We start from the raw sequence: 114455 nt of genomic DNA, 5'->3' as shown, positions 1-114455 counted from the left end.
GGCCGGCGTCGCCGTCCGCCACGGCGGCTTCGCGGGCGTATCCGGACTCGACCACCTCGTCGTCCTCGGCCACTACGGCGCCGAACGCTGGGACGCCCGCACCGGCACCGTCAACGCCCCCGCCCCGCACCCGGGCGTCGCCGCCGTCCGCGCCGAACTCCCCGGCTTCCTGGACGAGATCGGTGCCTGGCGCGGCACCTGGATCGAGGAGAAGGGGCGCGCAGTCGCCGTGCACACCCGCCGGGCCGACGACCCGCAGGCCGCCTTCGAGGCCCTGCGCGAACCCCTCACCGACCTCGCCACCCGCCACGGCCTGATCGTCGAGCCCGGCCGTCTGGTCCTGGAGCTGCGCCCCCCGGGCATGGACAAGGGAGTGGCCCTGTCGGAGTACGTCCGCGAGGTCGGCGCCGGAGCGGTCATGTACGTGGGGGACGACCTCGGTGACCTCCCGGCCTTCGCCGCCGTCGACAAACTCCGCTCCGACGGCGTACCCGGCCTGCTCGTGTGCAGCGGCAGCGAGGAGGTCACCGAACTGGCCGAGCGGGCGGACCTCGTGGTCGACGGCCCGGAAGGCGTCGTACGACTGATGTCCGCTCTCGGGGCCCATATGACGGACCGCCCCTGAGGGCCCTCGTCACACCGGTTGCCGGACCGCCCCCGCCGAGGGGCGGTCCTCAGCCGTCCGGTGCGGGCGGTCCTCAGCCCTCCAGCGCGGCGAGCTGATCCAGGAACCAGCGGGCCGGAGGCAGTGCCGTGGCCTGGGCGGACAGTCGCTTGGTGCGCTCGCCGCGTTCCGCCGGACCCATCGACAGCGCCTCGTGCAGCGCCTGTGCCGTGCCCACGATGTCGTACGGGTTCACGGTCACCGCGTCCTCGCCCAGCTCCTCGTACGCCCCCGCCTCCCGTGAGAGCACCAGCGCGCAGCCCTCGTCGGAGACCACCGGGACCTCCTTGGCGACCAGGTTCATGCCGTCCCGGATGGGGTTCACCAGGGCCACGTCCGCCAGCCGGTAGGCGGCGAGCGACCGGGCGAAGTCGTCCTTGACGTGCAGTTCCACCGGGGTCCACCCGGGGGTCCCGAAACGCGAGTTGATCTCCGTCGCCACCCGCTGGACCTCTGCGGTGTAGTCGCGGTAGACGGCCAGGTCCTGCCGGGACGGGTAGGCGAAGGCCACATGGACGACCCGTTCACGCCACTCCGGACGAGACCGCAGCAGTTCCTCGTACGCCAGCAGCCCGCGCACGATGTTCTTCGACAGCTCCGTGCGGTCCACGCGCACGATCGACTTGCGGGGCCGGCCGTCGGGGGCCGTGCCGATCTGCGCCCGCAGGGTCCGCATCCGCTCGTCCACATCCGGCCGGTGCGCCCGCTCGCGCAGGAACTCGGCGTCGGCGCCCAGCCCGTGGACGCCGATGCGTGTGCCCGAGAGGGTGTCCGGGCCGAGGACCGCGCGGCAGCAGTCCGTGAACGCGTCCGCCCATCGCTGGGTGAGGAACGCCGCCCGGTCCGCGCCCAGGATCCCGCCGAGCACCTGAGCGGCGATGTCGTCGGGCAGCAGGCGGAAGTACTCCGGGGGCGCCCACGGCGTGTGAGAGAAGTGGCCGATCCGCAGATCGGGCCGCAGCCCGCGGAGCATCCGGGGGGTCAGGGTGAGGTGGTAGTCCTGGACCAGGACCGCCGCGCCCTCGGCCGCCTCCTCGGCCAGCGCCTCGGCGAAGGCCCGGTTGTATCGCTCGTACGCCGCCCACTGCCGCCGGAACTCCGCGTCGAAGACCGGCTCCAGCGGTGTCTGGTACAGCATGTGGTGCACAAACCACAGGACCGAGTTCGCGATGCCGTTGTACGCGTCGGCGTGCACCCGCGCGTCGATGTCGAGCATCCGTACGCGCTGGCCGCCGGTGTCGGCCGGGTCGAGCCTGCCGCCCGTGCGCCGTACCGCCTCCCGGTCGCTGTCGTTCAGCGCCGAGCAGACCCACACCGCGTCGGTGTCGGGGCCGATCGCCGACAGGCCGGAGACCAGTCCGCCCCCGCCGCGCTTGGCGGTGAGCTGACCTGTCTCGTCCAGCGCGTATGAGACCGGACCGCGGTTGGACGCCACCAGAACGGAAGCCGCATTCGAAGCCATGCCACGAAACCTAGCCCGAGGGGAAAACGCTCAAACGTTCCCTTCGGCCGTCTGCGGAGCCGTATACAACGGGGGCGTCGGGGGCCCGGTCCTCCGGGCCCGGCCTCAGGCCGCCCACCGGTTCGCGTACTCCGCGATCTCCGCCATCGGCGGCCGTTCCGCCGTGTCCACCGAGTACGTCCGTGGCTCGAACCCGCCCTCGACACGTTCGAACTGGGTGAGGGCGGGGCGGACCAGATGGCCGCGGGCCAGCCGCAGCTGCGCGGTGCGGTAGATCGCCGCGGCCATGCGGCCCAGCGCCTGGCCGTCCTGGTGGCGGTGCAGCCGCACCCCGACGTCGACCTGGGCCAGGGCGTCCAGGCCCACCAGATGCAGGGCGTCGACCAGCATCCCCAGCTCCACTCCGTACCCGACCGGGAACGGGAGGCGTTCCAGCAGGGAGCGGCGGGCGGCGTACTCGCCGCCGAGCGGCTGGACGAAACCGGCCAGCTGCGGCCAGTGCATATTGAGCAGCGGCCGCGCCATCAGCTCGGTGACACGGCCGCCCTGGCCCGCCGCCGTGCCGGTCTCACCGGGCAGGGCCAGCGGCCGGTCGTACATCGCCTTCACGAGGTCCACGTCCGGGTCCGTGAGCAGCGGGCCCACGATCCCGGAGACGAAGTCCGAGGAGAACTCCCTCAGGTCGGCGTCGACGAAGCAGATGATGTCCCCGTGGGTGACCAGCAGGGAGCGCCACAGCACCTCCCCCTTGCCGGGCACGGCCGGGACGCGCGGCAGGATGGCGTCGCGGTGCACCACCGTCGCCCCGGCCGCCGCGGCGACCTCGGAGGTGCGGTCGGTGGAGCCCGAGTCGACGACGACGATCTCGTCGACGAGCGGTACCTGCCGCATCAGGTCGTGGCGGATGACGGCGACGATCTCGCCGACCGTCTCCTCCTCGTCGAGCGCGGGCAGCACGACACTGACCGACGAACCCGAGGCGCGTTTGGCGGCCAGGATCTGGTGGAGTGGGCGATCGGTCACGGACCAGGAGCGGGTGCTCAGCCAGCGCTCGACTTCTTCCAGCACAGCCTGCGACTCCTTCCATGGAGTGATCCATCTCGCGGTTCGGACGACTATCTCAAGTGTCCTGGCCTTCGGTTACAGTCTTGAACAACGCCGGTGACCATCGCATGTCGTGGGTCGCCGCCGCTCGTAGCAGTGAAACAACCGCATACAGCTCATCCAGAGGGGCAGAGGGACACGGCCCGATGAAGCCCCGGCAACCCTCCAGCCGGTTCTCGTAGATCAGTGCGATCGTCTTCGCGAGGCTCCCGGCTAGGGAAGGTGCCAAATCCGTCTCACGGCGAGATGCGTCGTGAGGAAGATGAGGAGAAAGGGCCTCGCCTGACATGGCTGTGCAGACAGTTGTAAGCAGCACCGACTCCGTGAACCTCGGACCCGCCGCGGCCCTGTCCTGCCGGGAGTGCGGCCATCGGGTGCCCCTCGGCCCGGTCTTCGCATGCGAGGAGTGTTTCGGCCCGCTGGAGATCGCGTACGACTTCTCGGGCTACGACACCGAGGAACTGCGGAAGCGGATCGAGGCGGGCCCCGCGAACATCTGGCGCTATGCGCCGCTGCTGCCGGTCCCGGCGGACGTCGCCGACAAGCCGAACCTGAACCCCGGCTGGACCAAGCTGGTCAAGGCCGACAACCTGGCGCGCGAGCTGGGCGTGACCGGCGGGTTGTATGTGAAGGACGACTCCGGCAACCCGACCCACTCCTTCAAGGACCGCGTGGTCGCCCAGGCGCTGGAGGCGGCGCGCGTCTTCGGCTTCACCACCCTTTCCTGCTCCTCCACCGGCAACCTGGCGGGGGCTGTGGGCGCCGCGGCGGCCAGGGCCGGCTTCCGCTCCTGCGTCTTCATCCCGCACGACCTGGAGCAGGGCAAGGTCGTCATGGCCGCGATCTACGGCGGCGAGCTGGTCGGCATCGAGGGCAACTACGACGATGTGAACCGCTTCTGCTCGGAGCTGATCGGCGACCCGGCCGGCGAGGGCTGGGGCTTCGTCAACGTCAACCTGCGTCCCTACTACGCGGAGGGGTCCAAGACCCTGGCGTACGAGATCGCCGAGCAGCTGGGCTGGCGGCTGCCGGACCAGATCGTGGTCCCGATCGCCTCCGGATCCCAGCTCACGAAGATCGACAAAGGGCTTCAGGAGCTGATCAAGCTGGAGCTGGTCGAGGACCGGCCGTACCGGATCTTCGGGGCGCAGGCCGAGGGCTGCTCGCCGGTGTCGACCGCGTTCAAGGCGGGCCACGACGTCGTACGGCCGCAGAAGCCGGACACCATCGCCAAGTCGCTGGCGATCGGCAACCCGGCGGACGGCCCCTATGTCCTCGACATCGCGCGCCGCACCGGCGGGGCCGTGGAGGATGTGACGGACGCGCAGATCGTGGACGCCATCAGGCTGCTCGCCCGCACCGAGGGCATCTTCGCGGAGACGGCGGGCGGTGTGACGGTGGGCGTGACCCGCAAGCTGGTCGAGAGCGGTGCGCTCGACCCGACGAAGACGACCGTCGTCCTCAACACCGGCGACGGCCTCAAGACCCTGGACGCGGTGGCGGGCACCGGCCTCACCGCGACGATCCGTCCGACCCTGGACTCCTTCCGAGAGGCTGGCCTCGCATGAGCGTGACCGTTCGCATCCCCACCATCCTGCGCACCTACACCGGAGGCCGGGCCGAGGTCGCGGCCGAGGGCGGGACCCTCGCCGAGGTCATCGCCGACCTGGAGAAGAACCACACCGGCATCGCCGCCCGTGTCCTGGACGACCAGGGCAAGCTGCGCCGCTTCGTCAACGTGTACGTCAACGACGACGACGTCCGCTTCGAGCAGGGCCTCGAGACGGCGACCCCGGACGGCGCGGGCGTCTCCATCATCCCGGCGGTGGCGGGAGGCTGACGGCAGGTCATCCCCACGCGATCGTTACCCTCGGTAGGGCCGAACACCGAGAGTTCATCGAATTGCCCCCTCCGCGAGAGAAGCGGAGGGGGCAATTCTGCATGGTTGAGCGCGGTACAGTTGGGGAACCCGCTCCCGGTTTCCCGGTCGCACAACCGGAGTCCCTGCCGCCCGCCCGACAAGAAGCAGCCAAAGTGGGCAGGGGTTTTGCGCCATCCATTCCTTTTGTCGGGCCCGACTTGCCCTGAATTCGGGTGAATTCTTCGTACATTCCCGACCGGTCATGCCCGGAATTCTCGTCCGATTGACCTGTTGCACAGGGCAGTTGGACAGATACATTCAGCCGCGGTCGACGCGTTCCGGCGCACGCCCCCAACCGTTGGGGGGTGAGGTCTGACCCGGATCCGCGAAGTGTGGATCTGTGCAAGGGCCAGTAATAGGGGAGTTAGGCATGGCTCAGGGCACCGTCAAGTGGTTCAACGCGGAGAAGGGGTACGGCTTCATCGCGGTCGACGGTGGTGCGGATGTATTCGTCCACTACAGCGCGATTCAGATGGACGGCTACCGCACCCTGGAAGAGGGTCAGCGGGTCGAGTTCGAGATCTCGCAGGGTCAGAAGGGGCCGCAGGCGGACATGGTCCGTCTGGCCGGCTGAGATTGCGCGCCGACGACTGAACTGTTCGACGTGTCGAGGGGCTCGTATCCCGTAGGGGTGCGAGCCCCTCGGTCTGTCCGGGGCCGGTGGGACGGGTGCGGCGGGGCGTGTGGGGAGCGCGGGGCGCTGGGGGCGCTGGGGGTGCGCGGGGCGCTGGGGGCGCGCGGGCGAGGGTGTGTGTGCGCCGCCCGGCGGGCTCGCTTCGGGGGTGCGCGCCGTGTCCATCCGTCACCCGGCGCCACCCCCGACGGGCGCGCTTCGGGGGTGCGCCCGGTGTCCATCCCCCACCCGCCGCCACCCCCGACGGGCCCGCTTTGCGGGCAGCGCCTTGCACTCGACCGGGGCGAGTGCTAATCATTGGCGTTAGCACTCTGAAGGTGAGAGTGACAAAGAAGGACCGGGTCGGTGAGGCCGCGGGCCGGGTGGGGCAAGGAACCTCCGGCCGGGGCCGTCCGTCGCGGGCGCGGGCGCGGTCCGAAGTAATCACCCCCAGTCCTGGGAGGACCACTTCACATGGCCAAGATCATCGCGTTCGACGAGGAGGCACGGCGCGGCCTCGAGCGCGGCATGAACCAGCTCGCGGACGCCGTCAAGGTGACCCTCGGCCCCAAGGGCCGCAACGTCGTCCTCGAGAAGAAGTGGGGCGCCCCCACGATCACCAACGACGGCGTCTCCATCGCCAAGGAGATCGAGCTCGAGGACCCGTACGAGAAGATCGGCGCCGAGCTGGTCAAGGAAGTCGCCAAGAAGACGGACGACGTCGCCGGTGACGGTACGACCACGGCGACCGTGCTCGCCCAGGCGCTGGTCCGCGAGGGCCTGCGCAACGTGGCCGCGGGTGCCAACCCCATGGCTCTGAAGCGCGGTATCGAGAAGGCCGTCGAGGCCGTCTCCGCCGCCCTGCTGGAGCAGGCGAAGGACGTCGAGACCAAGGAGCAGATCGCCTCCACGGCCTCCATCTCCGCCGCCGACACCCAGATCGGCGAGCTGATCGCCGAGGCCATGGACAAGGTCGGCAAGGAAGGCGTCATCACCGTCGAGGAGTCGCAGACCTTCGGTCTGGAGCTCGAGCTCACCGAGGGCATGCGCTTCGACAAGGGCTACATCTCGGCGTACTTCGCCACCGACATGGAGCGTATGGAGGCCGTCCTCGACGACCCGTACATCCTGATCGCCAACTCCAAGATCTCCTCGGTCAAGGACCTGCTCCCGCTGCTGGAGAAGGTCATGCAGTCGGGCAAGCCGCTGCTGATCATCGCCGAGGACGTCGAGGGCGAAGCGCTCTCGACCCTGGTCGTCAACAAGATCCGCGGCACCTTCAAGTCCGTCGCCGTCAAGGCCCCGGGCTTCGGCGACCGCCGCAAGGCCATGCTCGGCGACATCGCCATCCTCACGGGCGGCGAGGTCATCTCCGAGGAGGTCGGCCTCAAGCTGGAGAACGCGACCCTGGACCTCCTGGGCCGCGCCCGCAAGGTCGTCATCACCAAGGACGAGACCACGATCGTCGACGGCGCCGGCTCCCCGGAGCAGGTGCAGGGCCGCGTGAACCAGATCCGCGCGGAGATCGAGAACAGCGACTCCGACTACGACCGCGAGAAGCTCCAGGAGCGTCTGGCGAAGCTGGCCGGCGGCGTGGCCGTCATCAAGGCCGGTGCCGCCACCGAGGTCGAGCTCAAGGAGCGCAAGCACCGCATCGAGGACGCCGTCCGCAACGCGAAGGCGGCCGTCGAGGAGGGCATCGTCGCCGGTGGTGGCGTGGCCCTGCTCCAGGCCTCCCAGGTCTTCGAGAAGCTGGAGCTGGACGGTGACGAGGCCACCGGTGCCGCCGCCGTCAAGCTGGCGCTCGAGGCCCCGCTGAAGCAGATCGCCGTCAACGCCGGCCTCGAGGGCGGCGTCGTGGTGGAGAAGGTGCGCAACCTGACCCCGGGTCACGGCCTGAACGCCGCGACCGGCGAGTACGTCGACCTGGTCAAGGAAGGCATCATCGACCCGGCGAAGGTGACCCGTTCCGCCCTGCAGAACGCCGCCTCCATCGCCGCGCTGTTCCTCACCACCGAGGCCGTCATCGCCGACAAGCCGGAGAAGGCCGCCGCGCCCGCCGGCGGCGGCATGCCGGGCGGTGACATGGACTTCTGATCGGCCCCGGTCGATCACCGTCCTGACCGAGGGCGGCACCCCCTGTTCCCCAGGGGGTGCCGCCCTCGGGCGTGCCCGGGGTCACGTGGTGTTGCGCCCGGGGTGCGGAATACGGGGTGGGCATGGGTGGTTGTTTTATGGGCTGCAACAATGCGCATGCACATACCATCCGGTCAGCAGAGTCCACCCACGAGGAGTCCCCACGTGACCGTCACCCCGCCCCCCGCCTCCCGCGCGGCCCGGCTTCTGTCCCGGCCGATCGACCTCAACGGCCTCACGGTTCCGAACCGGATCGCGATGGCCCCGATGACCCGCATGTTCTCCCCGGGCGGCATCCCCGGTGAGGACGTGGTGGCGTACTACTCCCGCCGGGCGGCCGCCGGTGTCGGTCTGATCGTCACCGAGGGCACCTATGTGGGCCACGAGTCGGCGGGTCAGAGCGACCGTGTGCCCCGCTTCCACGGCGAGGAGCAGCTGGCGGGCTGGGCGAGGGTCGCCGAGGGGGTGCACGCGGCGGGCGGCACGATCGTCCCGCAGCTGTGGCACATCGGCATGGTCCGTGAGCAGGGCCAGCCCCCGGTCGCCGACGCCCCCGCCATCGGTCCCTCGGGTCTGCGCATCGGCGCCACCGAGGCCACCGGCAAGGCCATGGACCGGGCCGACCTGGACGCCGTGATCGGTGCGTTCGCCCAGGCCGCGGCCGACGCCGAGCGCATCGGCTTCGACGGTGTGGAGATCCACGGCGCCCATGGCTACCTCGTCGACCAGTTCCTGTGGGAGGGCACCAACCGCCGCGCCGACGCCTACGGCGGCGACCCGGTGGCCCGGACGCAGTTCGCGGCGGAGATCGTGGCCGCCGTACGGGAGGCGGTCTCGCCGGAGTTCCCGATCCTGTTCCGGTACTCGCAGTGGAAGCAGGAGGCCTACGACGCCCGTCTCGCCGAGACGCCCGAGGAGCTGGAGGCGATCCTCAGCCCGCTGGCCACAGCCGGCGTCGACGCCTTCCACGCCTCCACCCGCCGCTACTGGCTGCCGGAGTTCGACGGCTCGGACCTCAACCTGGCGGGCTGGACCAAGAAGCTCACGGGCAAGCCGGTCATCACCGTCGGCTCGGTGGGCCTGGACGGCGACTTCATCAAGGGCTTCCAGGGCGAGGGCGCCCCGGTCAAGGGCATCGACACCCTCCTGGACCGCCTGGAGGCGGACGAGTTCGACATGGTCGCGGTGGGCCGCGCCCTGCTCCAGGACCCCGAGTGGGCGGCGAAGGTCCTGGCGGGCCGCTTCGACGAGCTGAAGTCGTACGACGCGGCGGCGCTGAAGACCCTGCACTGATCCGCGCCCGTTCGGTCCCCGCGCCCCGAACGGGCGCGGGGGCCGCTCCGCTCGCCTTCGCCGTGGTGTCCTTCATCCCCTGCCGGGGCGCGGCCGACGAGCAGGGCATGGCCGCCTCGGCAGCGGGCGAACAGGAGCCGACGGGGCAGGTGCCCGGGAACCACGGTGTAAGGCTCCGGCGCTCATCCAGTGCCCGGCGGGCGGTTCCGTTCCGGTGGGATCGTCCGCCGCACGCCGTTCGTTGGGAGGACAGCGGGCACACCGCGCGCCGCTTCACCCGATCGAGCCGTGGAGGTCATCGATGACGTCACCCGGGTCCCCCGCGGGCGCCGATACGTCCCATCCCGTGGTGCGCACCGCCGCCGGTGCGGTGCGCGGGCGCCGGGAGGACGGACTGGCGGTCTTCCGCGGCATTCCGTTCGCCGAGCCGCCGGTGGGCGAGGGACGCTTCGCGGCGCCGCGACCGGTGCGCGCCTGGGACGGCACCCGTGAGGCGTATGCGTTCGGCCCGCCGCCCCCGCAGGAGGCCGGGATCCAGGGCCGTGCCCGCCCGGTGGACGCCACACCGGGCGACGACTGGCTGACCGTCAACGTCTGGACCCCGGACCCCGATCCGGCCGCCCACCGGCCTGTCATGGTGTGGATCTACGGCGGCGCCTACAAGGTCGGCCACGCGGGCAGCCCCGGCTACGACGCCCGGCACCTCGCCCGGGACGGCGACCTCGTCGTCGTCACCTTCAACTACCGCGTCGGCATGGAGGGATTCGCCCGCATCGACGGGGCTCCCGCCAACCGCGGCCTGCTGGACCAGGTCGCGGCCCTGGAATGGGTGCGGGACAACATCGTGGCGTTCGGCGGCGACCCCGGCCGGGTCACCGTCTTCGGCGAGTCAGCGGGCGCCGGCTCGGTCGCCGCCCTGATGGCCATGCCCCGCGCGGCCGGCCTGTTCCGGCGGGCGATCGCCCAGAGCGTGCCGGGCACCTACTTCTCGGACGAGCTGGCGCGGGACATCGCGACCGCCCTCGCCGCGGAGGCGGGGCTGCGCCCGACGGCCGCCGACCTGGCGGCCGTGGACCCCCGCCGACTGACGGGCGCGGGAGAGGCGCTGGGCGCCAAGATGGCCCAGCACCAGGACCGTTGGGGACAGGCCGCCCCCACAGCGTCCCCCTTCTCCCCGGTCGTCGACGGCGAGGTGCTGCCCACCACGCCCTGGCGGGCCCTGGCGTCCGGCGCGGGCCGGGACATCGATCTGGTCACCGGGCACAACCGGGAGGAGTTCCAACTGTTCCTGGTCCTCGGCGGAATGCTCGGGAGGATCACTGACGCACAGGTGACGGCGGCCCTGCGGCTGCTCGCACCGGGGCCGGACGGCGAGCGCGCCTACCGGGAGGCGTTCCCGGACGCCACGGCCGACGAGATGTACGAGCGGATCCAGTCCGACTGGCTCTTCCGCATGCCGTCGCTGCATCTGGCCGAGGCGCAGACAGCGGGCGGTGGGCGGGCGTACGCGTATGAGCTGACCTGGCCGGCACCGGGCAGTGGGGGAGTGCTGCGCGCCTGCCACGGCCTCGACATCCCGCTGGTGTTCGGCACGTTCACCGCCGACCTCGGCACCCTGCTGTTCGCGGGCGCGGACCCCGCACCGGAGGCCGAGGCGCTCTCGTCCCGTTTCCGCGCGTCCTGGACGGCGTTCGCACGGACGGGCGACCCGGGCTGGCCGGCCTACGACACCGAGCGACGGCAGGTGCAGGTCCTCGACGCACAGCCGGTGGTCACGGCGTATCCGGAGGAGCGGTCGCGGCGCATCTGGCAGGGATACGAGTTCCGCGAGCTGCCGCTGCTCGGGTGAGACGAGGGGCCTTCGCCGGGGCCGGTGACGTCGTACCGGAATGAAGCCGGTGCGGCGGCCGGGGCGAGGCAGCGTGCCGGTGGGGTGGCGCGTGCCGGACCATGGAAGGCGGTGCCGCCGCAGAAGCCCAGCCTCCCGGGAGACCGCCGATGACCCAGCCCCCGCTCCCCGGAGTTCTCGCCGATGTCGCGCCGATCCTCGACCACTGGGGTTATCCGGCCGTCGCCGGCCTGGTGTTTCTCGAGGACTTCGGCGTGCCCGTCCCCGGTGAGACGGTCCTGATCGTCGCCGCCGTGTACGGGGGCGCGGGGCGGCTGAACCTGGTCCTGGTGGCCGTCGTCGCCTTTCTCGCCGCGGTCGTCGGCGACAACGTCGGCTATGCGATCGGCCGCTTCGGCGGCCACCGGGTGGTGGAGCGTTACGGCCGCTATGTGCTGCTGACCCCGGCCCGGGTCGCCAAGGCGGAGGCCTTCTTCACCCGGCACGGCGGCAAGATCGTCACCGTGGCGCGGTTCATCGAGGGGCTGCGCCAGGCGAACGGCATCATCGCCGGGCTGGCCGAGATGCCCTGGCGGCGTTTTCTGTTCTTCAACGCCCTCGGTGCCGCTCTGTGGGTCGGTGTCTGGGTGACGTTCGGCGCCCTCGCCGGAGCCCACCTGAACACGCTGTACCCGGAGATCCGCCGCTACGAGCTGTATGTGCTCATGGCCCTGGCCGTCCTCGCCGTACTGCTCGTCGCCCGCCATCTGTACCGCCGCCGCAGGGACACGGCCGAGCGGCGGCGCGGGGGAGACGGGTGACGCGGAGTCACCGACAGGGGCGGACCGGGGATCACGAGCGGGCTCGGCCACGCCCGGGTCGGTGGCCCGCCGCCTTCTCCAGCGCCGTGCGCAGACGGCCGTCGCTCTCGGCGAGGAGCCGGGCCGCCGCAGGACCGTCCACGCCCCCGAGGACGGTCAGGATCGCGTTCTTGACCTCGCCGTCCGCGGCCGCGAGGGCGCGTTCGATCTCCTCGTCGCCCGCCCCCGTCGCCAGCGCCACGATGCGGTGGGAGCGGGCGCGCAGCTTGTCGTTGGAGGCCCGCACATCGACCATCAGGTTCCCGAACGTCTTGCCCAGCCGGATCATCGTGATCGTCGAGAGCATGTTGAGGACCAGCTTCTGCGCCGTGCCCGCCTTCAGCCGGGTCGAGCCGGTCAGCAGTTCGGGGCCGACCACGATCTCGATGCCGTGGTCGGCGGCCGCCGCGAGCGGACTGTCCGCGTTGCAGGACAGGGCGACCGTGAGCGCCCCGGCCCCCCGGGCGTGCTCCACCGCGCCGACCGCGTACGGCGTGCGGCCCGAGGCGGAGACGCCGACCACCGTGTCACGGTCCGTCAGCCCCAGTGCGTCGAGGTCCCCCGCTGCCAGCTCGCGGGAGTCCTCCGCACCCTCCACCGATGTCACCATCGCCCCGGGTCCGCCCGCGATCAGGCCCACGACCCGCGAGGGGTCCGTGTTGAAGGTGGGCGGGCACTCCGAGGCGTCGAGGACGCCGAGCCGCCCGGCCGTGCCCGCGCCCGCGTACACCAACCGGCCGCCCCGGGCCATCCGCTCGGCGATGGCGTCGATGGCGGCGGCGATCTCAGGGAGCCGCGCGGCGACCGCGGCCGGCACGGTCGCGTCCTCGCCGTTCATGAGCTTCGCGATCTCGAGGGTGGGGAGCCGGTCGATCTCGGCCAGTTCGGGGCGGAACGCCTCGGTGGTCAGGGTCTCCAGCTCTGCTCGCAGATCACGCGGGTGGGACGAGAAGGTCATCGGGCGCGGCTCTTTCCGGTGCGGCACTGCTCGGGAGGGAGGACGGGCAGGGCTAGCGCTTCGTTCCGCCGCGCGGGTGGTGACGGTGCGCCAGCGCCTCGTACGACGCGGACAGCGCCGGTGCGGCGGTCTCGTACGTCCGCTGGGCCACGCCGACGAACAGGCAGTCCACGACGAGGAGCTGGCTTGTGCGGGACGACATCGCGGCCGGCCGCAGCTCGCTCTCGCGCGCCGTGGAGGTGGTCAGGACATGGTCCGCGTACTGCGTGACGGGGCTGTCCGGACGGCCGGTGACGGCGATGGTGGTCGCCCCGTGCTCGAAGGCCACCCGCAGCGGTTCGATGACGTCGCCGGTGGAGCCGGAGTGCGTGATCGCGATCGCCACGTCCTTGGCGCGCAACTGCACGGCGTTGGTGACCGCGAGATGCGGGTCGCTGTGCGCATGGGCTATGAGCCCTATCCGCAGCAGCTTCTGGACGAGGTCCTGAGCGACGAGCCCGGACGCCCCTATGCCGTACACATCGATACGGCGGGCGGCGGCGAGCGCGGCGACGGCGGCGCCGAGCTGCACGGTGTCGATACCGGCCGCAGTGTCGGCGAGGGTCTGCTGCTCGTCGTAGGCGAGCTTCGCGACGACGTCCGCGATCGGGTCGTCGACCGCGATGTCGGCGGTGACGGACGGGGCACGGCCCGACTGCTGCTGGGCGGCGAGGCCCGCGAGGGCCAGTCGCAGATCGCGGTAGCCGGGATAGCCGAGGATGCGGGCCGTGCGCACGACGGTGGCCTCGCTGGTGCCGGTCAGCTCGGCGAGCCCGGTGACCGTGAGTGCCGCGCACCCGGCCGGGTCACCGGCGACGGCCTCGGCGACACGCTGCATGGACCGGGTCATGGACGGGGCGAGGGTGCGCACCTTCGCGGCGAGTGCGGCCGGGGCGGGAGGCGCGTCGCGGCCCGCCGGCCCGGGGCCCGGCGAGCCGGGGAAAGTTTCCTTCACACGCTGGGTCACGATGTGAAAGATATTTTCCGTTCGGAGGTCCGGTCAAGAGGTGCGCACAATAGGGGCATGGATCCCATCAGTCCCCTGGAGCAGGCCCTGCACGCGGCCCGGGCCCTGGTGCTCGCCGACCTGGTCGCGGGCGAGGTCGCCGAGGCGGATGTCGTCTCGCTCGTCGAGGACTCCGTCGCCCAGCGGCGATGGTGGGTCGAACAGTGGCCGGACGGCGTGGACTATGTGGCCGGGCTCATCGCCCAGGACGTCCAGGACGCGCTGCTGGAGCGGTACGGACGCTGGCCGCTGTGCCCCGTCTGCGGCTCCGGCGATCCGCACGCCCTCGACGTCGAGCCCGAACTCGGCGCCGATCCGCACTGGGTGTGCCCGAAGGCGGGCGTGAAGGTCGCGGCGGTGGGATTCCTGGGCAGGGCGACGGGCGGGATGTCGTCCTCGTGACGGTCCATGTCCGCGAGGTGGTGCGTCTGCTGCTCGCCTCCGGTGTGCGGCGGCGCAAGGGCCGGCCGGCCACCGCGGCGCGCCGGTCAGCGCCGTAGCTCGTACGCCACCTGTGCGTCGTTCCCGTCGGCCGCGCCCATCCGCCGGAACCCGGCGCGTGAGACCACCGCCTGCGAGGGGAGGTTGTCCCCGTCCACGACCGCGCACAGGGCGCGGACGTCCTCCCGCTCCAGCGTCCGCGCCGCCAGGGCCCGCAGGGCCTCGGTGGCGTAGCCGTGACCGCGGGCCGCCTCCGCCAGGTCGTAGCCGACCTCCGCGCGTCCCTTCTCGTCGGGGGCGCCGTGGAAGCCCATGCCGCCGACCGCGCGGCCGTCCTCCTTCCGGATGAGGACGTACAGCCCCCACTCCGGCCGGTACAGCCCGTCCTCATACGCGGCCACCACCATCCCGGCGGCCTCCCGCGTGCCCTGGAAGGGGCCGCCCTCGATCCACTCGAACCCCCCGTCGCCGCCCAGGAACAGATCGCGGGCCGCCGCGGGTGTGACGCCCTCCAGGGTCAGGCGTTCCGCCGGGACCACCGGGGTGTTGTGCCAGCGCCACTCCGTGACCGGGGCGCGGCCGGGCAGATCACCGCGCCCGGTGGCCCACAACAGGGTGGGCCAGGGCGCCGGTCCGGGCGGGACCTGCGGGAAGATCCGGCTCAGGACGTCCTCGCACAGCTCGGCGGGCGGCTCGTACGCGAGTCCCAGGCCCTCGGCGATGTCGTGGGTGTGCAGCAGGACCTCGGCGACGCCCATCGCGGCGAAGCCCCCGCGGTTCGCGCTGTGGAAGGGGTACGGGTGGAAGGCGCGTACCTGGCGTGGGGTGGTGCGGACGGCCGCCGAGAGCAGGGCGCCGGTCGTCTCGATCACCTCCAGCACGCCCGTCTCGTCCGTGCCCTCGTCGAGGGTGAGGCCGAAGGGCACGTACGCGTCCTGTGGCCGGCCCGCCAACTGCCCGGCGTAGGCGAGGAGAGCGCCCGCGAGGTGCTCCGCGGTCCGGCGGCAGCTCCACTCCAGCCGCCCGGCCTTCACCCCTTCCCAGTCCCGGTCCGTCGCCCTTCGCAGCAGTTCCGCGCCGCTCGCCAGGGCCTCTGCCACCTGTTCCCCGCCCATGTTCCGCATGCGGGCAGGCTAGGAGACGGCCGGTCCGGGGGTCGACAGCATTTCCAGCTCCGAGGCGATGTTGTAGCGGGCCGTGGCCTCCCACCTGGCCTGACCGTACGGGGTGCGGAACAGCCTCGGCAGGGCGAGGAGTTCACGCAGGATCGCGGAGCGGCCCGCACGGAAGGCGTCGCCCGGGACAAAGCCGTACTCCTCGCGGACGGCGGCGGTGTAGGTGGCGTACGCGGACGGGGGCGCGGCGAGGATCGCGAGATCGGCGTCGCACAGAACCTGGCCGTCGCGGTCGTCGTCCGCCGGGTCGTGTGTGACGGTGAGCCGGACGAGCCGGGCGACCTCGGCCGTCCGGTCCGGGTCCACCCCCGCCTCGGCCAGGGCGCGTTCGGCGAGCCGGGCGGAGCGCTCCTCGTTCTCCGAGCGGTCGGGCAGATAGACGGCGTCGTGGAACCAGGCGGCCAGCCGCACCAGGTCGGGATCGTCCGCGTACTCCGTCAGTACGTCGATGTGGTCGAGGACCGCGGCGAGATGCGCGAGCGTGTGATACCGGCGCTGCGGTTCCTGCCAGCGGGCGAGGAGGTTCTCGGCGTATGGCGCGGGATCGGGGCCGCCGGCCGGTCCGCGGGCTCCTTCCAGGGCCCGGGTCCAGCGGTCGCGCAGGGCTTCGAGATCGGCCATGCCGCCATTGTCCCCGTCGTCGCCCGGTCGTTCGACCGGGGACTCGGGCGGCGAGCCGACCCAGGCTATGCGGGGGCCTCCGGCTTCCAGAGGGTGCCGGCGAAGGCGCGCGGCCGGATGGAGGCGAAGAGCTCGCCGAGGGAGTCGAGCTGGGCCTGGTAGGTGGCCCTCACCCGGTCGGTCTGCTCGAGGCGCCGCTCGAAGGCCCGCTGTTGTGCCAGCGGCGGCAGGAGCACGGGGATCCTGGCCAGATTCTCCTGGCTGATGCCGGTGATGGTCGCCCCGGTGACCCGCGGGAGGACGTAGGCGGCGCGCACCCGTTGATGGGACAGATAGGCGTGGAGATACCGCGTGGTGAGCAGGGCGGGAGCGGGTGTGACGCGGATGAGCGACGACTCGAAGATGAGCGGCTCGCCCGGGGCGATGACCCGGCAGGGCTTGGCGGACCCTTCGTAGGTGAACGAGCGACGGGCCACCAGAAGGTCGTGCCCGGTCAGCCCGTAGGTGGCGATGTCCTTCTCCTGGCAGGCCACCCGCCTCAGCCCCTGGCCGCCGACGGTGCCGTGGAAGGCGTCGGCCATGTGCACCATGGCCACGCCGTCCTCGCCGTACGCCTCGCCCGGGAAGTGGGCGCCGTTCTGAAGGCGCCGGGACACGGCGTCCTTCAGGGGAACCCTCGGGTAACGCGGGGCGGGGGAGGCCGGGTCCCCGAACATGTCGAGAAAGACGGACTCCGCGAGGTCGTCGAGGAGCGCCATCGTCCGGCGGCGCTTCTCGCGCAGTTCCTCCACCTGCTCCAGAACGGTGACGACGCGGCGCTGTTCGGGCAGCGACGGGACCGTCAGCTCGATGTCCCGGAGCGTCTTGACGGAGAGATGCCTGACCGTCGCGAAGGGGGTGGCGTCCTCGATGCGTTTGAGCACCGGGGGCAGGAAGTGGGCCACATAGGCGAGGTCGATCCCAGGGGACAGCGGGCGTGGACTGCACACCCGCTGATTGAGGACGGCCCGGCCGCCGCGCCATCGGGAGAGGGCGAACTCGCCGTCCATCCCGATGACGTAGTCTCCGTCGGAGATCAGGTACTTCGGATCGTAAGGCCCGCTGTAGTACGTCCGTGAGCGCCCGGGCTTCACATCACGGACCCGGATCACCGGGATGCCGTCCCCGTCCGTGTTGAACCGGCGGGATCCGAAGGCGAATCCGGACAGGAAGTCCACGCAGTCGCCGAGCCGGACGGTCCGCGGGCCGCTCATGCCAGCAGCTCCTTCAGCCTGGCCGTGCCCGCGTCGATCTCCTTGTTCAGCCGTTCCAGGTCGGCGAGTATCTCCGGCGGCGGCCGGGGCACGACCTCCTCGTGCACGATCTCCTTGTAGCGGTTGGGGGAGAGGTCGTAGCCCTCGGCGGCGATGTCGGACCTGGGGACGCAGAAGCTCTGGTCGGTGCGGGCGCGGGTGCGCTCGTCGGTGGTGCGGCGCGACCAGCGGGCCAGGAGATCCGGGAGGTTGTTCCTGGTGTGCTCCCCGGCCGTGAGACCGGTGGCGCGGGCGCCGAGACGGTCCTCGGGCAGAAGCGGTGTGCGCTTGTCGTCGAGGCTGAAGCCGTCCGCGCGCACGTCGTAGAACCAGACGTCTTCCGTGCCGCCGGAGTCGGTCCTGGTGAAGAAGAGGATGGCGGTGGAGACGCCGGCGTAGGGCTTGAAGACGCCGGACGGGAGCTTGACCACCGCGTCGAGTCTCTGCTCCTCGACCAGCGTGCGGCGCAGTTCCCTGTGCGCCTTCGTGGAGCCGAAGAGGACACCGTCGGGGACGATCACCGCGGCCCGGCCGCCGGGACTGAGCAGGGTGAGGAAGAGGGCGAGGAAGAGGAGTTCGGTCTTCCTGGTCCTGACGGCCTTCAGCAGGTCCGGGGAGGTCGTGTCGGGGTCGAGGCTGCCGGCGAAGGGCGGGTTCGCCAGGATCAGGGAGTAGCGGTCGCTCTCCTCGCCCGCCCTCTGCGAGAGGGAGTCGCGGTAGCGGATGTCCGGGCCCGCCATGCCGTGCATCAGCATGTTCATCGAGCCGATGCGCAGCATGGTCGAGTCGAAGTCGAACCCGTGGAACATGCCGTGGTGGAAGTGGTGCCGGTGGTCGGCCTCGAGGAGGTCGTCCCGGTGCACCCGCCGCACATACTCGGAGGCGCTCACCAGGAATCCGGCCGTGCCGCAGGCCGGGTCGCAGATCTCGTCGCGGGGGCTGGGCCCGGTCATCTCGACCATCAGATCGATGATGTGCCGAGGTGTGCGGAACTGCCCGTTCTGACCCGCGGTGGCGAGCTTGCCGAGCATGTACTCGTACAGATCGCCGTTGGTGTCCCTGTCCTGCATCGGGATGTCCTCCAGGAGGAGGACCACCTTGGACAGCAGGCCGGGCGTCGGGATGGTGAAGCGGGCGTCCCTCATGTGGTGCGCGTACGTGGAGTCCTCGCCGCCGAGGGCGCGCAGGTGGGGGAAGACCTTCTCGGCGACCGTCCGGTACATCCGCGCCGGTTCGTCGCCCTTGAAGTTCCGCCAGCGCAGGCCCTGCTGATCAGGGCCGAAGAAGGGGGCGGTGTCCTGGACGCCCCGCCGGGCCATCCGGTCCCTGACCGTCTGGAGCTCGTCGAGACGGCGGACGAAGAGCAGATAGGTGATCTGTTCCATCACTTCCAGCGGGTTGGAGATGCCACCGGACCAGAAGGCGTCCCAGACGCGGTCCACCCTGCTCTTCAGCGCGCCCGTCATCACGGGGGGATCCTACGGCGACGCGGGAGGACGGGGCTCGCGACGTGAGGGGCCGGCCTCGGCCGGTGCCGTCTCCCCGTCGGTGTCCCGTCGTCGTACGCTTGGATTGGACTAGACCTGTAGTCGCTTCAGGGGAACACCACGAAAGGGGTCCTATGAGCTCGCGTGCAGTCCTGGAGGTGATCGCCCTCGGACCCGAGGACGCGGTCGCCGCCCAGGCCGGAGGTGCGGACCGCCTCGAGCTGGTCACCGACATGGCCGCCGACGGGCTCACCCCGCCGGTGGCGGCCTTCGCCGGGATCCGCGCCGCCGTCGACATCCCGCTGCGCGTGATGCTCCGGAAGCGGGACGGGTTCGCGGCCGGTGACGCCGGGGCGCTCGTCGGTGCCGCGCGCGAGCTGCGCGCGGCCGGTGCCGATGAGTTCGTGCTCGGGTTCCTCGGCGAGGACGGCGGCCCCGACCTGGAGACCGTGGAGCGACTGCTCGGGGAGCTGGACGGCTGCCGCTGGACCTTCCACCGCGCGATCGACCACGCCGCCGACCGGGACGCCCTGCGCAAGCAGCTCGCCGATCTGCCGGGCCTGGACACCTATCTCACCGCGGGCTCGGCCGGCGGCGTGGACGACGGGCTGCCCACCCTCGTCGCGGAGGCCGCCCGGCGCGGTGAGCCCGGCTACGGCCAGCGGCTCATGGTCGGCGGCGGTCTCCGCCTCGACCATGTCCCGCCGCTGCGCGCCGCCGGCGTGGACGCCTTCCACATCGGCGGCGCCGCCCGCCCGGGCGGCTGGACCGCACCGGTCGCCGCCCAGGCGGTACGGGAGTGGCGCACAGCCCTCGACGGCTGACTTCAGCCGAGTTCGGGTGGCAGTGGGGCGGCGTGGGTGACGGTCAGGCCCGAGACGGCTCGGGTGAGGGCCACATACAGGCGGCGCAGCCCCGTCCGCTCGTCCGGCTCGCCGTCGACGACCGCCTGCGGCTCGTCGAGGACCACGTAGTCGTACTCCAGGCCCTTCGCGAGCGAGGCCGGGACCAGGGTCAGCCGGGTCTCCTGGGTCGTCTCCTCGCCGGGGCCGAGGTAGCCGATGCCCGCGGCGGTGAGCGCCTCGGCGAGCACGGGGATCCGGGCGTCGGCCGCGATCAGGCCGATCGAGCCCTCGTGGCGCAGCGACTGCGTGCACGCGGCCACCACGTCGGCGGTGTCCGTCACCGGGCGTACCTCGAAGGACCCCGGGTTCTCCCGCACCGACGCCACCGGCGTGAGTCCCGGCGCGATGTGCGGCAGCAGCCGCGAGGCGTAGGTGATCACGTCCGTCGGCACACGGAAACCGGCCGTCAGCTCCTCGATCACCGCCTCCGGCTTGCCCAGGTGGGCGAGCGCCTCCTCCCAACTGCGCGTCGCCCAGGGCGTGGTGCCCTGGGCGAGATCACCGAGCACGGTCGCCGAACCGGTGGTGCAGCGCCGGCCGACCGCCCGGTACTGCATCGGGGAGAGGTCCTGCGCCTCGTCGAGCACGACATGACCGAGCGAGTGCGTGCGCTGGACCAGATCGGTGGCCTCGTCGATCAGCACGGCGTCCGCGGGTGACCAGCGGGCGGACTTCACCGAGCGCACCGGCTTCGTCCAGAGGATCTCCTTCTGCTCGTCCTCGTCGAGCAGCCCCGCCGCGTGACCGGCGAGGAAGTCGGCGTCCGTGAGCAGCCGCAGCACCAGCTTGGCCGGATCGACCGGCGGCCAGATCGCCTTGACCGCCGCCTTCACGGCGGCGTTGCGGGCCACGGCGTCCTGCACGCGGTCGTCCGGCGCCTCCCCGGCCCGCTCCATCTGGACCAGCACGGCGTGCGCGATCCGCTGCGGCAGGGCCTCGCGGGCGGCACCATAGCGGATGTCACGGTCGAGCAACTCCCTGACGATCTCCTCGAGTTCGTACGCGGGCACGCGCCAGCGCCGGGAACCGCGCACCACCACGACGGGCTCGGTGGGCAGCGTCACATGCGCGCGGACCGCCCGTCGCAGCACCTCCGCCATACGGGCGTCGCCCTTGACGACGGCGGCCGCCGCGGTGTCCGTCCCGCGTACCTCGACATGCGCGACGAGGTCGTCCACCGTCGCCTGCCTGACCTCCAGTTCGCCGAGCGCGGGCAGCACCTGCTCGATGTAGTGCAGGAAGGACGCGTTCGGCCCGATGACGAGGGTGCCGGTGCGGGCGAGCCGCTCGCGGTGCGCGTAGAGAAGATAGGCGACCCGGTGCAGGCCCACGGCCGTCTTCCCGGTGCCGGGGCCGCCCTGCACACAGACCGTGCCCGACAGCCCGGACCGCACGATCTCGTCCTGCTCGGGCTGGATCGTGGCCACGATGTCGCGCATCGGGCCGACCCGGGGGCGCTCGATCTCCTGCTGGAGCAGCTTGCCGGCGGAGGCGGCCTCGGTGGGGTCGGACAGATGCTCGTCCTCGTAGGCGGTGAGGTCGCCGCCGGTGTAGCCGAAGCGGCGGCGCAGCCCGATGTCCATCGGGTCCTTCTTCGAGGCCCGGTAGAACGGCTGGGAGACGGGCGCGCGCCAGTCGATCACCATCGGGTCGCCGTCGGCGTCGTGCACATGCCGGCGCCCGATGTAGAAGCGCTCGCCGTCGGCCCCCTCCCCCTGATCGGCGCCACGGTGGTCCCCCCGCTCGAGCGAAGCCGGGAGTGAGGGAGCGTGGAGATAGTCGAGGCGGCCGAAGAACAGCGGGGTGTGGCTGAGGTCGGCGAGGGCCTTGATGCGCTCGTCGATCTGGCGGGCGAGCACCGCGGCGTTGACCCAGTTCGCGGTGACATCGCTGATGTCGAGGTTCTCCACGTCCTCGCGCATCGCACGCAGCGCGGCCCGGGAGGCGGCGAGATGGGAGCGTTCGCGGGAGAGGGGGTCGGTGTCGGAGAGACCGGACGGGGAGTCAGGGGCGGACACGGAAAGCTGCCTCCGGGGCGGTGGCTCGACTCGCGGACGGGTGGCGGTGGTGCCGTCCGGTTTCCGTCCGGACGACGGCTCTCCGTGAAGGGAGGCGGGCAGGAGGGGAGATTTTAGGTGACGGCGCCCCGGGCGGCCAACGGATTTTCCGGCGCCCCCGGGACCGCGCGTGCCCGGCGCCGGGGCCGCCCGGGCCCGGCACCCCTAGGGGGAGGAGTCCCTCCGGGGTACGACACCGGGCCGCCGCAAGAGGTACGGGAAAGCCGCGCAGGTTACGTCCTTGGTCCGACGCCATTCGGGGCGGGCGGTTCCACCATGGAGACATGAGCGCAGCAACCTTCACCCCCGCCCGGCACGGCCCGCCGACCGGGGCGACCGCCCTCGACGGGAAGCATCACCGCCATCGCCTCGGGGACGCCCTTCGCGCCGCCAAGGTGTTCCTGGGCGCCGCCGTCGACGTGGTCATCCTCGGCGAGTACGGGGAAGAGGCGGGCGTCCGCGGTCGCCGGTGACGACGGCTCGCCGGGCGCTCCCTCACCCGCCCCGGCCGGGCTCCCCCGCCCGGTCGCGTGAGCCCCGGCCCGCTCCCTGACGGACCGTGACCCCTCGTACACCCGCTGTGGCTTCGCTCCGCAGTCCCCGGCTCAGCTTTCGGCCAGCAGTTCGTCCGCGTCCATGATCCGGTACGCATAGCCCTGCTCCGCGAGGAAGCGCTGACGGTGGGCGGCGAAGTCCTGGTCGATGGTGTCGCGGGCGACCACCGAGTAGAAGTGCGCCTGGTGGCCGTCGGCCTTCGGACGCAGCACCCGTCCCAGCCGCTGGGCCTCCTCCTGACGCGACCCGAACGTCCCCGACACCTGGATGGCGACGGTCGCCTCCGGCAGGTCGATGGAGAAGTTCGCGACCTTGGAGACGACGAGCACATGGATCTCGCCTTCGCGGAAGGCGTCGAAGAGCTTCTCGCGCTGCGCGTTGGAGGTCTCGCCCTTGATGACGGGCGCGCCCAGGTGCTCGCCCAGCTCGTCCAGTTGGTCGATGTACTGGCCGATGACCAGGATCTGCTGCCCGGCGAAGCGCCGCACCAGCGCCTCGGTCACCTTCCGCTTGGTGTCGGTGGTGGCGCAGTAGCGGTACTTCTCCTCGGTCTCGGCGGTGGCGTACGCGAGCCGCTCGGACTCGGTGAGGTTCACCCGCACCTCGACACAGTCGGCCGGCGCGATATAGCCCTGGGCCTCGATCTCCTTCCAGGGCGCGTCGAACCGCTTGGGCCCGATGAGGGAGAACACATCCGACTCCCGGCCGTCCTCGCGCACCAGGGTCGCGGTCAGCCCGAGCCGCCGGCGCGCCTGGAGGTCCGCCGTGAACTTGAAGACCGGCGCGGGCAGCAGATGCACCTCGTCGTAGACGATGAGCCCCCAGTCGCGGGAGTCGAACAGCTCCAGGTGCGGGTAGACACCCTTCCGCTTGGTGGTGAGCACCTGGTACGTGGCGATGGTGACCGGCCGGATCTCCTTGCGCGTACCGGAGTACTCGCCGATCTCGTCCTCGGTCAGCGAGGTTCGCTTCACCAGCTCGTGCTTCCACTGCCGGGCGGAGACCGTGTTGGTGACCAGGATCAGGGTGGTGGCCTTGGCCTGGGCCATGGACCCGGCGCCGACCAGGGTCTTGCCCGCGCCGCAGGGCAGCACGACGACCCCGCTGCCGCCGTGCCAGAAGTTCTCCACGGCCTGCTTCTGGTAGGGCCGCAGCGCCCATCCGTCCTCGGCCAGCTCGATGGGGTGCGCCTCGCCGTCGACGTACCCCGCGAGGTCCTCGGCCGGCCAGCCCAGCTTGAGCAGCACCTGCTTGATCTGCCCGCGCTCGGACGGATGCACGGCGACGGTGTCCTGGTCGATCCGGGCCCCGACCAGCGGGATGATGCGCTTGGACCGCAGCACCTCCTCCAGGACGGGCCGGTCGGTGCTCGTCAGGACCAGACCGTGGGCCGGGTGCTTGGTGAGGGTCAGCCGCCCGTACCGGTCCATGGTCTCGGCGATGTCGACGAGCAGCGCGTGCGGCACGGGATAGCGGCTGTACTGCACCAGCGCGTCCACGACCTGCTCGGCGTCGTGCCCGGCGGCGCGGGCGTTCCACAGCCCGAGCGGGGTCACCCGGTAGGTGTGGATGTGCTCGGGGGCCCGCTCCAGTTCGGCGAACGGGGCGATGGCGCGACGGCAGTCGTCGGCCTGCTCGTGGTCGACCTCGAGGAGCAGGGTCTTGTCGGACTGAACGATGAGCGGACCATTCACGCGCGGCTGCCTTTCTGCACGGCTCTGCACGGCCAAACGTCCAGTGTGCCTCATCCGGGGGTGATCACATCTGGTCGTCCGCCAGCTCGGCCACTCCCGTGACCCGGTGCAGCGGATAGGTGCGGACCTCGTCGGCCGTGTGGTCGTACGCCGTGACGAAGCCGCCCTCCACCCGGAGCGGGGCGATGACGCGCTGGGAGGCGGTGCCCTCGGCGTTGACATAGCCGATCCACAGGGCGGTGCCGGTGAGGACGGCGGCCTGCATGGTGGCAAGCGTCTCGGCGGAGGTGGTGCGCGGAAGGTCACCGTCGGCGGCGGGCTCCGGGCCCGGTTTGCGGGGCGCCGTCGAGGCCAGGTCGCCGGCCCGGATGGCGCGCAGGGCCGCGGTCAGGAGCGTCGCGTCGGGCGTCGGCGGTCCGTCCGGGACCGGCTCCGGCGCGGTGCGGGGCGGGGTGCGGTGGGCATGGGCCCGGGTGATCAGGACATCGCCCTGCGCGGACTCCGCGGCCGGGGCGAAGCCCATGGCGCGCAGTCCCTCGAGGAGCGTCGCCGGGTCGGACCCCGCGGCCAGGACCGTCGGGGCCAGGCGGCGCAGGCGCAGCGAGGCGGAGCGCTTGTCGGCGAGGATCTCGTTCAGCACGCTGTCGTCGTCGCAGCGCACATACGCCGAGGCCGCCCCGACCCGCAGATGCCCGTGCCTGCGTGCCACGTCGTCGATCAGATAGGCGAGCGGCTGCGGGACCGGGGTGCGGGAGTGCGCGGCGAGGAAGGCGTGCAGATCGCTCGCGCTGCGGCCCGCGTCCAGGGCGCGGCGCACGGAGGCGGGCGTGAAGCGGTAGACCGTCGCGCCGCCCTTCGACTCGACGTCCGCGAGCACCCCGAGCATGTCGGCCAGCGGCCGCTGGAGCGGGCCGGGTGCGACCGCCGTCAGGTCCGCCTGGAGCAGCACATGGTCCACGGGCTCCGGCAGCAGCGGGGCGAGCAGTGCCGTGGCGCGGGCGGCCGCCGCGGACCGCTCGGCCGCCGTGAGGGGCTCGCGGGGCGCGGTGCGGTGGTGCCGGTGGTGCACCGGAAGCTTGTCGCCGGGGCCTGTCGGCTCGGCGGCGGCCGGCGCGTGCTCCGCCTCCTCGCCGAGCAGGGCGCGCCCGTGGGCGGACAGGGCGCCGCGGCCCGTGACTCCCAGCAGCTCCGCCTCGGCCAGCGTCCACTCGGCCAGGCGCCCGCGCAGGTCCTCCGCCGTGGGCTGGGCGCCGCGCAACGGGCGTTCCCAGCGGAGCCGGGCGAGGACCGAGTCGGGGGTGGCCGCGGCACCTTCGGGCAGGCCGGCGAGCAGTGTCAGTACCCGGTGGCGGACCTCGGGGGCGGCCGAGCGGTCCAGCCCGGGGCCCAGCGCGGACAGCGCCCGGTCCTTGGCGTCCCGGCCGCCGACCAGGCCCGGGGTGCGCGTCGCCGCCAGCCAGGCCGTGGCCAGCCGGCTCCACCGCTCGGCGGCGGGCAGCTCCAGCCACTCGTCGTAGGCCGGGGTCGCCGCGTACCGCTCGTCGGCCTCGCCGTCGGAGGCCAGCAGTCCCGCCGCGTAGGCGAGTTCGACCCAGAAGGCGGCCACGGGCTCGGGCACGTCGAGCGCCACCGCCGTCCGCTTCAGGTCGCGCACGCTCAGGCCGCCCGCGCGCAGCACCGACGGCCCTCCCTCGTCCCAGTCCTTCAGCAACTCCTCGACGGTGGCGAGCGCGGTGTACGCCTGACCGGCCGCCGTCGCGTCCACCATCTGCGGGCCGTGCGTGGCGGCGGTGGTGAGGGCCGGCGGCAGCGGTTCGGTGTGCCGGTGCGCGCGCCCGGACCGCAGATGCAGGGCCACCTCCCGGGGCAGGACCACCGTGCCCGGGGCCGTGGGCAGCAGCAGCCCGCGGTCGAGCAGCCAGCGCAGCCGGGGCGCGGGATCGGGGGTGACCTGGCCGTACGGCGGTCCCCACACCAGGCGGCTCAGCACCTCCAGGGACTCGGCGGGGCCGGCGGCGAGGAGCGCGGCCATCCGGGCCCGGTCGGTGAACAGGGCGCTGAGGGAGGCCACCGCGGACACGGCGTCATGGGTGCTGGGCAGCCCGGCGGCGGCCAGGATCTCCTGGATCCGGCCCGGGGACATGCCGGAGGTCGCCTCGGCGACGGTGGGGCCGAGACCGGTGGGCGAGGGGTGCTGCGGGGACGGGGCGAGCAGCTCCCGGGCCGTGCGCACCAGGCGCAGGCGGTCGTCGGGGCCCCAGACGAGGGCCTGCTCGCGCAGGGTGGCGAGGGCGTGGGGGAGGGTCTCGGCGACGACCGGGTCGGCCTGCGCGCCGCCGTCTCCGGCCATCAGGCCCAGCAGTTCGTCGTACGACGCCGGGTCCGGGGCCACGGCCAGGGCCTCCGCCGTCTGGAGGGCGAACCGGTCGAGGCGCTCCAGCGCACGGACGACGCTCGCGCGGGTGGCGGCCCGGGTGGCGAGCTGGGTGAGGTCGGTGGGGACGGGGGTGATGAGGTCCGGGCGGGCGCGCAGCAGGGCGGACAGGGAGGCGTCGTCCCGCGCACGCAGGGACTCGGCCAGTGAACGGGGCGCGGCGGCGCCGGCGCCCGTGGCTTCCTTGCGTGAGCGCTCCTCGGGGGTCATCCGGTCAACCGTAGCGGGTGACGGCCGTTTCCAGCCCGTCCGGCGCCCGAGTACGAGGTCGCCGGGGCCGGCGGGGGCGCGGGGGTGACGCCGGTCCCGGGCACCGCTCACGCGACGGGTCCGCCGGGATACGGTACGTACGGACAGCGGCCCACCCCGGAGGGGCTTCGTGGGGATCGAGAGCGACCAGCTTGTCTTCGACTATCTGAGCCGGGTCGGAGACGTGGCCCAGCAGCGCCAGCTGCCGTCGGCCGCGCGCATGCGGCTCGTGTCCGGGCTGCGCGAGGAGATCGACCGGCGGCGGGCGCAGGCCCCGGTCGACAGCCCCGCCGCCGTCCGCCGCATCCTCGCCCGGCTGGGCACCCCCGACGAGGTCGTGGCCGCCGCGTCCGAGGACGCCCCGGGCGGCGCCGCTGCGAGCCGTCCCGCGGCCGTCCCCGCACAGCGGACGAAGGACTTCGGGGATCCGGGCCGCCCCAAGGGCCTGCGCCGGGTCGTGCCCCGCCCTCGCCGCGCCGGGCCCGGCCCCGCGAGCCCCTCCCGCAACGCCGCCTCGCCACCCCATCTGGCGGGTGCGGACGAGCTGGGCGACAGCGCCGTCCGGCCGGACTGGTGGCGGGTGGACGGCGCCTTCGGCGACGGATTCGCGCTCGGCGACTCCGTACCGGGGTTCACGGGCGGGGTGGAGATCCCCGAGCTGCTGAAGCCGCCGCCCGCGCCGGGCGGCCCGCCGAAGCAGGACACCGGCGGGGAGCCGGCCGCCACCGGACCGAAGGCGAAGGAGCCGGCCGCGGGAGAACCCGTCGTCGAGGCCGCCCCCGCCGCGCGCCGCCGGCTGCCCCTCCTCACCGCCAGGAGCAACCCGCTGCTGCTTCTGGCCGCCGGACTCCTCGTCGCCGGTGCGGTGCTCGGCAGCTGGCTCCCCCTCGGGCTCGGCTGGCTGATCGCCTGGGCGTCGCGCCGGCTGACCCCCGCCGAGTCCAAGTGGGCGGTCATGGGCCTGCCCGGTCTGGCCGCCGCCTCGGGGATCGTCTGGCTCTGGGGCCGCACCAGTGGCCGCTGGGGCGAACCGATCGCCCAGGGGCACATGAACGACGCCGTCGCCCAGACCTGGCCCTGGGTGGTACGGGGAGCGGCCGTCGCCTCGGCCCTGTTTCTGGTGTGGCGGTCGCAGCGGCGGAAGTGAGGTGCCGGCCGGCGGAGCCGCCTGCGATGCGCACCGGGGACGCTGGGACAATGGCCCCCATGACGTCTCGCGCCCTCACCGTCGGCTTCGACCTCGACATGACGCTGATCGACTCCCGGCCCGGGATCCACGCCTGCTACCAGGCGCTGTCGGCGCGGACGGGAACGTACATCGACGCCGACCTCGCGATCACCCGGCTCGGTCCCCCGCTGGTGGACGAACTGGTCAACTGGTTCCCGGCGGAGCGGATCGAGGCGATGGCCGATCTGTACCGCGCGATGTACCCGACCATCGCGATCGCCGCGACGCCCGCCCTGCCCGGCGCCCGTGAGGCGATCGAGGGCGTACGGGCGGCCGGCGGGCGCGCGATCGTCGTCACCGCCAAGTACGAGCCCAACGCCAAGCTGCACCTGGAGCACCTCGGGATCGAGCCCGACGAGGTGATCGGCGACCTGTGGGCCGAGCAGAAGGCGGAGGCGCTCCTGGAGCATGGCGCGGGCGTCTACGTCGGCGACCACGTCGGGGACGTGCGCGGTGCCCGTAAGGCCGACGCGTACTCCGTCGCCGTGGCCACCGGCCCGTGCCCCGCCGGGGAACTGCGGGCCGCGGGCGCGGACGTCGTCCTCGCCGACCTGACCGAGTTCCCCGCCTGGCTGACGGCGTACGCGGCCCGGTAGGGCCCGCCTTCGACCTCGCGTCCTCGCCCGGGGAGCGCCCGCCCTCGCCGGTCCGTCAGGAGCGTGCCTGGCGGGCCCGTCTGCGGCCCTCCGCGATCGACCGCAGAAGACCCGCGCCGGCCATCAGGAAGCCGACGGCCATGAGCATGCTCAGGCCGTACAGGAACGTCGGGAAAGGCTTCGTCCCGAGCAGCAACGGGGCCACGGTGACCAAAGTGGCCACCGCTCCGAGGAAGAAGACGATCGCACCGGCACGGATCAGCCGGTCGCCGGCCGCGGTGGAATTCGCTTGGGTTTCGTCACGCACTGGACCAGGGTAGTTCCCGTCGCGAGGAACGACTCGGCGACGTCTTGTCACCGGCCCCCGGACCATTAGCCTTGGTACCCGCGGGTCCGGGGGACCCGCTGAAGTGCTCTCCAGAGCGGTTTCCCCGAAATACTTTGCAGACGCAGTTTCCGACGAGTACGAGGACGAGGACAGACGTGCCTACCGGCAAGGTCAAGTGGTTCAACAGCGAGAAGGGCTTCGGCTTTCTCTCCCGCGACGACGGCGGCGACGTCTTCGTTCACTCCTCGGTTCTCCCCGCCGGAGTCGATTCCCTGAAGCCCGGACAGCGCGTGGAGTTCGGAGTGGTCGCCGGCCAGCGCGGCGACCAGGCGCTGTCCGTCACCCTTCTGGAGCCGGCCCCCTCGGTCGCGGCCGCCCAGCGCAAGAAGCCGGACGAACTGGCGTCCATCGTCCAGGACCTGACGACCCTCCTGGAGAACATCACCCCGATGCTGGAAAAGGGCCGCTATCCCGACAAGGCCTCCGGCAAGAAGATCGCGGGCCTGCTGCGCGCGGTCGCCGACCAGTTGGACGTCTGACCGTCCGACGCTCTGACCGTCCGACGCCCGGTCGTCCGACTGTCCGTCGTCCGGGCGTCCGACTGTCCGTCGTCCGGGCGTGCGTCGTCCGGTCGTGCGACTGTCCGTCGTCCGGCCGTCCGACGTCCGGGCGTGCGTCGTCCGGGCGTGCGTCGTCCGGCCGTCCGACGTCCGGCCGTCCGACGTCCTGCCGCGCGCGAGCCGTTCCGACCGCGCGCGAGCCGGTCCGGGAGGAACCTCCGTCAGGGGAAGGCCAGCGCGTTCGGGCCGAGGGGCGGCACCAGCCCCTCGGCCGCCGCGCGGGTGAGCAGGCCCCGGACCGCCGCGTAGCCGTCCTCGCCCAGGTCCGCGGTGAACTCGTTGACGTACAGCCCGATATGCGCGTTCGCCACCCCCGGGTCCATCTCCTGCGCGTGCTCCATGACATACGCACGGGAGGCCTCGGGGTCGTCCCAGGCCGCCCGTACGGAGGCCCGTGCGGACTCGGCCAGCAGTTTCAGCGTGTCCTCGCCCAGCGAGCGCCTGGCGATGATCGCGCCCAGCGGGATCGGCAGGCCGGTCGTGGCCTCCCAGTGCTCGCCCATGTCGGCGAGCTTGTGCAGCCCGTAGTTCTGGTAGGTGAACCGGGCCTCGTGGATCACGAGCCCGGCGTCCACCTTGCCGTCCCGCACGGCCGGCATGATCTCGTGGAACGGCATGACGGCGATCTTGCCGACCCCGCCCGGCACGGTGTCCGCGGCCCACAGGCGGAAGAGCAGATACGCCGTCGACGTCTCGCTCGGCACGGCGACCGTCCGGCCGGTGAGCGGGGCCTGAGGGTCCCGGGTGAGCACCAGCGGCCCGCAGCCCCGGCCCAGCGCCCCGCCGCACGGCAACAGCGCGTATTCGTCCAGGACGTACGGCAGCACGGCGTACGACACCTTCAGCACATCGAACTCCCCGCGCTCGGCCATGCCGTTGGTGATGTCGATGTCGGCGAAGGTGACGTCGAGCGCCGGCGCGCCGGGGACGCGGCCGTGGGCCCATGCCTCGAAGACGAAGGTGTCGTTCGGGCAGGGGGAGTAGGCGATCTTCAGGGGCTGGGGCTCACCGGGTGCGGTCATGCTGTGTCCAACTCTCGAGTACGGGCGTGAGCTTCCCGAAGCCCTCGATGAGGGCCTCAAGTGCGTCGCCGATGCGCCAGGCGGCGCGGTCGCGCGGGCCGACGGGGTTGGAGACGGCCCGGATCTCCACGACGGGCGTGCCGTGCGCGGCGGCCGCCTCCGCGACGCCGAACCCCTCCATCGCCTCGGCGAGCGCCCGCGGATGGCGGGCGCGCAGCTCGGCGGCGCGGCGGGCGCCGCCGGTGACGGTCGAGACGGTGAGGACGGTGCCGGTGAGCGCACCGGAGGCGGCCGCGAGTTCTCGTACGAGTGATGCGGGCGGCCGGTGGCTGACGGTCCCGAAGCCGAGGTCGGTGACGGGCAGGAAGCCGTCGGGGGTCTCGGCACCGAGGTCGGCGGCCACGATGTCGTCGGCGACGACGAGCGCGCCGAGGGGGGCGTCCGGCGCGAAGCCGCCCGCGATGCCGGCGCTGACCACGAGGCCGTAGGGGGCGCCCCCGAGGGCGGCGGCGGTCAGCGCGGAGGCGGTGGAGGCGGCGGCGAGGGCGGGGCCGACCCCGACGGCGAGCACGTCCAGGGGCCCGGTCCGGTGCAGGGTGGCCGCGGGCAGCGGCACCTCGGTGGCCGGCCCCGGAAACGCCCCGGCCACCGCGTCCCGTTCGGCCGGGACCGCGGTGGCCACGAGGATGCGTCCCCCGCGAGCGGGGGACGCCGCGACGGACGACGTGGTCAGGACTCCTTCTTGAGCTTGAAGGACCACAGACCCGTCACCTTGTTCACGCCCTCCTTGATGGAGACGAGCGTGGAGTTGCCGCTCGCGCCGTACTGCGCGTTGAAGAACACGCTGCCCGGGATCGTGCGGTACGTCTTCTTGCTGGAGTCGGTCAGCGGCTGACCGTTCATGAGGATCGTCCAGCCGTTGTCCGCGATGGCCGGGTCCACGCCGAAGCGGACCGTCTCGTCGGGGTCGACGCTGATCGTCTTGATGTCCTTCGACTTGAGGCATTTCGCCAGATCCGCGGCCGCGACTTCCTTGCCGTCGTTGTAGCAGTCGGTCTGGGAGCTCACCGAGTCCGTGCCGACCGTGACGGTCGCGAGCGGCGTCGGCTTGTTACAGGCGGACAACAGGAGAAGTCCGGCGGAAACGGCGCCGAGAGCGGCTACGGCGCGACGGGAACGCAGTGCGGTCATGGCCGAAGGCTATCGGGCACGTCCAGCCCCCTTGCCACGTGGGGTGCGCGACGTGCCGCGTACTCGTGCGATCAGGTGCCCGCGCGGGCGCCGCGGCGGGCCGAGGCGAGCAGGCCCCGTACGGTCGCCAGCCAGCCCGCGGTGACGAGCGCGGCGCCCACCGCGAGCCCCAGCACCCCGTTCAGCGGCAGCACGATGCCGATCGCGCCCCCCAGCACCCAGGCCATCTGGAGCAGCGTCTCCGAGCGGGCGAACGCCGAGGTCCGCACCAGTTCCGGCACGTCCCGCTGGATCAGCGCGTCCAGCGACAGCTTGGCGAGCGCCTGTGCGAACCCGGCGACCGCCGCCAGGCACGCCACCAGGAACGCGCCGAAGAAGACCGCCGCGGTGATCGCCGTGCCGAGCACGATCGCCACGACCGTCACGATGATCACTTCCGGTGAGCGGGACCTCAGCCAGGAACCGACGGCCGTGCCCAGCGCGTTGCCCACACCCGCCGCGACGCCGACTATGCCGAGCGACACCGCGGCGCTCTCACCGGTGAGCGGGTGTTCGCGCAGCAGGAAGGCGAGGAAGAAGATCAGGAAGCCGGACAGACAGCGCAGGGAGGCGTTGGCGGCCAGGGCGTGGGTGACGGCGGGGCCGACGGTGCGCAGCCCCGGGCGGCGCCCGGTCGCCTTGCGGCGCGGCCCGTGCAGATGTGTGGCGTCCGCGGCGAGCAGCGCGATGTCCTCGCCCTTGGCGGAGTCGACCTTCGGGGGCAGCGAGAACGACAGAAACGTCCCGCCGACGAAGATCACGAAGGCCCCGTACAGCGGCCAGGCCGCGCCGATGGTGTGCAGGCCCGCGCCCAGGGGGGCGGCGGCGCCGGTGGCGAGGAGGCCGCCGAGAGTCACCCGGGAGTTGGCCTTCACCAGGGAGAAGCCGGGCGGCAGCAGCCGTGGCACCACGGCGCTGCGGACCACGCCGTACGCCTTGGAGGCCACGAGGACGCCGAGCGCGGCCGGGTACAGCTCCAGACTGCCGCTCACGACCGCCCCCGAGATGATCAGCGCGAGCAGGGCCCGGGCGAGCATCGCGCCGGCCATCGCGGCCCTGCGGCCGTGCGGCAGGCGGTCCAGAAGCGGGCCGATCACGGGGGCGAGGACCGTGAACGGCGCCATGGTGATGGCGAGGTAGAGAGCGACGCGTCCGCGGGCCTCGTCGGTCGGCACGGAGAAGAAGACGGTGGAGGCGAGGGCGACGGTGACCATGACGTCGCCGGCGCCGTTCACGGCGTGCAGCTCGATCAGCTTGCCGAGGCCGGACTCCCCGGCGCCGTGCGCATGGGTCACCCTGCGGATGCCGCGGGCGGCGCCGGTGACGGGGAGGTGCAGGGCACGGCCGACCGTGCGGACGGAACCGCCGAACCGGCCCGAACCGCCACCCCTGCCGCGCCCCTCGACTCCACCCACCCCGGCGGTTCCGTGGGGCGACCTCGCGGCTGCCACCCCGTCATAGTGCCCCGAGAAGGCCGGGGGTAGTGCGGTTACCGCGCGGATGGGGGGCACGTGGTGTCCCGCACGGGCCCGGCGCGGGGTACGGAACCGGCCGATCGCGACGGACGGGCCGAAACCATGGCGACGGCGTACCGGCACCGACCGCGGAAGGCCCGCCTCCGCGAAAGCGCAGCCACTCGGTGTGGGCCCCAGGGCGCGGAGAGGGTAGCGTGCGTAGCGCGCCGTGGCGATGGTTCTCGGCCGCGCGCCTCTCATCCATCCCGCAGAATGGATGGGGTAGGTGCGCCCGAGCGCGATCGGGCGCGGACGTCGACGCGGTCCGCCGGTCCGCTCCGTCCGCACCCCCAGCCGGGAAAGGCGCACCCGTGAGACGGCGTAGGAGAGAAGCGATACCTGTGAGCGCAGCGACAACGCGAAGCCGCACCCCCGACCGTCTGTGCGCCGAGGCCGTCGACCTCGCCCGCTCCGCCGCCGAGGAGGCCGCCGCGCCCGGCGTCGTCGGCGAGCACGTCGGGATGGTCGCCGAGGGCGACCGCGTTGTCACCCACTTCTTCGAGTGCAAGGAGATGGGGTACCGGGGCTGGCGCTGGGCGGTGACGGTCGCCCGGGCGTCCCGCGCGAAGATCGTCACGCTGGACGAGACGGTGCTGCTGCCCGGCCCCGACGCGCTGCTCGCGCCGGAGTGGGTGCCGTGGAGCGAGCGCCTGCGCCCCGGTGACATGGGCCCCGGGGACCTGCTGCCGACGGACGCCGAGGATCTGCGCCTGGAGCCCGGATTCTCGGGCGAGGAGGAGCCCCCGCCGAGCTCCCCGGTCTCCGGCGAGATGGCGGAGCTGGTCGAGGCGGAGGACGTGGAGGTGACCGCGGGCGCCCCCGCGAACCTGCCGATGGCGCCCTCGCGTGGCTCGATCGCGGCGGTCGCGGAGGAACTGGGCATGCGCCGCGCCCGGGTCCTGTCCCGCTACGGACTGCGTGTCGCCGCCGACCGCTGGGAGGAGGCGTTCGGCCCGAAGACGCCGATGGCGCAGGCGGCCCCGGCCTCCTGTGTGAGCTGTGGCTTCCTGGTGGCGATCGGGGGCTCGCTCGGGCAGGCCTTCGGGGTGTGCGCGAACGAGTTCTCCCCGGCCGACGGCCATGTGGTCTCCCTCGCCTACGGCTGCGGCGGCCACTCGGAGGCGGCGGTCATGCCGAAGGCTCCGCAGCCGCCCCCGCCGGTGGTCGACGAGACGAAGGTGGAACCGTTCCCGCTGCGTCCCTCTCCGGACTCGGGTTCGGTACCGGTGGTGGCGGACGAGGAGACGGCGGAGCTGGGGCACTCGTAGCGACGATCCCCCTCCCCGGCCCGCCCGTCGGTCCCTCGCGATCCCCTCACGTCCTCGTCAGCAGCCCTTTCCGGCCCTCTCGCGGCGCCGCCACGGTCCCGTCGGCGGCCCGGTCGCGGTGCCGCACGGCCCCGTCTGCGGCCCGCGTCCGGCCACGACCGGCCCGTCCGGCCACCGCCGGCACGGCCGTGACGGACCGCGGCGGAGGGTCCGGGGACGCGACCCCCGGGAACGGCCGGCCCGGCAGACGGTACTTTCGTCCCGCGGCAGGCACGGGCACGCCGCGAGAGGGAGAGTGAAAGCGTGAGCGTATTCGTGCGGCCGGCAGCCGAAGGCGCGGACCCGTTCGGAACGGCCCGGCTGCGGCGCGGGGTGCTGGACGCCTGGGCCACCAGCCCGGCCCGGTTCCGCGAGGACGCCAACGCCGAGGAGGACCTGGTACTCGGCGGGTACCGCGACCGCCTGGTCGTCGAGCTCGCGCAGAACGCCGCCGACGCCGCGGCCAGGGCCGAGGCCCCCGGCCGGCTGCGGCTGACCCTGCGCGACGGCGTGCTGGTCGCCGCCAACACCGGTGCGCCCCTGGACGCGGTCGGCGTCGAGTCGCTGTCCACCCTCCGCGCCTCCGCCAAGCGCGACACCCATGAGCACGCCATCGGGCGCTTCGGCGTCGGCTTCGCGGCCGTCCTCGCGGTCAGCGACGAGCCCGCCGTCGTCGGCCGGCACGGCGGGGTCCGCTGGTCCCTGGCCGAGGCCCGGGAGCTGGCCGCCGAGACCGCCCTGCACAGTCCCGGCCTCGGGGACGAGATCCGCCGCCGCGACGGTCATGTGCCGCTGTTGCGGCTGCCGTTCCCCGCCGAGGCCAGCGCCCCCGACCCGTACGACACCGTCGTCATCCTCCCGCTGCGCGACACGGCCGCCGCCGACCTGGCCGAGCGGCTGCTGCACACCGTCGACGACGCCCTCCTGCTCGCCCTGCCCGGCCTGGAGGAAGTCGTCGTCGAGATCGGCGACCAGGTGCGGACCCTGCGCCGCCGCGCCGAGGGCACCGACACCGTGGTCGAGGACTCCCGCGACGGCACCACCCGCTGGCGCACCGAATCCCGGCACGGCCCCCTCACCCCGGACCTCCTCGCCGACCGCCCGGTCGAGGAGCGGCTGCGTCCGCACTGGTCCGTCACCTGGGCCGTCCCCGTCGCCGACGACGGCACCCCGGCCCGGCCCCGGACCGCACCGGTCGTGCACGCCCCCACGCCCAGCGACGAGCCGCTCGGCGTGCCCGCGCTGCTCATCGCCTCGTTCCCGCTGGACACGACCCGCCGCCACGCCGCGCCCGGCCCGCTCACCGACTTCCTGGTGCAGCGCGCGGCCGACGCGTACGCCGAACTCCTCGCCGACTGGCGCCCGGTGACCCCCGGCGTCATCGACCTGGTGCCCGGCCCGCTGGGCAAGGGCGAGCTGGACGGTGCCCTGCGCCGGGCCGTCCTGGACCGGCTGCCGCGCACCGCGTTCCTGCCGCCCGCCCACGACCTTGCCGAGGACTCCGAGCTGCCCGAGGCGCTGCGGCCGCGGGACGCCGAGATCGTCGAGGGGGCCGGCGCCGCGACCGTGGGGGTCCTCGCCGAGGTGCTGCCCAGCCTGCTGCCCGCGGGCCTGGAGCGCCGTGCCGAGCTGCGGACCCTGGGTGTCGCCCGGGTCCCGCTGACCGAGGCGGTCGACCGGCTGGCGGGTCTGGAGAAGGAGCCCGACTGGTGGTGGCGGCTGTACGACAGCCTGGCCGGGGTCGACCCGGACCGGCTGACCGGGCTGCCCGTGCCGCTGGCCGACGGCCGCACCACCATCGGGCCCCGGCAGGTGCTGCTGCCGACCCTCGACGGGCCGCCGGTGACACCGGAGGCCCTGGCCCGGCTGGGTCTGAAGGTCGCCCACCCGGAGGCCTCCCATCCGCTCCTGGAGAAGCTGGGCGCCCTGCCGGCCACCCCCCGTGCCGTGCTCACCACCCCGCAGGTGCGGGCCGCCGTCGCCGCCTCCCTCGACGACGAGGGGCCCGGCTGGGACCAGGAGGGCCTGGACGCCGAGGAACTGGCCGACACCGTGCTCGCCCTGGTCCGGGAGGCCGCGCTCGACCCCGGCGACGAGCCCTGGCTCGGCGCCCTCGCCCTGCCCGACGAGGACGGCGAACTCGCCCCCGCCGGGGAACTGGTGCTCCCCGGCAGTCCCTTCGCGAGCGTGATGCGCGAGGACGAACTCGCGCTGGTGGACGTCGAGCTGGCCGAGCGCTGGGGTGAACAGCCGCTGACCGCCTGCGGGGTGCTCGCCAACTTCGCCCTCGTCCGCGCCACCGACGTGGTCCTGGACCCCGACGAACTGGAGCCCCGCGACGCGGACTTCGCCGAGCCGGACGACGTCGGGCTGCTCGACGCCGTCGACGTGTGGTGCGAGGACGTCCTGGACCGGCTGCCCGACACCCCCGTGCCGCCGGTGGCGACCGAGATCGTCGCCGTGCGCGACCTCGACCTCGTCGACGACGACCACTGGCCGAGGGCCCTCTCCCTGCTGTCCGAGCCCCCGCTGCGGGACGCGCTCACCCAGCCGGTGCGGATCCTGCTCCCCGACGGCACCCATGAGGTCGTACGGTCGTACACCGCCTGGTGGCTGCGCGGGCATCCGGTCCTCGGCGGCCGCCGCCCCGCGGGCCTGCGCGCCGCGGGCGGCGACCCGCTGCTGCATGGGCTGTACGACGAGGCCGACGCCAGCGGGTTCGACGACGAGCAGGTGCTGCGGGCGCTCGGCGTACGCACGTCCGTGGCCGCCCTGCTCGACGAGCCGGGCGGCGCCGCCGAACTGCTCGACCGGCTCGCCGACCCCGAGCGGCCCGTCTCCGCCGCCCAGCTGCACGCCCTCTACACGGCCCTGGCCGACCTCGACCCGGAACAGGTGACCCTGCCGGACGAGCTGCGCGCGGTGGTCGACGGCCGGGTGACCGTCGTGGACGCCGCCGACGCGATGGTCGTCGACTCCCCCGACCTGCTGCCCTTCACCGGAGGCGTCCCGCTGCTGCCGGTGCGCCCGACGCGGGCGGCCGATCTCGCGGAGCTGTTCCAGGTGCGGCGGCTGAGCGAGTCGGTGACGGGCGAGGTGACCTCTGAGGGCGCCGAGCACGACGTCCCGGAGTCCGTGCGGGTCCTGCTCGGGCCGTCCACCCCGGCGGCGTACGTCGAGCACGAGGAACTCGTCGTCGACGGCGTGGAGATCGACTGGCGGCTGACCTCGGACGGCGTGCTCCACGCCGCCACCCTGGAGGGCGTCGCCGCTGGGCTCGCCTGGGCGACGGACCAGTGGCCGCGCCGCTTCGAGGTCGCCGCTCTCCTGGAGGACCCGTCGCGCACGGAGGAGCTGGCCCGGGACCGCTGGTTCGACTGAGCCCGCCCCGCCGCCGTACGGCGCGTCCACGCGGAGCGACGCATGGTCCCCGCGCCCCGCTCGGCGCGGGACCAGGCGTGGGGTGAGCGACGGCCGGACGGGCGCGGCCGGAGGAGAATTCCAAGCCGCGTACAACCATCTGTTTCGGCCATTGATCTGATCATGTGAGTCAACCGACTCCCCAGACACTCGGGGCCCGTGAGTCAATCCACGGTCCTCTTTTCTCCACGTGGAGAACGTCATGCGTATTCGTGCCACTGTGGCCGCTGTCTCCGGCGCCCTGGCCCTCTCCGCCTTCGTCGTGCCGGCCGCGCACGCCGCAGGTACCACCGGCCCTGCCGTCACCTTCTCGAACGTCAAGGTGAACAAGGGCAAGAACATCGTCGTCGGAACCTCGGCCAAGGTCTCCGTCCCCGTCACCTACACCGTGACGCACCCCGCGAGCCTCAACCCGAGCAGCTTCGCCTCCGGCCCGGTCATCTACCGCGGCGACACGATCACCTCGCCTACCGCCCTCCAGGGCGGCGACGAGCCCGGCACCTGCAAGGCCGCCTCCTCGACGGTGCTGAACTGCACCGCGACCCTGGACATCTACCCGGCTGAGCACGACCTGTTCAACTCCCAGGCCGGTACGTGGAAAATCGGCGGCCTCGCCGTGGACCAGAAGGACCACGCCACCTGGCAGGGCGACCTCGGCTACACCAAGGTGCAGCGCCTGTCGAAGCTGACGGCCGACGCGTCGCCGGAGCCGGTGAAGAAGGGCGCGACCCTCACGGTCAAGGGCCGGCTGTCCCGGGCCAACTGGGAGACCAACAAGTACGCCGGTTTCTCGGGCCAGTCGGTGAAGCTGCAGTTCCGCAAGAAGGGCAGCACCACCTACACCACGCTCAAGACCATCAAGTCGGACAGCACGGGCAGCCTGAAGACCACGGTCAAGGCGTCCGTCGACGGCTACTACCGCTACTCCTTCGCGGGCACCTCGACCACCCCGGCGGTCAGCGCCACGGGTGACTTCGTCGACGTGAGGTAATCCTCCGTCGCGCCATGGCCGCCCTGCCGGGATCCCGGCAGGGCGGCCATTTCTTTGCCCGGTCGAGCCGTAGGCGAGCGGGAACTCCCTGAAATCGGAAAGGGCGGCGCGGTGCCCGCGAGCGTTGTCTCGAATCCGATTTACGGCCGATGTGGTGGCGGGATGCGGTCCACCCCGGGCAATGTCCCGTTGCACCCTCTATGCAGTGATATCGGCGGCAGTCCCGTGGCGCGTTCGCATCGGGTTCGTGGCGGGTTGTCGAGCAGAGTGGGGAGGTGTTGTATTGACGAACTGTGAGGCTTTGACTAACGTATGCACCGCCTTTGTCCCCGCCTGACCAGCGGTGGATTCCGGCCAGGGGATTTCATTACTCGCGCCTTTCCGTCTGCCAAGTCGCCGGCGCCTTGAGTTTTCGACGCATACACGGGGGTTGTCTTGAGGCGTCTTCAGCAGTGTGGGCCGGCCTGTCACATCCCGGCACTCGCCTGACCTCTTCTGCTTATTCGCAGGCTTTTCGTTCCTTAACATCCCGGCGGGTCCGGCTCTTCGGCGACCCGTTTCCGAAAGGACTCTCGGCGTGCCTTTCCATGCCCGAAAAATCATTGTGTCCGCAGTCGTGGCCGGGTTCGCCACGCTGGGCGGCGTGTCCATCGCCGCCGCCGACGACCCGCCCACGCCGCCGTCCTCGGACACGCCGCCCGTCGCGGTCGAGGACTACAGCTACCCCTCGGCGGACCGGATCCTCACCGAGAAGGGGATCAAGCTCAAGAAGGGTGACGGCCATATCGTTCTGGCCGACTGCGACCAGGCCGCCCAGCAGATCCGCGTGCTCACCGTCAAGGACGACTCCGTCGGCCGCCAGGGCACCTACTGCTTCAAGGCGCTGGGCACGACAGGCCGTCTGACCCTGGAACTTCCCCGGGTCTTCGGGGTCGAGACCGCGGACCACCCGGTGAGCGCGGACCTCACGGCCAACGGCTCCACCACCACGGTCAACGTGCCGAAGGACGGATACCAGTCCGTCGGCGAGGGCACCGGCGACGGCGCCAAGTCGGTGCTCGTCGAGCTACGGGTGACCGGCTGACCCGCCGTACCGGCGCCCTACGAGGAGCCCCCGGCCCTCCCTTTCTTCCGTCCGCGCAGAACTTCTCGGCGATTCGAGGAAAAGTGAAAAACGCTCGTCCGCGCACATCGCGCATGGCATGGGTGACCGGTCTGGTGACCGCCGGCCTCACGACCGGTCTGCTGGCCGCTCCTCCCGCACAGTCGGTGGTGGGTGATCAGGTGGCCGACGGAGCCGACCAGTTCACGGTGAAGCTCCACATCGACCTCGGCAGCGACAACGAACGCAGCTGTTCCGGAACCCTGGTCGACGCCCAGTGGGTGCTCACCACCGCCAGCTGCTTCGCCGCCGATCCCCAGCACCCGTCGAAGATCCCCGCCGGGAAGCCCGCGTACACCACCGTGGTGACCGCCGACGGCAACCGCCCCGGTGCGGAAGCCCTCGTGAAGCAGAAGGTCCTGGAGCTCGTCCCGCATCCGGACCGCGACCTGGTCATGGCGCGCATCACCAACCCGGCCACCATCGACAACCCGCTGGACGGCCCGTTCCCCGACATCACCGAGGCCGACCTCGGCACCACCGCACCGGTCCAGGGCGACCAGCTCAAGGCCGTCGGGTTCGGGCGCACCAAGGACGAGTGGGTCCCCGCCCGGGCGCACGCCGGTTCCTTCGGCGTGGACTCCGTGGGCGCCTCGACTCTGGCGATCTCTCCGAGCAACGGTGGTGGAGCCCTGTGCCAGGGCGACGCAGGCGGTCCGGTCCTCAACGCGAACGGCGACCTGGTCGGCGTGGTCGACGCCTCCTGGGGCGGCGGCTGCCTCGGCTCCCAGGAGACCCGCACCGGGGCCGTCGCCACCCGGGTGGACGACATCGCGGACTGGGTGCAGCGGGTCCGGCTGACGACCCTGAAGGACTTCGTCACCGACGCCATCACGGCAGGGGACTTCAACGGTGACGGGCGCACGGACATCGCGGCCGTCCTGACCCGCGGCCCCGCCCATGTCTTCTACGGCCGTTCCGACGGCACGCTCCAGTACGGGGCCTCCCTCCGTGGCCTCGGCCGCACCAACGTGAAGCAGTTGGTCGCAGGTGACTTCGTGGAAGGGAGGGGGCTTGAAGCCATCGCCGTCATGGACGACGGAGACCTGACGCTCGCCAGTTCGCGCCTCTTCCCCCTCAACGTGTGGTCGTACCGTCCGCTGTGGACCGACGCCGCCTGGAAGGACGGACTGCCCGCCGCCGTCCTCAAGACCGGTACCGCGGGACGCGACACCCTTCTGTTCCAGTGGCCCGACGGATCCCTCTACACCTACAAGAGGGACGCGAACGGCAACCTGGTCAACCAGAAGAAGGTCATGTGGCCGGACAAGACCTGGAAGATGAAGCACATCGCCACCGGTGACTTCAACGGCGACGGCCGCGACGACATCGCCGCCGTCACCGCCGACGGCGCCCTGAACCTCTACCCGGGCAAGGCCGACGGGACCTTCGACAAGGCCCGTTCGATGTTCGCCGACAAGAGCTGGGGCAGCATGCGTGCCGTGCTCGGCGGTGACTTCAACGGCGACGGCAAGGCGGACCTGGCCGCGCTGTGGGCCAACGGCGATCTGCGCTGGTACGCGGGCGACGGCAAGGGCAAGGTGGCCGCAGGCAAGAGCATGTGGCCCAACGTCTAGCCCTCTAGGCGGGCGCGCGGCGGTCGATCCACTTCCAGACGAACTCCAGGGCGGCCGCCGCCACCGCCGCGATCCCCACCGCGATCCAGGGGATCGAGACGCCCACCAGCCTCAGCGCGAAGAAGTGCTGCAACGCGGGCACGGCCAGGACGAACAGGAACGCCACGAGCATCGCGGCCACCAGGGCGACCCGCCACCAGGTGTAGGGCCGCGCGACGATCGCCAGCACCCACGTCGAGATCAGGAAGAGCGTGAGGGTCGCCGCGCTGGTCTGCGCCTCCAGTGAGCCGGGGCCCGTGTAGTGGTGCCGGGCGATCAGATACGTCACGAAGGTCGCGACCGCCGCCATGACCCCGCCCGGGATCGAGTACCGCATGACCCGCCGTACGAAGTGGGGCCTGGCCCGCTCCTTGTTGGGGGCGAGCGCGAGGAAGAAGGCCGGCACGCCGATCGTCAGGGTCGACAGCAGGGTCAGATGCCGGGGCAGAAACGGGTACTCCACCTGCCAGCACACCACCAGCACCGCCAGCAGCACCGAGTAGACCGTCTTCACCAGGAACAGCGTGGCGACCCGGGTGATGTTCCCGATCACCCGCCGGCCCTCGCCGACCACCGACGGCAGCGTCGCGAAGCTGTTGTCGAGCAGCACGATCTGCGCCACGGCGCGTGTCGCCTCCGAGCCGGACCCCATCGAGACGCCGATGTCCGCGTCCTTGAGCGCGAGCACGTCGTTCACGCCGTCGCCCGTCATCGCCACCGTGTGCCCGCGCGACTGCAACGCGCCCACCATGTCCCGCTTCTGCTGCGGGGTGACCCGACCGAACACGGTGCCCTTGTCCAGCGACTTGGCCATCTCCGCCTGGTTCGGCGGAAGGCGGCGGGCGTCCATGACCCGGCCGGCGATGCCGAGCTTCCCGGCCACCGCGCCCACGGACACCGCGTTGTCACCGGAGATCACCTTGGCGCGGACGTTCTGGTCGGCGAAGTAGCGCAGGGTGTCGGCGGCGTCCGGGCGCAGCCGCTGCTCCAGCACGACCAGAGCGGTGGGCCGGGTGCCGTCCTTGACCCGGGGGTCGTCCAGGTCCCGGGAGGTGCGGGCCAGCAGCAGCACCCGCAGCCCCTGCTCGTTGAGGCGCTCGGTCTCGGCGAGGGCCGGGTCGTCGGGGCCGAGCAGGACGTCCGGGGCGCCGAGGAGCCAGGTGCTGGCCTCGCCGTCGCCCTCGCTGAAGGACGCGCCGCTGTATTTCCGGGCGGAGGAAAAGGGGAGGGCCTCGGTGCAGCGCCAGTCCTCGCTGTCCGGATAGGCGTCGATGATGGCCTGGAGGGAGGCGTTCGGACGGGGGTCGGACTCGCCGAGCGCGCCGAGGACCTTGCGTAGGTACGTCTCGTCGGCGCCCTGGAGCGGTCGCAGCTCGGTGACGTCCATGCCGCCCTCGGTCAGGGTGCCCGTCTTGTCCAGACAGACGGTGTCGACGCGGGCGAGGCCCTCGATGGCGGGCAGTTCCTGGACCAGGACCTGTTTGCGCCCCAGCCGGATGACGCCGATGGCGAAGGCCACCGAGGTGAGCAGGACGAGCCCCTCGGGGACCATGGGCACGATCCCGCCGACCGTGCGGGCCAGGGAGTCCTTGAATCCGGACTGCTTGACCACCAGCTGGCTGATGACGAGGCCGATCGCGGTCGGGATCATCATCCACGTCACGTACTTGAGGATCGTGGAGATACCGCTGCGCAGCTCGGAGTGGACGAGAGTGAAGCGGGTCGCCTCCTCGGCGAGCTGGGCGGCGTAGGCCTCCCGTCCCACCTTGGCCGCCCGGAAGGCGCCGCTGCCGGCGACGACGAAGCTTCCGGACATGACCGCGTCCCCGGCCCGTTTGACGACGGGGTCGGCCTCGCCGGTCAGCAGCGACTCGTCGATCTCCAGCCCGTCGGCCTCGACGCAGACGCCGTCGACGACGATCTTGTCGCCCGGTCCGGTCTCGACGATGTCGTCGAGCACGATCTCGGAGGTGGCGATCGCGGCGGTCACCCCGTCCCGGCGGACCGTGGGCCTCGCCTCGCCGATCACCGCGAGCGAGTCCAGGGTCTTCTTGGCGCGCCACTCCTGGATGATGCCGATGCCCGTGTTGGCGATGATCACATAACCGAAGAGGCTGTCCTGGAACGGTGCCACGAACAGCATGATCAGCCAGAGCACGCCGATGATCGCGTTGAAGCGGGTGAAGACATTGGCGCGGACGATCTCGCCGAGGGAGCGGCTGCTGCGGACGGGGATGTCGTTGACGTCACCCCGGGCGACCCGCTCGGCCACCTCGGCGGCGGACAGCCCCCGCGTCCGCCCCGGTACGGGGGCGGGGTGCACGGGATCGAGTTCGGCGCCCGCGTCGATGTGGGTCATGCATTCGACGGTACGTGCGGATGTACGCCTTCACCCGTTGAGCGCCCCGAAGATCCGACCAGGGGAGGACGGTTCTCGTGCGGTGGTTGTACGCCAAAGCCCAGGGGCTAGCGCTCGGCCGCCGCTTTCCTGGCCGTGTCCCCCTTGATCGCGGCGTCCCGCCTGCGCACGTACCAGACGCCGATGCAGCCGAGCCCCGCGCCGGCCAGGCAGGTCCACAGCCACCAGGTGTGCCCGTGGTCGGCGAACCAGCCGTAGAACGGCAGCTGGACCAGGAAGAGGACGAACCACAGGATCGTGCCGCCGGTGATGGTGGCGACCACGGGGCCCTCCAGGGGCTCCGGCGCCTCGTGCTTCGGGGTCCACTTCGCCATGCGCACAGCTTACGAGGGCGCGAGCCGCGGGGGAGGGGCGGACCCCGAGCCCTTGTCCGCCAAGGGTCTACGCGCGGAGATAGCGATCTAGGGCTCATATGTTCATACTGAAACAGTTCGAGTCTGGCTGCTTATGTTCGTATGAATCACCAACAACGCCATGGGGGAATCCCGTTGGTGATCAGGTGACGGCGAGACTCGATCACGTTTGTTCCCGCCCGTCCGTAGTCCCCCGCACCCCTGAGGTCCCGCATGTCCACCTCGGCCCCAGCCAAGGCCGCCCCGCAGGAGCCGGGCACCCGACCCCCGTCCGGTGCCCTCGACCGCTACTTCAAGATCTCCGAGCGGGGCAGCACGCTCTCGCGCGAGATCCGCGGTGGTTTCGCCACCTTCTTCGCGATGGCCTACATCATCGTGCTGAACCCGATCATTCTCGGCAGCGCGAAGGACATGTACGGGCACCACCTGGATCACGGCCAGCTGGTCACCGCGACCGCCCTCACCGCCGCCCTCACCACGCTGCTCATGGGCGTGATCGGCAATGTCCCGATCGCCCTCGCGGCCGGTCTCGGCGTGAACACGGTCGTCGCCCTCCAGCTCGCGCCGCGCATGTCGTGGCCGGACGCGATGGGCATGGTCGTCCTCGCCGGCTTCGTGGTGATGCTGCTGGTCGCCACCGGTCTGCGGGAGCGGGTGATGAACGCCGTGCCGCTCGGTCTGCGCAAGGGCATCGCCATCGGTATCGGCCTGTTCATCATGCTGATCGGGCTCGTCGACTCCGGCTTCGTCACCCGTATCCCGGACATCGCGCAGACCACCGTCCCGCTCCAGCTCGGCACCGGCGGCCATCTGACCGGCTGGCCGGTTCTGGTCTTCATCCTGGGCGCCCTGCTCACCTTCGCGCTGATCGTCCGCAAGGTGCCGGGCGCCATCCTGATCTCGATCGTCGCGATGACGGTGCTCGGGCTGATCCTCAACGCGACCGCCAAGATCCCCTCCTGGGGCCTGACCGTCCCGAAGTGGCCGGGCAACCCCGTCGCCACCCCGGACTTCGGCCTGATCGGCAAGGTCAGCCTGTTCGGCGGCTTCGGCAAGGTCGGCGTCCTGACCGGGATCCTCTTCGTCTTCAGCGTCCTGCTGTCGTGCTTCTTCGACGCGATGGGCACGATCATGGGCATCAGCGACGAGGCCAAGCTGACCGACGCCGAGGGCTATATGCCGGGCATCAACAAGGTGCTCTTCGTCGACGGCATCGCGGTCGCGGCGGGCGGTGCCAGCTCCTCCTCGGCCACCACCTGCTTCGTGGAGTCCACCGCGGGCGTGGGGGAGGGCGCACGCACCGGCTTCGCGAACGTCGTCACGGGCGCTCTCTTCGCCGTGGCCCTCTTCCTCACCCCGGTCGCCACGATGGTGCCGTCCCAGGCGGCCACCCCGGCCCTGGTCGCGGTCGGCTTCCTGATCCTGTCCAACTCGGTCAAGGAGATCGACTGGGCGGACTACACGATCGCCGTCCCGGCCTTCGTGACGATGCTGATGATGCCCTTCACGTACTCGATCACCAACGGCATCGGCATGGGCTTCATCACCTTCGTGGTCCTGCGTCTGGCCGCGGGGCGCGCCCGGGAGATACCCGCCGCGATGTACGTGGTGGCGGCGGTGTTCGCCTTCTACTACCTGATGCCGGCAGTGGGTCTGACCTGACCGGCTCCGCGGGGGTCAGGTGACCCGTAGAACCTCTCCGTCTCCTCGACGGCGGCTTGGAACCGCTCGTCGAAGTCATCCCGAATGAGCGTCCGGACGACATAGTCCTGGACGCTCATTCCTCTTCTGGCGGCGTGCCGGCGGAGCCGTTCGAGCAGCTCCCGCTCCAGCCGCACACTGAGCACGCTGGTCCCCATGCCTACGAGGGTCGCCGGATCCCGGCGGGTGGTGTGTCACGTTCCCCCGCCGTATCACCCATTCGGGTGATACGTGCAGCTCGGGGGATTTCCCGGCGGTCGCGGAAGCGCGGGCCGCAGTGGCCGGAGTCACCCGGGCGACGGCGCGGCGCGGTGGTCTTTAGGGAAAGTAATGACCTATCCTAAAGAGCATGGCTGACCTGACCCATGGCGACGACGCTGCCGCCGTGAACGCTCTCCGCTCCGCTGTGATGCGCCTCTCGCGCCGACTCAAGCATCAGCGGGTCGACGAGTCGCTGAGTCCGACCGAGATGTCGGTGCTCGGCACCCTGTCCCGCTGCGGCTCCGCCACCCCCGGCGAGCTCGCCCGCAAGGAGCATGTGCAGCCGCCCTCGATGACCCGCATCGTGGCGCTGCTGGAGAGCAAGGGGCTGGTCAGGCTGGAGCCGCATCCCGACGACCGGCGCCAGAAGGTGGTCACCCAGACCGAGCGGGCCGAGGCGATGCTCGAGGAGAGCCGTCGCAAGCGGAACGCCTTCCTGGCCGGCCTGGTCGAGAGCCTGGACGAGGACGAGTGGGCGAAGCTCCGCGCGGCCGCCCCGGTCCTGGAGAAACTCGCGCATCTGTGACGGGAGGCGTCCGCGCCGGACGCCCACCGTGATGGACGCGGCCCCACCCGCGTACGTATGAAGCCGTCATCGTGAAGCCGTCATCGCTAGGAGGCGAACCCTTTGAGTACGGGAACCGGAGCAGCTTCCGCCCCCGCACCAGCCACCCACGACTCCCCGCCCGCCCTCCCCGAGCCCGCCACGGTCTCCGGAATCCCCGAATCCCCCGCGGCCCCCGAACTTCCCACGGCTCCCGAGGCCCCCGAACCCCCCACGGCTCCCGGAACCCCGGACTCCGTCGCACTCCCCGCCTCCCGCGCGTCCTCGATGTTCAGCTCCCTGCGCGTGCGGAACTACCGGCTCTTCTTCCTGGGCCAGGTCGTCTCCAACACCGGCACCTGGATGCAGCGCATCGCGCAGGACTGGCTGGTGCTGAGTCTGACCGGCTCCTCCACCGCCGTCGGTGTCACCACGGCCCTCCAGTTCCTGCCCATGCTGCTCTTCGGGCTGTACGGCGGTGTCCTGGTCGACCGGCTCCCCAAGCGCCCGACCCTGCTGGTCACCCAGTCCGCGATGGGAGCCACGGGCCTGGTCCTCGCCTTTCTGACGCTCTCCGGCCATGTCCAGGTCTGGCATGTGTACGTCGCCGCCTTCGCCGTCGGGCTCGCCACGGTCGTGGACAACCCCGCCCGCCAGTCCTTCGTCTCGGAGATGGTCGGCCCCCGGCAGCTTCAGAACGCGGTCAGCCTGAACTCCGCGAACTTCCAGTCCGCGCGCCTGGTCGGCCCCGCCGTCGCGGGCGTGCTGATCACCGGCGTGGGCACGGGCTGGGCCTTCCTGTTCAACGGCCTGTCCTTCCTCGCCCCCATCGGCGGACTGCTGCTGATGCGCGCCCGCGATCTGCATGTCGTGGAGCGCGCCCCGCGCGGCAAGGGCCAGCTCCGCGAGGGACTGCGCTATGTCGCCGGACACCCGGAGCTGATCTGGCCGATCGTCCTGGTCGGCTTCATCGGCACCTTCGGCTTCAACTTCCCGGTCTGGCTCTCGGCGTACGCGGACGACGTCTTCCGCGCGGGCGCGGGCGCCTACAGCCTCTTCAACACGCTGATGGCGCTCGGCTCGCTGACCGGCGCGCTGCTCGCCGCCCGCCGCGGCACGACCCGTCTGCGGGTGCTGATCGCGGCGGCGGCGCTGTTCGGCGGGCTGGAGGTCGTGACGGCCGGGGCCCCGTCGCTGTGGCTGTTCGCGCTGCTGATGGTCCCGATAGGGATCTGCGGACTGACGGTGAACGTCACCGCGAACACGGCCGTCCAGATGGGCACCGACCCGGCGATGCGCGGCCGCGTCATGGCCCTGTTCATGATGGTCTTCATGGGCGGTACGCCCCTGGGAGCGCCGGTGGTCGGCTGGATCACGGACGCCTACGGCGCCCGGATCGGCTTCGCCTTCGGCGGTCTGGTCTCGCTGGCGGCGGCCGTGACCATCGGCCTGGTGCTGGCCCGGGCGGGCGATCTACGCCTGTCGCTCGGCTGGGACCACGGCCATCCGCGGGTCCGCTTCGTCCCGCGCGGGCGGCAGGAGGAGCCGGCGGTGGCGTAGACCCCCGCGCCGGATTCCCCGGCCCCGGCCCCGGAGAGGGCCGGGGTCAGTCCCGGGGAAACTCGTCCGTCTTCAGGACCAGGCCCACCACGGTCCCGGTCAGGTCGATCTCCTCGCCGAAGTCCAGGCTGAGCGTGCCGCGGTACTCGCCGTCCTGCGGCAGGGTGTGCAGATGCCATGCGCCGGTGTACGGGTCCACGATCAGGTACACCGGCACCCCGGCGGCGGCGTAGGCGGCCTTCTTCGGCCCGTAGTCGTTGCGCGCGGTGTCCCTGGAGATCACCTCGGCGACGAACTCGACGTCCTGGTGGCGCCAGTGGCCCTTGCCGTCCTTCCGGGCGTCCTTCGCGAGTGCCACGACGTCGGACGCGAAGCCGTTGAGATGCCCCGGGTAGTCGATCCGGACGTCGGATTTCACGCGCTGGCGCGGGTATGCGGTGCGTAGCTGGTCGTAGATGTCCGCGATGATGTCCCAGTGGGTGTCCCGCTGCGGCGTCACGAAGATGCCCCCCTCGACGATCTCGGTCTTGAAACCCTCGGGGATGTGCATCTGCTCCAGCCACTCGAACATGGTGTCGAGGCTGAGCTCCTTGCCCTGGTCGGCCATCTCGATCCTGTCTGCCAGAACAGTCACTGTGCCGCTCCTCCCCGCTGCTGCCTGGTCGCATGCAGCCGCGCGGTACAACGATACTCACGGTAACGAGGTCACGCCCGTGCGTTCCCCGGGGACACTGGTGCCATGAGACTCTTCGCCGCGGTGCTGCCGCCGCAGCGCGCGATCCATGAACTCGCCTCCGTCGTGCGCGACCTGGAGGAGATGCCGGGCGCGGACGGGCTGCGCTGGACGGAACGGCCGGGCTGGCACTTCACGCTCGCCTTCTACGGCGAGGTGGACGAGGACGTCGTACCGGACCTGTCGGAGCGGCTGGCGCGGGCGGCCCGGCACGCCGAGCCGTTTGCCCTGGCCCTCGCCGGAGGCGGCCGTTTCGGGGACCGGGCGCTGTGGGTGGGCGCGTCCGGGGAGACGGCGGCACTGCGGCTGCTCGCCGACCGTACGGAGGCCGCGGGGCGCAAGGCGGGCGTGGAGATGGGGGAGCACCGCCGCTACCGTCCGCATCTGACCCTCGCCCGCAGCCGGGGCGGACGGGCGGACCTGCGGCCCTACGCCGCCGCGCTGGACGCGTTCGCGGGGAGCACCTGGACGGTCGGGGAGCTGTGCCTCGTGCGCAGCCGGCTGCCGAGGTCGGGAGTGCCGGGGGAGCAGCCGCGGTACGAGACGGTGGGGCGGTGGGGGCTCGGCGCGGGCATCTGACAGCGTCCGGTTACGCTCGATGCGTGGACCCGAAGACCCGTAACCGGATCATGGCCGGTGTGCTTGTGCTGATGTTCGCGGTGGTGGCGCTGACGGCGGCGGTCGGCAGGTAGACCACCGCCGGCCGGCGCCGGCCTGCGCGCAGCCGCGCAGGCCGGCGGCCCCCGTCGGTCACCAGGCGAACGCCTCCGGTGACGGACCGGGCCCCGGGAAGATCTCCTCGAGCCCGGCCAGGACCTCCTCCGACAGCTCCAGCTCGACCGCCCGCAGCGCCGACTCCAGCTGTTCGCCGGTGCGCGGGCCGACGATCGGGCCGGTGACGCCGGGCCGGGTCAGCAGCCAGGCCAGGGCCGCCTCGCCGGGCTCGATCCCCTGCTTGGCGAGCAGGTCCTCGTAGGCCTGGACCTGCGCCCGCACGGAGGTGTTGGCGAGGGCGTCCGCGGAGCGTCCGGAGGCGCGGCGGCCGCCCTCGGCCTCCTTCCTGATGACACCGCCGAGCAGCCCGCCGTGCAGCGGCGACCACGGGATGACGCCGAGTCCGTAGTCCCGCGCCGCCGGAATGACCTCCATCTCGGCGCGGCGTTCGGCGAGGTTGTAGAGGCACTGCTCGCTGACGAGGCCGATCGTGCCGTGCCGGCGGGCGGCGGTCTCGTTGGCCTGGGCGATCTTGTACCCGGGGAAGTTGCTGGATCCGACGTAGAGGATCTTGCCCTGCCGCACCAGGACGTCGATCGCCTGCCAGATCTCCTCGAAGGGGGTCCGCCGGTCGATGTGGTGGAACTGGTACAGGTCGATGTAGTCGGTCCCCAGCCGCTTCAGGCTGCCGTCGACCGCCCGGCGGATGTTGAGGGCGGAGAGCCTGTCGTGGTTGGGCCAGGCGTCGCGGCCCGCGGCCATGTTGCCGTACACCTTGGTGGCGAGGACGACCTTGTCGCGCCGGCCGCCGCCCTGGGCGAACCAGCTTCCGATGATCCTCTCGGTACGGCCCTTGTTCTCGCCCCAGCCGTACACGTTGGCGGTGTCGAAGAAGTTGATGCCCGCGTCCAGCGCCGCGTCCATGATCGCGTGGCTGTCGGCCTCGTCGGTCTGCGGGCCGAAGTTCATGGTCCCGAGGACGAGCCGGCTGACCTTGAGTCCTGTGCGTCCGAGCTGCGTGTACTTCATGGCTGCCTAGCCAACGGCGTGGAGTGCGCTCTAGGCAAGGGAGTTGGACGGCGGTCGCATTCAGTCGCGGGGGAAGTCGCCGGTGTGGAGGGTGAGGCCGAGGGGGGTGGTGGTCATGTTGACGTCCTCCCCGAACGCGACGGACAGCTCGCTGACGTACTCACCGTTCTTGGGCTTGGTGAAGAGATGACATTTGCCCTGGTAGGGGTCTGCGATGAGGTAGACGGGGACCCCAGCCGTGGCATAAGCGAGTTTCTTCGGGCCGTAGTCGTTTGCCGCTGTGTCCTTGGAGATGACCTCCGCCACGAATTCGACGTCCTGATAGCGCCAGCGGCCATTGCCGTCCTTCACCGACCGCTCGGTCAGCGCGGCCACGTCGCAGGCGAAGCCGTTCAGATACCCGGGGAAGTCGATCCGCACGTCCGACGCCAGCCGCTTGATCGGGTACTTGTCCCGCAACTGCTCCAGGATGCCAAGAATGATCTCCCAGTGGGTTTGCCGCTGTGGCGACATGAAGATGTGCCCCCCGACGATCTCGACCTTCGTTCCCTCGGGGATGGGCATCTTCTCGAGCGTCTCGAACATGGCGTCCAAGGTCAGCTCGTCGCTCTCTTCGGCCATCTCGATCCTGTCGTGAAGGACGGTCATCGTGGCGCTCCTCCCCGGCCGCCCTCGCACGAGTGCAGCCGCGCGGTACAACGATACGCACGGTGACCAGGCCACGCCGCTATCCGGTCAATCCGTTCCGGCCGCGTAAGGCTCCGCGATCCCCCACCCCTGGTACATCGCCTCCGCGAACGCCTCCGCGATCTTGTGCTCGCCGTTCGCGTTCGGGTGGGTGCCGTCGTAGGTGTCCCGGTGGATGTCGTACGACGGCGGGGGAGACGCCAGCAGGATCGGCGAGCCGGGCTCGTCCAGGTCCGCCACCGTCTTCGCCAGGAGTTCGTTGAACAGGGCCACCTGGGCCCCGAACGGGGCGTCCGCCTCGGCCCGGATGTTCGGGATCACCGGCAGCAGGACCATACGGATGCGCGGCCTCGCCCGGCGTGCCTCCGCCATGAACTTCCGTACGTTCTCCGCCGTCTGCTCCGCGTCGGTGTAGAAGCCCAGGTCGATCAGGCCCAGCGAGACCAGCAGCACATCCGCGCGCGTCTCGCGCACGGCCCCGCCGATCAGGGGCACCATGTGCACCCAGCCCTCGCCCCAGCCCGCCAGATGGGCGCGGGGAAAGTCGGGTTCGGCGTACGCGTAGGACGTGGGTGTGTCCGTCGCCTTGTCGTAGAGCGTCTCGCGCGGACCGACCAGCGTGAACGGGCCGTCGTACGTCGCGCACAGGTGCCGCCACAGCCGGTAGCGCCACGTGTGCTCGCCCGCGCTGCCGATCGTCATGGAGTCGCCTACGGGCATGAACCTGAGCATCCGCTCATCATGAACGATCGCCCTGGGATGCAGGGGGGACGTTTGGGGCGGGCCGGTGTGAGGATCGACACGCCCGTCCGGCACCGGCGGGCGGATGGACCGGACCGGTGAACGAGGGCGCCCGATGGCAGGCTTGGGGCATGCGTCGATCGCTCGCCTTCCTTGCCGGGGCCCTTCTCATCGGTGCGCTCGCCGCGCCGGCGCCCGCCTTCGCCGACGACGGCGACGGCGGCTTCACCATCGAGGACCCCCGGATCACGGAGTCCAGCGGGCTCGCCGCCTCACATCTGCACCCCGGGGTCTACTGGACCCACAACGACAGCGGCGACGGGCCGTACATCTACGCCGTCGACAGCCGCACCGGGAAGACCGTCGCCACCGTCACCCTCAGCGGCATCGGCAGGCCCCGCGACGCCGAGGCCATATCCATCGGCCCGGGGAACGAGATCTACGTCGGCGACATCGGCGACAACTTCGGCGGCCGATGGCCCTATGTGTGGATCTACCGGCTGCCCGAGCCCAAGGTGCTCAAGGACCAGACGATCCGCGCCACCCAGTACGTGGTGAAGTACGCGAACGGGCCCCGGGACGCCGAGTCCCTCGTGGTCCACCCCAAGACCGGGCGCGTCTACATCATCGACAAGAAGGAGGACGGCGGGCACCTCTACGAGGGCCCGGCCCGGCTGTCGTCCACCGGGACGAACGTCTTCCGGCCCATCGCCGCCGTCGACCTGTGGGCCACCGACGCGGCCTTCTCGCCCGACGGCCGGCAACTCGCCGTACGCGGCTACTTCGGCGGGATCGCCTACGCGTGGAACGGCGGGCGGATCACCCGGCAGGGCCGGCTCGACGTGCCCCTGCAACGGCAGGGCGAGTCGGTCACCTACTCCCTGGACGGCTCGAAGCTCCTGTACGGCAGCGAGGGCACCGACAGCCCGGTGCAGGCCGAGAGCGCGCCCGGGGAGAGCGGAGCGGGCGGTGCGGCGTCGCCCTCGGGCAGGGCAACCCCGCGGGCCGGCTCTGGCGGCGGCTCGCCCCTGCACGCGAACTACAAGGTCGGTGCCGTGGTCCTGGCCCTGGGCCTGGTGCTGGTCTTCGGCCTCAAGCGGCTGCTGGGCAGGAAGCGGTAGGGACGGCCGAGGGGCGCCCGGTGCACACGACACCGGGCGCCCCTCGGCGACGTGGGACGCGAGAAGGTCAGAGCTTCTCGATCACGTAGTCGACGCACTTGGTCAGCGCCTCGACGTCCGCCGGGTCGATCGCCGGGAACATCGCGATGCGCAACTGGTTGCGGCCCAGCTTGCGGTAGGGCTCGGTGTCCACGATGCCGTTGGCGCGCAGCACCTTGGCGACGGCGGCCGCGTCGACCTCGTCGGAGAAGTCGATCGTGCCGATGACCTGGGAGCGCTTGGCCGGGTCGGCGACGAACGGGGTCGCGAACTTCACGTCCTCCGCCCAGCCGTACAGGGTCCTGGCGGAGGTGGCCGTGCGGCGGACGGCGAAGTCCAGCCCGCCCTGGCCGTTCAGCCACTCCAGCTGCTCGTTGAGCAGGAACAGGGTGGCGAGGGCCGGGGTGTTGTACGTCTGGTTCTTGCGGGAGTTGTCGATCGCCGTGGGCAGGCTGAAGAACTCCGGGACGTGGCGGCCGGAGGCGTGGACGCGCTCGGCGCGCTCGATCGCGGCCGGGGAGAACACGCCGATCCACAGGCCGCCGTCGGAGGCGAAGGACTTCTGCGGGGCGAAGTAGTAGACGTCGGTCTCGGCGATGTCGACCGGGAGGCCACCGGCGCCGGAGGTGGCGTCCACCAGGACCAGGGAGCCGGGGTCCGCGCCCTCGACCCGCTTGATCGGCATCGCGACGCCCGTGGACGTCTCGTTGTGGGTGAAGGCGTAGACATCGACGCCCTCCTCCGCCCCGGCCTCGGGGTGCGTGCCGGGCGCGGACGAGATGATCATGGGCTCGGCGAGCCAGGGGGCGAGCTTCGCGGCCTTGGCGAACTTGGAGGAGAACTCGCCGAAGCTGAGGTGCTGGGACTTGTTCTCGATCAGGCCGTGGGTCGCGATGTCCCAGAACGCGGTGGAGCCGCCGTTGCCGAGGATGACCTCGTAGCCGTCGGGGAGCTGGAAGAGCTCGCGGATGCCCTCGCGCACCTTGCCGACCAGGTTCTTGACCGGGGCCTGGCGGTGGGACGTGCCGAGCAGGGAGCTACCCGTGGCGGCGAGGGCGTCCAGCGCCTCCACCCGCACCTTGGAGGGACCCGCGCCGAAACGGCCGTCAGCGGGCTTGAGGTCAGCAGGAATCTGGATGTCAGCCACGAGCCGGAGGGTATCTCCTCGGTGAAACCGGGCGGAAACGTGTCCGTTCGATGAGACGACGCCCTCCGCCTCGCGGACTTGTGAGGACCTACGACATCCGCGGCCGCTCCACGAGGTCAGCCGCGCCGGCAGCGCGAAGAGGCCGTTCTGCGTCACCACCGGCTTGTTGCGCAGCTCGCCCGCCTGGACCGCCGGGTCCGGGCCGGGGAAGCGGGCGTACAGCGCGGGCAGCGCCACCGCGGCCTCCGGACGGGCCGGGCCGCCCCGGGGGGGAGATGCGGGCCGTGTCCGAAGGAGATGTACCGGTTCTTTGTCTCCCGGGTGATGCCGAAGGCGCCCGCGGTCGGGCCGTGCGCCCTCTCGTCCCGGCCGGTCGCGCCGTACGACACGATCAGGGCGTCCCCGTCTCGCCGCGCTGCCAGGCACCCCGGACGTTGATGTCCTTGACCAGCCGGGGGTCCGTCAGAAGCCGCCTGGCCTCGGCGTGGACGCGCGGTCGTACGGGAGGCGTCCGCCGCGCGCGGTCCCACGGACGTCTCCGCCGGGTGGCGGCGGTCACCGTCCGCCGCCGGAGGCATCCTGGGGAGCATGACGGATCCCGAGGAACGGCGGCCGCAGTCCATGGGCGCGGACGTCGGCGCGCTCCGGGCGGAACTGAGCGCCGCGGTGCGCGGTGTCGTCGACTTCCGTACGACGGCGCGGGCGCTGCACACCATGGACGCGTCCAACTACCGGCGGGTGCCGCTCGGTGTGGTCGCCCCCCGGGACGCGGACGACGTGGCGGCCGTGCTCGGTGTGTGCCGGGCGCACGCCGTGCCGGTGGTCGCCCGCGGCGGTGGCACCTCGATCGCCGGGCAGGCGACGGGCACTGGCGTGGTGCTCGACTTCACCCGGTTCATGAAGGGGATCGTGTCCCTGGACCCCGAGGCACGCACCGCGGTGGTCCGGCCCGGCCTCGTCCTCGACCGGCTCCAGGAGGCCGCCGCCCCCCACGGGCTGCGCTTCGGCCCGGACCCCTCCACCCACTCCCGCTGCACCCTCGGCGGCATGATCGGCAACAACGCGTGCGGCTCCCACTCCGTGGCCTGGGGCACCACGGCGGACAACGTGCGCGAGCTGTCGGTGCTCACCGCGCGGGGCCAGGCCCTCACCCTGGGCCGTGGCGGAAAGGGCGCCCCCGAGGGGCTGCTCGCCCTGGCCCGGGGCGCGCCGGCGCTGCTGCGCACGGGCTACCCGGTCCTGCCGCGCCGCATCTCCGGGTATGCGCTGGACGCGCTGCTCCCCGAGAACGGCGTGGACGTGGCCCGGTCGTTCTGCGGCTCCGAGGGCACCCTCGGCGTGGTGACCGAGGCGGTCGTGGACCTCGTCGAGGCGCCGCGCGCGCAGGCCCTGGCCGTACTGGCGTACCCGGACGAGAGCGCGGCGGCCCAGGCGGCGGCCGGACTGCTGCCGTGGGACCCGCTGACCGTGGAGGGCATCGCCGCCGACCTTCTGCCGGCGTCGGCGGGGCTGCCGCGCGGCGGCGCCTGGCTGTTCGTGGAGACGGGCGGCGCGAGCGCGGCGGAGGCACACGCGCGTGCGGAGGCGATCGTGCGGGCGGCGGACGTCATGGACGCCCTGGTGGTCACGGACCCGGCCGGACAGCGCGCGCTGTGGCGGCTGCGCGAGGACGCGAGCGGCACGGCGACTCGCACGCCGGACGGCCGGGAGGCATGGCCGGGCTGGGAGGACTGCGCGGTGCCCCCGGCCCGTCTCGGGGAGTACCTCCGGGACTTCCGGCGCCTGCTGGCCGAGCACGGTCTGCACGGGGTGCCGTACGGGCACTTCGGGGACGGCTGCATCCACGTCCGCATCGACTTCGACCTGCTGTCCCGGGCGGGCGTCGCCCGCTTCCGCCGCTTCTCCGAGGAGGCCGCCGCCCTGGTCGTCTCCCACGGCGGCTCGCTCTCCGGGGAGCACGGCGACGGACAGGCCCGGGCGGAGCTCCTGCCGACGATGTACGGGCCGGACCTGGTCGCGCTGTTCGAGCGGGCGAAGGGCGTCTGGGACCCGGACGACCTGCTCAACCCCGGGATGCTGGTCCGCCCGGCCCCGCTGGACGCCGGTCTGCGGTTCGCGGTGCTGCCCCGGGAACCGGTGGACGTCTCCTTCGGCTACCCGGCGGACGGCGGCGACTTCTCGGCGGCGGTCCGGCGCTGTGTGGGCGTCGCCAAGTGCCGTACGACGACGGGGTCCGGCGCGGAGGTGATGTGCCCCTCGTTCCGGGCGACCGGCGAGGAGGAGCACTCCACCCGCGGTCGGGCCCGGCTGCTGCACGAGATGCTGGCGGGGCAGGTGATCACCGACGGCTGGCGGTCGACGGAGGTACGGGACGCCCTGGATCTGTGCCTGTCCTGCAAGGGCTGCCGCACGGACTGCCCCGTCGGCGTCGACATGGCCACCTACAAGGCGGAGTTCCTGCACCACCACTACGCGGGGCGGCGCAGACCGGCCGCGCACTACGCGATGGGGTGGCTGCCGGTGTGGCTGCGGGCCGTCGCCCGCACCCGTACGGCGCCGGTGGTCAACGCGCTCGCGTCACTGGCCCCGGCCGCCGCGCTCGCCAAGCGGCTCGCCGGGATCGCGCCCGAGCGGGGGATACCGCATCTGGCGCGCGAGACGTTCAGCCGGTGGTGGCGTCGGGAGGCGGCGCGACGGCACCGGGTGGGCACCGGGACGCTCTGCGGCGACCGGGTCGTCCTCTGGCCGGACACCTTCACCGAGCATCTGTCGCCGTCCGTCGGCAGGGCGGCCGTACGGGTGCTGGAGGCGGCGGGACTGCGGGTGCTCCTGCCGCCGACGGTGCGGGGCAGGCGCGCCCCGCTGCCCGCGTTTCACGGCCGGGTCTGCTGCGGCCTGACCTACGTCTCCACGGGCCAGCTCGACCGCGCCCGCGCCGTCCTGCGCCGCACCCTCGACCTGATGGAACCGGTCCTGGCGGCCGGCCTCCCCGTGGTCGTCCTCGAACCGAGCTGCGCGGCCGCACTGCGCACGGACCTGCCGGAACTGCTGCACGGCGATCCGCGTGCGGCCCGGCTCGCGGCGGCGGTGGTGACGTTCGCGGAAGCCCTGGAACGGCACGCCCCGGACTGGACGCCCCCGTCGCTGGACGGCCCGGTGGCCGGCCAGACCCACTGTCACCAGCACGCCGTCCTGGGCGACGCGGCCGATCGCCGGCTGCGCGCCGCGGCCGGACTGACCGGAGAGCTGAGCGGCGGCTGCTGCGGACTGGCGGGCGACTTCGGCTTCACGAGGGGCCACCACGAGGTCTCGACGGCCTGCGCGGAGGAGCAGCTGCTCCCGGCCGTGCGGTCGGCGCCCGGGGACGCGGTCGTCCTGGCGGACGGCTTCTCCTGCCGCACCCAGCTCGCCCAGTTGGCGGGCCGCGGAGCGCGGCATCTGGCGGAGGTCCTGGCGGAAGGCCTGGACGCGACCGAGGGATGACGCCAGCGCAGTGAAATCCCCGCGGCCGGGATGAAGGCCCGGCGGGTGTCCGGGAGGATCGAGGGGCGGGGCTGAGCGGGGCCCGATCCGGCCGGGGGGCGGGCACCGGCCCCGGTGCCGCTGCCGGAGCCGTCCCGGTCCGTCCGGCGTCCCTGTCCATGCCGGGGCCGGGGTCCGTGCCTGTGCCCAGGCCGATGTCCATGTCTGTGCCGGACCGGTGTCGATGTCCATGTCTGTGCCGGACCGGTGTCAGTGAGCCCACCGTGTCCCCCACCGAGGAGCCCCGCATGACCCTCCGCGTCCGTCCGATCTCCCGCGAAGAACACCTGGCCTTCGTCACCGCACGCCCGTCGGCCAGCCATATGCAGGTGCCGTCCTGGGGCGATGTGAAGCCGGACTGGCGGGCGGAGAGCCTCGGCTGGTTCGGGGAGGACGACGGGCGGCCGGTCGGGGCGGCCCTGGTCCTCCTGCGCCCGCTGCCCAGGCTTCGGCGGTACCTGGCGTATCTGCCGGAGGGCCCCGTCATCGACTGGCACGCGCCGGACCTCGACCGGTGGCTGGAGCCGCTGCTCGGGTATCTGAAGGACCGCGGCGCCTTCTCGGTGAAGATGGGCCCGCCCGTGGTCGTACGCCGCTGGAGCGCGGACGCGGTCAAGACGGCGATCGCAGACCCGGCGGCGCGGCGGCTGCGGGACGTGCCGGCGACCGAGGAGGAGCCGGGCGCCGCGGAGGTGGCGGAGCGGCTGCGCCGTATGGGCTGGCGGCAGGCGGAACCGGGCGCCGAGGACGGCTTCGCGGCCGGACAGCCCCGGTATGTCTTCCAGGTGCCGCTCGCCGGACGGACGCTGGACGACGTCCGCCGCGGTCTCAACCAGCAGTGGCGGCGCAATGTGAAGAAGGCCGAGAAGGCGGGCGTGAAGGTGGTCCGGGGCGGCTACGACGACCTGCCGGCCTTCTACGCCCTCTACACGGAGACCGCCGAGCGCGACCGCTTCCTCCCGCGCCCGCTGCCGTACTTCCAGCGGATGTGGACCGCGCTGACGGCCGAGCACCCGGACCGAATGCGGCTCTACCTCGCCCATCACGACGGGGAGGTGCTGGCCGCCGCGACGATGCTGACGGTCGGCACCCACGTCTGGTACTCCTACGGCGCCTCCACCGCCCGCAGGCGCGAGGTGCAGCCGAACAACGCCATCCAGTGGCGGATGCTGAGCGACGCCCACGCGCTCGGCGCCGCCGTCTACGACCTGCGCGGCATCACCGACACCCTGGAGGACACCGACCACCTCCTCGGCCTCCTCCGCTTCAAGGTCGGCACGGGCGGGCAGGCGGTGGAATACCTGGGCGAGTGGGACTTCCCCCTCAACCGCCTGCTGCACAAGGCACTGACCCTGTACATGTCCCACCGGTGAGGCCGGGCCGGGGAGTTCAGGCCGCGGGCTCGGCCGGAGGTGCGGCCCGGCGGGTCTGGGTGCGGACCGCGCCCATGCTCGCCGCGATGACCAGGGCGATCGCCGCCACCTGGGTCGCGGTCAGGGACTGGCCGAGGACCAGGAAGCCGGCGGTCGCCGCGATCGCCGGCTCCAGGCTCATGAGGATCGCGAAGGTGGAGGCGGGCAGCCGGCGCAGGGCGAGCAGTTCCAGGGTGTAGGGCAGCACCGAGGAGAGCATCGCCACGCCCGCGCCCAGCCCGAGCGTCGTCGGAACGAGCAGCTTGGTGCCCGACTCGGCGACCCCCAGCGGCACGAACAGCACCGCGGCGACCCCCATCGCCAGCGCCAGCCCGTCGGCCTGGGGGAATCGCCGTCCGGTACGGGCGCTGAAGACGATGTACGCCGCCCACATGGCGCCCGCCGCGAGGGCGAAGCCGACCCCTGCCGTGTTGAGGTCGCCGAACCCGCCGCCCCCCAGCAGGAAGACGCCGGCCAGGGCGAGGGCCGCCCATACGAGGTTCACCACGCGACGGGAGGCGAGCACGGACAGGGCGAGCGGACCAAGGACCTCCATGGTCACCGCGAGGCCCAGCGGAATGCGGTCCACCGCCTGGTAGAAGAGGCCGTTCATCGCGGCCATGGTGATGCCGAAGACGACCACCGTGCCCCAGTCGGCGCGCGAGTGCCCGCGCAGCCGGGGCCGGCAGACCAGCAGCAGGACGAGGGCCGCCACGACCAGCCGCAGGGTGACCACACCGAGCGCGCCGGCCCGCGGCATCAGGCTCACCGCGAGAGCGCCGCCGAACTGCACGGAGATGCCGCCGGCGAGCACCAGCCCCACGGGCCCGAGGGAACCGCGACGGCCCGGCCCGCCGGGCGCCGGCCGCGCGCGTTCCGGCGTGGTCGCGGCCGGGACCGGGGAGGAGGGGGCGGCGCTGGCGGGGTTCACGGGGCCTTCCAGGGGAGTCGACGCGACGTGTGCAGTACGCTGCACTTAGGAGTCCAGGGTAGTGGACTTGGACAGGTGTGTGAACCCTTGACGACCCTGACCGGGGAGGGCCGGGCAGGGTCAGTCACTCTGCCCGTGCCACCCTTCCCGGAATTCGTCCCGAAGCCCGTCATGGAAGGGATAACCCTGGGGGTGGGGTGCCCAGGTGTACGACTCCGGGGGCACGCTCCCCTCCGGGCCTGCCGGGACACCGCCGAAACCCGGGTACCCCTGCGCCGCCCAGCCGCCGGCCGGGTATTCCTCCGCTCCTGCGTACCCCACCGGCCCCCACGAGGGCGCCGCCTCCGCCGGCTCGGGGAACAGCGGCAGCCGTAGCTCTCCGGTGTCCATCAGCGCGTCGTTCTGCGACCGGTGCAGCCGGGCATAGGCCCCGCCCCCGGGCGAGCAGCTCCTCGTGCCGGCCCGTCTCGACGATCCGGCCCTGGTCGACGACGAGGATGCGGTCGGTGTCCGGTGCCGGATCCCTATCGTCCGAGGGCGTTGTCCCTAGCCGCGTGACGAAGGCCGCGAACTCTCCGGCCGACGGGAGGTGGCGGCTCAGCTGAAAAGATCGTCGGCGGCGGCCATGACGAATGCGGCGAAGGCGTGCGGGGTGACGGCGAGGGCTCCGGCTTGGGGGTTCTTGGAGTCGCGGATGGCTATGTGGGGGGTGAGGTCGGCGACCTCGATGCATTCGCCGCCCGTGCCGCCGCTGTACGACGACTTACGCCACCGGGCTCCCGTCAGGTCCTGGTTGGTCTGCATAGCGTTCCTCCCGTACGCGGGCGATCAGCTCCGCCGAGTCCTCCACCGAGAGAGCCGCGGCCTGTAGATGATCGTAACGGTGCGAACAGTCCATGGCGACGTCCGGATTGGCGGTCATGTATCCCGAGTCGTAGTTCTCGGAGTACGTGATATCGGGGTGATCTCCGAAGCGCATGACGGTGAACGAGCCGGCCGTTGCCGGGTGTTGGCCCGCCCCGAACGGCAGCACCTGTACACGTACCTCCCGTCGGTCCTGGAGGCGCAACAACTGGGTGAGTTGCTCCCGCATGACCTCCCGGCCCCCGACCCCTCTATGCAGCACGGCCTCGTCCAGCACCACCCACACCAGCGGCGGCTTCTGGCGCCTCAGGACCTGCTGGCGGTCGAGCCGAGCCGCCACCTGCTCATCGAGCTTCTCGGCCCAACCCGCCTCCAGTAGGGCCCGTGCGTATCCGGGCGTCTGGAGGAGCCCGTAGACCACCTGTGTCTGGTACGTGGCAATGCTCAAGGCCCGCGACTCCATCTCCGCATACGGCTGAAACCAACTGGGCAACTGGCTCCGCAACACCAGCCCCACCAACCGCGAGAACAACCCGTCCGTCCCCAGCGCGGCGTCCAGCCGCTCGGAGAAGTCCCGCTGTGGAACCTTCGCCGCCGTCTCGATCTGGCCGATCAGTGACCCGGTGCAGAAGACGACGGACCCGAGCTGCGCCAACGTGAGACCCGCTGCCTCCCGCGCCCTGCGCAGCTCAAAGCCGTAGTAGTCCAACGGCGACGCGCTCGGGTCGAGTTCGCGGCTTCGCACACCGACCACCTCCCATCACTCCTCCTATCACCGACAGTAGCCGTATCCGCACAGTGAGGTCGCGGGATGTGGAAAACAAACCATGCAAGCACGCTTGATTGTTTCCCGGCCCGCTGCCATGCTCCTCCCCACACCGCCCCGCACACCGTCGTGCCCCGGAGGGGAGCGCACCGTGTCCGACCCGATGCCCGTGTTCGACGATCTGCGTGAGGAGAGCGAGGAACTCGACCGGCTCGTGGCCGAGTTGTCGCCGCAGGAGTGGTCGCTCGCCACCCCCGCGTCCCGCTGGAGCATCGCCCACCAGATCGCGCACCTCTCCTGGACCGATAACTCGGCCCTGCTGGCCGTCACGGACCCGGACGGGTTCCGCACGCTCGTCGAGAAGGCGCTCGGCGCACCCGACTCGTTCGTCGACGAGGGCGCGGAGGAAGGGGCTCACCTCCCGCCCGCCGAGCTGCTGTCGCGATGGCGTGACGGACGCACCGCCCTCGACCGGGCCCTGCGCGGGGCTCCACGGAGCGCCCGCTTCCCCTGGTACGGCCCGCCCATGTCGGCCGCCTCCATGGCGACGGCCCGGCTGATGGAGACCTGGGCGCACGGGCAGGACATCGCCGACACCCTCGGTGTGGTGCGCACCCCTACCGACCGTCTGCGGCATGTGGCCCGCATCGGGGTGCGGGCGCGCGACTACGCCTTCGGCATCCGGGGGTTGGAAGTGCCGGGCGAGGAGTTCCGGGTGGAACTGCTCCCACCCTCCGGACACGACCTGTGGACCTACGGGCCCGAGGACGCCCCCCAGCGGGTGACCGGCCCGGCGCTGGACTTCTGCCTGCTGGTCACCCAGCGCGCGCACCGGGCCGACCTCGCGGTGCGGGCCGAGGGCCCCGACGCCGACCGCTGGCTGGACATCGCCCAGGCGTTCGCCGGCCCGCCCGGCGCCGGACGCCCACCGAAGGGGGATGCCGCGTGACACCCCTGCGGATCGGCAATGCCTCCGGCTTCTACGGCGACCGCTTCGACGCCCTGCGCGAGATGCTCACCGGCGGCCCGCTCGACGTCGTCACCGGCGACTACCTCGCCGAGCTGACGATGCTGATCCTCGGCCGCGACCGCCTCAAGAACCCCGCCGGGGGCTATGCGCGGACCTTCCTGGGCCAGTTGGAGGAGTGCCTCGGCCTCGCCCATGAGCGCGGGGTGCGGATCGTGACGAACGCGGGCGGCCTCAACCCCGCCGGACTCGCCGACGCCGTACGGGAGCTGGCCGGCCGTCTCGGCATCTACGTACGGGTGGCCCATGTCGAGGGTGACGACCTCACCGCCGCCTTCTCCCAAGGTCTCGACTCCGCTCGAACAGGGGGGACCCCCATGGGTCCTCTCGCCGCCCATGCCTACCTCGGCGGCCAGGGCATCGCCGCCTGCCTGCGCGAGGGCGCCGACATCGTGGTCACCGGGCGCGTCACGGACGCCGCGCTGGTCACCGGACCCGCCGTCGCCCACTTCGGCTGGGGCCCCGGGGAGTACGACCGGCTGGCGGGCGCCGTGGTCGCCGGGCACATCCTGGAGTGCGGGGCGCAGGCGACCGGCGGCAACTACTCCTTCTTCACCGAGCATTCGCCGGAACTGCTGCGCCGCCCCGGCTTCCCGCTCGCCGAACTCCACGAGGACGGCAGCAGCGTCATCACCAAGCACGACGGCACCGGCGGTGTCGTCGACCTCGGCACGGTCACCGCGCAACTGCTCTACGAGACCGCCGGCGCCCGGTACGCGGGCCCGGACGTCACCGCCCGCCTCGACTCGGTCCGGCTCAGCCAGGAGGGGCCCGACCGGGTGCGGATCGAGGGCGTGCGCGGGGAGGCGCCGCCCCCGACCCTCAAGGTGGGGCTGAACCGGCTGGGCGGCTTCCGCAACGAGGTCACGTTCGTGCTGACGGGGCTCGACGTCGAGGCCAAGGCGGCATATGTGAGAGACCAGATGGAGGCGGCCCTGGAGGGGGCCAAGTCCCGGCCCGCACAGGTCCGCTGGGACCTCGCCCGCACCGACCATCCCGACGCCCCGACCGAGGAGACGGCGAGCGCACTGCTCCGGCTCGTCGTGCGCGACCGGGACCAGGACGCCGTGGGCCGGGCGCTCAGCGGTGCCGCGATCGAGCTGGCGCTCGCGAGCTACCCCGGCTTCCATGTGGTCGCCCCACCGGGAAAGGGCTCCCCCTATGGGGTCTTCGAGGCTGCCTACGTCGACCGTGATGCAGTCGGCCACACCGCGGTGCTGCACGACGGACGGCGGATCCCGGTGCCGGGGGGCCACGACACCCGCGTACTCGACGACGTTCCGGAGCCGTCCCTGCCCGAGCCGCCGCCTTCGGGCCCGGCGCGGCGGGCGCCGCTCGGTCTGGTCGCCGGGGCCCGCAGCGGCGACAAGGGCGGCGACGCCAACGTCGGGGTGTGGGTGCGCACGGACGCCGCCTGGCGGTGGCTCGTCCACACGCTCACCGTCGACCGCTTCCACGCGCTCCTGCCGGAGACGGCCGGCCTGCCCGTCGTACGGCACGTCCTGCCGAATCTGCGCGCCCTGAACTTCGTCGTCGAGGGACTCCTCGGCGAGGGCGTCGCCGCACAGCACCGCTTCGACCCGCAGGCCAAGGGCCTGGGCGAATGGCTGCGCGCCCGTCATCTGCAGATACCGGAGGACCTGTTGTGACCGTCCTTGCGTCGGCCCTGGACACGGGCGGCCCCGAGTACCGGGCCAACCGTGAGGTCATGCTCGCCAAGCTCGCCGAGCTGGAGGCCGAACACGCCAAGGCACTGGCGGGCGGCGGCGAGAAGTACGTCGAGCGGCACCGCGCACGCGGCAAGCTCCTCGCCCGTGAGCGGATCGAGCTGCTTCTCGATCCCGACACGCCCTTCCTGGAGCTGTCGCCGCTGGCCGCCTGGGGCAGCGAGCACACGGTGGGCGCCTCGCTCGTCACCGGAATCGGTGTCGTCGAGGGCGTCGAGTGCCTGATCACCGCCAACGACCCCACCGTGCGCGGCGGCGCCAGCAACCCCTGGAGCCTGAAGAAGGCCCTGCGGGCCAACGACATCGCGCTCGAGAACCGGCTGCCCTGCATCAGCCTGGTGGAGTCCGGGGGCGCGGACCTGCCGTCCCAGAAGGAGATCTTCATCCCGGGCGGCGCGATCTTCAGGGATCTGACCCGGCTGTCGGCCGCCGGGATCCCCACCATCGCCGTCGTCTTCGGGAACTCCACCGCCGGAGGGGCCTACATCCCCGGCATGTCCGACCACGTGATCATGGTGAAGGAGCGGGCCAAGGTCTTCCTCGGCGGACCCCCGCTCGTGAGGATGGCCACCGGCGAGGAGAGTGACGACGAGTCCCTGGGCGGCGCCGAGATGCACGCGCGCGTGTCGGGCCTCGCCGACTACCACGCCGTCGACGAGCGGGACGCCCTGCGCCAGGCCCGCCGTGTGGTCGCCCGCCTCAACCACCGCAAGGCGCACCCTGATCCGGGCCCGGCGATCCCTCCCAAGTACGACGAGGATGAACTCCTCGGGATCGTGCCCGGCGATCTCAAGGTGCCCTTCGACCCGCGCGAGGTCATCGCCCGGATCGTCGACGGCTCGGACTTCGACGAGTTCAAACCGCTGTACGGCAGAAGCCTGTGCACCGGGTGGGCGGCCCTGCACGGTTATCCGGTCGGAGTGCTGGCCAACGCCCAGGGGGTGCTGTTCAGCGAGGAGTCGCAGAAGGCGGCCCAGTTCATCCAGCTCGCCAACCAGCGCGACATCCCGCTCCTGTTCCTGCACAACACCACCGGCTACATGGTCGGCAGGGAGTATGAGCAGGGCGGCATCATCAAGCACGGCGCGATGATGATCAACGCGGTCTCCAACAGCCGGGTCCCGCATCTGTCCGTGCTCATGGGCGCCTCGTACGGGGCCGGGCACTACGGCATGTGCGGACGTGCGTACGATCCGCGCTTCCTGTTCGCCTGGCCCAGCGCGAAGTCCGCCGTGATGGGTCCCCAGCAGCTCGCCGGCGTCCTGTCGATCGTCGCCCGCCAGTCCGCGGCCGCCAAGGGCCGGCCCTACGACGAGGACGCGGACGCCGCCCTGCGCGCGATGGTGGAGCAGCAGATCGAGTCCGAGTCCCTGCCGATGTTCCTGTCCGGGCGGCTGTACGACGACGGGGTCATCGACCCCCGCGACACCCGCACCGTGCTCGGCCTGTGCCTGTCCGCGATCCACACGGCGCCCTACGAGGGCGTGCGTGGCGGGTTCGGCGTCTTCCGGATGTGAGGCCCCGTGATCGATTCCGTTCTGGTGGCGAACCGCGGTGAGATCGCCTGCCGCATCGTCCGTACCTGCCGTGAGCTGGGCATCCGCACGGTCGCCGTGCACTCGGACGCCGACGCGAACGCACTCCACGCCCGGGTGGCCGACGCGGCGGTACGGCTGCCGGGGGCGGCGCCCGCGGACACGTATCTGCGCGGCGACCTGATCGTGCGGGCGGCGCTCGCGGCCGGCGCCGACGCCGTGCACCCGGGGTACGGCTTCCTGTCCGAGAACGCCGGCTTCGCCCGTGCGGTGCTCGACGCGGGCCTGACCTGGATCGGCCCGCCGCCGGAGGCGATCGAGGCGATGGCCTCGAAGACCCGCGCCAAGAAGCTGATGGGCCTGGAGCCCCTGGCCACGGTCACGGCCGCCGACCTGCCCGTGCTGGTCAAGGCGGCGGCCGGCGGCGGCGGACGCGGCATGCGGGTCGTACGGCACCTGGCCGACCTGGACGCCGAGCTGACCGCCGCGCGCGCCGAGGCCCTGAACGCCTTCGGCGACGACGAGGTCTTCGTCGAGCCGTATGTGGAGGGCGGACGCCACATCGAGGTGCAGGTCCTCGCCGACACCCACGGAACGGTATGGACGCTCGGCACCCGCGACTGCACCCTCCAGCGGCGCCACCAGAAGGTGATCGAGGAGGCCCCGGCACCGGACCTCACCCCCGAACTCGCCGACTCCCTGGCGGAGATGGCCCGGCGGGCCGCACGGGCCGTCGACTATGCGGGCGCGGGCACGGTGGAGTTCCTGGTGGCGGACGGCCGGGCGCACTTTCTGGAGATGAACACCCGGCTCCAGGTGGAACACCCCGTCACCGAGGCGGTGTTCGGGATCGACCTGGTGGCGCTGCAGATCCGGATCGCGGAGGGCGCCGCCCTCGACAGCGAGCCTCCCCGCGCGCGTGGCCACGCGATCGAGGCCCGCCTCTACGCCGAGGACCCGGCGCGGGACTGGGCCCCGCAGACCGGCGCCCTGCACCGCCTCGCCGTGCCGGGCGTGCGCCTGGACACGGGGTACGCGGACGGCGACACGATCGGGGTCCACTACGACCCGATGCTCGCCAAGGCCGTCGTCCACGCGCCCACGCGCGCGGAGGCCGTCCGCAGGCTCGCCGGTGCCCTGGAACGGGCCGAGATCCACGGCGTGGCGACCAACCGGGATCTGCTCGTGCGGTCCCTGCGCCATGAGGAGTTCACGGCGGCCCGTATGAACACGGGCTTCTACGACCGCCATCTGACCGCGCTGACCGAGTCCGCCCCCGACCCGTACGCGCCGCTGGCCGCCGCCCTCGCCGACGCGCACGGCCGCTCACGGTTCGGCGGCTGGCGCAATCTGCCGTCCCAGGAGCAGGTCAAGCGGTACCTCATGGCGGGCGAGGAGCACGAGGTGCGCTACCGGCACACCCGCGAGGGCCTGGCGGCCGACGGGGTGGGGGTCGTCCACGCGGACGCCCGGCTCGTGGTCCTCGAAGTGGCCGGGGTGCGAAGGAGGTTCGAGGTGACCCGGTACGGCGACCAGGTGTACGTCGGCCCGACCGCCCTCACCGCCCTGCCCCGGTTCCGGGAACCGGCACCCGACCACGCCCCCGGCTCCCTGCTCGCGCCGATGCCGGGAACCGTCGTCCGTATCGCCGAGGCCCTGGCCGTCGGCTCGGCCGTACAGGCCGGAGAGCCCCTGCTCTGGCTGGAGGCGATGAAGATGGAGCACAAGATCACGGCGCCCGTCACCGGAACGCTCACGGCCCTGCACGCGACCCCCGGCCGGCAGGTGGAGGTCGGCACCCTGCTCGCCGTCGTACAAGCCCCTTGACCATCCTCCGAGGAGGCCCCATGACCCCCGTCGCAGAAACCGAAGAGCACAAGGCACTCCGTTCCGCCGTCTCCGCCCTCGGCAAGCGCTACGGCCGCGACTACCTCGCCACGGTCGTCGCCGAGGGCCGCCACCCCACGGAGCTGTGGGCCGAAGCCGCCAAGCTCGGCTACCTCGGCGTGAACCTCCCGGAGGAGTACGGGGGCGGAGGCGGCGGTATCGCCGAACTGTCCATCGTGCTGGAGGAACTGGGGGCCGCGGGCTGCCCCCTCCTCATGCTCGTCGTCTCGCCCGCCATCTGCGGCACCGTGATCACCCGCTTCGGCACGGCCGAGCAGAAGCGGCAGTGGCTGCCGGGCCTCGCGGACGGCACCCGCACCATGGCCTTCGGGATCACCGAACCCGACGCCGGCTCCAACTCCCACCGCATCACCACCACCGCCCGTCGCGACGGCACCGACTGGGTCCTCAGCGGCCGCAAGGTGTTCGTCTCCGGTGTCGACATCGCCGACGCGACCTTGATCGTCGGCCGCACCGAGGACGCCCGCACCGGCAGTCTCAAGCCCTGCCTGTTCGTCGTCCCGCGCGAGACGCCCGGATTCGAGCGGCGCCCGATCGACATGGAACTCAGCAGCGCCGAGAAGCAGTTCGAACTGACCCTGGACGACGTACGGCTGCCCGCCGACGCCCTTGTCGGCGACGAGGACGCCGGGCTGCTCCAGCTGTTCGCCGGGCTCAACCCCGAGCGCGTCATGACCGCGGCCTTCGCGATCGGCATGGGGCGCTACGCGATCTCCCGGGCCGTGGAGTACGCGCGCGACCGCACCGTCTGGAAGCAGCCCATCGGCGCACACCAGGCGATCGCGCATCCCCTCGCCCAGGCACACATCGACCTCGAACTGGCCCGGCTGATGATGCAGAAGGCCGCCTTCCTCTACGACTCCGGGGACGACATCGCCGCCGGGGAGGCCGCCAACATGGCCAAGTACGCCGCCGGGGAGGCCTGTGTGCGGGCCGTCGACCAGGCCGTGCACACCCTCGGCGGCAACGGCCTGACCCGCGAGTTCGGACTCGCCTCGCTGATCACGGCCGCACGCGTGTCCCGGATCGCCCCTGTCAGCCGGGAGATGGTCCTCAACTACGTCTCCCACCAGAGCCTCGGCCTGCCGAAGTCCTACTAGGCCGAATGAATGGCCGTATGGGCCGAAAGGCACGTATGGGCTGAAAGGCACGTATGGGCCGCATGGGCCCCGCATGGGCCGCATGAGGCCCTGGGCCGCATGAGGCCGCACCGAGTCGTACGCACCAGGAGGAGCCATGTCCGTCCGAGCCGCCGGCCACCGGGGCATCACGACCCTCACCCTCGATTCGCCCGGCAACCGCAATGCCCTCTCGGCCGAGCTGGTCCAAGGCCTGGCGGACGCCCTCACCCGCTGTCGCAAGGACCACGACGTACGCGCCGTGGTCCTCACCCACACCGGCAACACCTTCTGCGCGGGCGCCGACCTGCGCGACCCGCCGCACCCCGACGCGATCGTCGGGCTGCTGCGGCAGATCGTCGAGCTGCGCACGCCCGTCGTCGCCCGGGTGACCGGGCACGTGCGGGCGGGCGGCCTCGGCCTGCTCGGCGCCTGCGACATCGCGGTCGCCTCCACCGACGCCACCTTCGCCTTCACCGAGGTCCGCATCGGCGTGGCCCCCGCCGTGATCTCCCTGCCCCTGCTGCCCCGCACCGACCCCCGGGCGCTCGCCCGCTACTACCTCACCGGCGAACGCTTCGACGCCGCCGAGGCCGTGCGCACCGGACTGCTCACGGCCTCCGGCGCCGACGTCGACGCGGTGCTCGCGCCCGTGCTCGACGGACTGCGCCGGTCCTCGCCCCAGGGCCTGGCCGAGACCAAGCGGCTGCTCACGGCTACTGTGCTGGAGACCTTCGACCGGGACGCGGCCGACCTGACCGCGCTCTCGGCCCGGCTGTTCGCCTCCCCGCAGGCCCGCGAGGGGATGACGGCCTTCCTCGAGAGACGGGATCCCGTATGGGTGGTGTGAGCACGGCCGACCGCGTCCCCAAGCAGGACCGCAGCAGGGCCACCCGGCAGCGGCTGCTCGAAGCCGCGGTGGCGTGCCTCGCCGAACGCGGCTGGTCGGGCTCCACCGTCTCCGTCGTCGCCGAACGCGCGGGCGTCTCCCGGGGCGCCGCCCAGCACCACTTCCCGACCCGCGAGGACCTGTTCACGGCGGCCGTCGAGTACATGGCCGAGGAACGCTCCACGGCGATACGGGCGCTGTTCCCGGGAGGTGCCGCCGACCGGCGCGCGGTGGTCGCCGCCCTCGTCGACCTCTACACCGGGCCGCTGTTCCGTGCCGCCCTGCATCTGTGGGTCGCCGCCTCCAGCGAGGAGCAGTTGGGCCCGCGCGTGGCGGAGCTGGAGGCCCGCGTCGGCCGGGAGACCCACCGTATGGCGGTCGAGCTGCTGGGCGCCGACGAGTCCCGGCCCGGGGTGCGGGAGACGGTGCAGGGCCTGCTGGACATGGCCCGTGGCCTGGGCCTGGCCAATCTCCTCACCGACGACGCGGGCCGCCGGGAACGGGTCGTGGCCCAGTGGGGAGCCCTGCTGGAGGAGGCACTGGGCCAGGGCCCGGGAGTGTGACCGACGAGGCACCGGGAGCGCGGCCGGAGGGCGTTACCCTTGGCCCATGCTTCCGATGCTCGTTCGACGCCGACACGTGGACTACGTGCGCGTCACGAGCATGGGCTGTCGGCGTTCGGCCTGACCCAGCCCCGTTTTCTGCGTTCTCCTACGCATTTCTGCGCACTTCCACGCCCTTTCCACCCGGCACCCGGGCGCCGCCACACCCCCGACGGCTGCTCCGGGCCCCGTACACCCGCGGACGCACCCATGACCCACACGGCGACGAGCCCGTCGTACCAGCCCCCTCGGCGACAGCTTCCGATCATCGACCTCTCCGCGGCCGACCGCGGCCCCGAGGCCCGGGCGCTGTTCCACGCCCGGCTCCACAGCGCCGCCCACGACGTGGGCTTCTTCCAGCTCGTCGGGCACGGCGTCACCCAGGCCGAGACCGACGCCCTGCTCGGCGCCATGCGGTCCTTCTTCGCCCTGCCCGAAGCGGACCGTCTCGCCCTCGACAACCTCAACTCGCCCCACTTCCGCGGCTACACCCGCATCGGCGACGAGCGCACCGGCGGTGCTCGCGACTGGCGCGACCAGCTCGACATAGGCGCGGAACGTCCCGCCCGCGCCCCCGGCCCGGGCGAGGCCGCCTACTGGTGGCTCCAGGGCCCCAACCAGTGGCCCGCGGCCCTCCCGGAGCTGCGTACCGCGGCCCTCGCCTGGATCGACCGGCTCAGCGGGGTCGCCCAGCGGCTGCTGCACGAGTTGCTCACCGCGATCGGCGCGGCCCCGGACTTCTACGACCCCGTCTTCGGCGACCGCGCCCACCCGCACCTCAAGCTGGTCCGCTACCCGGGCAGCGCGGGCGACGGCGCAGACCAGGGCGTCGGCGCGCACAAGGACTACGGCTTCCTGACCCTGCTGCTGCAGGACCGGGTCGGCGGGCTCCAGGTGCAGCGCGAGGACGGGCTCTTCCACGACGTGCCGCCGCTGGAGGGGGCGTTCGTGGTCAACCTGGGCGAACTGCTGGAGGTGGCCACCAACGGCTATCTGCTGGCCACCAACCACCGTGTCGTCAGCCCGCCCGGAGCCACCGAGCGGTTCTCCGTGCCGTTCTTCTACAACCCGCGCCTGGACGCCCGGGTCGAGCCGCTGCCGTTCCCGGGCGCCTCCACGGCACCCGGCATCACCGCCGACCCAGCCAACCCGCTGTTCGCCGAGTACGGCTACAACGAGCTCAAGGGCAAGCTCCGGGCCCACCCTCGCACGGCCGAACGCCACCACGCGGCCCTGCTCACGCCGGCATGACCCCGCATGACCCCGGCCGCCGGAACACCGGCGGCCGGGGGTGATGCGCGTAGGCCTCGAGCGGTCTCAGCGGGTCATGTCCGCGTAGCCCTCGACCTCCTGGGGGCCGCGCGGGCCGGGGCCGACATAGCGGGCCGAGGGGCGCACCAGGCGGCCCGTGCGCTTCTGCTCCAGGATGTGCGCCGACCAGCCGGCCGTCCGGGCGCAGGTGAACATCGAGGTGAACATGTGCGCCGGGACCTCGGCGAAGTCCAGGATGATCGCCGCCCAGAACTCCACGTTCGTGGCGAGGACACGGTCGGGGCGGCGGTTGTGCAGTTCCTCCAGGGCCGCCTTCTCCAGTGCCTCCGCGATCTCGAAGCGGGGGGCGCCCAGCTCCCGGGCGGTGCGGCGCAGCACCCGTGCCCGCGGGTCCTCGGCGCGGTACACCCGGTGCCCGAAGCCCATCAGCCGCTCGCCCCGGTCCAGGGCCTGCTTCACGTACGCCTCCGCGTCCCCGGTCCGCTCGATCTCCTCGATCATGCCGAGCACACGGGAGGGCGCGCCGCCGTGCAGCGGACCGGACATGGCGCCCACGGCGCCCGAGAGCGCGGCCGCCACGTCCGCGCCCGTGGATGCGATCACCCGGGCGGTGAACGTGGATGCGTTCATGCCGTGCTCGGCGGCCGACGTCCAGTAGGCGTCGACGGCCGCGACATGCTTGGGGTCCGGCTCGCCCCGCCAGCGGATCATGAACCGCTCGACGATGGAGTGCGCCTTGTCGATCTCTCGCTGCGGCACCATCGGCAGCCCCTGGCCACGGGCCGACTGGGCGACATAGGACAGCGCCATGACGGCGGCGCGGGCCAGGTCGTCACGGGCCTGCTCGACGTCGATGTCCAGCAGCGGTTTCAGGCCCCAGACCGGGGCGAGCATGGCCAGCGCCGACTGAACGTCCACCCGGATGTCACCGGAGTGCACCGGGATGGGGAACGGCTCGGCGGGCGGCAGTCCGGGGTTGAAGGCCCCGTCGACCAGCAGCCCCCAGACGTTGCCGAACGAGACGTGGCCGACCAGATCCTCGATGTCGACGCCCCGGTACCGCAGGGCACCGCCCTCCTTGTCGGGTTCGGCGATCTCCGTCTCGAACGCGACGACTCCTTCGAGCCCGGGTACGAAGTCGGACATCAGGCGGCTCCTCGTGATGTGTGCGGCGGATGTGGTCGGTGGGATTCCCGTCGACCCCCCGTCCACGGCCCGGTGGGACGACTCGGGCGGCGGACTGCGGCTCTGCGGGAAGGGGTGGCCGCCCCGGTTCCACGGTCCCTCACGGTCGTATCCGAAGACTCGCGGTCCAAAAACGGTCACTCCGGTGATGCCCCGATCGGCAGGCGGTCACCCCATCCGAACGGCATCAGCACGATATCCCCGAGTGCCACCTTTGGGGAGAGGTAGCGGCACTCAGTGCCACGCAGTGATGAACCACACGGGTCGCCGGGAGTCACGCCCGATACGGCAAGATGACGGCGTGACCGACCGCCGCCCGGACGAACCGGCACCCGAACCCGCAGCCGAAGGCGGATCCGAACCCCCCGCCAGGCCCTCCGAACCCCCCGCCCGGCCCTCCGCCGAGGCCGTCCACGCCGCCGAGGCCGCCGCCGCGGCGGCGGCCGCCGCGGAACCCGTCCTCGAACCAATCGTCGAACGCGCGGCCGAAGGCCCCGCCGAGGACCTGGCCCACAACCCCGCCGAGATGCGGGCGCACTATCGCGCCGAGGGGCTCGACGAGTCCTCGCTCGCCGCGCACCCCATGGACCAGTTCGCCCACTGGTTCAAGCAGGCCGCCCAGGCCGCCATGGCGGGGATGATCTACGAGCCGAACGCGATGATCGTGTCCACGGCGGACGCGGACGGCCGCCTCAGCTCGCGCACGGTCCTCATGAAGCAGTACGACGCCCAGGGCTTCGTCTTCTACACCAACTACGACTCCCGCAAGGCCCGGGATCTCGCGGCCAACCCCCGTATCTCCCTGCTCTTCCCCTGGCACCCCATGGCCCGCCAGGTCATCGTCACCGGCACCGCGCACCGCACCGGCCGTGACGAGACCGCCGCCTACTTCCGTACCCGCCCCCACGGCTCCCAGCTCGGCGCCTGGGCCAGTGCCCAGTCCTCGGTCATCGCCGGCCGGACCGGGCTGGACAGCGCCTACGAGGAGCTGAGCGCCCGCTACCCCGAGGGCTCGCAGGTCCCGGTCCCGCCCCACTGGGGCGGCTACCGCGTCGTGCCCGAGACCGTCGAGTTCTGGCAGGGCCGCGCGAACCGCCTCCACGACCGCCTCCGCTATGTCGCTCAGCCCGACGGCACCTGGCGGGTGGAGCGGCTCAGCCCCTGAAGGGGCCCCGAACGCAGACGACCCGCGAGCTCTGGTCCCCCCGCCTGGTGGCGGAGAAGCCGGCCGGACGTACCGGCGAGCTCGCGGGTCGGGTGACTGCGTTGGATTAGGCCGGCTGCACGTGTCTCGCACGCGCTGGTCCGGCACCGCACCGGGTGTGGTGACGGGCCGCTAGCCCGCAGCCACCTCCGACGTCCGGTGTGCATACATGCTCCGAACCACCTCCCTTCTTCGGTGCTCCCCACCCTAAGAACCCCTTCGCCACCGATCAACAGCTTTTTCCGGGATCCCTTCCGACCCCTTCTCCCGAGCCGGGAGCCCTTCCTGCCAGGCAGACGCCATGACCCCGCCCCCCCCGCACCGCGCAACGATTTCGTCGAATCTTTCCGGAAGGGCATGTGGGCTGGGTCACGTTCGAGTTGAATGTGAGGGAGTGAGGGGACGAGCGCCGTAGGTACGGACGCAGCAGCCTGCAGGGGGTTCCAGGTGAGTGCTTCCCGGCGTAGAGGGACCACGGACGAGTTGGGGCCGGGCGAGCCCGAGCGGGACGGTTCCGACCTTCTGGCCGCGTTGCTGGACGGCATGGACGCGGCGCTCTGCGCCTTTGACGCCGAAGGCGTCGTCACCCACTGGAACCGCGAGGCGGAGCGGATCCTCGGCTGGTCCGCGGCCGAGGCCGTCGGGCGGCACGGGTTCGCCGGCTGGGCCGTGCGGAGCGCGGACGCCGCCGAGGTCGAGGCGTGGCTGATGTCGGCGATGCGGGCGACCGGACGCCAGGTGCACGAGTTCGCGCTGCTCACCAAGGACGGCGGGCGGGTGCTGGTGCGGACGCAGTCCGCGTCGGTGCGGGGGCCCGACGGAAAGCCCGCCGGTGTCTACTGCGCCTTCAGCGAGGTCCATGCGCAGATCGACCTGGAGCGGTCCATCGCGCTGAGCGAGGCCCTGTTCGAGGACGCGAGCTGGGGCGTGGTGCTGGTCGACGCGGATCTGCGGCCGGCCGTCGTCAACGCCCATGCGGCCCGGACGCTCGGCATCGGCCGTACGGCCGTGCTCGGACGGCCGCTCGGGGACCTGCTGACGCAGGGCGTCGAGGAACTGGAGAGCGCGCTGACGCATGTGCTCGCCGAGGGCGCCCCGCCCGCTCCGGCCGAGATGTGGGTCAGCGTGCGGACCCCCGAGGGGGAGCGGCGGCGGTGCTGGCGCAGCGGGTTCGTGCGGCTGGCCTCCCCGCTCGCGGAAGAACCGGTCCCGCTCGGTGTGGGATGGCTGTTCCAGGACATCACCGAGGCCAAGCAGGTCGAGCAGGAGGCGGCGCTGCTGCGCTTCAGGGCCAATCAGCTGCACCGCGCCGCGCGGGCGGCCGCCGAGTGCGAGGACCCGGGGGAGGCGGCCACCGTCCATCTGGACTTCGCGCTCGCCGGATTCGCCGATCACGCGCTGGTGGACCGGGTGGTGGGCGGTCCGGTGGCGGACGGGGAGGGGCCGGTGCGGCTGGTGCGGGTCGCCGAGACGCCGTCCGGGGCGCCCGGGCCCAGCCTGCTCGCCGGAAAGGCCGGGCTGCCCGTCCGGTACGGGGAGGGCCACCCCGCCCTCCAGTGCGTGGAGCGCGCCGGATGCGTGCGCGCCGGCGCGGGCGCCCTGGATCCGGAGCGGGCGCGAGAGTGGGCGCTCGCCCGGCAGTGGCCCGGAGACGCGGTGCACGCGCTGTGCGCGGTGCTGCGCAGCCGGGGCCGCACGCTCGGCGTGGTGACGTTTCTGCGGAGCGCCGGGCGCACCCGCTTCGAGCGCGCCGACGCGGTGTACGGGGAGGACGTGGCGGTACGGATCGCCGCCGCACTGGACCTGGCCGAGCTGGCGGAGGGGACGCGGTAGCCGGTCCGGTGGGGTGGGGCAGCCGGCCCGGCGTGGCTAGCCCTGCTGGTAGAAGATCCGGTCCTGGTACTCGCGCAGCACCCGCCCGTTCCACTCGTGTCCGCCGTCGACGTTCCCCGACCTGAGCAGCGGCGGTTCGATGCCGCGGTCGGCGAGGGCGGCCGCGGCCGTGGCCATGACCGCCTGGAGCAGCGCCGTGGTGACGACGGTGGAGGCGGGGGCGAAGGGCGCGGGGATGGTGTCGAGGGTCAGCTCGGCGTCGCCCACCGCGATCTTCGAGTCGAGCACGAGGTCGCAGTGGTCCCTGAGGTGTGTACCCGAGGAGTGCCGCGACTTCGTCTCCGAGGCGTACGCCACCGAGGTCACCCCGATGACCTTGATGCCGAGGGCGCGGGCGTTGATGGCCATCTCCACCGGGAGCGCGTTGCGGCCGGACAGGGAGACGATCACCAGCAGGTCCCCGGACCGGAGTGGGCTGGAGTCGAGCACCGCGCTCGCCAGCCCGTCGACCCGCTCCAGCGCGGAGCCCAGGGTGGCCGGCATGACGTCGACGCCCACGACGCCGGGGACCGCGAGCAGGTTCATCAGGGCGAGGCCGCCCGCGCGGTAGACCAGGTCCTGCGCGGCCAGCGAGGAGTGCCCGGCGCCGAAGGCGAACAGCCGGCCGCCGGAGGCGACGGTGTCCGCGATCAGACCGCCCGCCGCCGCGATGGGCTGGGCCTCCTCGTCCCGTACCCGCCGCAGCAGTCCGATCGCCGCGTCGAGGAACCGCTCGGCCGGCGTGCTCCCGTGCCCGGGCTCCCCATCCCGCGGCTCCCCATCCCTCGGCTCTCCGCCCCGTGGCTCCCCGGCCCGGGGCTCCGCGCTGCCCGGCTCCTCGCCCGTCGGCCTCCCGCTCATCTCAGGCGCCCCCTTCGAAGTCCTCGGTGTCTCGATCCCGGCGGACGGCGCCCACACGGCACACCGACCACGCACCGGCGCCCGTGACGGCCCGTGTCGCGGATCACGTTGCGGTCTGGACCAGTGGGATGTCAATACGGCGCCCGCGCGGACGGACGCGCCCCTGTACCCGTCGTCCGGGCCGTGTAACCGCCCGGTTGTCTCGCCGCGCCACGGTTGTCAGTGGGATGCGCAAGAATTGGGTCCAGGGCCAGCGCACGCGCCGGTGAGCCGTGGAGCCTCCGGCAGATCTCATCGAGGGGCACGTATGTCCGGACTGATCGACACCACGGAGATGTATCTCCGCACCATCCTCGAGCTGGAGGAGGAAGGCGTTGTCCCCATGCGCGCCCGGATCGCCGAGCGGCTGGACCAGAGTGGCCCGACGGTCAGCCAGACGGTGGCGCGGATGGAGCGCGACGGTCTGGTGGCGGTCGCGCCGGACCGGCACCTGGAGCTCACGGACGAGGGCCGCCGTCTCGCCACCCGCGTGATGCGCAAGCACCGCCTCGCCGAGTGTCTGCTGGTCGACGTGATCGGGCTGGAGTGGGAGCAGGTGCACGCCGAGGCGTGCCGCTGGGAGCATGTGATGAGCGAGGCGGTGGAGCGGCGCGTCCTGGAGCTGCTGCGCCACCCCACCGAGTCGCCGTACGGAAACCCGATCCCGGGCCTGGAGGAGCTGGGCGAGAAGGACGGCGCGGACCCGTTCCTGGACGAGGGCATGATGTCGCTGGCGGACCTGGACGCGGGCACGGACGCCAAGACGGTCGTCGTACGGCGCATCGGCGAGCCCATCCAGACGGACGCCCAGCTCATGTACGCGCTGCGGCGGGCGGGCGTGCAGCCCGGCGCGGTGGTCAGTGTGACGGAGTCCGCGGGCGGCGTCCTGGTCGGCAGCGGCGGGGAGGCGGCCGAGCTGGCGGTCGACGTCGCGTCCCATGTGTTCGTGGCCAAGCCCTGAGCGACGCCCTCGTCCTCGGTCGTGCGGCGCCGGAGTCCCCGAACCGCCGGGGGGCCCGCCGGATTCACTCCCCGTCCCCGTCAACACCTGTGACACCAGGGGCGGTTGTGGTGCTCACCGGATCCCGCGATGACCGAGATTCAATGTGCGGAATCGCAGCGCTTTGGCCGTTCGCGTGCGAGGCTGTCGCATGAGGCATATGACCTGAGGGCTCTTGGCCGGTCGGCGACAGCGATGTCACCTGGTCAGAGAGGGGGCGGGCGGATGTGCCACGGACATGGGGTGGGCCCCGGCGCCCTTGGGCGCCGGGGCCTGTCCTCCCCTGTTCTGACCCGGAGCCCCGAGCTCTCAGGGTCATCCCCCTCGGACCGGTTTTCCCCGAGCGGTCCGCCTCCCGCAGAAGATCTCCCCGCGCAGGCGGCGGCCAATCATCGCGGGGGGTCACTCGAAGGAGGGGTGTTGCCGCCGGAAACCGCATTTTCGAATGGCCATTCGATAGCGTGGGCGTGACGGTCTCGCCGGACCGCACGCTGTAACCATCGGCACGTTCTGCGGCAGAACGGCCACAGGCCACTCCGGCACCGGGTCGGCACCCGAGACACGGGGACGGCCCGCGACACCGGCAGCAGCAGGAGCGGCAGGAGCGGCAGGAGCAGCGGGAACAGCAGGAACAGCGTGGACCGGCCGCGCGAAGCGGGGCGAGCGGTCCGAGCGGAGCAGGGGGGTGCCTGGAGGATGGTGCGGCGCATCGAGGTGACCGGAGCGGGCGGCGTACGCCTCGCCGCATGGGAGTTCGCAGACCCTCCCAAGACCGGGGAGAGCGAGCACCCGCCCGGCGTGCTGTTACTGCACGGGCTCATGGGCCGGGCCTCACACTGGGCGTCCACCGCCCGCTGGCTCTCCGAGCGCCGTCGCGCCGTCGCGCTCGACCAGCGCGGACACGGCCAGAGCGACAAGCCGCCCGAGGGCGAGTACACCCGCGAGGACTACATCGACGACGCCGAGGCCGCCGTAGAACAGCTCGGCCTCGCCCCGGCCGTCCTCATCGGCCACGCCATGGGCGCCCTGACCGCCTGGCAGCTCGCCGCCAAACGCCCCGACCTGGTGCGCGGCCTGGTCATCTGTGATATGCGGGCCTCCCCCCTCGGCGGGGCCTCACAGCGCGAGTGGGAGAACTGGTTCAAGTCCTGGCCCCTGCCCTTCGCCACGCTCGCCGACGTCCGCAAGTGGTTCGGCGAGGACGACCCCTGGGTGGAGCGTCCCAATCCGGCCCGCGGCGCCTTCTACGCCGAGGTGATGGCCGAGTCGGCGGACGGCTGGCGGCCCGTCTTCGAACCCGAGCAGATGCTCAAGTCCCGCCGGACGTGGGTGTACGACGCGCACTGGGAGGAGCTGGCACAGGTCCAGTGCCCGGCCCTGGTGGTCCGCGGCCTCGACGGCGAACTGGGCCGGGCGGAGGCACAGGAGATGGTGCGCGTCCTGCCGCACGGCCAGTACGCGGAGGTGCCCGACGCCGGCCACCTCGTCCACTACGACCAGCCGGAGGCATGGCGCACGGCGATCGAACCGTTCCTGGACGCACTGCTCACCCCGTGACCGCGCCCGGTCCGGGCACCCTCTCCAGGCCCAGCCCCCAACAGGAGACGTTCGCCCCGCAACGACCCCCGGCACGCCCTCGCGCCGCACCGGCCGCAAGCCCGGGTACGTCCGCTACGAGGACTTCCGGCCGGCACGCCGAGAGCACGCTCCCCCAAGCTCTCGGCTTCGCTCGAGCAGGGGCCCCCATGACGCCGCTCCTTGACGGGCAGACGTCGCCTGCCGGGGCACCTAGCCCTTGCTGACCGCCGCCAGGATCTCCGGCAGCCGCCGTGCCGTCCGGGGTGCCGCGAGACGCAGTCCGAGAAGGATGAGCAGCGCCCCGTAGACGGCGCCCACGGGCAGCAGCAGCCAGGCCCAGTCCGCCCCGCCCGACGTGACATTCAGCCAGATCGTCGCCGCGATCACCGGCGAGGACAGCAGGGCCGCCGAGACCATGCCGCCGAAGATGGAGATCCAGGCGAGCCCGGCCTGCCCGGGGACCACGTTCTTGTAGCCCTCCTGCGGGATCGAGTACGGGAAGCGGGCCGAGGTCCAGGCGCCGGTGGCGAGCATCGCGCCGAGCAGGGCGAAGGACAGTCCGAGCACCTCGGGCAGCCTCGGCCAGGCGCCGAGCAGCGCGGTGGTGACGACGGTGACGAGGGCGGCGTACGGCAGCGTGATCAGCAGCAGGGCAAGTGCCCGGCCGCGCAGTTCGGTGTAGGCGTCACGGGGCGAGGAGATCGTCATCGCGACCATCCAGAACGCGGAGGTGTCCTGCCCGAACTGGTTGTACATCTGGATGCCGAGCATCCCCGCCGCGAAGCAGGCGAAGTAGACGGAGCCGGTGCCCTGGAGGGCGTTGAAGACCGGCACGATCATCCCGATGGCGAGCGATGTCACCCATGCCGCCTTCGTCTTGGGGTCGCGCCACACATAGCGCAGGCTGCGCTCCATCACCGTGCCGGTGCGGCCCGCGGGCAGCAGCCGGGACAGCCGCGTCGAGGCGCGTTCCCGGGGGCCCGGCTCGGCGGCCTGGAGCGTGGACCCGTCCGGCGCGGTCATCAGCTTCTTCAGACTGCGCGACCACAGGGCCCTCAGCCCCGCCACCGCGGCGGCACTCAGCACGAGCTGGGCGAGCCCGGTGCCGTAGGAGCCCTTGCTCATGGAGTCCACCGCGCCGATCGCGGAGGCGGGCGGAACCCAGCGCAGCACATCGGCGACCGGGTTCAGCTGGGTGAGTCCGCCCGGAGCCAGCCGCTGCGCGCCGAAGTTCACAAGCTGGGCGCCGACGGCGACGACGAGCCCGCTCAGGACGGCCAGATCACGCCCCTTGCGGCTGGTCAGCAGCCGGACGTTGGCGGCGGCGACGGCCCGGGCGAGCGCCACGCACACCAGCAGCGCGAGCACGACGGCGACCACGGCGGTCGCGTAGGCGGCCGTCCCGTGCGCCACGGCCACCACCGAACCGGCGAACAGGCACAGGGTGAACAGAGGCCCGATGCCGACCAGGGACGCCACCAGCAGGGCCCGTATGAGCGGCTGCGGGCGCAGCGGCAGCATCACCAGACGGGTCGGGTCCAGTGTCTCGTCCCCGCTGGGGAAGAACAGCGGCATCACGGCCCAGCCCAGCGCCATGATCGTGGCCAGCAGCACGGCGACGGTGGCGGCGTGCGCCGAGCCGCGCAGGGCGATCAGGCCGATCAGCTGGAGGGCGGCGAAGAGGAGCACCACGACGACGGTCGTGACGTAGGCGGCCCGCCGCCCGGCGGACTGCCGCAGACCGTTGCGCAGCAGGGACAGCTTGAGCCGTACGAGCGTGGGCGTGAGACCGGGGGCGCTCATCGGGCGCCGCCGCCGAGCCAGTCGAGATCGGCGCCGGCGCCCTGGGCGCGCGCACCGACCAGTTCGAGGAACGCCTGCTGGAGCGTGGGCGCGCTGCCCCGTACGTCGGCGAGCGGGCCGTGCGCACGGATGCGCCCGGCGGCCATGACCGCGACCCAGTCGCACAGCGACTCGACCAGCTCCATGACATGGGAGGAGAAGACGACGGTGGCGCCGGAGGCGGTGTAGCGCTCCAGGACACCGCGGATGGTCTGCGCGGAAACCGGGTCAACGCCCTCGAACGGCTCGTCCAGGAAGAGGACTTCGGGGTTGTGGAGGAGGGCGCAGGCGAGCCCGATCTTCTTGCGCATGCCGGTCGAGTAGTCGACGACCAGCTTGTGCTGGGCCCCGGCCAGGTCGAGGACGTCGAGGAGCTGGGTGGCCCGCTTGTCCACCTCGGCGCCGGGCAGTCCCCGCAACCTGCCGGTGTACGCGAGGAGTTCACGGCCGGAGAGGCGTTCGAAGAGGCGCAGGCCCTCGGGCAGTACGCCGATGCGGGCCTTGACCGCGACCGGGTCGCGCCACACGTCCTGCCCGACGATCTCGACGGTTCCCTGGTCGGGCCGCAGCAGCCCGGTCACCATCGAGAGGGTGGTGGTCTTCCCGGCGCCGTTCGGCCCGACGAGCCCGACGAACCGCCCCGCGGGCAGCTCCAGATCGATCCCCGCGACGGCGATCTGCTCCCCGTATCTCTTCCAGAGCCCCTGCACCCGTACGGCGGCCACGCCCGCCCCTGCTCCATCGGTCATAGGAGCACCATACGGGGGGCGGTTGCGCCCCCCTAGGGACGGGACGGTGACCGTCGACCGGGGCGGGCGACCGCCCCGCACAGCCGCTGGCGTACGGGAGCCGGCGGGAGGGATGGCGAACGGCTACCGGTCCCGTCCGCAGGCATACGCCAGGGGGGAGATCAGCTCCTCGGCGTCCGGCAGCCACCGGTTCGCCGGGGTCGGCCGGCAGGCCCACTGCACGGCCCCCCGCGACCCGTACCGGGTGGGCGGCGCGGCCACGTACCCGCCCTCGCCGAGGGTGGTCAGATCGAGGGAGGACGGTGACCAGCCCAGGTTCCGTACCAGGTCGGGGACCTTCGCCGAGGCCCCCGGGAGGACGAAGAACTGCATGCGCCGGTCCGGCGTCAGCGTCACCGGCCCGAGGGTCAGCTCCATCCGCTCCATGCGCGCGAGAGCGAGGAAACCGGCCGTCTCCGGGACGTCGATGGCGTCGAAGGTGCGCCCGGTGGGCAGCAGGATGGACGCGGTGGGCCGCTTGGACCACATCCGGCGCACGGCCGTCGCACTGCCGGTCGCCTGCGTCGCCCAGTCCTCGCGTGCCGGGTGCGCGCCGGGCGTGCGGCACGAAGGATGATCGCAGGAGCAGCGGTGCATCCCGCCCACGGCCTCCAGCCAGGTGCCCGGGAACACGTCCCAGTGGCGTTCCTCGGCGTAACGAACCGCGGCTTCCAGGAGTGAGTCGCCGCGCTGCTTGGGGATGTGGGCAGCTTCAGGGCCCGCGATGGTCTCTTCCACGATGAACTCAACTCTAGCCGTCACCGGGGGTTACGCCCGCCTACCCGGAGCCATCTTCCGTGCGGGGAACGGTTTTTGGGCATGTCCTTTTTGTCCTACATGCGCCGGGGAGGAGCACCGTTTCCGCGGGCGGGGCGCACGGATGCACGGGTGGGGGCGCGCAAGAGGATCGGCAGCGGGGGTGGGGTAACCAGGTGGGGGGCACGGCATCAGTCTTTACCCCGGCAATCCTCGCATGTCTCGCATCAGGGGCATGTCCGCTGGGCATCGATCTTCAAGGCCGGATCTTTTCGGTGCACGGAACGGGTGTTCCCGGTGGTCCGGCCGCCGAAGACACGTCAACTCGGTGCGTGAGCAGGCACCGCAGCCACAGGGGGTACGCCATGGCCGCAAGGCCACTCGTCGCGCGACAGCCGAACGAACGGCTGCAGGCACTCATTCAGGAAGCGGGCTGCTCGAACGCGGGGCTCGCCCGCCGGGTCAACATGTGCGGCGCCGAACACGGCCTCGACCTGCGCTACGACAAGACGTCGGTGGCCCGTTGGCTGCGTGGACAGCAGCCGAGGGGCCGGGCCCCGGCGATCATCGCCGAGGCGCTCGGCCGCAAGCTGGGCCGCACGGTCACGATCGACGAGATCGGCATGGCCAACGGCAAGAACCTCGCGTCCGGCGTGGGGCTGCAGTTCTCGCCGACGGTGCTCGGCGCCATCGAGCAGGTCTGCGAGCTGTGGCGCAGCGACGTCGGCCGCCGAGACTTCCTGTCCGGCTCGTCGGTGGCCGCGTCGGCGCTGGTCGAGCCGAGCCGGGACTGGCTGATCTCCGCGCCGGATGCGCAGGTCGCGCGGTCGGCCGGGCCACGGGTGGGCCCGTCGGACGTGGCCGCGGTGCGCGCGACCACCCAGGCACTCGTCGAACTGGACCATCAGTACGGCAGCGGGCAGGTGCGCCCGGTCGTCGTGCACTACCTCAACAGCGTCGTCTCGGGCCTGCTGGCCGGCTCCTACCGGGAGGCCGTGGGGCGCGATCTGTTCGCCGCGGTCGCCCGGCTGACCGAACTCGCCGGGTACATGGCCGTCGACACCGGGCAGCCCGGACTCGCCCAGCGGTACTACATCCAGGCGCTGCGGCTCGCCCAGGCGGCGGGCGACCGGGGCTACGGCGGCTATGTGCTGGCCGCCTCCATGAGCCATCTCGCCGCGCAGCTCGGAAACCCGCGCGAGATCGCGCAGTTGGCGCGCGCGGCCCAGGAGGGGGCACGCGGGCGGGTCACACCGCGCGCGGAGGCGATGTTCCATGCCGCCGAGGCGCGGGGGCACGCGCTGATGGGCGATGTGCGCGCCGCACAGCTCGCGGCGGGACGCGCGGGGGCGGCGCTGGAGGCGGCCGATACGGCGTCCGGGGACGACCCGGCGTGGATCGCCCACTTCGACCATGCCTATCTGGCGGACGAACTGGCGCACTGCCACCGGGATCTGGGGCAGGCCGAGGCGGCGGCCCGGCGCGCGGAGGAGTCCCTCGCCGGGCACCCCGAGTCCCGGGCCCGGCGCCGGGCGATCGGCTATGTGCTGCTCGCCACGGCCCAGGTGCAGCAGCGCGAGGTGGAACAGGCCTGCCACACGGGCCTGAAGGCCATCGAACTGCTCGGCACCCTGCGGTCCAACCGGGGCGCCGAGTATCTGGAGGACCTCCAGCAGCGGCTGGAGCCGTACCGGGACGAGGCGGTGGTGCGGGAGTTCGGGGCACGGATGGAGCTGGCGGCCGCGGCGTAGACCTTCGGCACGGGGCCCGGCGAAGCTTGTGGCGCGGGCCCCGAGGCCTGTCGTCGCGGTGGGGGAGCCGGTCGTGGGTGCGGTCCGGGTTGCCCGCCGTGGTCAGGGGTGCGGGTCGTGGGTGCGGTCCGGGTTGCCCGCCGTGGTCAGGGGTGCGGGTCGTGGGTGCGGTCCGGGTTGCCCGCCGTGGTCAGGGGTGCGGGTCGAAGGGGTGCGGGTCGTGGTCAGGGGTGCCCGCCGTGGTGGGTGCCTGTTTGGGGCAGGGGTGCCTGCGGGTGATCCAGTGGTGCCTGGGGGTGATCCAGGGGTTGCCTGCGGTGGTCAGGCGTGCCAGCCGTAGTCAGGGGTGTTCGCCGTAGCAGGGGAGCTCACCGTGGCCAGGGACACTCTCCGTGGCCGGTGCGTCCCGCCGTGGACGGGGGAAACGTCGCCGGGCCCTCGCTGGTGGTTTGTGACGGCTCGGGTGGTTCCCCCCGCCTTCGGCGGGCGGCCCACCCGTGCTGCGTGGCACCCGGCTCGGGGGACCCGGTAGCGTGAGCCGACGATTCCGTAGGTTCCCCCGATCGTAGGAGTCCCGGTGACGCAGAGTGGACAGGGCGAGGAGCCCTCGGCGCGGCCCGCGCGCGAAGGCATCGTGCTGCCCTCCGACGGCGGCGAGCCCCTGCTGCCGGGCATGATCGGCGGGGCGAACGGTGCCACCGTCCCGGTGGGCGGCCACGGCGCGGCCCCCGCGGGCGGCCCCGACCCCCACCCCGCCCCGGCGGGCGGCCAGAGCTGGGGCCAGCCGTGGGGCCCGGGGCAGCAGCCCGCCCAGACGCCCCCCGGCCAGGGCTGGGGCGCCGACGCCGGCCAGTCCTGGGGCGCACAGCAGGGCGCACAGCAGGGCGCACAGCAGTCCTGGGAGCCGCCCGCGGATCCCCGGTCCGCCTGGGGCGGTGTTCCCGCACCGCGGCAGGACGCCGGGGCGCTGCCGCCCGAGGACGCGCGGCCGTCCCCGTACGGGGCGCACGGGCAGCCCGCCGCCCACGGCGTACCGCAGCCGTCGCACTCCGCGCCTCTGCCGCCCGCCGTGGACGAGGGCGCCACGCAGTACATCCCCCCGGTGACCGCCGCGCCCGACGAGGGCGCGACGCAGTACATCCCGCCCGTCTCCGCCGAGGGCGCCACCCAGTTCATCCCGCCGGTCGCGGGAGCCCTGCCGCCGGAGCTGCCGGCGCACGACGCGACCCGGTTCCTCGGGCCGTCCGGCGCCATGCCCCCCGCCGGTCCCGACGCGCAGGCCACGCAGTACCTGCCGCCCGTGCCCGGGCAGCCGGGCCCGGCGCCTTACGGCGCCCCGGCGGGCGACCCCGGGCAGCCGCCGGCCGTGTTCGACAACCTCTTCCGCGGCGCCCCGAGCGGCGCCGAGTCCACCCAGAACCTGCCGCGGTACGACACGGCGGACGCACCGGCCTGGACGTCCGGGCGGCGCGGCGATGACGAGGGCGGTGCCCGCACCCGCTCGCGCATCCCGCTCATCGCGGCCGTCGGCGTGGGCATCGTTGCCCTCGGTATCGGGGCGGGCGCCCTGCTCGGGGGTGGCGGAGGCGACGGCAAGGGCGACCACAGCACGTCCGTCGCGGCGACCGGACCGGCCACGGACTCCTCGTCCTCCTCGTCGGGCGGCGACGACCCGGCCAAGGCACAGGCCGTCGCGCTCGACAAGCTCCTCGCGGACAGCGGCAACAGCCGTGGCGCGGTGATCAAGGCGGTGGCCGACGTCAAGGGCTGCCAGAACCTCGACCAGGCCGCCACCGACCTGCGCGACGCGGCGAAGCAGCGCAACGACCTGGTCGGCCGGCTGTCCGGGCTCGCGGTCGACAAGCTCCCCGCGCGAGGCGAGCTGACCGCCGCGCTCACCAGCGCCTGGAAGGCGTCCGCCGCCGCCGACACCCACTACGCGGCCTGGGCCGACCAGGTTTCGGGCGACAAGAAGGGGTGCCACAAGGGCCGGGCGCGCACCACCGGCCAGACCGCGGCCGGCAACCGGGCGAGTGGCACGGCCAGCGCCCAGAAGGCCAAGGCGGCCAACCTGTGGAACGCCATCGCCCAGAAGTACGGCCTGACCCAGCGCCAGCCGACCCAGTTGTAACGGACGCGAGGTGCACCCCCGCCCGCACTCGCGGACCGGGTGGTGCACCTCGCGTCTGCCGTCTCCCACGGACCGTACGGCCGCGCCCCTCGCCCGTTCATCTGCGCGGACCCTACGGCCCCACACGCCACCCGCTCACCTGCACGGACCGTACGGCCGCGCCCCCCGCCCGCTCACCTGCACGGACCGGGCGCGCCCCCTCGTGGCACGTCTCACTCGCTGGTCGCGTTCTCCAGCGTCTTCCCCACGTTGACGAAGCCCTTGCGCGCCCCCACCAGTCGTCCGTCGTGGACGACCTGGAGGGTCACGTCCGAGTTGATCAGGCGCGGGAAGTCGACCACCGCCGTCAGGTCCTGGAAACGCCACCTCAGGGTCGGGGTGAGACCGCCCGTGTCCACCTTCAGGCCGTTGTCGAGGGAGGCGCGGATCGTCCGCGCGGAAACCTCGCCGCTGCCGAGCGACTCGATGACCTTCGACAGGACGGTGTACGCGATCCACGTGGTCTGCACACCGGCGTCCGCCGGATCGATCCGGTTGTCACCGAAGGCCTGCTCGCGGATCACCTTCTTCATCGGGTCCCAGCGCGCGTCCGTGGCCTCCGGGTACCAGCTGGTGACATACGCGCCCTCGTACGGCCCCGACTGTCCGCCCGACGTGTCGATCATCGACTGGTCGACGCTGCCGAGCACGGAGGCTGTGCGCACCGCCGGGTAGCCGTCGCTCAGGCGGCGGAAGGAGTCCATGAAGGTGCCGGTGCGCTCGTCGAGCGAGGGCACCACACAGCCCTTGCGCTGCGGATCCACGGTCGCCTTCTGGAGCGACTGCTGCGCCTGGTCGTCGAGGGCGGTGGCGTCCTCGGCGGCGCGCACGTCCTCGGCCGAGGCGTGGCCGGCCGCCTTCAGGCCGGAGTCGAGCAGCAGCGGAAGCTCGTCGCCGGCGATGGTGTCGGGCCGCACCAGCGCGACGGGACCGCAGCTCTTGCCCAGCTCCTCGCCGAGTCCGGCCAGCAGCGCGGGCTGACCGCCGTTGACGGGATAGGAGAGCACGCTCTTGAACTCGTCGTCGGTGAGTCCGTAGCCGCCTATGTAGGGGATGCCCGCCGACTCCAGCGGGGAGAGGAAGGAGGACGCGTACTGGCTGTAGGAGCCGACGACCGCGACGGCCTTCTCCTTGACGGCGGTGCGGGCGCATCGCGCGGCGCCCACGTAGTCGTTGTGGTCGTTGCAGGTCAGGACGTTGAGTTTGCGGCCGGCGATGCCGCCGTGCGCGTTGACGTAGCGCGCGTACGCCTTGGCCATCGCGGGCATGCCCGGCTTGTTGGTCGCCGAGGTCTTGTCCGGTGCCCAGGTCATGACGGTCACGGTGCCGTCCCCGGAGCCCCCCATGGTGCCGGGGACGGCACCGCACGCGGCGGCGATGGACCCGACCGCCACCAGGGCACCGGCGGTGAACAGGGCCGTTCTCACGCGGGGAGTCGTGTTGGTGCGGACCGAGCCCTGACCGCGGGGGGTGGTGGTGGAGGAGGAGCTGCTGCGTCGCCTGCCGGTCATAGACCCCCACGATTCCGTCACACAACTAACCCGTGAGTGACCACCGGTTAGCTCAAGGTGGCACAGAGGTGAATTGCAGGGGGTGCTGATCCGGATTTCCCAGGGAACGTACGATCGGTGACCGTGCAAGGTTCGGAGAACTCTTCCCGTCGCGGCCGTCACTCATCCACCATGGGCGGCATGCCACTCAACGACATGCCGTGGTGGCGCTGGCGCTGCAATGTGCGCTCCGCGCTGCACATGCTCTCCGACCCCGTCTTCCAGCGGGACGTCTGGCTGGCCGGTGTCGAGGGATACGGCGACGTCACGGACGCCGTGTACCGCCTGGTCGAGGACACCTGGCTGGACAACTGGTCGGCCGAGAAATACGTCGGCACGATCTTCCGCGACTCGCAGGAGGCGGCGCTCGTCGACACCGCCGTCCTGCGGGTGCTGCGGATCATGCACCAGGTCGGGCCGGACGCCCCGGTGGAGGCGTACCTCAACCACCACGGGTGGCCGGAGGCGGTGCGGGCGGCGCGCGACGCGCATCTGCGGCTCGCGACAAGCGACGGCGAGGACCCGGAGACGCCCCCGCGCACCCTGGAGGTGCTGCGGATCGTGACCCGGGCGGCGTAGAGGTCCACTGCGCCGTCCGGGTGGCGGGACGGCGCTCCTTCCGGGCCCCCGGTCATGAGACCCTGGCCTGCATGAGTGAGCAGACCTCCCGAGCCGCGGCCACCGCCGACCAGTACGTCCTCACCCTATCGTGCCCGGACAAGCAGGGCATCGTGCACGCCGTGTCGAGTTATCTGTTCATGACCGGCTGCAACATCGTGGACAGCCAGCAGTTCGGCGACCAGGACACGGGACTGTTCTTCATGCGGGTCCACTTCTCGGCCGAGGCTCCGGTCACCGTGGACAAGCTGCGCGCGAGCTTCGCGGCGATCGGCGACTCCTTCCAGATGGACTGGCAGATCAACCGCGCCGACGAGAAGATGCGCGTCATCCTGATGGTCAGCAAATTCGGCCACTGCCTGAACGACCTGCTCTTCCGCGCCCGGACCGGCGCGCTGCCGGTGGAGATAGCGGCCGTGGTGTCGAACCACACCGACTTCGCCGAGCTGGTGGGCTCGTACAACATCCCCTTCCAGCACATCCCTGTGACGAAGGACACCAAGCAGGAGGCCGAGGCGCGGCTGCTCGAGCTGGTCCGCGAGCGCGATGTCGAGCTGGTGGTCCTCGCCCGCTATATGCAGGTGCTCTCCGATGACCTGTGCAAGCAGCTCAGCGGACGGATCATCAACATCCACCACTCGTTCCTGCCGAGCTTCAAGGGCGCGAAGCCGTACCACCAGGCGCATGCGCGCGGGGTGAAGCTGATCGGCGCGACCGCGCACTACGTCACGGCCGACCTCGACGAGGGCCCGATCATCGAGCAGGAGGTCGAGCGGGTCGGCCACGACGTCACCCCGGACCAGCTGGTCGCGATCGGCCGCGATGTCGAGTGCCAGGCGCTGGCGCGCGCGGTCAAGTGGCACGCCGAGCGCCGGATCCTGCCGAACGGCCGGCGCACGGTGGTCTTCGCGTAGGCCCCGGCGGTCCGCGTCCGGTTCGCGGGCGTGGCTGCGTCCCCGGCGGTCCGCGTCCGGTTCGCGGGCGTGGTCGCGTCCCCGGCTCGCGCCCGGTTCACGGGCGTGGTCGCGTCCCGGCCTACATCCGGCTCAGCGACGCGGCCGCGAACAGCACATCCCTGATCGCCTCCCGGTCGCCGAGCTGCCCCGCGGCCGCCTCCTCGGGCGGCACATGGCCGGCGGCCAGCCGGCAGAACTCCGCCCCGTCGAGGGCGACATGCGCCACCACGTGCTCGGCGGAGGCGACCGCGCCGTGGGAGTCCCCCCGCCCGAGCGAGGCCGAGAGTGGGGGAGAGTCGAGGGCGATCAGCCATTCGCCGCCGCCCGAGCCCTCGATCTCCAGACGCAGGCTGCGCCCGGGCTCGCCCGCCGGCACCAGATGCCGGGTGCGGGCGGGCGAGGCCAGCCCGGCCCGCCGCCGTGCCGCGAGCACGGTGGGCAGCATCCGCGCCGCCAGGTCGATCATCCGGTTCAGATGGCGTGGCGCCGGCGGCTCGTACGGGTAGTCGACGGCGACCGCGATGTCCTCCGCGTGCACCCAGCACTCGAAGGCCCGGTCCAGCATCGCGTCGTGCAGCGGCAGTTCGAACCCGCCGTACTCCACCGGGAGCTTCCCGTTCCCGCCGGTGAACGACACCGTCCGCACCAGGTTGTGGCTCTGTTCCCGCCAGGGGACGCGCACCGACCGGGTCGGCGGGAAGTGGGCGTCCCGCCAGTACGCCTCCGTGCGCCCTCGCGGCGTGGCGGACTCGGCGCTCGTGCCCGCGAGCGGGTCGTCGAGCCCCAGCGCCACCGCCACCAGTCCGTCGACGGAGAGCAGATGGGCGATCACCCCGGCCACGGTCGTACGACGACTCGCCTGTCCGGTCCCGTCGAACCACCGCAGCCGTACGGGCGCGTGCCATTCGCCGTCGCCTATGTCCTGGAGCAGGGCGTCCAGGCGCGCGGCCTCCGCGTCGTACGGATCGGCCCAGTCCGGTACCGGGATACGGGGCGGGCGCCGCTCCAGGCAGTGCTCCAGGACCCGGGTGCGCAGACCCGGATCGAGGTCGAGGCTCTCGGGGCGCTGCAACAGACCGACCGCCTCACGCAGCCGCCGTGCCTCGTCCGCGCACGGGCCGCAGTCGCCGAGGTGCGCCTCCACGGCCGCCGTCTCCCCCGCCGAACAGGCGGCGAGCGCCCAGGCGCCGAGCAGCGCCTTCAGCACCCGATGTTCGAGTACGAGGGGCCCTTCGTCCGGCGCGAGGGCCGCCCGCGTCCCCGCCTTCTCGCAGCTTCCCGCCTTCTCGAGGCCCTCCGCCCCGGTCATCACGCGGCCCCCGGTGCGTCGGGAGCACCCGAGGGGTCGGTCTCGTAGGCCGTGGAGAGGAGTTGGAGGCCGAGGCGGAGGCGGCGCCGGGCCTCGTCCGCCGTGATGCCGAGGTCGGCGGCGGTCCGGCGGTAGTCCCGGCGCTGGAAGTAGGCGCGCTCCAGGGCGGCGCGCAGCGGTACCGGCATGGAGGTGACGATGTAGTCCGCGCGGGCCGCGACCGCGGCGCGGCGCACCTTGTGCTCCAGCTCCTCGGGTGTGCCCCGGCCGTCCCGGGCGAGCGCGGCGGTCTCGGTGGCGCGCAGCCGCCGCACGGCGAGCCGGTGGGTCAGCAGGGCGACCCAGGAGCGCAGGGGGCCCTGCTTCGGGTCGTACTCCTCGGGGTTCTCCCAGATGTGGGCGAACACCTCCCGTGTGATGCCGTCGGCCGCCGCCTCGTCCCCGAGCACCCGGTGGGCGAGGCCGTGCACGAGCGAGGCGAACCGGTCGTAGCACTCGCCGAGCGCGGCGGCCTCGCCGCGGGCGAGCCGCTGCTGCATCCTGCGGTCCCACCGGGGTGGTGCATCCTTCTTCGCCACGCCCACCCCTCCCCCCGTCGTGCCCGGCGCCCCGTTCCGGTCCAGCCTGTGACCCCTGTCTCCTCGAATGTAGTCGGCACGTCGGACAGTGCACGCCCCTTTACGGCAATGTGCGCCCCGTGACGAGCCGCAGGTGATAGAGGCAGTCGCACGCGACCTGGGCTCCGGGCAGGTGCGCGTCCCGACTGCCTTTCCGATCGGTCCTGAACGAACGAGACCATTACCGATCAGATTGGCTCATCTGACACGCGCCTTCGATCAATAGTTCGGTGTTTCATGAAGGGGCGTTGGGGCAGCCGCGCTGAAGGAAGCGTAGGAATGGCTTCCGTTTTCTGTCGGGGCGCAAGGGATGCGGGAGGCGTGGCGGTGACGCTCGAGGTGACCTATGGGGAGTGCGGTGAGTGGGCCGTGCTCCATGTCGAGGGCGAACTGGACCTGGTGACGTCACCGGTGCTGCGCCAGCGGGTGCACGACGCGGTGGCGGACGGCCGGCATCAGGTCGTCCTCGATCTGTCGGAGGTCGTTTTCTGCGACTCCAGCGGCGTCGGTGTGCTCATCGCCACCCGCCGGCTGATCCGCTCCTGCCGCGGCGGACTCAGACTGATCCTGCCCGGACCCGGCGCGGTGGAGGGCGCGCACGTCAACCGGGTCCTCGCCGCCCTCGGTGTGCGCCGCCTCTTCGATGTCTACGAGGATGTCGTCTCGGCCACGGACGAGGACTCCCGCCCTCTGTCCGCGTGAGTCCCTCGGCGTCCCTTTCCGCGAAGCCTTCGCGCCCTGCCACATGAGCCCCGGCGCTCGTTCCAGCCCTGGCGCTCATACCTGAGCCCCTGGCGCTCGTTCCACATGAGCCACATGAGCCCCGGTGCCTGTGCCGCATGAGCCCGCGCGCCCCCGCCCGCATGAAACTCCGCGCGAACACGTGTCACCCCGTGCGCCCCCTCCATGACCCGTGCGCTCCGGCCGCATGCCTCCATGTCCTCCCCGACGACGCGCCCGGCGCACCCTTGTCAACGGAACACTCCAGGACAGCCACACTGTTGTCCCGGAATTCCTGCGGTCTTGGTACAAGCGTCGTTTTCCTTCACCCTCCGCGCCCCGGGCGTCGTACGCTCCGTCCGAGACGCACCCCGACTCATGTAAGGCGGCCCGAGAACACCATGGTCAGCACCGAGTACGAGCGCAGGATCGCCGCCCGGTTCGCCACCTTCGACCAGGACGGCAACGGCTATATCGACCGCGAGGACTTCAACGCCGCGGCCAAGGCGGTTCTCATGGAGTTCGGCACCGCGGCCAGATCCGAACAGGGGCAGGCCCTGTACGCCGGGGGCGAGGCGTTCTGGCAGGGCATGGCCGGCATAGCGGACCGGGACGGCGACCAGCGCATCACCCGCGAGGAGTTCGTGGGCGGCGCGGTCAAGCGGCTGCGCGACAACCCCGAGCGGTTCGCGGAGATCGCCCGCCCCTTCCTGCACGCGGCGCTGGCCGTCGCGGACGGTGACCACGACGGCCGGGCCACGGTGCAGGAGACCGTGCGGGTCCTCACGGCGCTCGGGGTGGGTGAGGACATCGCCCGGACGGCCGCCGCGGCGCTCGACGCCGACGGTGACGGCAAGGTCGGCGAGACGGAGGTCGTGACCGCGTTCGCGCGCTACTTCACCGTGCCGGAGTAGCGCTCCCGCAACTTGTACTTGAGCACCTTCCGCAGGGTGTCGTTCCGCGGAAGGGCGTCCACCACCTCCAGCCGCTCCGGCAGCTTGTGCACCGACAGCCCCTCGGCGCGCAGATACGAGGCGACCGCGTCCAAGGTCAGCTCCTGCGCGCCGGGCGGCTGTTCCACCACCGCGCAGACCCGCTCGCCGCACTCCCGGTCGGGCAGTCCGATCACCGCCACGTCCCGCACCGCGGGGTGCCCGTGCAGCAGGTCCTCGATCTCCTTGGCCGAGATGTTCTCGCCCTTGCGGATGATGACGTCCTTCAGCCGCCCGGTCAGCACCAGATGACCGCTGTCGGTGAGGTGCCCGAGGTCACCGGTGACGAAGAACCCGTCCTCGTCGAAGGCCTCCGCCGTGCCGGCCGGGTCCAGATACCCCTGGCACACGGCTTCTCCCCGCAGGCGCACCTCCCCGTCGACGATCCGTATCTCCATCCCCTCGGGCGGCCGTCCCTCCGTCGTCGCCAGGTTCCGCGCCGAGTCGTCCGGCCGCCCCATGGTGATCATGGGCACCTCGGTCATGCCGTATCCATGGGTGAGCTGTACCCCCATCTCGCGGACGACCTGGTGGTACAGCTCGGGCGGCTTGGGCGCCCCGCCGCCCGCCAGCAGCCGCAGCGTGGGGATCAGCCGGACTCCCGGCTGCTTGCGCTGCTCGGCGAGGAACATGGAGTAGAAGGCGGTGGACCCGCCGGCCACCGTCACCCCGTGCCTGCGGTAGCCCTCCAGCGCGTCCGGCAGCGTGAACTGCTCGAACATCACCGCCGGGAAGCCGTACAGCAGCAGCATGACCGTGTAGTCGGGCCCGCCGATGTGCGCGTACGGGAAGGCGATCGAGCCCACGTCGCGCTCGCCCAGCCGCAGCGCGTGCGCGAGGCAGGCCCCGCCCGCGATGAGTGAACGGTCGGTGTGCAGGACGCCCTTGGGGTCGGAGGTCGTCCCGGAGGTCCAGTAGATCCAGCGGACCGAGGTGCCCTCCGTGGGCGCGGGAGGAAGCACGGACGGGTCCCCGTCGGGCAGGTCCCCGTCGTCGTAGGCCCGAAAGACGCCCCGCGCGCCGAGCCGCCGCGCCATCGCCGTGTGGTCGAAGCCCCGCCAGACGCCCGGCACCGCGAAGAAGTCCGCCCGCGCCCGGCGGAGCGCGAAGCCGACCTCCCGTTCCCGGTGGAAGGGGACGACCGGCGTCTGGACGGCCCCGAGGCGGGCCAGCGCGAAGGACAGCACGGCCGTCTCGATACGGGTGGGCAACTGCCAGGCGACCACGGTCCCGGGGCGTACGCCCACGCCGTACAGCCCGGCGGCCACCCGCTCGGCCCGCTCGCACAGCCCGCCGAAGGTCAGCGAACGGTCGTCCTGGAGCAGAACGGGCCGGTCGGGGGTGAGGGCGGCGCGCCGGGCGGCCAGTTCCCAGAGCGTCCGGGACGTGCCCAGCGCGTGCGCGGTGTCGTTCACATCGACCCCCTGGAGCTGACGGTTAGTCAGATAGTGCGCAGAGCGTAGGACCGGCCGCCTTGCCGGTCCAGGGGTGCGGGGCTAGCCTGCTTCCCGGGCTTACCTGACTAGCCGTCAGTTTTCGTAGTGCCAGGGGAGGGGACCCGGACCCATGACGAGCACGGCGGACCTGGATCCCTAGTGGAACTCGCCTACTCGCCCGAGGAGGAGGACTTCCGGGCCCGGCTGCGCGCCTGGCTGGCCGAGGCGCTGCCGACCCTGCCCCCGAAACCGCCGCCCGACGACTGGCCCGCCAGGCGCGCCTTCGACCTCGGCTGGCAGCGGATGCTGCACGACGCCGGATACGCGGGTCTGCGCTGGCCCGTGGACGCGGGCGGGCGGGGAGCCACCCCCACCCAGCATCTGATCTTCCTGGAGGAGACGGAGAAGGCGGGCGCGCCCTATGTCGGCGCCAACTTCGTCGGGCTGCTGCACGCCGGACCGACGATCGCGGCCGAAGGCACGCCCGAGCAGCGGGCTCGCTGGCTGCCGCCCGTGCTGCGCGGCGAGGAGGTGTGGTGCCAGGGTTTCAGCGAACCGGAGGCCGGCTCCGACCTCGCGTCGCTGCGCACACGCGCGTGGCGGGACGGTGACACCTATGTGGTGAGCGGGTCCAAGATCTGGACCTCTCACGCCGAAGTGGCCGACTGGTGCGAACTGCTGGTCCGCACGGATCCCTCGGCACCGAGACACCGGGGCATCACCTGGCTCGCGATGCCCATGGACGCGCCGGGCGTCACCGTACGGCCGCTGCGGACGCTCGCGGGGTCGAACGAGTTCGCGGAGGTGTTCCTCGACGAGGTGCGGGTGCCGGTGGCCAACCGGGTCGGTGCCGAGAACGACGGCTGGCGCGTGACCATGGTGACGCTCTCCTTCGAACGCGGCACCGCGTTCGTCGGGGAGGTGGTGGCCTGCCGTCGGGTGCTGCGCGAACTCGCCCGTGCGGCACACGCGAGCGGCCGCTGGGACGACGCCCCGCTCAGACGGCGGCTGGGCCGGCTGAACGCGGAGTTCCGGGCCCTGTGGCGGCTCACCCAGTGGAATGTGAGCGAGGCGGAGCGGACCGGGGGAGTGCCGGGCGTCGGGGGCTCGGTCTTCAAGCTGCGCTACTCGCACGCCCGCCAGGAACTCTTCGACACCGCTGCCGAGGTACTCGGCGCCGACTGTCTGGACCTCGGCCACCCCTGGGTTGTGGACCGGCTGTCCTCGCTGTCGTACACGATCGCGGCCGGCACCTCGCAGATCCAGGAGAACATCGTGGCCGAACGCATCCTGGGGCTGCCGAAGGGGCGGTGACTTACCCGTGCGCTTCCAACTGACCGACGACCAACGGGCGTTGCGCGCGGGCGTACGCGCGCTGCTGGCGGGCCGTTTCGGCCGGGACGCACTGCGGGACGCCGTCGCGCGGCCCGGTGTGCTCGACCGCGCGCTCTGGCGCGCGCTGGGCGAGGCGGGCCTGTTCGCGCTGCGGCTGCCGGAGGCGGCGGGCGGGGTCGGACTGGGGCTGCCCGAGGCGGTCCTGGCCTTCGAGGAGGCGGGCCGGGCGCTGCTGCCGGGCCCGCTGGTGGCCACGCATCTGGCGGCCGGGGAGGTGCCGGGCGCGGCGAGCGGCGAGACGGTGGTCACGGAGGTGTCCGGCGGCCTGGTGGAGTGGCTGGCACAGGCGGACGTCGTACGGGGGGACGCGACGGACGCCGTACCGGTCCGCTCGGTGGACCCGCTGACCCCCCTGCACCGGGTCGGGCCGGCCCGGGACGCCGCCCCCGTGGCCGCCCCGGACCCCGTGGCCGTCCTCCTCACCGCCGCCGAGCAGTTGGGCGGCGCCGCCCGGACCTGCGAGCTGGCGGTGGACCATGCGCGGACCCGGCAGCAGTTCGGGCGCCCGATCGGCGCCTTCCAGGCGGTCCAGCGGCTGTGCGCGCGGAGCCTGGTGCGGGTGGAGACGGCCCGGGTGGCGGTCTACGCCGCCGCCGTCACCGCCGATGCCCTCGACATCGCCGCCGCCCGCCTGCTCGCGGACGAGGCAGCGGTCCATGGGGCGCGTGACTGTCTCCAGGTCCACGGCGGCATGGGCTTCACATGGGAGTCCGAGGTGCACCTGTTCCTGAAGCGGGCCTGGGTACGGACCCACCGTACGGGTAACGCTACACAGAGTGACGACGTGCTTGCCGAGGATCTTCTGTCCGGGGCGGCCCAAGCCCCTCTGTACAGGCATTCTTCGGAATGAGGCGCCAAGGGTGTCGTGGATTGTGGCAATCCGGAATCACGGAGCGTTGATATCGGGTTGTGTCCTACGCGTGACTTGTCACGGGCTGGAGTCGGTGCGGGGCTCGGGTACCTTGTGTGGGATGCGAGCGGTTCCGAGTACGAGCCCCACCGGTGCGGCCTCTGTGGCGGTGCCGGAGCCGGCGATGCGTGCCGCTCGCGGGGCGGTGCGGACCCTCGTATTCGCCTGTTCGACTCCCCGTGGCAAGCGTCGCACAGTATGCCGTACGCGTACTCCTTCGCGCTGGAATATGCCCGAAGCGCTTGTTGGGGTGACTGTACGTCAACCATGCTGTCGTGCAAGGGAATCACGGTCCGTGATCCTGGTTCCTGCCATGCAGACGATGACCACGATCGTGGCGCTCGCAAGGCGCGAGGCGATGTGTCCGCCGGTTCGGATGGTGTGAGCGGTGCAGGTGCTTCAAGTGCAGCTGGAGATCCGGCCCGACCCCGCGGAGGTGGGGCGAGCCCGGAGATGGGCACGCTCCCGGCTCGCCGGGTCGGGGATAGGCGCGGACGAGCCGTTGGCCGAGACCCTGATCCTGCTCGTCTCCGAACTGGTCACCAACGCCGTGGTGCACACCGGCTGTCCCGCCGTGCTGCGTCTGCTGCTGACGGGTGTCCGGGACGACCCCTCAGGCGTCCCGAGCGGCACCGTCCGTCTTGAGGTGGCCGACACCAGCGCCCGCCCACCGGTGCCCCGGCACGCGCGGGGCGACGAGACCGGCGGCCGCGGCCTCGAACTTGTCGACGGCCTCGCCGACCGCTGGGGCTGGGACCCGGAGGGCGCGGGCAAACGCATCTGGTGCGAGGTGGACCGCTGTACCGCGTCGGTGGACCGCTGTACCGCGTCGGTGGCCGGCCGGATCGCGGCCTGCGCGACGGGGGCGGCACTCGCCGATCTCGCGTACGGCGCGGTCTAGCGAAATCCGCGTACGGCGCGGTCCGGTGGGCTCCGTGGACGGCGCGGTCGGCTTCGTGGACGGAGTGGCCGGCTCCGTGGACGGCGCGGTCGGCGCCGCGTACGGCGTGGCCGGCTCCGCGACGGCGGCGGTCCGGCGGAGTCCGTGCGTGCGGGGTCGGTTGTCCAGACGTGCCTGGTCGGCACCTGGCGCGGGCGTACACGCCCGGGCGCGTGACCGCACGGCCCTGGCTGCCCGGGGCGGGGTGCCGTTCGGATGCGCCGGGGCGTACTTCCGTACGCGCCGTCAGGAAAAGGGCATAAGTGGTGGATTCCCCAGCGGCTGTTGACGCCGCGTGTCCAAGTGATCACGCTGGTGTCCGGCGATACGCCGCGAGGGGACGGCGAGGGTTGCGGTGACGGGGCCCTCGGCGAGTGCGGATCGCGATTCGGCGTCGGCTCCTGACGGGGCCGGACGGTCTTCCGGGGATCGTCCGAGGAGCGGGGCGGGCACGCCGGAGCCGGATGGCGGTGCGCGGTGCCGCGCTCGGGGCGAGCAAGGGCGCGCCGCCGTCCGCGCGCTTTCCCGTGACGGCCCCCTCCTTCGTAGCACCTTGGTCGTGCCCCTCGTCCTCGTCTCCCCGTGTCGACCCGCTCGCGCCACCTCAGAGGATCGCCACCGGCGCCACCGGCGTTCCCGTGCCCCCGGTGAACGGCTCGGGCATCGCCGACAACAGGAAGGTGTGACGCCCCGTTTCTCCACAGGCTGTGGACAACTCTTCGAGATTCCAGTTCTGCCCCTGGGGCATCCCCATCTCCACGAGGTCCAGCGCATGGACGGGCAGCCACAGACCTTCGATCTCGGGAGGGAAGATCTCGAAGGTGAGCGTGTCGTTGGCGACGGCCGCCACATCGCGCGCGTGGAACCACTCCGGGGTGCGCACGGACAGCCCCGGCGACGGATACCCGTAGGCGTGCCGGTCACCCGCCAGACAGCTCCGGATCTGCCCGGTCCGGACGAGCACGATGTCCCCGGCCCGTACGCGCGTGCCGGCGAACTCCTCGGCCGCGTCGAGATCTTCCGGGGTGACGGCGTGCCCCCCGTCGAGCCGCTCTCTGCCGAGCGCGCGGGCGACGTCGAGCAGCACACCGCGGGAGACGATGTGCCGCGGCTTGTCGATCCCGCCGAACGCCGCACCGCCGTGGGCGGTGATGGTGCCGGCCGGGCGCCCGTTGTACAGCCGCCCCGAGTGCGAGACATGGCTGAGCGCGTCCCAGTGGGTGCCCGCCTGCAATCCCATGGTCACCGCGTCGTCGCTGCACGCCACGGTGCCGGGCCCGAAGGGCTCCTGGTTGATCTGCACCATGACATGCAGCGGATTGACCCTCCCCGGGATCACCCCGGTCTGCACCCCGTCCTGCCGCAGGGGGAGGGCGAGCGGAACCCGCAGCCCGCCGCGCACACAGGCGGCGGCCTCCCGCACCACCTCGTCGGTGATCAGGTTCAGGGTCCCGATCTCGTCGTCGTCGCCCCAACGCCCCCAGTTGTTGACGCGCTTGGCGATCTCGTAGAACTCGGCCGGCAGTGACATGAGTCCTCCCCGGGGCTTGTCTCCGAGCGGCCGGCGGGCCGTAGAATCAGAAAACTAACGGACCGTCAGAAACTGCGGGAAGGGGCCGGCCATGGGGAACTTCCTGGCAGGCAAGGTCATCGCCGTGACCGGTGCGGGCCGTGGGATCGGACGGGCGGTGGCCCTGGCCGCGGCGGCCGAGGGGGCCCGGGTCGTCGTCAACGACCTCGGGGTGTCCGTGGAGGGCGCGGCTCCCACCAGCGCGGTCGCCGAGGCCGTGGTCAAGGAGATCGAGGCGGCGGGCGGCGCGGCCGTCGCGGTGGCCGACGACATCGCGACGATGGCGGGCGGACAGCGGGTGGTGGACGAGGCGCTCGCGTCGTACGGCCGCCTGGACGGGGTGGTGTGCGTGGCGGGCATCCTGCGCGAGCGGATGCTGTTCAACATGACCGAGGAGGAGTGGGACCCCGTGGTCGCCACCCACCTCAAAGGCACCTTCACGGTGTTCCGCGCCGCGTCGGCGGTGATGCGCGCGCAGCGCTCGGGCACCCTGATCGGCTTCACGAGCGGCAACCACCAGGGCTCGGTCGCGCAGGCCAACTACAGCGCGGCCAAGGGCGGCATCATCTCCCTCGTCCGCAGCGCCGCGCTCGGCCTCCACAAATACGGGGTGACGGCGAACGCGGTGGCGCCGGTGGCCCGCACCCGGATGTCGGCGAACGTCCCCATGGAGCTGAAGGAGATCGGCGAACCGGAGGACGTGGCCGCGCTGGTGGTCTACCTGCTGTCGGACCGCGCCCGGGAACAGGGCATCACGGGCCAGGTGTACACGATCGCGGGCCCCAAGCTGGCGGTCTGGGCCCAGCCGAGGGAGCTGAGGGCGGCCTACGCGGAGGGCTCCTGGAGCCCGGAGCGGATCGCCGACGTGCTGAGTGCGACGGTGGGGTCGGACCCGATGCCGCTCCTCGCGCAACTGGAGGCGATGGAGCGGGCGGCGCGCGAAGGGACACGGCCCAACGCGTGAGGCGGCGGGCCGTAGCTGTGAACGCCAGTCAACCCGACCTGAGGCGGTGACCGTGGAGTTCGGCCCCAACCCCGAAGACCGGGCCTTTCGCGCCGAGGCGAGGGCCTGGCTGCGGGCCCACCTCGCCGCGGACACCGGCCGGCGCGCCTGGGAACGCACCCTCGGCGCCGCCGGCTGGATCGGCCTCGGCTGGCCCGAGGCCGGTCACGGCAACCGCCGCGCCACCCTCACCCAGCAGGTCGTCTGGGCGGAGGAGTACGCGCGGTCGGGCGCGCCGCCCCGCTCCGGCCACATCGGCGAGAACCTCCTCGCCCCCACCCTCATCGCCCATGGCACCCCGGAGCAGAAGTCCCGCTTCCTGCCCCCCATAGCGCGCGGCGAGGAACTCTGGTGCCAGGGCTACAGCGAGCCCGGCGCCGGCTCGGACCTCGCCGGCGTCCGCACCGCCGCCGTACGCGACACCCCGCGGACGTACCGCGTCACCGGGCAGAAGATCTGGACCTCGCTGGCCCATCAGGCCGACTGGTGCTTCGTCCTCGCCCGCACCGACCCGGCCGCCCGCCGCCACCGCGGCCTCACCTTCCTCCTCGTCCCGATGGACCAGCCCGGCCGTATCGAGGTCCGCCCGATCCGGCAGCTCACCGGGACCAGCGAGTTCAACGAGGTCTTCTTCGACGGGGCGACGGCCCGTGCCGAGCATGTGGTCGGCGGGGAGGGGGAGGGCTGGCGGGTGGCGATGAGCCTGCTCGGCTTCGAGCGGGGCGTCTCCACCCTGGCCCAGCAGATCGGCTTCGCCCGGGAACTGGGCGAGGTCCTCCGGACGGCCGTGGCGACGGGCGCGGCCGACGACCCCGTCGTACGCGACCGTCTCGTCGCCCAGTGGGCCGAACTGCGCGCGATGCGCTGGAACGCTCTGCGCACCCTGGGCGGCACGGCCGACGTGGGCGCGCCCAGCGTGGCCAAGCTGCTGTGGGGCCGCTGGCACCAGCGGCTGGGCGAGCTGGCGATGCTGGCACGCGGCGCGGCGGGCGCGGCGGGGCCGGCCGACTGGTCGCCGCACACCCCCTACGCACTGGACGCGGACCAGCGTCTGTTCCTCTTCGGCCGCGCCGACACCATCTACGGCGGCTCCGACGAGATCCAGCGCACGATCATCGCCGAGCGGGTGCTCGGCCTGCCCAAGGAACCCAGGAGACCGGCGACCTGAGGGAGCGGCGATGCCAGACCCCATACGAGGCGTGATCTACGACGGCACGCAGTCGCGGGTCGTGGACGACCTGGAGGTGAGGGACCCGGGCCCCGGCGAGGTGCGGGTGGCGGTCGCGGCGGCGGGACTGTGCCACAGCGATCTGTCCGTGGTGGACGGGACCATACCTTTCCCCGTTCCTGTGGTGCTCGGCCATGAGGGCGCGGGCGTGGTGGAGGCAGTGGGCGAGGGGGTCACCCATGTCCGGCCCGGGCACCATGTGTCGCTCTCCACCCTGGCGAACTGCGGGGCGTGCGCGGAGTGCGACCGGGGCCGGCCGACGATGTGCCGGAAGGCGATCGGCCGGCCCGGCCGTCCCTTCACCTGGGCCGGACGGCCGGTCCACCAGTTCGCGTCGAACTCCGCCTTCGCGGAACTCACCGTGGTGAAGGCGGTCCAGGCCGTGCGCATCCCCGAGGACATCCCGATGCCGTCGGCGGCGCTGATCGGTTGCGGTGTCCTGACCGGTGTGGGTGCCGTGCTCAACCGCGCACGGGTGGACCAGGGCGACACCGTCCTCGTGATCGGCACGGGCGGGATCGGCCTCAACGTCTGCCAGGGCGCCCGGATCGCGGGCGCGTCGCGGATCGTGGCGGTGGACGCCAACCCGGCGAAGGAGGCGGTGGCGCGGCAGTTCGGCGCGACGGACTTCCTGACCTCGGCGGACGGGCTGAGGGACATCCTGCCGACCGGCGTCGACCACGCGTTTGAATGCGTGGGCCGGGTGGAGTTGATCCGCGCGGCGATCGACTCCCTGGACCGCCATGGGCAGGCGGTCCTGCTCGGGGTGCCGCCCGTGACCGCGGAGGCCACGTTCCTGGTGTCCTCGATGTACCTGGACAAGTCCATCCTGGGCTGCCGCTACGGCTCCTCCCGCCCCCAGCGGGACATAGCGCTCTACGCCCGGCTGTATGGCGAGGGCCGCCTGCTGCTGGACGAGCTGGTGACGGCGACGTACCCGGTCGAGGACTACGAGAAGGCCGCCGCGGACGCGCACGCGGGACGGGTGGCGAGGGCGGTCCTCACCTTCTGAGACCCGCGGGGGGCCTTCCCGGACCGCGCCCATGCCGCCACGTCGTGCACGCTGCCCACGTTGTCCACAGGATGCGGAAATCCCGTGGCCCGCTGTCGGCGCCCTCCCCTACCTTCGGACGCATGACATACCGAGACATGGCCTCCGGACGGGTCCTGGCCTGGGCCGTGACGGCGATCGGCGCCCGGATGCCGGTCGCCATGGCTCCCCTCGCCCTGGTCTTCCTCGCCCGCGACCGTCCCGGCGGCTACACCCTGGGCGCGACCCTGGCCGCGGTCTACGTCATCGGCGAGATCGTCGGCGCGCCCGTCCTCGGCATGCGCCTGCGCCCCGACCGGGCCCGCCCCCATCTCACCACGGGCCTCGCCGCCGGAGCGGCCGCCTTCGCGGGCCTCGGCGCGTTCCCCGCCGCCCACCCGGCGTTCCTCGCGGCGTTCGCGTTCCTCGCCGGCGCCGCCCCGGCCGCGGTCCCCGGCGGTCTGCGATCCCTGCTCACGGGGCTCGTCCCCCGGCAGGCGGTCGCGCAGGCCCTGTCCGTCGAGTCCATGCTGATGTCCGGGATCTGGGCCGTGTCCCCGGCCGCGGTCACCGGCCTCGCCCTCGAGGTGGCACCCCGGGTGCCGCTGCTGCTGGCGGCCGCCCTGATGGCCGCGTCCATCGCCGGTCTGTGGATGGTGCCGCCCGGCTGGGAGTCGGGCCCCGCGGGTGGCGGGGGCCTCTCGGTGTCCAGGCTCCTCGCCCGCGCCTGGCCGGTGTATGTGACGGCCGCCGCCAGCCTGTCCCTGCTCTCGCTCGCCGAACTCGTCCTGCCCGCGCTGCTCGAACAGCGCGGCGCGCCCGTCGGCTGGTCGGGCCCCCTGCTCACCGGGCTCGCCGTCGGCTCGGGGATCGGCGCGTTCGCATACGGGCTGCGCTCCTGGCCGGGCACACTGCGCGTCCGCAGCGTGGTGCTGATGTGCGGCCTCTCGGTGTGCCTGGCGCTCGCCGCGCTGATACCGGGCACGCCCTGGATCGCCATGGCGCTGGCCGTCGGGGGCATGCTCCAGGCGGGCGCGACCGTCACCCGCAACCTGGCGCTGCGCGAGGTTCTCCCGGCCGGCGCGCTGGCCGCGGGCTACTCGGTGATGTACGCGGCGGTGGGCGCCGGCTACGCCGCCACCGGCTCCCTGGCGGGCGCGCTGCTCCGCTTCGCCGCGCCGTCGACGGCGATCCTGGCGGGCATCGCCCTGGCCCTCACGCTCACGGCGGTGGGCGCCTGGGGCGAGGGCGCCCGGCATCGGGCCTCAGCCCCGGCCGGCGGAGAGGGCGCTGCGGTCCCGTCCGTCGAGGCGGCCGCCGCGGACGCCGTCCCGGTCCGCGGCACCGGTGCGGAACGTCCGCCGGTAGGCGGTGGGCGTGACCCCGAGCGCCGCCTGTAGGTGCTGCCGCATCGACTGGGCCGTGCCGAAGCCGGAGTCCCGCGCCACCTGGTCGATCGACAGATCCGTGGACTCCAGCAGATGGCGGGCCCGTTCGACGCGCTGCTGGGTGAGCCACTGGCCGGGACTCACACCGGTCTCCTCGCGGAAGCGGCGCGTGAAGGTGCGCACGGACATGGACTCCTGCTCCGCCATGTCGCGTAGCTGGATGGGCTCGTGGAGGCGGCCGAGCGCCCAGGCGCGGGCGGTGGTCGTGGTGGCCAGCTGCGGATCGGGCACGGGACGGTGGATGTACTGGGCCTGGCCGCCGTCCCGGTGCGGCGGTACGACCATACGGCGGGCCACCTCGTTGGCGACCGCCGTGCCGTGGTCGCGGCGCACCATGTGCAGGCACAGGTCGATCCCGGCCGCCACTCCGGCCGATGTCAGGACGTCGCCGTCGTCGATGAACAGGACGTCCGCGTCGACCTTGATCCGCGGGAAGAGCCGCTGGAAGCGCTCGGCCTCGGCCCAGTGCGTGGTGGCCGGCCGCCCGTCGAGGCGACCGGCGGCCGCGAGGACGTAGACGCCCGTGCAGATGGAGGCGAGCCGGGTGCCGGGCCGGATGCGCGCGAACGCGGCGGCCAGCTCGCCGGAGAGCACGCCCTGCTCGAAGACCGGACCCAGCTCGTAGGACGCCGGGATGACGACGGTGTCGGCGGTGGCCAGGACCTCCGGGCCGTGCGGGACGTGGATGGCGAAGTCGGCGTCGGTCTCGACCGGGCCGGGCGGCCGGACCGAGCAGGTGAGGACCTCGTACAGATGCCGTCCCCAGGCGTCCTTCGGGCGTCCGAAGATCCGGTGCGGGATGCCCAACTCGAAGGGCAGCAGCCCGTCCAGGGCGAGGACGACGACGCGGTGCGGCCGGAACGCCGGTTCACGAGTCATGGCCCGATCCTAGTCAATGCTGTCCTTCGGGCCACTCGTTCGAGCGATGCGTGGCCAGGATCCTCTAGTCGTGACCCAGACAACCGAAGCCGCAGCCGCAGAGGGGTCCCGGACCGACAAGACGCCCTCCCGTATCCACCGGGCCTGGTTCGTCGCCGCCGTCACCTTTGTGACGATCGTCGGCGCCGCCGCCTTCCGCTCACTGCCCGGTCTGCTGATCGACCCTCTGCACCGGGAGTTCGGCTGGTCGCGGGGCACGATCGGCGCGGCCGTGTCCGTCAACCTGGCGCTGTACGGACTGACCGCGCCCTTCGCGGCCGCCCTGATGGACCGCTTCGGCATCCGCCGGGTCGTCGCCGTGGCCCTCGCGGTCATCGCGTTCGGCTCCGGCGCGACCGTGTGGATGAACGCGGCCTGGCAGCTTCTGCTCTGCTGGGGCCTGCTCGTGGGCCTGGGCACGGGAGCGATGGCGCTCGCGTTCGCGGCGACGGTCGCGAACCGCTGGTTCACCACGCGCCGCGGACTGGTGAGCGGCATCCTCACCGCCGCGTCCGCCTCCGGGCAGCTGATCTTCCTGCCCCTGCTGTCCTGGGTGGTCCAGGACCACGGCTGGCGCCCGGCCGCGGCCACGGTGGCCCTCGCCGCCTTCGCGGTCATCCCCTTCGTCTGGCTGCTGCTGCGGGATCATCCGGCGGACGTGGGCCGGAACCCGTACGGATCGGACGAGTTCGTGCCCCGGCCGGAGCCCGTGCCCGGGGCCGCCCGCCGGGCCGTCACCGTGCTGTTCTCGGCGGTGCGCACGGGGCCGTTCTGGCTGCTGGCCGGTACCTTCGCGATCTGCGGCGCCTCCACCAACGGCCTGATCCAGACCCACTTCGTGCCGGCGGCCCACGACCACGGCATGCCGATCACGGCGGCCGCCTCGCTGCTCGCGGTCATCGGCGTCTTCGACGTCGTGGGCACGATCGCCTCGGGCTGGTTCACGGACCGCTTGGAACCGCGCCGCCTGCTCGCGGTGTACTACGCCCTGCGCGGGATCTCGCTGCTCTTCCTGCCCATGCTGCTGGCCCCCGCCGTCCACCCCCCGATGATCTTCTTCATCGTCTTCTACGGCCTGGACTGGGTGGCCACCGTCCCGCCCACCCTGGCGCTGTGCCGGGAGCAGTACGGCGAGGACAGCGCCATCGTCTTCGGCTGGGTCCTCGCCTCCCACCAGGTCGGCGCCGCCCTGGTCGCGTTCCTCGGCGGTGTCGCGCGGGACGCGTTCGGCTCCTACGACGTCGTCTGGTACGCCTCGGGCGCCCTGTGCGCGGCGGCGGCCCTGATGGCGCTGGTGATCCGCCGCCGGCCGGCGGGCGTCCCGGCGCTCGCCTGACCGCTCGCCCCGAGCCCGCCGACTCCCTACAGGAAGCGGCCCTTGTGGAACAGCAGCGGAGCGTCCGTGCCGTCGCCGGTCCCCAGGGCCTCCACGCGGCCCACCACGATCAGATGGTCCCCGCCCGTGTGCACGGCGTGGATCGCGCAGTCGATCCACGCCATGGCACCGGCGAGCCGCGGGGAGCCGGAGAACGGCGCGGGTTCGTGGTCCACGCCGGCGAACTTGTCCCCGCCGCTCACCGCGAAACCCCGGCACAACTCGCCCTGGTGAGCCCCGAGCACATTGACACAGAACACGCCCGCGCGGGCGATCCTCGGCCAGGTCCGCGAGGTCCGGCCGACCAGGAAGACGACCAGCGCGGGGTCGAGGGAGAGGGACGAGAAGGACTGGCAGGCGAACCCGGCGGGTCCGCTCTCGCCGCCCCCGGCCGGCGCGGTGATCACGGTGACGCCGGTCGCGAAGTGCCCGAGGACGCGCCGGAACTCCCCCGAGTCGACCGGTGCCCGTTCGTCCTCGCCGACGGCCCGCAACCCGGGCCGCGGCAGCGCCTCGACGGGCTCCGCGACCGTGGGGGCCCCGACCGACCTGAGATAGCGGACGGCGGAGGCCGCCATCCCTGCGTGTCCCATCACAGCGCCCATTGAAGCTGACGCTACATCAGAAGTGAACCCCTCGTCAGACCTCAGCGGCCCCGGTAGCGGGGCTCCCGCCGCTCCACGAAGCTCGCGACACCCTCGTGCGCGTCCACGGTCGTCATATTGATCTCCTGGGCCGCCGCCTCGGCGGCGAACGCGGTGGCCCGACCGCCGTCCAGGGACGCGTTGACCAACTGCTTGGTGAGCGCGAGGGCGCGGGTCGGCCCGGCGGCGAGGCGTGCGGCCCAGGCATGGGCGGCCTTCTCCAGGCCGTCCGCCGGTACCACCCGGTTGACCAGGCCCAGACGTTCCGCGTCCGCGGCGGTCAGTGCGTCACCGAAGAACATCAGCTCCTTGGCGCGCTGCGGGCCGACCAGCCGGGGCAGCAGATAGGCGCCGCCGCCGTCCGGCACCAGCCCCCGCCGCACGAAGACCTCGATGAACCGGGCCGGGGCGGCGGCGAGTACGAGGTCGCAGGCGAGCGCGAGATGGACGCCCAGGCCGGCGGCGGTGCCGTTCACGGCGGCGATCACCGGCTTCTCGCAGTCGAGGACCGCGGCGATCAGCCGCTGGGCGCCCCCGCGGATCGTCCGGGCGACATCGCCGGGGATCCGCTCACCGGCCGCAGTCCCGCCGCTCAGGTCCGCGCCCGCGCAGAAGCCGCGGCCCGCACCGGTGAGGACCACGGCCCGCACCTCCGGGTCGGCGGAGGCGTCGAGAAAACTTTGGACGAGACGTTCCCGCAGGTCAGGGGTGATGGCGTTGAGGGAGGCGGGGCGGTTGAGGGTGAGCCAGCGGACGTGATTGTCAGTGGTGTGCCGTACCAATGACTCGACGGGTTCTTGGGGGGAGGACATCATCATGTTCCGTTTCATCGTCCGGCTGTTACGGGCCTCAGCGGCACACCGCCAGCGCGTCCAGGGCCACGGCCCCCTGCCCGCTGGGCAGCACCATCAGCGGATTGATGTCCAGCTCCGCGATCTGGTCCCCCAGTTCCAGTGCCATGCGCTGGACGCGGAGCACGACCTCCACGAGCGCGTCCAGGTCGGCCGGGGGGCGCCCGCGCACCCCGTCCAGCAGGGGCCGTCCCCGCAGTTCGCCGAGCATGGCCCGCGCCTGCTCCTCGCCGAACGGCGGCACGCGTACGGCCGCGTCCCGCAGCACCTCGACGAGGACACCGCCGAGCCCGACCGTGACGGTGGGCCCGAAGAGCCGGTCGTGGCCGATGCCGACGACCATCTCGACACCTCGCTCCACCATCTGGCACACGAGCACGCCGTCGAGCGCGATCCCCTCGTAGCGCGCGATGTCCGTCAGCTCCCGGTAGGCGTCCCTGACCTGGCTCGCGGAGGTGAGCCCGATCTTCACCAGCCCGAGTTCCGTCTTGTGGGCGATCTGCGCGCCGGACGCCTTCATCACCACCGGGTAGCCGACCAGCCCCGCCGCCCGTACGGCCGCCGCCGCGCTGGTCACCAGTTGCTCGCGTGGTACGCGGATGCCGTACGCCCGCAGCAACTGCTTCGCCGCGTGCTCGCTCAGCTGCTCTCCGGGCCGTATCAGGGCCCGCGCCTTGCGGAAGGAGGGCGAGGGGGTGCGGGGGGCCTCGTCGAAGGGGGAGCGGTAGCCGTGGACGAAGCGATGGTGGTCGAGATGGGCGCGGACGGCCATCAGGCAGTTCGCGACGGTGCGGAAGGTGGCCACGCGCGAGGAACCGAGCAGCGTCTCACGGTAGGCGGCCTCGGTGCCGACAGGCGACCCCCACACCACGCACACCAGCTTGTCCGTGTGCTCCGCCGCGTCCACAAGGTCCTGTACGAGCCGGTCGCTCAGCGGCGGGAAGGGCCCGGTGACGGGGCAGATGAGCACCCCGACCTCCGGGTCGTCCAGGATCGCGTCGATGATCTTCCGCCCGCGCCAGTCGCCCACCGGGTGGCCGCCGTTGTCGACGGGGTTGGCCACGCTCAGATACTCGGGTATCCACTGGTGCAGCTCGGCCTGCCGGGCCGCGGAGAGCACCGGCAGGCGCAGCCCCGCCTCGGCCGCGAGGTCCGCGACATGCGCGCCCGTGCCGCCCGAGATCGAATAGACGACGACACCGTCCGCGCGGGGGGCGCGGGCCCGGGCCAGCAGGGTGGCGGTGTCCTGGAGTTCGTCGAGGCCGTCGACGCGGATGATCCCGTACTGCCGCATCGCCGCGTCGACCACGTCGTCCGCGCCCGTCAGCTTGCCGGTGTGTGAGGCCGCGGTGCGCGCACCGGTCTCGGTGCGGCCGACCTTGACCGCGACGACCGGCACTCCGCGCCGGGCGGCACGGTCGGCGGCCAGGAGGAAGGAGCGTCCGTCCTTCAGGCCCTCGATGTAGCAGGCGATGGCGCCGACCTCGGGCTGCTCGGCGAAGTAGGAGATGAAGTCGGCGGTCTCGAGGTCGGCCTCGTTACCGGTCGGGGCCCAGTGGGAGAGCCGTACGCCCAGCTCCTGGAGCGCGAAGAGGGGCCGCCCCTGGTGACCGGACTGCGTGATGAGCGCGATGGCCGGCCCGTCGAGGTCGTCCCGGAACCGCTCGAAGGCGTTGAGATTGGTGTTGGGGCCGAGCAGCCGGATCCCGGACCGTTCCACGGCCGCGGCGAGCCGGGCCTGGGCGGCCGCACCCCGCTCACCGGTCTCGGCGAAGCCGGAGGCGAAGGCGACGGCGAACCTCGCCTTGGCCGCGCCGAGTTCCTCGATGACGGGAAGGGGGTCGGAGACGAGCAATACGGCGAGATCGATCTGTTCGGGCAGATCGGTGACACGGGAGGTGCAGGGAAGACCGAAGACGGACCGATGGGTGGGGTGCACGGGGTACAGCCGGGCGCCGACCCGTTCGGTCCAGGAGAGCAGCTGCCTGGTGATCCCGGTGCCAGGCCGCCCCTCGGTGTCACTCGCACCGACGACGGCGACGGACTCCGGCCGGAAGAACCGGTCCAGGTCGGGGACGGCGGCGTACAGCGGCCGTCCGCCGACGTCGAGTTCCCCGGCGCCGGCGGGCCTGCCGTGCACCACGGGCGAGGTCCGCTCCTCGCAGGCGGCGACCCGGGCCCGGCGGGAGTCGGTGGTCAGGCTGCCATGGGTTGATCCAAGCATCGCTCCGCCCCGCTCCTGTGTGCCGGCCTCGATAGCCGAGGTGCTAGCTGACGTACCGTCAGATTACGCAACTGACGTCAAGTCAGGAACGTCCGTGCGGACAAAGACTGCCCGTGGACGACCGGGAGCAATCGCGCTGCCGGGGCTACGGGGCTACGGGGCTACGGGGCTACGGGGCTACGGGGCTACGGGACCACGGGCTACGTGGCTGCCCGGTCCGCCTCCACGCGGCGGGCCACCGCCTTCGCTATCTTCTGGGCGTCCAGAGCCAGTTCACGGAGCATGCCGCTGATCGGGTTGGTGAAACCGGTGAAGTAGAGGCCGGGCGCGGTGTGCGGGGTGCGGGCGCCGTGGACGACCGGCTTGCCGTGGGCGTCGAGGACGTCGAGGTGGCCGACGAGACCCTCCAGCGCGCGGACGTACCCGGTGGCGGCGATCACCGCCTCGGGTTCGATGCGGCTGCCGTCGGCGAGGACCACCTTGCCACCCTCGAAGCCCTCGACGGCCGCCACGATCTCGACCCGCCCTTTGCGTACGGCCTCGATGAGCCCGACGTCCTGCACCGGGATGGACCCCTCGCTGACCCGGCTGTAGAGCCCGGTGCCGGGCCGGGGCAGCCCCTGCGCCGACAGATCGGGCACGCTCAGCTTCGCCATCGGCCCGGCCAGCCGGTCGACGAGCCGCACCGGCAGTCGGCGGACGAGTACCCCCGTGTACTGGGCGGCCCAACCGACGGTCGAGCGGCGCACGATGTGCGGGGGCGTCCGCACCGACAGCCGTACCCGCAGGGCCCCGCCCTCCACCAGGTCGACGGCGATCTCGGCGCCGGTGTTGCCGACGCCGACGACCAGGACGTCACGCCCGGCGTAGGGCCCCGCGTCGCGGTACTCGCCCGCGTGCAGGAACTCGCCGGTGTAGGCGTCGAGACCGGCCCAGTCGGGCACGCGGGGGGTGTGGTTGTAGCCGGTGGCGACGACGACCGCGCTGCCGGTCAGCCGGCGGCCGCCGCTGGCGTGCAGCAGCCAGCCGGTGCCGTCCGGGGCGGGCTCGACGCGTGAGACCTCGACGCCGGTGACGATCTCCAGCTCGTGGTGCTCGGCATACTTCTCCAGATACCGCACCACGTTGTCACGTGACACCCACCGCCCGAAGGACCGCGGTATCGGCAGCCCGGGCAGGGCCGACAGACGCCGTGTGGTGTGCAGATGCAGCCGGTCGTAGTGGCGCCTCCAGGACGCCCCGACGCGGTCGGACCGCTCCAGCACGACGGCTCGTACGCCGCGGGCGCGCAGTGCGCAGGCCGCGGCCAGCCCGCCCGGCCCGCCGCCTATGACGTAGACCGGTCGGTCCTCGTGGACGGGCACCACGGGGTGCGGCGAAGCAGCAGTCGAGTCGGCCATGAGCGGGAGCGTAATCCCGCTGGTGGTTGATGGGTCTCGGTCAAGACCGAAATCGGTTGCGAATTGATCACGCCTGTAGAAGTGAGGTGTGGAACTGGCGGCATACGGTCGGAGGTGTGTCGATTCGCGGCGGTCGAAATGAGCGAAGGGGTTTCTCGGCGACCGCCTCTTGCGTGGCCGTCGTCCGTGCGCTGAACTGGCGTATCGACTGACCTGACGGTTCGTCAGATAAATGGCGGTGGGGGGTGCGCTTCATGGACACGATCTGGCTCACCGGCGCGGAATGGTTCGCGCTGCTCCGCATCGGGCTCGGGCTGTGGTGGCTGGAGAGCTGGCGGCACAAGGACAAGAAGGCGTGGTTCGAGCGGGGCAGCGGGATCGCCTGGGCCGCGGACATCGTGGCCCGGCACCGGTGGGCCGCGGTGCGCGCAGGCTTCGACGCGATGGTCGCGCCCCGGCCGCGGGCGATGGCGTACGTGGTCGTCTACGCGGAACTGGCCCTCGGGCTCGGCCTGATCGCGGGTTTCCTGACCCCGGTCGCCCTGGCCGGCGGCCTGCTTCTCAACCTTCTCTACTTCACCCTCATGATCCATGACTGGGCCGAGCAGGGGCAGAACTCGATGATGGCGCTCATCTCGGTGGCCGGGCTGTTCGGGATGGCGTGGCAGACCTGGTCGGTGGACAGCGCGCTGGGACTGTTCCGATGAGCGGACGCTTCGACGTCCCCGACGTGGACGCCTTCACCAGCGCCTACTGGGACGCGGCAGCCGGGGGACGGCTGCTGATCCGCCGCTGCGCGGCGTGCGGACGCGCGCACCACTACCCTCGGGAGTTCTGCCCGTACTGCTGGAGCGAGGACGTGACCTGGGAGCAGGCGAGCGGGCACGCCACCCTCCACACCTGGTCCGTCGTCCACCGCAACGACCTGCCGCCCTTCGCGGAGCGCACACCGTATGTCGCCGCCGTGGTCGACCTCGCGGAGGGGCCTCGCATGATGACCGAGGTGGTGGAGTTCGAGCAGGCCCGGCTGCGGGTGGGGATGGCGCTGGAGGCGGCGTTCCGGGAGGGGGTGCCGGTGTTCCGGCCGCCGCGTCGGTGAGCGCTGCGGGTGGGTTGATTGAATGGCCCGATGGCCGACATACACCGGAAGTCCCCCGTCCCGTCCCCCTTCCCCGAACTGCACGGTCACGGCCTGCGGCTGACGGCCTGGGACCCGGAGTCCGAGGAGCAGCTGGACGCATGGTTCCGCGGGCTGACCGACCCGGACTTCATGCGGTGGAACACCCCGCTGAGGGTCGTGCGCGACCGGGCCGACGCGCGTCAGTCGCTGCGGTCCAAGGCGATGGGCACGGCGAAGGGGACGGACGCCTCGTACCGGATCACGGACGCGGTGAGCGGTGCGACGCTGGGACACATGGGCGTCAACATGATCGACCATGTGCTGAGCGTCGCCCGCGTCGGCTACTGGGTGCTGCCCGAGGCCCGCGGCCAGGGCGTCGCCACCCGGGCCCTGGCCGTCGCGGCCCGCTGGGCCCTGACCGACCTGGGCCTCAACCGCCTGGAACTGGGCCACGCCCTGGGGCACGAGGCGTCCTGCCGGATCGCGGAACGGTGCGGCTTCCGCTACGAGGGGACGATGCGCGGCGCCATGTTCGAGAGCGGCCGGCAGGACGTGTTCCGCGACGCACACCTCCACGGCCGCATCGCGAGCGACCCGGAACCGGATCTCTCCTAGTGATCTGGTCTTGAGTTCACGTTTCGCCACGTGAGTCGTCGTTCGTTTCAGATTGCAGTCTGGGCGGTGACAGCGGCCAGTCGGCTGCGG

97 protein-coding genes, 1 pseudogene and 1 riboswitch (1 of these 99 running past the window's edge) are annotated in these 114455 nt (G+C 72.3%); of the genes and pseudogenes, 54 read left to right on the top strand and 44 right to left on the bottom strand.

Annotation, left to right across the window (positions count from 1 at the left end; genetic code table 11):
- A protein-coding gene (gene otsB / locus ACIP94_RS32105) for a trehalose-phosphatase (RefSeq protein WP_402433502.1) crosses the window boundary here: on the top strand, positions 1–625 show its 3' portion. Its footprint begins 230 nt before the window's first position; the window shows 625 of its 855 coding nt (coding positions 231–855); its start codon lies off the left edge, out of view; it ends in the stop codon at positions 623–625.
- Positions 626–698: 73 nt separating this feature from the next.
- Here otsB and ACIP94_RS32100 read toward each other — a convergent pair whose 3' ends face one another.
- Together ACIP94_RS32100 and ACIP94_RS32095 are read right to left on the bottom strand one after the other, a co-directional pair.
- The gene (locus tag ACIP94_RS32100; RefSeq protein ID WP_402433499.1) at positions 699–2126 is read right to left on the bottom strand and encodes a trehalose-6-phosphate synthase; all 1428 of its coding nucleotides are present in this window, start codon (positions 2124–2126) and stop codon (positions 699–701) included.
- A 105-nt stretch (positions 2127–2231) separates the two neighbouring features.
- Entirely contained in the window at positions 2232–3194 is a 963-nt protein-coding gene (locus ACIP94_RS32095; RefSeq protein WP_402433496.1) for a glucosyl-3-phosphoglycerate synthase, read from the bottom strand.
- A 149-nt stretch (positions 3195–3343) separates the two neighbouring features.
- Positions 3344–3499, top strand: a riboswitch (SAM riboswitch).
- Positions 3500–3517: 18 nt separating this feature from the next.
- Here ACIP94_RS32095 and thrC point away from each other — a divergent pair.
- From thrC to ACIP94_RS32060, 7 genes are all read left to right on the top strand, one after another.
- Positions 3518–4798, top strand: coding sequence for a threonine synthase (thrC, locus tag ACIP94_RS32090; protein WP_402433493.1), 1281 nt, complete (start codon positions 3518–3520; stop codon positions 4796–4798).
- On the top strand, positions 4795–5070 hold the full coding sequence (locus tag ACIP94_RS32085) for a MoaD/ThiS family protein (protein ID WP_402433490.1): 276 nt from the start codon (positions 4795–4797) through the stop codon (positions 5068–5070). Before thrC ends, ACIP94_RS32085 begins: the two co-directional genes overlap by 4 nt.
- Positions 5071–5521: 451 nt before the next feature.
- A complete protein-coding gene (locus ACIP94_RS32080; protein ID WP_009339379.1) occupies positions 5522–5725 on the top strand; it encodes a cold-shock protein in 204 nt (67 codons plus the stop codon).
- Positions 5726–6238: 513 nt separating this feature from the next.
- Entirely contained in the window at positions 6239–7861 is a 1623-nt protein-coding gene (gene groL, locus ACIP94_RS32075) for a chaperonin GroEL (protein WP_402433485.1), read from the top strand.
- Between the two features lie 204 nt (positions 7862–8065).
- Positions 8066–9193 carry an NADH:flavin oxidoreductase gene (locus ACIP94_RS32070; RefSeq protein ID WP_402433482.1) on the top strand — a complete coding sequence of 376 codons (1128 nt, stop codon included), beginning with the start codon at positions 8066–8068 and terminating at the stop codon, positions 9191–9193.
- Between the two features lie 301 nt (positions 9194–9494).
- Positions 9495–11042, top strand: coding sequence for a carboxylesterase/lipase family protein (locus ACIP94_RS32065; protein WP_402433479.1), 1548 nt, complete (start codon positions 9495–9497; stop codon positions 11040–11042).
- Positions 11043–11191: 149 nt separating this feature from the next.
- Complete coding sequence (locus tag ACIP94_RS32060) at positions 11192–11842, top strand: DedA family protein (protein ID WP_402433476.1); 651 nt, start codon at positions 11192–11194, stop codon at positions 11840–11842.
- Between the two features lie 31 nt (positions 11843–11873).
- Here the strand turns inward: ACIP94_RS32060 and murQ are convergent, their stop codons facing one another.
- Both murQ and ACIP94_RS32050 read right to left on the bottom strand, forming a co-directional pair.
- Complete coding sequence (murQ, locus tag ACIP94_RS32055; RefSeq protein WP_402433473.1) at positions 11874–12839, bottom strand: N-acetylmuramic acid 6-phosphate etherase; 966 nt, start codon at positions 12837–12839, stop codon at positions 11874–11876.
- Between the two features lie 52 nt (positions 12840–12891).
- Positions 12892–13845, bottom strand: coding sequence for a MurR/RpiR family transcriptional regulator (locus tag ACIP94_RS32050; protein ID WP_402433470.1), 954 nt, complete (start codon positions 13843–13845; stop codon positions 12892–12894).
- Positions 13846–13902: 57 nt separating this feature from the next.
- On the opposite strand from ACIP94_RS32050, the gene ACIP94_RS32045 reads away from it, so the two are divergent.
- Positions 13903–14286 carry a hypothetical protein gene (locus ACIP94_RS32045; RefSeq protein WP_402433467.1) on the top strand — a complete coding sequence of 128 codons (384 nt, stop codon included), beginning with the start codon at positions 13903–13905 and terminating at the stop codon, positions 14284–14286.
- Between the two features lie 86 nt (positions 14287–14372).
- Here the strand turns inward: ACIP94_RS32045 and ACIP94_RS32040 are convergent, their stop codons facing one another.
- The 4 genes from ACIP94_RS32040 to ACIP94_RS32025 form a co-directional block, all read right to left on the bottom strand.
- A complete protein-coding gene (locus tag ACIP94_RS32040; protein ID WP_402433464.1) occupies positions 14373–15449 on the bottom strand; it encodes a GNAT family N-acetyltransferase in 1077 nt (358 codons plus the stop codon).
- A gap of 9 nt (positions 15450–15458) precedes the next feature.
- Positions 15459–16121 carry a hypothetical protein gene (locus tag ACIP94_RS32035; RefSeq protein WP_402433461.1) on the bottom strand — a complete coding sequence of 221 codons (663 nt, stop codon included), beginning with the start codon at positions 16119–16121 and terminating at the stop codon, positions 15459–15461.
- Between the two features lie 65 nt (positions 16122–16186).
- Positions 16187–17374 (bottom strand): restriction endonuclease subunit S, encoded by a 1188-nt coding sequence (locus tag ACIP94_RS32030; protein WP_402433459.1) that lies wholly within the window; start codon positions 17372–17374, stop codon positions 16187–16189.
- A complete protein-coding gene (locus ACIP94_RS32025) occupies positions 17371–18879 on the bottom strand; it encodes an N-6 DNA methylase (protein ID WP_402433573.1) in 1509 nt (502 codons plus the stop codon). Before ACIP94_RS32025 ends, ACIP94_RS32030 begins: the two co-directional genes overlap by 4 nt.
- Before the next feature lie 155 nt (positions 18880–19034).
- On the opposite strand from ACIP94_RS32025, the gene ACIP94_RS32020 reads away from it, so the two are divergent.
- Positions 19035–19724, top strand: a complete 690-nt coding sequence (locus ACIP94_RS32020) for a copper homeostasis protein CutC (protein ID WP_402433457.1) — start codon at positions 19035–19037, stop codon at positions 19722–19724.
- Between the two features lie 2 nt (positions 19725–19726).
- Here ACIP94_RS32020 and ACIP94_RS32015 read toward each other — a convergent pair whose 3' ends face one another.
- Positions 19727–21727 (bottom strand): HelD family protein, encoded by a 2001-nt coding sequence (locus ACIP94_RS32015; RefSeq protein WP_402433570.1) that lies wholly within the window; start codon positions 21725–21727, stop codon positions 19727–19729.
- A gap of 419 nt (positions 21728–22146) precedes the next feature.
- Here ACIP94_RS32015 and ACIP94_RS32010 point away from each other — a divergent pair, with 419 nt between their 5' ends.
- Positions 22147–22335: a hypothetical protein gene (locus ACIP94_RS32010; protein ID WP_402433454.1), complete on the top strand. Its 189-nt coding sequence runs from the start codon at positions 22147–22149 to the stop codon at positions 22333–22335.
- Positions 22336–22467: 132 nt separating this feature from the next.
- Here ACIP94_RS32010 and ACIP94_RS32005 read toward each other — a convergent pair whose 3' ends face one another.
- Together ACIP94_RS32005 and ACIP94_RS32000 are read right to left on the bottom strand one after the other, a co-directional pair.
- On the bottom strand, positions 22468–24111 hold the full coding sequence (locus ACIP94_RS32005) for a DNA repair helicase XPB (RefSeq protein ID WP_402433451.1): 1644 nt from the start codon (positions 24109–24111) through the stop codon (positions 22468–22470).
- A gap of 64 nt (positions 24112–24175) precedes the next feature.
- On the bottom strand, positions 24176–26755 hold the full coding sequence (locus ACIP94_RS32000; RefSeq protein ID WP_402433448.1) for a helicase-associated domain-containing protein: 2580 nt from the start codon (positions 26753–26755) through the stop codon (positions 24176–24178).
- Positions 26756–26924: 169 nt separating this feature from the next.
- On the opposite strand from ACIP94_RS32000, the gene ACIP94_RS31995 reads away from it, so the two are divergent.
- On the top strand, positions 26925–27941 hold the full coding sequence (locus tag ACIP94_RS31995; protein ID WP_402433446.1) for a hypothetical protein: 1017 nt from the start codon (positions 26925–26927) through the stop codon (positions 27939–27941).
- 59 nt (positions 27942–28000) lie between these two features.
- Complete coding sequence (locus ACIP94_RS31990) at positions 28001–28618, top strand: HAD family hydrolase (RefSeq protein ID WP_402433443.1); 618 nt, start codon at positions 28001–28003, stop codon at positions 28616–28618.
- A 55-nt stretch (positions 28619–28673) separates the two neighbouring features.
- On the opposite strand, the gene ACIP94_RS31985 is transcribed toward ACIP94_RS31990, so the two are convergent.
- Positions 28674–28925 carry a hypothetical protein gene (locus ACIP94_RS31985; protein WP_402433440.1) on the bottom strand — a complete coding sequence of 84 codons (252 nt, stop codon included), beginning with the start codon at positions 28923–28925 and terminating at the stop codon, positions 28674–28676.
- 176 nt (positions 28926–29101) lie between these two features.
- On the opposite strand from ACIP94_RS31985, the gene ACIP94_RS31980 reads away from it, so the two are divergent.
- Entirely contained in the window at positions 29102–29485 is a 384-nt protein-coding gene (locus ACIP94_RS31980; RefSeq protein WP_361777940.1) for a cold-shock protein, read from the top strand.
- Between the two features lie 242 nt (positions 29486–29727).
- Here the strand turns inward: ACIP94_RS31980 and ACIP94_RS31975 are convergent, their stop codons facing one another.
- The 4 genes from ACIP94_RS31975 to ACIP94_RS31960 all read right to left on the bottom strand — a co-directional run bounded on the left by ACIP94_RS31975 (position 29728) and on the right by ACIP94_RS31960 (position 33269).
- Positions 29728–30588 carry a 1,4-dihydroxy-6-naphthoate synthase gene (locus ACIP94_RS31975; RefSeq protein ID WP_402433436.1) on the bottom strand — a complete coding sequence of 287 codons (861 nt, stop codon included), beginning with the start codon at positions 30586–30588 and terminating at the stop codon, positions 29728–29730.
- Positions 30572–31270, bottom strand: a complete 699-nt coding sequence (locus ACIP94_RS31970; RefSeq protein ID WP_402433433.1) for a futalosine hydrolase — start codon at positions 31268–31270, stop codon at positions 30572–30574. Before ACIP94_RS31970 ends, ACIP94_RS31975 begins: the two co-directional genes overlap by 17 nt.
- A gap of 47 nt (positions 31271–31317) precedes the next feature.
- Positions 31318–31770: a DUF2771 domain-containing protein gene (locus ACIP94_RS31965; RefSeq protein WP_402433567.1), complete on the bottom strand. Its 453-nt coding sequence runs from the start codon at positions 31768–31770 to the stop codon at positions 31318–31320.
- An 80-nt stretch (positions 31771–31850) separates the two neighbouring features.
- On the bottom strand, positions 31851–33269 hold the full coding sequence (locus ACIP94_RS31960; RefSeq protein WP_402433431.1) for an MFS transporter: 1419 nt from the start codon (positions 33267–33269) through the stop codon (positions 31851–31853).
- A gap of 404 nt (positions 33270–33673) precedes the next feature.
- On the opposite strand from ACIP94_RS31960, the gene ACIP94_RS31955 reads away from it, so the two are divergent.
- The 5 genes from ACIP94_RS31955 to ACIP94_RS31935 all read left to right on the top strand — a co-directional run bounded on the left by ACIP94_RS31955 (position 33674) and on the right by ACIP94_RS31935 (position 41789).
- On the top strand, positions 33674–34600 hold the full coding sequence (locus ACIP94_RS31955; protein ID WP_402433428.1) for a DUF3027 domain-containing protein: 927 nt from the start codon (positions 33674–33676) through the stop codon (positions 34598–34600).
- Positions 34601–34903: 303 nt separating this feature from the next.
- Positions 34904–38020 carry a sacsin N-terminal ATP-binding-like domain-containing protein gene (locus ACIP94_RS31950; protein ID WP_402433425.1) on the top strand — a complete coding sequence of 1039 codons (3117 nt, stop codon included), beginning with the start codon at positions 34904–34906 and terminating at the stop codon, positions 38018–38020.
- Positions 38021–38261: 241 nt separating this feature from the next.
- Positions 38262–39050: a hypothetical protein gene (locus ACIP94_RS31945; RefSeq protein ID WP_402433422.1), complete on the top strand. Its 789-nt coding sequence runs from the start codon at positions 38262–38264 to the stop codon at positions 39048–39050.
- Between the two features lie 577 nt (positions 39051–39627).
- Complete coding sequence (locus tag ACIP94_RS31940; protein WP_402433419.1) at positions 39628–40134, top strand: hypothetical protein; 507 nt, start codon at positions 39628–39630, stop codon at positions 40132–40134.
- A 113-nt stretch (positions 40135–40247) separates the two neighbouring features.
- Entirely contained in the window at positions 40248–41789 is a 1542-nt protein-coding gene (locus tag ACIP94_RS31935) for an FG-GAP-like repeat-containing protein (protein ID WP_402433416.1), read from the top strand.
- A 4-nt stretch (positions 41790–41793) separates the two neighbouring features.
- On the opposite strand, the gene ACIP94_RS31930 is transcribed toward ACIP94_RS31935, so the two are convergent.
- Together ACIP94_RS31930 and ACIP94_RS31925 are read right to left on the bottom strand one after the other, a co-directional pair.
- Entirely contained in the window at positions 41794–44187 is a 2394-nt protein-coding gene (locus ACIP94_RS31930; protein ID WP_402433413.1) for a cation-translocating P-type ATPase, read from the bottom strand.
- A gap of 107 nt (positions 44188–44294) precedes the next feature.
- Complete coding sequence (locus ACIP94_RS31925; protein WP_402433410.1) at positions 44295–44561, bottom strand: DUF2530 domain-containing protein; 267 nt, start codon at positions 44559–44561, stop codon at positions 44295–44297.
- A gap of 252 nt (positions 44562–44813) precedes the next feature.
- Here ACIP94_RS31925 and ACIP94_RS31920 point away from each other — a divergent pair, with 252 nt between their 5' ends.
- Positions 44814–46262, top strand: coding sequence for an NCS2 family permease (locus tag ACIP94_RS31920; RefSeq protein WP_402433408.1), 1449 nt, complete (start codon positions 44814–44816; stop codon positions 46260–46262).
- Here ACIP94_RS31920 and ACIP94_RS31915 read toward each other — a convergent pair.
- Positions 46232–46459: a ribbon-helix-helix protein, CopG family gene (locus ACIP94_RS31915; RefSeq protein ID WP_402433405.1), complete on the bottom strand. Its 228-nt coding sequence runs from the start codon at positions 46457–46459 to the stop codon at positions 46232–46234. The two genes, ACIP94_RS31920 and ACIP94_RS31915, sit on opposite strands and share 31 nt — an antisense overlap.
- 191 nt (positions 46460–46650) lie before the next feature.
- Between ACIP94_RS31915 and ACIP94_RS31910 the strand changes: the two genes are divergently transcribed.
- Both ACIP94_RS31910 and ACIP94_RS31905 read left to right on the top strand, forming a co-directional pair.
- A complete protein-coding gene (locus ACIP94_RS31910) occupies positions 46651–47088 on the top strand; it encodes a MarR family winged helix-turn-helix transcriptional regulator (protein WP_402433402.1) in 438 nt (145 codons plus the stop codon).
- 306 nt (positions 47089–47394) lie between these two features.
- Complete coding sequence (locus tag ACIP94_RS31905) at positions 47395–48666, top strand: MFS transporter (protein WP_402433565.1); 1272 nt, start codon at positions 47395–47397, stop codon at positions 48664–48666.
- A 46-nt stretch (positions 48667–48712) separates the two neighbouring features.
- Here the strand turns inward: ACIP94_RS31905 and ACIP94_RS31900 are convergent, their stop codons facing one another.
- The gene (locus tag ACIP94_RS31900) at positions 48713–49300 is read right to left on the bottom strand and encodes a Uma2 family endonuclease (RefSeq protein WP_402433399.1); all 588 of its coding nucleotides are present in this window, start codon (positions 49298–49300) and stop codon (positions 48713–48715) included.
- A 105-nt stretch (positions 49301–49405) separates the two neighbouring features.
- Here ACIP94_RS31900 and thpR point away from each other — a divergent pair, with 105 nt between their 5' ends.
- Positions 49406–49978, top strand: coding sequence for an RNA 2',3'-cyclic phosphodiesterase (thpR, locus tag ACIP94_RS31895; RefSeq protein WP_402433397.1), 573 nt, complete (start codon positions 49406–49408; stop codon positions 49976–49978).
- A 171-nt stretch (positions 49979–50149) separates the two neighbouring features.
- On the opposite strand, the gene ACIP94_RS31890 is transcribed toward thpR, so the two are convergent.
- From ACIP94_RS31890 to ACIP94_RS31880, 3 genes are all read right to left on the bottom strand, one after another.
- The gene (locus ACIP94_RS31890; protein WP_402433394.1) at positions 50150–51142 is read right to left on the bottom strand and encodes an aldo/keto reductase; all 993 of its coding nucleotides are present in this window, start codon (positions 51140–51142) and stop codon (positions 50150–50152) included.
- Between the two features lie 60 nt (positions 51143–51202).
- On the bottom strand, positions 51203–51790 hold the full coding sequence (locus tag ACIP94_RS31885; protein WP_402433391.1) for a Uma2 family endonuclease: 588 nt from the start codon (positions 51788–51790) through the stop codon (positions 51203–51205).
- Positions 51791–51877: 87 nt separating this feature from the next.
- Positions 51878–52561, bottom strand: a complete 684-nt coding sequence (locus tag ACIP94_RS31880; RefSeq protein WP_402433388.1) for an SGNH/GDSL hydrolase family protein — start codon at positions 52559–52561, stop codon at positions 51878–51880.
- Between the two features lie 140 nt (positions 52562–52701).
- On the opposite strand from ACIP94_RS31880, the gene ACIP94_RS31875 reads away from it, so the two are divergent.
- Positions 52702–53691, top strand: coding sequence for a WD40 repeat domain-containing protein (locus ACIP94_RS31875; RefSeq protein WP_402433386.1), 990 nt, complete (start codon positions 52702–52704; stop codon positions 53689–53691).
- Between the two features lie 67 nt (positions 53692–53758).
- Here the strand turns inward: ACIP94_RS31875 and serC are convergent, their stop codons facing one another.
- Both serC and ACIP94_RS31865 read right to left on the bottom strand, forming a co-directional pair.
- Positions 53759–54877, bottom strand: a complete 1119-nt coding sequence (gene serC / locus ACIP94_RS31870) for a phosphoserine transaminase (RefSeq protein ID WP_402433562.1) — start codon at positions 54875–54877, stop codon at positions 53759–53761.
- A 117-nt stretch (positions 54878–54994) separates the two neighbouring features.
- Positions 54995–55281 (bottom strand): annotated as a pseudogene (locus tag ACIP94_RS31865) (cytochrome P450); the annotation flags it as partial.
- Positions 55282–55498: 217 nt separating this feature from the next.
- On the opposite strand from ACIP94_RS31865, the gene ACIP94_RS31860 reads away from it, so the two are divergent.
- On the top strand, positions 55499–58360 hold the full coding sequence (locus ACIP94_RS31860) for an FAD-binding and (Fe-S)-binding domain-containing protein (protein WP_402433559.1): 2862 nt from the start codon (positions 55499–55501) through the stop codon (positions 58358–58360).
- Positions 58361–58647: 287 nt separating this feature from the next.
- On the top strand, positions 58648–59772 hold the full coding sequence (locus ACIP94_RS31855; protein WP_402433383.1) for a lipid II:glycine glycyltransferase FemX: 1125 nt from the start codon (positions 58648–58650) through the stop codon (positions 59770–59772).
- 16 nt (positions 59773–59788) lie between these two features.
- Here the strand turns inward: ACIP94_RS31855 and ACIP94_RS31850 are convergent, their stop codons facing one another.
- The 4 genes from ACIP94_RS31850 to ACIP94_RS31835 form a co-directional block, all read right to left on the bottom strand.
- Positions 59789–60742, bottom strand: coding sequence for an EamA family transporter (locus ACIP94_RS31850; protein ID WP_402433380.1), 954 nt, complete (start codon positions 60740–60742; stop codon positions 59789–59791).
- 120 nt (positions 60743–60862) lie between these two features.
- On the bottom strand, positions 60863–61132 hold the full coding sequence (locus ACIP94_RS31845; protein WP_402433378.1) for a hypothetical protein: 270 nt from the start codon (positions 61130–61132) through the stop codon (positions 60863–60865).
- A gap of 207 nt (positions 61133–61339) precedes the next feature.
- Positions 61340–61546, bottom strand: a complete 207-nt coding sequence (locus ACIP94_RS31840; RefSeq protein ID WP_402433375.1) for a DUF397 domain-containing protein — start codon at positions 61544–61546, stop codon at positions 61340–61342.
- Positions 61506–62351 carry a helix-turn-helix domain-containing protein gene (locus ACIP94_RS31835; protein WP_402433556.1) on the bottom strand — a complete coding sequence of 282 codons (846 nt, stop codon included), beginning with the start codon at positions 62349–62351 and terminating at the stop codon, positions 61506–61508. Before ACIP94_RS31835 ends, ACIP94_RS31840 begins: the two co-directional genes overlap by 41 nt.
- Before the next feature lie 172 nt (positions 62352–62523).
- Between ACIP94_RS31835 and ACIP94_RS31830 the strand changes: the two genes are divergently transcribed.
- The 8 genes from ACIP94_RS31830 to ACIP94_RS31795 all read left to right on the top strand — a co-directional run bounded on the left by ACIP94_RS31830 (position 62524) and on the right by ACIP94_RS31795 (position 72429).
- On the top strand, positions 62524–63321 hold the full coding sequence (locus ACIP94_RS31830) for a TIGR03084 family metal-binding protein (RefSeq protein ID WP_402433372.1): 798 nt from the start codon (positions 62524–62526) through the stop codon (positions 63319–63321).
- Positions 63318–65048 (top strand): acyclic terpene utilization AtuA family protein, encoded by a 1731-nt coding sequence (locus ACIP94_RS31825; RefSeq protein WP_402433369.1) that lies wholly within the window; start codon positions 63318–63320, stop codon positions 65046–65048. Before ACIP94_RS31830 ends, ACIP94_RS31825 begins: the two co-directional genes overlap by 4 nt.
- A complete protein-coding gene (locus ACIP94_RS31820) occupies positions 65045–66643 on the top strand; it encodes an acyl-CoA carboxylase subunit beta (protein ID WP_402433366.1) in 1599 nt (532 codons plus the stop codon). The genes ACIP94_RS31825 and ACIP94_RS31820 overlap by 4 nt, the downstream gene beginning before the upstream one ends.
- 6 nt (positions 66644–66649) lie before the next feature.
- Positions 66650–68488: a biotin carboxylase N-terminal domain-containing protein gene (locus ACIP94_RS31815; RefSeq protein ID WP_402433363.1), complete on the top strand. Its 1839-nt coding sequence runs from the start codon at positions 66650–66652 to the stop codon at positions 68486–68488.
- Between the two features lie 20 nt (positions 68489–68508).
- On the top strand, positions 68509–69669 hold the full coding sequence (locus ACIP94_RS31810; RefSeq protein WP_402433360.1) for an acyl-CoA dehydrogenase family protein: 1161 nt from the start codon (positions 68509–68511) through the stop codon (positions 69667–69669).
- Between the two features lie 136 nt (positions 69670–69805).
- Positions 69806–70537, top strand: a complete 732-nt coding sequence (locus ACIP94_RS31805) for an enoyl-CoA hydratase family protein (protein WP_402433357.1) — start codon at positions 69806–69808, stop codon at positions 70535–70537.
- Positions 70525–71139 (top strand): TetR/AcrR family transcriptional regulator, encoded by a 615-nt coding sequence (locus ACIP94_RS31800; protein WP_402433354.1) that lies wholly within the window; start codon positions 70525–70527, stop codon positions 71137–71139. The genes ACIP94_RS31805 and ACIP94_RS31800 overlap by 13 nt, the downstream gene beginning before the upstream one ends.
- A gap of 249 nt (positions 71140–71388) precedes the next feature.
- Positions 71389–72429, top strand: a complete 1041-nt coding sequence (locus ACIP94_RS31795; RefSeq protein WP_402433351.1) for an isopenicillin N synthase family dioxygenase — start codon at positions 71389–71391, stop codon at positions 72427–72429.
- A gap of 66 nt (positions 72430–72495) precedes the next feature.
- Here ACIP94_RS31795 and ACIP94_RS31790 read toward each other — a convergent pair whose 3' ends face one another.
- Positions 72496–73596: a citrate synthase 2 gene (locus tag ACIP94_RS31790; RefSeq protein WP_402433348.1), complete on the bottom strand. Its 1101-nt coding sequence runs from the start codon at positions 73594–73596 to the stop codon at positions 72496–72498.
- A gap of 565 nt (positions 73597–74161) precedes the next feature.
- On the opposite strand from ACIP94_RS31790, the gene pdxH reads away from it, so the two are divergent.
- Both pdxH and ACIP94_RS31780 read left to right on the top strand, forming a co-directional pair.
- Positions 74162–74800, top strand: a complete 639-nt coding sequence (gene pdxH, locus ACIP94_RS31785; RefSeq protein ID WP_402433553.1) for a pyridoxamine 5'-phosphate oxidase — start codon at positions 74162–74164, stop codon at positions 74798–74800.
- 486 nt (positions 74801–75286) lie between these two features.
- On the top strand, positions 75287–76672 hold the full coding sequence (locus tag ACIP94_RS31780; RefSeq protein ID WP_402433345.1) for a PAS domain-containing protein: 1386 nt from the start codon (positions 75287–75289) through the stop codon (positions 76670–76672).
- Positions 76673–76708: 36 nt separating this feature from the next.
- Here the strand turns inward: ACIP94_RS31780 and ACIP94_RS31775 are convergent, their stop codons facing one another.
- Complete coding sequence (locus ACIP94_RS31775; protein WP_402433342.1) at positions 76709–77572, bottom strand: SIS domain-containing protein; 864 nt, start codon at positions 77570–77572, stop codon at positions 76709–76711.
- A 307-nt stretch (positions 77573–77879) separates the two neighbouring features.
- Between ACIP94_RS31775 and ACIP94_RS31770 the strand changes: the two genes are divergently transcribed.
- Positions 77880–78572 carry a metal-dependent transcriptional regulator gene (locus ACIP94_RS31770; RefSeq protein WP_402433339.1) on the top strand — a complete coding sequence of 231 codons (693 nt, stop codon included), beginning with the start codon at positions 77880–77882 and terminating at the stop codon, positions 78570–78572.
- Between the two features lie 735 nt (positions 78573–79307).
- Positions 79308–80168: an alpha/beta fold hydrolase gene (locus ACIP94_RS31765; RefSeq protein WP_402433336.1), complete on the top strand. Its 861-nt coding sequence runs from the start codon at positions 79308–79310 to the stop codon at positions 80166–80168.
- Between the two features lie 231 nt (positions 80169–80399).
- On the opposite strand, the gene ACIP94_RS31760 is transcribed toward ACIP94_RS31765, so the two are convergent.
- From ACIP94_RS31760 to ACIP94_RS31750, 3 genes are all read right to left on the bottom strand, one after another.
- Entirely contained in the window at positions 80400–81992 is a 1593-nt protein-coding gene (locus tag ACIP94_RS31760) for a transporter (RefSeq protein ID WP_402433333.1), read from the bottom strand.
- Entirely contained in the window at positions 81989–82780 is a 792-nt protein-coding gene (locus ACIP94_RS31755) for an ABC transporter ATP-binding protein (protein ID WP_402433330.1), read from the bottom strand. Before ACIP94_RS31755 ends, ACIP94_RS31760 begins: the two co-directional genes overlap by 4 nt.
- A gap of 123 nt (positions 82781–82903) precedes the next feature.
- Complete coding sequence (locus ACIP94_RS31750) at positions 82904–83557, bottom strand: bifunctional DNA primase/polymerase (RefSeq protein WP_402433327.1); 654 nt, start codon at positions 83555–83557, stop codon at positions 82904–82906.
- A 383-nt stretch (positions 83558–83940) separates the two neighbouring features.
- Here ACIP94_RS31750 and ACIP94_RS31745 point away from each other — a divergent pair, with 383 nt between their 5' ends.
- Both ACIP94_RS31745 and ACIP94_RS31740 read left to right on the top strand, forming a co-directional pair.
- A complete protein-coding gene (locus ACIP94_RS31745; RefSeq protein WP_402433324.1) occupies positions 83941–85326 on the top strand; it encodes a transcriptional regulator in 1386 nt (461 codons plus the stop codon).
- A 577-nt stretch (positions 85327–85903) separates the two neighbouring features.
- A complete protein-coding gene (locus tag ACIP94_RS31740; RefSeq protein WP_402433321.1) occupies positions 85904–87457 on the top strand; it encodes a hypothetical protein in 1554 nt (517 codons plus the stop codon).
- A gap of 212 nt (positions 87458–87669) precedes the next feature.
- On the opposite strand, the gene ACIP94_RS31735 is transcribed toward ACIP94_RS31740, so the two are convergent.
- A complete protein-coding gene (locus ACIP94_RS31735) occupies positions 87670–89007 on the bottom strand; it encodes an ABC transporter substrate-binding protein (RefSeq protein WP_402433319.1) in 1338 nt (445 codons plus the stop codon).
- A gap of 117 nt (positions 89008–89124) precedes the next feature.
- Here ACIP94_RS31735 and ACIP94_RS31730 point away from each other — a divergent pair, with 117 nt between their 5' ends.
- Together ACIP94_RS31730 and purU are read left to right on the top strand one after the other, a co-directional pair.
- Positions 89125–89625, top strand: coding sequence for a hypothetical protein (locus ACIP94_RS31730; RefSeq protein WP_402433316.1), 501 nt, complete (start codon positions 89125–89127; stop codon positions 89623–89625).
- A gap of 71 nt (positions 89626–89696) precedes the next feature.
- The gene (gene purU, locus ACIP94_RS31725) at positions 89697–90578 is read left to right on the top strand and encodes a formyltetrahydrofolate deformylase (RefSeq protein ID WP_402433313.1); all 882 of its coding nucleotides are present in this window, start codon (positions 89697–89699) and stop codon (positions 90576–90578) included.
- A 121-nt stretch (positions 90579–90699) separates the two neighbouring features.
- Here the strand turns inward: purU and ACIP94_RS31720 are convergent, their stop codons facing one another.
- Positions 90700–91929 (bottom strand): zf-HC2 domain-containing protein, encoded by a 1230-nt coding sequence (locus ACIP94_RS31720; protein WP_402433311.1) that lies wholly within the window; start codon positions 91927–91929, stop codon positions 90700–90702.
- Positions 91929–92507, bottom strand: a complete 579-nt coding sequence (locus tag ACIP94_RS31715) for a sigma-70 family RNA polymerase sigma factor (RefSeq protein ID WP_402433308.1) — start codon at positions 92505–92507, stop codon at positions 91929–91931. Before ACIP94_RS31715 ends, ACIP94_RS31720 begins: the two co-directional genes overlap by 1 nt.
- Before the next feature lie 360 nt (positions 92508–92867).
- Between ACIP94_RS31715 and ACIP94_RS31710 the strand changes: the two genes are divergently transcribed.
- Both ACIP94_RS31710 and ACIP94_RS31705 read left to right on the top strand, forming a co-directional pair.
- Positions 92868–93248, top strand: a complete 381-nt coding sequence (locus ACIP94_RS31710; RefSeq protein ID WP_402433305.1) for an STAS domain-containing protein — start codon at positions 92868–92870, stop codon at positions 93246–93248.
- A 419-nt stretch (positions 93249–93667) separates the two neighbouring features.
- Complete coding sequence (locus tag ACIP94_RS31705) at positions 93668–94180, top strand: EF-hand domain-containing protein (protein ID WP_402433303.1); 513 nt, start codon at positions 93668–93670, stop codon at positions 94178–94180.
- Here ACIP94_RS31705 and ACIP94_RS31700 read toward each other — a convergent pair.
- A complete protein-coding gene (locus ACIP94_RS31700; RefSeq protein ID WP_402433300.1) occupies positions 94159–95673 on the bottom strand; it encodes a class I adenylate-forming enzyme family protein in 1515 nt (504 codons plus the stop codon). The two genes, ACIP94_RS31705 and ACIP94_RS31700, sit on opposite strands and share 22 nt — an antisense overlap.
- 180 nt (positions 95674–95853) lie before the next feature.
- Between ACIP94_RS31700 and ACIP94_RS31695 the strand changes: the two genes are divergently transcribed.
- From ACIP94_RS31695 to ACIP94_RS31685, 3 genes are all read left to right on the top strand, one after another.
- On the top strand, positions 95854–97008 hold the full coding sequence (locus tag ACIP94_RS31695) for an acyl-CoA dehydrogenase family protein (protein ID WP_402433297.1): 1155 nt from the start codon (positions 95854–95856) through the stop codon (positions 97006–97008).
- A 7-nt stretch (positions 97009–97015) separates the two neighbouring features.
- Positions 97016–97939: an acyl-CoA dehydrogenase family protein gene (locus tag ACIP94_RS31690; RefSeq protein WP_402433294.1), complete on the top strand. Its 924-nt coding sequence runs from the start codon at positions 97016–97018 to the stop codon at positions 97937–97939.
- Positions 97940–98387: 448 nt separating this feature from the next.
- Positions 98388–98900: an ATP-binding protein gene (locus tag ACIP94_RS31685; RefSeq protein ID WP_402433291.1), complete on the top strand. Its 513-nt coding sequence runs from the start codon at positions 98388–98390 to the stop codon at positions 98898–98900.
- A gap of 643 nt (positions 98901–99543) precedes the next feature.
- Here the strand turns inward: ACIP94_RS31685 and ACIP94_RS31680 are convergent.
- On the bottom strand, positions 99544–100470 hold the full coding sequence (locus ACIP94_RS31680) for a cyclase family protein (RefSeq protein ID WP_402433289.1): 927 nt from the start codon (positions 100468–100470) through the stop codon (positions 99544–99546).
- A gap of 91 nt (positions 100471–100561) precedes the next feature.
- Between ACIP94_RS31680 and ACIP94_RS31675 the strand changes: the two genes are divergently transcribed.
- From ACIP94_RS31675 to ACIP94_RS31665, 3 genes are read left to right on the top strand one after another with little or no spacing between them, the layout of a single operon-like run.
- Entirely contained in the window at positions 100562–101473 is a 912-nt protein-coding gene (locus ACIP94_RS31675) for an SDR family oxidoreductase (RefSeq protein WP_402433287.1), read from the top strand.
- A gap of 52 nt (positions 101474–101525) precedes the next feature.
- Positions 101526–102680, top strand: a complete 1155-nt coding sequence (locus tag ACIP94_RS31670) for an acyl-CoA dehydrogenase family protein (RefSeq protein ID WP_402433550.1) — start codon at positions 101526–101528, stop codon at positions 102678–102680.
- Between the two features lie 22 nt (positions 102681–102702).
- Positions 102703–103752: a Zn-dependent alcohol dehydrogenase gene (locus ACIP94_RS31665; protein ID WP_402433547.1), complete on the top strand. Its 1050-nt coding sequence runs from the start codon at positions 102703–102705 to the stop codon at positions 103750–103752.
- Between the two features lie 1283 nt (positions 103753–105035).
- Here the strand turns inward: ACIP94_RS31665 and ACIP94_RS31660 are convergent.
- Positions 105036–106097 (bottom strand): GlxA family transcriptional regulator, encoded by a 1062-nt coding sequence (locus ACIP94_RS31660; protein ID WP_402433284.1) that lies wholly within the window; start codon positions 106095–106097, stop codon positions 105036–105038.
- Positions 106098–106167: 70 nt separating this feature from the next.
- Here ACIP94_RS31660 and ACIP94_RS31655 point away from each other — a divergent pair, with 70 nt between their 5' ends.
- On the top strand, positions 106168–107472 hold the full coding sequence (locus tag ACIP94_RS31655; protein ID WP_402433281.1) for an MFS transporter: 1305 nt from the start codon (positions 106168–106170) through the stop codon (positions 107470–107472).
- 26 nt (positions 107473–107498) lie between these two features.
- Here ACIP94_RS31655 and ACIP94_RS31650 read toward each other — a convergent pair whose 3' ends face one another.
- The 4 genes from ACIP94_RS31650 to ACIP94_RS31635 all read right to left on the bottom strand — a co-directional run bounded on the left by ACIP94_RS31650 (position 107499) and on the right by ACIP94_RS31635 (position 112630).
- Positions 107499–108104: a flavin reductase family protein gene (locus ACIP94_RS31650; RefSeq protein WP_402433544.1), complete on the bottom strand. Its 606-nt coding sequence runs from the start codon at positions 108102–108104 to the stop codon at positions 107499–107501.
- A 53-nt stretch (positions 108105–108157) separates the two neighbouring features.
- Positions 108158–108985 carry an enoyl-CoA hydratase/isomerase family protein gene (locus ACIP94_RS31645; protein ID WP_402433278.1) on the bottom strand — a complete coding sequence of 276 codons (828 nt, stop codon included), beginning with the start codon at positions 108983–108985 and terminating at the stop codon, positions 108158–108160.
- A gap of 19 nt (positions 108986–109004) precedes the next feature.
- Positions 109005–111230, bottom strand: coding sequence for an acetate--CoA ligase family protein (locus ACIP94_RS31640; RefSeq protein WP_402433276.1), 2226 nt, complete (start codon positions 111228–111230; stop codon positions 109005–109007).
- 200 nt (positions 111231–111430) lie between these two features.
- Positions 111431–112630 (bottom strand): flavin-containing monooxygenase, encoded by a 1200-nt coding sequence (locus tag ACIP94_RS31635; RefSeq protein ID WP_402433273.1) that lies wholly within the window; start codon positions 112628–112630, stop codon positions 111431–111433.
- A 254-nt stretch (positions 112631–112884) separates the two neighbouring features.
- On the opposite strand from ACIP94_RS31635, the gene ACIP94_RS31630 reads away from it, so the two are divergent.
- The 3 genes from ACIP94_RS31630 to ACIP94_RS31620 are packed head-to-tail and all read left to right on the top strand — an operon-like array spanning position 112885 to position 114365.
- Positions 112885–113337: a DoxX family protein gene (locus ACIP94_RS31630; protein ID WP_402433270.1), complete on the top strand. Its 453-nt coding sequence runs from the start codon at positions 112885–112887 to the stop codon at positions 113335–113337.
- Positions 113334–113729: a Zn-ribbon domain-containing OB-fold protein gene (locus tag ACIP94_RS31625; protein ID WP_402433267.1), complete on the top strand. Its 396-nt coding sequence runs from the start codon at positions 113334–113336 to the stop codon at positions 113727–113729. Before ACIP94_RS31630 ends, ACIP94_RS31625 begins: the two co-directional genes overlap by 4 nt.
- A gap of 30 nt (positions 113730–113759) precedes the next feature.
- Entirely contained in the window at positions 113760–114365 is a 606-nt protein-coding gene (locus ACIP94_RS31620) for a GNAT family N-acetyltransferase (protein WP_402433264.1), read from the top strand.
- The last annotated feature ends 90 nt before the right edge of the window (positions 114366–114455 follow it).

Source organism: Streptomyces sp. NPDC093261, from assembly GCF_044753645.1.
In the GTDB taxonomy this organism is placed as follows: Bacteria; Actinomycetota; Actinomycetes; order Streptomycetales; family Streptomycetaceae; genus Streptomyces.
This window is presented reverse-complemented; position numbering and strand designations above follow the sequence as displayed.

Excerpts from the sequence above, each read along its gene's own strand:
- ACIP94_RS32100 (WP_402433499.1), bottom strand. The coding sequence starts at position 2,126 with ATGGCTTCGAATGCGGCTTCCGTTCTGGTGGCGTCCAACCGCGGTCCG.
- thrC (WP_402433493.1), top strand. The coding sequence starts at position 3,518 with ATGGCTGTGCAGACAGTTGTAAGCAGCACCGACTCCGTGAACCTCGGA.
- ACIP94_RS32085 (WP_402433490.1), top strand. The coding sequence starts at position 4,795 with ATGAGCGTGACCGTTCGCATCCCCACCATCCTGCGCACCTACACCGGA.
- ACIP94_RS32080 (WP_009339379.1), top strand. The coding sequence starts at position 5,522 with ATGGCTCAGGGCACCGTCAAGTGGTTCAACGCGGAGAAGGGGTACGGC.
- groL (WP_402433485.1), top strand. The coding sequence starts at position 6,239 with ATGGCCAAGATCATCGCGTTCGACGAGGAGGCACGGCGCGGCCTCGAG.
- ACIP94_RS32065 (WP_402433479.1), top strand. The coding sequence starts at position 9,495 with ATGACGTCACCCGGGTCCCCCGCGGGCGCCGATACGTCCCATCCCGTG.
- ACIP94_RS32060 (WP_402433476.1), top strand. The coding sequence starts at position 11,192 with ATGACCCAGCCCCCGCTCCCCGGAGTTCTCGCCGATGTCGCGCCGATC.
- murQ (WP_402433473.1), bottom strand. The coding sequence starts at position 12,839 with ATGACCTTCTCGTCCCACCCGCGTGATCTGCGAGCAGAGCTGGAGACC.
- ACIP94_RS32045 (WP_402433467.1), top strand. The coding sequence starts at position 13,903 with ATGGATCCCATCAGTCCCCTGGAGCAGGCCCTGCACGCGGCCCGGGCC.
- ACIP94_RS32040 (WP_402433464.1), bottom strand. The coding sequence starts at position 15,449 with ATGCGGAACATGGGCGGGGAACAGGTGGCAGAGGCCCTGGCGAGCGGC.
- ACIP94_RS32035 (WP_402433461.1), bottom strand. The coding sequence starts at position 16,121 with ATGGCCGATCTCGAAGCCCTGCGCGACCGCTGGACCCGGGCCCTGGAA.
- ACIP94_RS32030 (WP_402433459.1), bottom strand. The coding sequence starts at position 17,374 with ATGAGCGGCCCGCGGACCGTCCGGCTCGGCGACTGCGTGGACTTCCTG.
- ACIP94_RS32025 (WP_402433573.1), bottom strand. The coding sequence starts at position 18,879 with ATGACGGGCGCGCTGAAGAGCAGGGTGGACCGCGTCTGGGACGCCTTC.
- ACIP94_RS32020 (WP_402433457.1), top strand. The coding sequence starts at position 19,035 with ATGAGCTCGCGTGCAGTCCTGGAGGTGATCGCCCTCGGACCCGAGGAC.
- ACIP94_RS32015 (WP_402433570.1), bottom strand. The coding sequence starts at position 21,727 with ATGCGCGAGGACGTGGAGAACCTCGACATCAGCGATGTCACCGCGAAC.
- ACIP94_RS32010 (WP_402433454.1), top strand. The coding sequence starts at position 22,147 with ATGAGCGCAGCAACCTTCACCCCCGCCCGGCACGGCCCGCCGACCGGG.
- ACIP94_RS32000 (WP_402433448.1), bottom strand. The coding sequence starts at position 26,755 with ATGACCCCCGAGGAGCGCTCACGCAAGGAAGCCACGGGCGCCGGCGCC.
- ACIP94_RS31990 (WP_402433443.1), top strand. The coding sequence starts at position 28,001 with ATGACGTCTCGCGCCCTCACCGTCGGCTTCGACCTCGACATGACGCTG.
- ACIP94_RS31975 (WP_402433436.1), bottom strand. The coding sequence starts at position 30,588 with ATGACCGCACCCGGTGAGCCCCAGCCCCTGAAGATCGCCTACTCCCCC.
- ACIP94_RS31945 (WP_402433422.1), top strand. The coding sequence starts at position 38,262 with ATGCGTATTCGTGCCACTGTGGCCGCTGTCTCCGGCGCCCTGGCCCTC.
- ACIP94_RS31935 (WP_402433416.1), top strand. The coding sequence starts at position 40,248 with ATGGCATGGGTGACCGGTCTGGTGACCGCCGGCCTCACGACCGGTCTG.
- ACIP94_RS31930 (WP_402433413.1), bottom strand. The coding sequence starts at position 44,187 with ATGACCCACATCGACGCGGGCGCCGAACTCGATCCCGTGCACCCCGCC.
- ACIP94_RS31925 (WP_402433410.1), bottom strand. The coding sequence starts at position 44,561 with ATGGCGAAGTGGACCCCGAAGCACGAGGCGCCGGAGCCCCTGGAGGGC.
- ACIP94_RS31920 (WP_402433408.1), top strand. The coding sequence starts at position 44,814 with ATGTCCACCTCGGCCCCAGCCAAGGCCGCCCCGCAGGAGCCGGGCACC.
- ACIP94_RS31915 (WP_402433405.1), bottom strand. The coding sequence starts at position 46,459 with ATGGGGACCAGCGTGCTCAGTGTGCGGCTGGAGCGGGAGCTGCTCGAA.
- ACIP94_RS31910 (WP_402433402.1), top strand. The coding sequence starts at position 46,651 with ATGGCTGACCTGACCCATGGCGACGACGCTGCCGCCGTGAACGCTCTC.
- ACIP94_RS31905 (WP_402433565.1), top strand. The coding sequence starts at position 47,395 with ATGTTCAGCTCCCTGCGCGTGCGGAACTACCGGCTCTTCTTCCTGGGC.
- thpR (WP_402433397.1), top strand. The coding sequence starts at position 49,406 with ATGAGACTCTTCGCCGCGGTGCTGCCGCCGCAGCGCGCGATCCATGAA.
- ACIP94_RS31890 (WP_402433394.1), bottom strand. The coding sequence starts at position 51,142 with ATGAAGTACACGCAGCTCGGACGCACAGGACTCAAGGTCAGCCGGCTC.
- ACIP94_RS31885 (WP_402433391.1), bottom strand. The coding sequence starts at position 51,790 with ATGACCGTCCTTCACGACAGGATCGAGATGGCCGAAGAGAGCGACGAG.
- ACIP94_RS31880 (WP_402433388.1), bottom strand. The coding sequence starts at position 52,561 with ATGCTCAGGTTCATGCCCGTAGGCGACTCCATGACGATCGGCAGCGCG.
- ACIP94_RS31875 (WP_402433386.1), top strand. The coding sequence starts at position 52,702 with ATGCGTCGATCGCTCGCCTTCCTTGCCGGGGCCCTTCTCATCGGTGCG.
- ACIP94_RS31860 (WP_402433559.1), top strand. The coding sequence starts at position 55,499 with ATGGGCGCGGACGTCGGCGCGCTCCGGGCGGAACTGAGCGCCGCGGTG.
- ACIP94_RS31855 (WP_402433383.1), top strand. The coding sequence starts at position 58,648 with ATGACCCTCCGCGTCCGTCCGATCTCCCGCGAAGAACACCTGGCCTTC.
- ACIP94_RS31845 (WP_402433378.1), bottom strand. The coding sequence starts at position 61,132 with ATGGACACCGGAGAGCTACGGCTGCCGCTGTTCCCCGAGCCGGCGGAG.
- ACIP94_RS31840 (WP_402433375.1), bottom strand. The coding sequence starts at position 61,546 with ATGCAGACCAACCAGGACCTGACGGGAGCCCGGTGGCGTAAGTCGTCG.
- ACIP94_RS31810 (WP_402433360.1), top strand. The coding sequence starts at position 68,509 with ATGACCCCCGTCGCAGAAACCGAAGAGCACAAGGCACTCCGTTCCGCC.
- ACIP94_RS31805 (WP_402433357.1), top strand. The coding sequence starts at position 69,806 with ATGTCCGTCCGAGCCGCCGGCCACCGGGGCATCACGACCCTCACCCTC.
- ACIP94_RS31800 (WP_402433354.1), top strand. The coding sequence starts at position 70,525 with ATGGGTGGTGTGAGCACGGCCGACCGCGTCCCCAAGCAGGACCGCAGC.
- ACIP94_RS31795 (WP_402433351.1), top strand. The coding sequence starts at position 71,389 with ATGACCCACACGGCGACGAGCCCGTCGTACCAGCCCCCTCGGCGACAG.
- ACIP94_RS31790 (WP_402433348.1), bottom strand. The coding sequence starts at position 73,596 with ATGTCCGACTTCGTACCCGGGCTCGAAGGAGTCGTCGCGTTCGAGACG.
- pdxH (WP_402433553.1), top strand. The coding sequence starts at position 74,162 with ATGCGGGCGCACTATCGCGCCGAGGGGCTCGACGAGTCCTCGCTCGCC.
- ACIP94_RS31775 (WP_402433342.1), bottom strand. The coding sequence starts at position 77,572 with ATGAGCGGGAGGCCGACGGGCGAGGAGCCGGGCAGCGCGGAGCCCCGG.
- ACIP94_RS31770 (WP_402433339.1), top strand. The coding sequence starts at position 77,880 with ATGTCCGGACTGATCGACACCACGGAGATGTATCTCCGCACCATCCTC.
- ACIP94_RS31765 (WP_402433336.1), top strand. The coding sequence starts at position 79,308 with ATGGTGCGGCGCATCGAGGTGACCGGAGCGGGCGGCGTACGCCTCGCC.
- ACIP94_RS31760 (WP_402433333.1), bottom strand. The coding sequence starts at position 81,992 with ATGAGCGCCCCCGGTCTCACGCCCACGCTCGTACGGCTCAAGCTGTCC.
- ACIP94_RS31755 (WP_402433330.1), bottom strand. The coding sequence starts at position 82,780 with ATGACCGATGGAGCAGGGGCGGGCGTGGCCGCCGTACGGGTGCAGGGG.
- ACIP94_RS31745 (WP_402433324.1), top strand. The coding sequence starts at position 83,941 with ATGGCCGCAAGGCCACTCGTCGCGCGACAGCCGAACGAACGGCTGCAG.
- ACIP94_RS31735 (WP_402433319.1), bottom strand. The coding sequence starts at position 89,007 with ATGACCGGCAGGCGACGCAGCAGCTCCTCCTCCACCACCACCCCCCGC.
- purU (WP_402433313.1), top strand. The coding sequence starts at position 89,697 with ATGAGTGAGCAGACCTCCCGAGCCGCGGCCACCGCCGACCAGTACGTC.
- ACIP94_RS31720 (WP_402433311.1), bottom strand. The coding sequence starts at position 91,929 with ATGACCGGGGCGGAGGGCCTCGAGAAGGCGGGAAGCTGCGAGAAGGCG.
- ACIP94_RS31705 (WP_402433303.1), top strand. The coding sequence starts at position 93,668 with ATGGTCAGCACCGAGTACGAGCGCAGGATCGCCGCCCGGTTCGCCACC.
- ACIP94_RS31680 (WP_402433289.1), bottom strand. The coding sequence starts at position 100,470 with ATGTCACTGCCGGCCGAGTTCTACGAGATCGCCAAGCGCGTCAACAAC.
- ACIP94_RS31675 (WP_402433287.1), top strand. The coding sequence starts at position 100,562 with ATGGGGAACTTCCTGGCAGGCAAGGTCATCGCCGTGACCGGTGCGGGC.
- ACIP94_RS31660 (WP_402433284.1), bottom strand. The coding sequence starts at position 106,097 with ATGACTCGTGAACCGGCGTTCCGGCCGCACCGCGTCGTCGTCCTCGCC.
- ACIP94_RS31650 (WP_402433544.1), bottom strand. The coding sequence starts at position 108,104 with ATGGGACACGCAGGGATGGCGGCCTCCGCCGTCCGCTATCTCAGGTCG.
- ACIP94_RS31645 (WP_402433278.1), bottom strand. The coding sequence starts at position 108,985 with ATGAAACGGAACATGATGATGTCCTCCCCCCAAGAACCCGTCGAGTCA.
- ACIP94_RS31640 (WP_402433276.1), bottom strand. The coding sequence starts at position 111,230 with ATGCTTGGATCAACCCATGGCAGCCTGACCACCGACTCCCGCCGGGCC.
- ACIP94_RS31635 (WP_402433273.1), bottom strand. The coding sequence starts at position 112,630 with ATGGCCGACTCGACTGCTGCTTCGCCGCACCCCGTGGTGCCCGTCCAC.
- ACIP94_RS31630 (WP_402433270.1), top strand. The coding sequence starts at position 112,885 with ATGGACACGATCTGGCTCACCGGCGCGGAATGGTTCGCGCTGCTCCGC.
- ACIP94_RS31625 (WP_402433267.1), top strand. The coding sequence starts at position 113,334 with ATGAGCGGACGCTTCGACGTCCCCGACGTGGACGCCTTCACCAGCGCC.
- ACIP94_RS31620 (WP_402433264.1), top strand. The coding sequence starts at position 113,760 with ATGGCCGACATACACCGGAAGTCCCCCGTCCCGTCCCCCTTCCCCGAA.